The 115343-nt window shown below is 67.2% G+C and carries 95 protein-coding genes, 2 tRNA genes and 2 rRNA genes (2 of these 99 running past the window's edge); 56 read left to right on the top strand and 43 right to left on the bottom strand.

Features of this window, described 5'->3' with window-relative positions:
• A protein-coding gene (locus Q333_RS0103310; protein ID WP_051651088.1) for a hypothetical protein crosses the window boundary here: on the top strand, positions 1-241 show its end. It extends 287 nt beyond the left edge of the window; only the last 241 of its 528 coding nucleotides appear in the window; the start codon falls outside the window, past its left edge; the stop codon is at positions 239-241.
• Positions 242-251: 10 nt separating this feature from the next.
• Complete coding sequence (locus tag Q333_RS0103305; RefSeq protein ID WP_157072354.1) at positions 252-1736, top strand: putative 2OG-Fe(II) oxygenase; 1485 nt, start codon at positions 252-254, stop codon at positions 1734-1736.
• A 112-nt stretch (positions 1737-1848) separates the two neighbouring features.
• On the opposite strand, the gene fliE is transcribed toward Q333_RS0103305, so the two are convergent.
• The 3 genes from fliE to Q333_RS0103290 are packed head-to-tail and all read right to left on the bottom strand — an operon-like array spanning position 1849 to position 3028.
• Complete coding sequence (fliE, locus tag Q333_RS0103300; RefSeq protein ID WP_029415322.1) at positions 1849-2154, bottom strand: flagellar hook-basal body complex protein FliE; 306 nt, start codon at positions 2152-2154, stop codon at positions 1849-1851.
• Between the two features lie 10 nt (positions 2155-2164).
• Positions 2165-2599, bottom strand: coding sequence for a flagellar basal body rod protein FlgC (gene flgC, locus Q333_RS0103295; RefSeq protein WP_029415321.1), 435 nt, complete (start codon positions 2597-2599; stop codon positions 2165-2167).
• Between the two features lie 12 nt (positions 2600-2611).
• Entirely contained in the window at positions 2612-3028 is a 417-nt protein-coding gene (locus Q333_RS0103290; RefSeq protein ID WP_029415320.1) for a flagellar basal body rod protein FlgB, read from the bottom strand.
• Positions 3029-3151: 123 nt separating this feature from the next.
• On the opposite strand from Q333_RS0103290, the gene Q333_RS0103285 reads away from it, so the two are divergent.
• The 3 genes from Q333_RS0103285 (at position 3152) to Q333_RS0103275 (ending at position 4639) form a co-directional block, all read left to right on the top strand.
• Positions 3152-3421, top strand: a complete 270-nt coding sequence (locus Q333_RS0103285) for a FliO/MopB family protein (protein ID WP_029415319.1) — start codon at positions 3152-3154, stop codon at positions 3419-3421.
• Positions 3418-4242, top strand: a complete 825-nt coding sequence (fliP, locus tag Q333_RS0103280) for a flagellar type III secretion system pore protein FliP (protein ID WP_035293667.1) — start codon at positions 3418-3420, stop codon at positions 4240-4242. Before Q333_RS0103285 ends, fliP begins: the two co-directional genes overlap by 4 nt.
• 118 nt (positions 4243-4360) lie before the next feature.
• Entirely contained in the window at positions 4361-4639 is a 279-nt protein-coding gene (locus tag Q333_RS0103275; RefSeq protein WP_029415317.1) for an HU family DNA-binding protein, read from the top strand.
• A 5-nt stretch (positions 4640-4644) separates the two neighbouring features.
• On the opposite strand, the gene Q333_RS0103270 is transcribed toward Q333_RS0103275, so the two are convergent.
• Positions 4645-7530, bottom strand: coding sequence for a tetratricopeptide repeat protein (locus Q333_RS0103270; protein ID WP_245591467.1), 2886 nt, complete (start codon positions 7528-7530; stop codon positions 4645-4647).
• A gap of 167 nt (positions 7531-7697) precedes the next feature.
• Here Q333_RS0103270 and Q333_RS0103265 point away from each other — a divergent pair, with 167 nt between their 5' ends.
• Positions 7698-8099 (top strand): DUF983 domain-containing protein, encoded by a 402-nt coding sequence (locus Q333_RS0103265; RefSeq protein WP_029415315.1) that lies wholly within the window; start codon positions 7698-7700, stop codon positions 8097-8099.
• A gap of 681 nt (positions 8100-8780) precedes the next feature.
• Positions 8781-9893, top strand: a complete 1113-nt coding sequence (gene tgt, locus Q333_RS0103260; RefSeq protein ID WP_029415314.1) for a tRNA guanosine(34) transglycosylase Tgt — start codon at positions 8781-8783, stop codon at positions 9891-9893.
• On the opposite strand, the gene Q333_RS0103255 is transcribed toward tgt, so the two are convergent.
• The 3 genes from Q333_RS0103255 to Q333_RS0103245 form a co-directional block, all read right to left on the bottom strand.
• Positions 9890-10420: a hypothetical protein gene (locus tag Q333_RS0103255; RefSeq protein WP_029415313.1), complete on the bottom strand. Its 531-nt coding sequence runs from the start codon at positions 10418-10420 to the stop codon at positions 9890-9892. The genes tgt and Q333_RS0103255 overlap by 4 nt on opposite strands.
• Before the next feature lie 6 nt (positions 10421-10426).
• Complete coding sequence (locus Q333_RS0103250; protein WP_029415312.1) at positions 10427-11083, bottom strand: hypothetical protein; 657 nt, start codon at positions 11081-11083, stop codon at positions 10427-10429.
• Between the two features lie 147 nt (positions 11084-11230).
• A tRNA-Lys gene (locus Q333_RS0103245) sits at positions 11231-11307 on the bottom strand.
• 97 nt (positions 11308-11404) lie between these two features.
• Between Q333_RS0103245 and Q333_RS0103240 the strand changes: the two genes are divergently transcribed.
• Positions 11405-12475 (top strand): CaiB/BaiF CoA transferase family protein, encoded by a 1071-nt coding sequence (locus Q333_RS0103240; RefSeq protein WP_029415311.1) that lies wholly within the window; start codon positions 11405-11407, stop codon positions 12473-12475.
• Here the strand turns inward: Q333_RS0103240 and Q333_RS16305 are convergent.
• A complete protein-coding gene (locus Q333_RS16305) occupies positions 12472-14190 on the bottom strand; it encodes an ATP-binding protein (RefSeq protein ID WP_051651086.1) in 1719 nt (572 codons plus the stop codon). The two genes, Q333_RS0103240 and Q333_RS16305, sit on opposite strands and share 4 nt — an antisense overlap.
• Positions 14191-14361: 171 nt before the next feature.
• On the opposite strand from Q333_RS16305, the gene Q333_RS0103230 reads away from it, so the two are divergent.
• The 3 genes from Q333_RS0103230 (at position 14362) to Q333_RS0103220 (ending at position 20749) form a co-directional block, all read left to right on the top strand.
• Positions 14362-14622 (top strand): hypothetical protein, encoded by a 261-nt coding sequence (locus Q333_RS0103230; RefSeq protein WP_029415309.1) that lies wholly within the window; start codon positions 14362-14364, stop codon positions 14620-14622.
• A gap of 89 nt (positions 14623-14711) precedes the next feature.
• Positions 14712-16511 (top strand): autotransporter assembly complex protein TamA, encoded by a 1800-nt coding sequence (locus Q333_RS0103225; RefSeq protein ID WP_342667370.1) that lies wholly within the window; start codon positions 14712-14714, stop codon positions 16509-16511.
• Complete coding sequence (locus Q333_RS0103220) at positions 16508-20749, top strand: translocation/assembly module TamB domain-containing protein (RefSeq protein ID WP_029415307.1); 4242 nt, start codon at positions 16508-16510, stop codon at positions 20747-20749. The genes Q333_RS0103225 and Q333_RS0103220 overlap by 4 nt, the downstream gene beginning before the upstream one ends.
• Here the strand turns inward: Q333_RS0103220 and Q333_RS0103215 are convergent.
• A complete protein-coding gene (locus Q333_RS0103215; protein ID WP_029415306.1) occupies positions 20746-21264 on the bottom strand; it encodes a hypothetical protein in 519 nt (172 codons plus the stop codon). The genes Q333_RS0103220 and Q333_RS0103215 overlap by 4 nt on opposite strands.
• A gap of 115 nt (positions 21265-21379) precedes the next feature.
• Here Q333_RS0103215 and Q333_RS0103210 point away from each other — a divergent pair, with 115 nt between their 5' ends.
• The 8 genes from Q333_RS0103210 to Q333_RS0103175 all read left to right on the top strand — a co-directional run bounded on the left by Q333_RS0103210 (position 21380) and on the right by Q333_RS0103175 (position 29074).
• Positions 21380-22630, top strand: a complete 1251-nt coding sequence (locus Q333_RS0103210) for a hydrolase (protein ID WP_029415305.1) — start codon at positions 21380-21382, stop codon at positions 22628-22630.
• On the top strand, positions 22630-23637 hold the full coding sequence (locus Q333_RS0103205) for an arginine N-succinyltransferase (RefSeq protein WP_029415304.1): 1008 nt from the start codon (positions 22630-22632) through the stop codon (positions 23635-23637). Before Q333_RS0103210 ends, Q333_RS0103205 begins: the two co-directional genes overlap by 1 nt.
• A gap of 7 nt (positions 23638-23644) precedes the next feature.
• On the top strand, positions 23645-25108 hold the full coding sequence (astD, locus tag Q333_RS0103200) for a succinylglutamate-semialdehyde dehydrogenase (RefSeq protein WP_029415303.1): 1464 nt from the start codon (positions 23645-23647) through the stop codon (positions 25106-25108).
• A gap of 89 nt (positions 25109-25197) precedes the next feature.
• Entirely contained in the window at positions 25198-25488 is a 291-nt protein-coding gene (locus Q333_RS0103195; RefSeq protein WP_029415302.1) for a hypothetical protein, read from the top strand.
• Entirely contained in the window at positions 25485-26819 is a 1335-nt protein-coding gene (gene astB, locus Q333_RS0103190) for an N-succinylarginine dihydrolase (protein WP_029415301.1), read from the top strand. Before Q333_RS0103195 ends, astB begins: the two co-directional genes overlap by 4 nt.
• A 12-nt stretch (positions 26820-26831) precedes the next feature.
• A complete protein-coding gene (locus Q333_RS0103185) occupies positions 26832-27254 on the top strand; it encodes a hypothetical protein (RefSeq protein ID WP_029415300.1) in 423 nt (140 codons plus the stop codon).
• Positions 27242-27778 (top strand): GNAT family N-acetyltransferase, encoded by a 537-nt coding sequence (locus Q333_RS0103180; RefSeq protein ID WP_029415299.1) that lies wholly within the window; start codon positions 27242-27244, stop codon positions 27776-27778. Before Q333_RS0103185 ends, Q333_RS0103180 begins: the two co-directional genes overlap by 13 nt.
• 12 nt (positions 27779-27790) lie before the next feature.
• A complete protein-coding gene (locus Q333_RS0103175) occupies positions 27791-29074 on the top strand; it encodes an MFS transporter (RefSeq protein WP_029415298.1) in 1284 nt (427 codons plus the stop codon).
• Positions 29075-29161: 87 nt separating this feature from the next.
• Here Q333_RS0103175 and ftsZ read toward each other — a convergent pair whose 3' ends face one another.
• The 8 genes from ftsZ to murC form a co-directional block, all read right to left on the bottom strand.
• On the bottom strand, positions 29162-30697 hold the full coding sequence (ftsZ, locus tag Q333_RS0103170; RefSeq protein ID WP_029415297.1) for a cell division protein FtsZ: 1536 nt from the start codon (positions 30695-30697) through the stop codon (positions 29162-29164).
• Between the two features lie 251 nt (positions 30698-30948).
• On the bottom strand, positions 30949-34188 hold the full coding sequence (locus tag Q333_RS0103165; protein WP_029415296.1) for a TonB-dependent receptor domain-containing protein: 3240 nt from the start codon (positions 34186-34188) through the stop codon (positions 30949-30951).
• A gap of 168 nt (positions 34189-34356) precedes the next feature.
• On the bottom strand, positions 34357-35697 hold the full coding sequence (gene ftsA, locus Q333_RS0103160) for a cell division protein FtsA (protein ID WP_281173701.1): 1341 nt from the start codon (positions 35695-35697) through the stop codon (positions 34357-34359).
• A gap of 28 nt (positions 35698-35725) precedes the next feature.
• On the bottom strand, positions 35726-36610 hold the full coding sequence (locus Q333_RS0103155; protein WP_029415294.1) for a cell division protein FtsQ/DivIB: 885 nt from the start codon (positions 36608-36610) through the stop codon (positions 35726-35728).
• Positions 36598-37536 (bottom strand): D-alanine--D-alanine ligase, encoded by a 939-nt coding sequence (locus tag Q333_RS0103150; RefSeq protein ID WP_029415293.1) that lies wholly within the window; start codon positions 37534-37536, stop codon positions 36598-36600. Before Q333_RS0103150 ends, Q333_RS0103155 begins: the two co-directional genes overlap by 13 nt.
• A gap of 73 nt (positions 37537-37609) precedes the next feature.
• Complete coding sequence (locus tag Q333_RS0103145; protein ID WP_029415292.1) at positions 37610-38110, bottom strand: DUF5946 family protein; 501 nt, start codon at positions 38108-38110, stop codon at positions 37610-37612.
• Complete coding sequence (gene murB / locus Q333_RS0103140; protein WP_029415291.1) at positions 38100-39011, bottom strand: UDP-N-acetylmuramate dehydrogenase; 912 nt, start codon at positions 39009-39011, stop codon at positions 38100-38102. Before murB ends, Q333_RS0103145 begins: the two co-directional genes overlap by 11 nt.
• Positions 39008-40438: a UDP-N-acetylmuramate--L-alanine ligase gene (murC, locus tag Q333_RS0103135; protein WP_029415290.1), complete on the bottom strand. Its 1431-nt coding sequence runs from the start codon at positions 40436-40438 to the stop codon at positions 39008-39010. The genes murB and murC overlap by 4 nt, the downstream gene beginning before the upstream one ends.
• A gap of 130 nt (positions 40439-40568) precedes the next feature.
• Between murC and Q333_RS0103130 the strand changes: the two genes are divergently transcribed.
• Both Q333_RS0103130 and Q333_RS0103125 read left to right on the top strand, forming a co-directional pair.
• On the top strand, positions 40569-41648 hold the full coding sequence (locus tag Q333_RS0103130) for a site-specific DNA-methyltransferase (protein ID WP_029415289.1): 1080 nt from the start codon (positions 40569-40571) through the stop codon (positions 41646-41648).
• Positions 41649-41782: 134 nt separating this feature from the next.
• The gene (locus Q333_RS0103125) at positions 41783-42889 is read left to right on the top strand and encodes a glycosyltransferase family 4 protein (protein ID WP_029415288.1); all 1107 of its coding nucleotides are present in this window, start codon (positions 41783-41785) and stop codon (positions 42887-42889) included.
• Positions 42890-42910: 21 nt separating this feature from the next.
• On the opposite strand, the gene Q333_RS0103120 is transcribed toward Q333_RS0103125, so the two are convergent.
• Positions 42911-43336 (bottom strand): GNAT family N-acetyltransferase, encoded by a 426-nt coding sequence (locus Q333_RS0103120; protein WP_029415287.1) that lies wholly within the window; start codon positions 43334-43336, stop codon positions 42911-42913.
• Positions 43337-43437: 101 nt separating this feature from the next.
• Between Q333_RS0103120 and Q333_RS0103115 the strand changes: the two genes are divergently transcribed.
• Positions 43438-45585, top strand: a complete 2148-nt coding sequence (locus tag Q333_RS0103115; protein ID WP_029415286.1) for an amylo-alpha-1,6-glucosidase — start codon at positions 43438-43440, stop codon at positions 45583-45585.
• Positions 45586-45735: 150 nt separating this feature from the next.
• Here the strand turns inward: Q333_RS0103115 and mutY are convergent, their stop codons facing one another.
• On the bottom strand, positions 45736-46815 hold the full coding sequence (mutY, locus tag Q333_RS0103110; RefSeq protein ID WP_029415285.1) for an A/G-specific adenine glycosylase: 1080 nt from the start codon (positions 46813-46815) through the stop codon (positions 45736-45738).
• 21 nt (positions 46816-46836) lie between these two features.
• On the opposite strand from mutY, the gene Q333_RS0103105 reads away from it, so the two are divergent.
• A complete protein-coding gene (locus Q333_RS0103105) occupies positions 46837-47394 on the top strand; it encodes a DUF721 domain-containing protein (protein WP_029415284.1) in 558 nt (185 codons plus the stop codon).
• A gap of 29 nt (positions 47395-47423) precedes the next feature.
• Here the strand turns inward: Q333_RS0103105 and Q333_RS0103100 are convergent, their stop codons facing one another.
• Positions 47424-47819, bottom strand: a complete 396-nt coding sequence (locus Q333_RS0103100) for a hypothetical protein (RefSeq protein WP_157072351.1) — start codon at positions 47817-47819, stop codon at positions 47424-47426.
• Positions 47820-47936: 117 nt separating this feature from the next.
• Entirely contained in the window at positions 47937-48365 is a 429-nt protein-coding gene (locus Q333_RS0103095; RefSeq protein ID WP_029415282.1) for a hypothetical protein, read from the bottom strand.
• A 244-nt stretch (positions 48366-48609) separates the two neighbouring features.
• On the opposite strand from Q333_RS0103095, the gene Q333_RS0103090 reads away from it, so the two are divergent.
• Genes Q333_RS0103090 through Q333_RS0103080 form a run of 3 tightly spaced genes read left to right on the top strand, consistent with a single transcriptional unit; the run spans position 48610 to position 53313 of the window.
• Positions 48610-49254 (top strand): thioredoxin domain-containing protein, encoded by a 645-nt coding sequence (locus tag Q333_RS0103090; protein ID WP_029415281.1) that lies wholly within the window; start codon positions 48610-48612, stop codon positions 49252-49254.
• Positions 49255-49259: 5 nt separating this feature from the next.
• Positions 49260-49868 carry a thioredoxin domain-containing protein gene (locus Q333_RS0103085; RefSeq protein WP_051651085.1) on the top strand — a complete coding sequence of 203 codons (609 nt, stop codon included), beginning with the start codon at positions 49260-49262 and terminating at the stop codon, positions 49866-49868.
• A 7-nt stretch (positions 49869-49875) separates the two neighbouring features.
• The gene (locus Q333_RS0103080; RefSeq protein ID WP_029415279.1) at positions 49876-53313 is read left to right on the top strand and encodes an AAA family ATPase; all 3438 of its coding nucleotides are present in this window, start codon (positions 49876-49878) and stop codon (positions 53311-53313) included.
• On the opposite strand, the gene Q333_RS0103075 is transcribed toward Q333_RS0103080, so the two are convergent.
• Positions 53273-54412, bottom strand: coding sequence for a mechanosensitive ion channel family protein (locus tag Q333_RS0103075; RefSeq protein WP_029415278.1), 1140 nt, complete (start codon positions 54410-54412; stop codon positions 53273-53275). The two genes, Q333_RS0103080 and Q333_RS0103075, sit on opposite strands and share 41 nt — an antisense overlap.
• A 66-nt stretch (positions 54413-54478) precedes the next feature.
• Positions 54479-55561, bottom strand: coding sequence for an undecaprenyldiphospho-muramoylpentapeptide beta-N-acetylglucosaminyltransferase (gene murG, locus Q333_RS0103070; protein ID WP_029415277.1), 1083 nt, complete (start codon positions 55559-55561; stop codon positions 54479-54481).
• Between the two features lie 364 nt (positions 55562-55925).
• On the opposite strand from murG, the gene Q333_RS0103065 reads away from it, so the two are divergent.
• Complete coding sequence (locus Q333_RS0103065; protein WP_051651084.1) at positions 55926-56759, top strand: universal stress protein; 834 nt, start codon at positions 55926-55928, stop codon at positions 56757-56759.
• Between the two features lie 16 nt (positions 56760-56775).
• A complete protein-coding gene (locus Q333_RS0103060; protein ID WP_029415275.1) occupies positions 56776-57138 on the top strand; it encodes a c-type cytochrome in 363 nt (120 codons plus the stop codon).
• A gap of 180 nt (positions 57139-57318) precedes the next feature.
• Here Q333_RS0103060 and Q333_RS0103050 read toward each other — a convergent pair whose 3' ends face one another.
• Positions 57319-57780 carry a hypothetical protein gene (locus Q333_RS0103050; RefSeq protein WP_029415274.1) on the bottom strand — a complete coding sequence of 154 codons (462 nt, stop codon included), beginning with the start codon at positions 57778-57780 and terminating at the stop codon, positions 57319-57321.
• A gap of 57 nt (positions 57781-57837) precedes the next feature.
• On the opposite strand from Q333_RS0103050, the gene Q333_RS0103045 reads away from it, so the two are divergent.
• Positions 57838-58575, top strand: coding sequence for a Crp/Fnr family transcriptional regulator (locus Q333_RS0103045; protein WP_029415273.1), 738 nt, complete (start codon positions 57838-57840; stop codon positions 58573-58575).
• Here the strand turns inward: Q333_RS0103045 and Q333_RS0103040 are convergent.
• Together Q333_RS0103040 and cydD are read right to left on the bottom strand one after the other, a co-directional pair.
• Complete coding sequence (locus tag Q333_RS0103040; protein WP_029415272.1) at positions 58572-60161, bottom strand: amino acid ABC transporter ATP-binding/permease protein; 1590 nt, start codon at positions 60159-60161, stop codon at positions 58572-58574. The genes Q333_RS0103045 and Q333_RS0103040 overlap by 4 nt on opposite strands.
• Before the next feature lie 8 nt (positions 60162-60169).
• Positions 60170-61789, bottom strand: a complete 1620-nt coding sequence (gene cydD, locus Q333_RS0103035; RefSeq protein ID WP_029415271.1) for a thiol reductant ABC exporter subunit CydD — start codon at positions 61787-61789, stop codon at positions 60170-60172.
• A gap of 122 nt (positions 61790-61911) precedes the next feature.
• Here cydD and Q333_RS0103030 point away from each other — a divergent pair, with 122 nt between their 5' ends.
• Genes Q333_RS0103030 through hemN form a run of 4 tightly spaced genes read left to right on the top strand, consistent with a single transcriptional unit; the run spans position 61912 to position 66203 of the window.
• The gene (locus tag Q333_RS0103030; RefSeq protein WP_035293731.1) at positions 61912-63501 is read left to right on the top strand and encodes a cytochrome ubiquinol oxidase subunit I; all 1590 of its coding nucleotides are present in this window, start codon (positions 61912-61914) and stop codon (positions 63499-63501) included.
• A gap of 22 nt (positions 63502-63523) precedes the next feature.
• Complete coding sequence (gene cydB / locus Q333_RS0103025) at positions 63524-64672, top strand: cytochrome d ubiquinol oxidase subunit II (protein ID WP_029415269.1); 1149 nt, start codon at positions 63524-63526, stop codon at positions 64670-64672.
• A 21-nt stretch (positions 64673-64693) separates the two neighbouring features.
• On the top strand, positions 64694-64840 hold the full coding sequence (gene cydX / locus Q333_RS16835) for a cytochrome bd-I oxidase subunit CydX (RefSeq protein ID WP_051651083.1): 147 nt from the start codon (positions 64694-64696) through the stop codon (positions 64838-64840).
• Positions 64824-66203, top strand: a complete 1380-nt coding sequence (gene hemN / locus Q333_RS0103015) for an oxygen-independent coproporphyrinogen III oxidase (RefSeq protein ID WP_029415268.1) — start codon at positions 64824-64826, stop codon at positions 66201-66203. The genes cydX and hemN overlap by 17 nt, the downstream gene beginning before the upstream one ends.
• A gap of 479 nt (positions 66204-66682) precedes the next feature.
• Here hemN and Q333_RS0103010 read toward each other — a convergent pair whose 3' ends face one another.
• The 5 genes from Q333_RS0103010 to Q333_RS0102990 all read right to left on the bottom strand — a co-directional run bounded on the left by Q333_RS0103010 (position 66683) and on the right by Q333_RS0102990 (position 71637).
• Positions 66683-67162, bottom strand: a complete 480-nt coding sequence (locus Q333_RS0103010) for a tellurite resistance TerB family protein (protein WP_051651082.1) — start codon at positions 67160-67162, stop codon at positions 66683-66685.
• 402 nt (positions 67163-67564) lie between these two features.
• A complete protein-coding gene (locus Q333_RS0103005; protein ID WP_035293663.1) occupies positions 67565-67996 on the bottom strand; it encodes a response regulator in 432 nt (143 codons plus the stop codon).
• Positions 67993-69927, bottom strand: a complete 1935-nt coding sequence (locus Q333_RS0103000) for a sensor histidine kinase (protein ID WP_029415265.1) — start codon at positions 69925-69927, stop codon at positions 67993-67995. Before Q333_RS0103000 ends, Q333_RS0103005 begins: the two co-directional genes overlap by 4 nt.
• Positions 69924-70544 (bottom strand): response regulator, encoded by a 621-nt coding sequence (locus Q333_RS0102995; RefSeq protein ID WP_029415264.1) that lies wholly within the window; start codon positions 70542-70544, stop codon positions 69924-69926. Before Q333_RS0102995 ends, Q333_RS0103000 begins: the two co-directional genes overlap by 4 nt.
• 1 nt (position 70545) lies before the next feature.
• A complete protein-coding gene (locus Q333_RS0102990) occupies positions 70546-71637 on the bottom strand; it encodes a sensor histidine kinase (RefSeq protein ID WP_029415263.1) in 1092 nt (363 codons plus the stop codon).
• A gap of 169 nt (positions 71638-71806) precedes the next feature.
• Here Q333_RS0102990 and Q333_RS0102985 point away from each other — a divergent pair, with 169 nt between their 5' ends.
• The 3 genes from Q333_RS0102985 (at position 71807) to Q333_RS0102975 (ending at position 73922) form a co-directional block, all read left to right on the top strand.
• Complete coding sequence (locus Q333_RS0102985) at positions 71807-72427, top strand: phosphoribosyl-AMP cyclohydrolase (protein ID WP_035293659.1); 621 nt, start codon at positions 71807-71809, stop codon at positions 72425-72427.
• A gap of 68 nt (positions 72428-72495) precedes the next feature.
• Positions 72496-73173 carry an OmpW/AlkL family protein gene (locus Q333_RS0102980; protein WP_029415261.1) on the top strand — a complete coding sequence of 226 codons (678 nt, stop codon included), beginning with the start codon at positions 72496-72498 and terminating at the stop codon, positions 73171-73173.
• Positions 73174-73268: 95 nt separating this feature from the next.
• Positions 73269-73922, top strand: coding sequence for a DUF2490 domain-containing protein (locus Q333_RS0102975; protein WP_029415260.1), 654 nt, complete (start codon positions 73269-73271; stop codon positions 73920-73922).
• A 46-nt stretch (positions 73923-73968) separates the two neighbouring features.
• Here Q333_RS0102975 and Q333_RS0102970 read toward each other — a convergent pair whose 3' ends face one another.
• The 3 genes from Q333_RS0102970 to Q333_RS17555 form a co-directional block, all read right to left on the bottom strand.
• Entirely contained in the window at positions 73969-74448 is a 480-nt protein-coding gene (locus Q333_RS0102970) for a hypothetical protein (RefSeq protein WP_029415259.1), read from the bottom strand.
• 39 nt (positions 74449-74487) lie between these two features.
• The gene (locus tag Q333_RS17560) at positions 74488-74922 is read right to left on the bottom strand and encodes a type IIL restriction-modification enzyme MmeI (RefSeq protein ID WP_157072350.1); all 435 of its coding nucleotides are present in this window, start codon (positions 74920-74922) and stop codon (positions 74488-74490) included.
• 145 nt (positions 74923-75067) lie between these two features.
• Positions 75068-75217: a type IIL restriction-modification enzyme MmeI gene (locus tag Q333_RS17555; protein ID WP_157072349.1), complete on the bottom strand. Its 150-nt coding sequence runs from the start codon at positions 75215-75217 to the stop codon at positions 75068-75070.
• 193 nt (positions 75218-75410) lie between these two features.
• Here Q333_RS17555 and Q333_RS0102950 point away from each other — a divergent pair, with 193 nt between their 5' ends.
• The 9 genes from Q333_RS0102950 (at position 75411) to brxL (ending at position 90811) form a co-directional block, all read left to right on the top strand.
• A complete protein-coding gene (locus Q333_RS0102950) occupies positions 75411-75980 on the top strand; it encodes a hypothetical protein (RefSeq protein WP_029415256.1) in 570 nt (189 codons plus the stop codon).
• Positions 75981-76163: 183 nt separating this feature from the next.
• Complete coding sequence (locus Q333_RS18030; RefSeq protein WP_407059710.1) at positions 76164-76532, top strand: WGR domain-containing protein; 369 nt, start codon at positions 76164-76166, stop codon at positions 76530-76532.
• Between the two features lie 299 nt (positions 76533-76831).
• Positions 76832-77383 carry a BrxE family protein gene (locus Q333_RS0102940; RefSeq protein ID WP_029415254.1) on the top strand — a complete coding sequence of 184 codons (552 nt, stop codon included), beginning with the start codon at positions 76832-76834 and terminating at the stop codon, positions 77381-77383.
• Positions 77380-78150, top strand: a complete 771-nt coding sequence (locus Q333_RS0102935) for a hypothetical protein (protein WP_157072347.1) — start codon at positions 77380-77382, stop codon at positions 78148-78150. Before Q333_RS0102940 ends, Q333_RS0102935 begins: the two co-directional genes overlap by 4 nt.
• Complete coding sequence (locus tag Q333_RS0102930) at positions 78147-78722, top strand: BREX protein BrxB domain-containing protein (protein ID WP_029415252.1); 576 nt, start codon at positions 78147-78149, stop codon at positions 78720-78722. Before Q333_RS0102935 ends, Q333_RS0102930 begins: the two co-directional genes overlap by 4 nt.
• Positions 78723-78730: 8 nt before the next feature.
• A complete protein-coding gene (brxC, locus tag Q333_RS0102925; protein ID WP_029415251.1) occupies positions 78731-82261 on the top strand; it encodes a BREX system P-loop protein BrxC in 3531 nt (1176 codons plus the stop codon).
• A 10-nt stretch (positions 82262-82271) separates the two neighbouring features.
• Positions 82272-86195 carry a BREX-1 system adenine-specific DNA-methyltransferase PglX gene (gene pglX, locus Q333_RS0102920; RefSeq protein WP_029415250.1) on the top strand — a complete coding sequence of 1308 codons (3924 nt, stop codon included), beginning with the start codon at positions 82272-82274 and terminating at the stop codon, positions 86193-86195.
• 3 nt (positions 86196-86198) lie between these two features.
• The gene (locus Q333_RS0102915) at positions 86199-88772 is read left to right on the top strand and encodes a PglZ domain-containing protein (protein WP_029415249.1); all 2574 of its coding nucleotides are present in this window, start codon (positions 86199-86201) and stop codon (positions 88770-88772) included.
• Between the two features lie 2 nt (positions 88773-88774).
• A complete protein-coding gene (gene brxL / locus Q333_RS0102910) occupies positions 88775-90811 on the top strand; it encodes a protease Lon-related BREX system protein BrxL (protein WP_029415248.1) in 2037 nt (678 codons plus the stop codon).
• A gap of 58 nt (positions 90812-90869) precedes the next feature.
• On the opposite strand, the gene Q333_RS0102905 is transcribed toward brxL, so the two are convergent.
• The 4 genes from Q333_RS0102905 to Q333_RS0102890 form a co-directional block, all read right to left on the bottom strand.
• Positions 90870-94001 (bottom strand): DEAD/DEAH box helicase, encoded by a 3132-nt coding sequence (locus tag Q333_RS0102905; protein WP_029415247.1) that lies wholly within the window; start codon positions 93999-94001, stop codon positions 90870-90872.
• Complete coding sequence (locus Q333_RS0102900; protein WP_029415246.1) at positions 93991-95850, bottom strand: phospholipase D family protein; 1860 nt, start codon at positions 95848-95850, stop codon at positions 93991-93993. The genes Q333_RS0102905 and Q333_RS0102900 overlap by 11 nt, the downstream gene beginning before the upstream one ends.
• Positions 95840-97018 carry a DUF6361 family protein gene (locus tag Q333_RS0102895; RefSeq protein ID WP_051651120.1) on the bottom strand — a complete coding sequence of 393 codons (1179 nt, stop codon included), beginning with the start codon at positions 97016-97018 and terminating at the stop codon, positions 95840-95842. Before Q333_RS0102895 ends, Q333_RS0102900 begins: the two co-directional genes overlap by 11 nt.
• A gap of 126 nt (positions 97019-97144) precedes the next feature.
• Positions 97145-97447: a hypothetical protein gene (locus Q333_RS0102890; RefSeq protein ID WP_029415244.1), complete on the bottom strand. Its 303-nt coding sequence runs from the start codon at positions 97445-97447 to the stop codon at positions 97145-97147.
• 122 nt (positions 97448-97569) lie between these two features.
• On the opposite strand from Q333_RS0102890, the gene Q333_RS0102885 reads away from it, so the two are divergent.
• The 7 genes from Q333_RS0102885 to Q333_RS0102855 all read left to right on the top strand — a co-directional run bounded on the left by Q333_RS0102885 (position 97570) and on the right by Q333_RS0102855 (position 107785).
• Positions 97570-98583 (top strand): helix-turn-helix transcriptional regulator, encoded by a 1014-nt coding sequence (locus tag Q333_RS0102885; protein WP_029415243.1) that lies wholly within the window; start codon positions 97570-97572, stop codon positions 98581-98583.
• Between the two features lie 42 nt (positions 98584-98625).
• Positions 98626-101322, top strand: a complete 2697-nt coding sequence (locus Q333_RS0102880) for a PD-(D/E)XK nuclease family protein (RefSeq protein ID WP_029415242.1) — start codon at positions 98626-98628, stop codon at positions 101320-101322.
• 2 nt (positions 101323-101324) lie between these two features.
• Positions 101325-104492, top strand: a complete 3168-nt coding sequence (locus Q333_RS0102875) for a UvrD-helicase domain-containing protein (protein ID WP_029415241.1) — start codon at positions 101325-101327, stop codon at positions 104490-104492.
• The gene (locus tag Q333_RS0102870) at positions 104489-105271 is read left to right on the top strand and encodes a PGN_0703 family putative restriction endonuclease (protein WP_029415240.1); all 783 of its coding nucleotides are present in this window, start codon (positions 104489-104491) and stop codon (positions 105269-105271) included. Before Q333_RS0102875 ends, Q333_RS0102870 begins: the two co-directional genes overlap by 4 nt.
• Complete coding sequence (locus Q333_RS0102865; protein WP_051651081.1) at positions 105268-105969, top strand: exonuclease domain-containing protein; 702 nt, start codon at positions 105268-105270, stop codon at positions 105967-105969. The genes Q333_RS0102870 and Q333_RS0102865 overlap by 4 nt, the downstream gene beginning before the upstream one ends.
• Before the next feature lie 71 nt (positions 105970-106040).
• Positions 106041-106286: a hypothetical protein gene (locus Q333_RS0102860; RefSeq protein ID WP_029415238.1), complete on the top strand. Its 246-nt coding sequence runs from the start codon at positions 106041-106043 to the stop codon at positions 106284-106286.
• The gene (locus Q333_RS0102855; RefSeq protein WP_029415237.1) at positions 106283-107785 is read left to right on the top strand and encodes a hypothetical protein; all 1503 of its coding nucleotides are present in this window, start codon (positions 106283-106285) and stop codon (positions 107783-107785) included. The genes Q333_RS0102860 and Q333_RS0102855 overlap by 4 nt, the downstream gene beginning before the upstream one ends.
• On the opposite strand, the gene Q333_RS0102850 is transcribed toward Q333_RS0102855, so the two are convergent.
• A complete protein-coding gene (locus Q333_RS0102850; RefSeq protein WP_211249685.1) occupies positions 107782-108555 on the bottom strand; it encodes a hypothetical protein in 774 nt (257 codons plus the stop codon). The two genes, Q333_RS0102855 and Q333_RS0102850, sit on opposite strands and share 4 nt — an antisense overlap.
• Before the next feature lie 619 nt (positions 108556-109174).
• Here Q333_RS0102850 and Q333_RS0102840 point away from each other — a divergent pair.
• Complete coding sequence (locus Q333_RS0102840; protein WP_029415234.1) at positions 109175-110428, top strand: type II toxin-antitoxin system HipA family toxin; 1254 nt, start codon at positions 109175-109177, stop codon at positions 110426-110428.
• Between the two features lie 432 nt (positions 110429-110860).
• On the opposite strand, the gene Q333_RS0102835 is transcribed toward Q333_RS0102840, so the two are convergent.
• On the bottom strand, positions 110861-111415 hold the full coding sequence (locus Q333_RS0102835; protein ID WP_029415233.1) for a hypothetical protein: 555 nt from the start codon (positions 111413-111415) through the stop codon (positions 110861-110863).
• A gap of 84 nt (positions 111416-111499) precedes the next feature.
• Here Q333_RS0102835 and Q333_RS17240 point away from each other — a divergent pair, with 84 nt between their 5' ends.
• The 3 genes from Q333_RS17240 to Q333_RS18025 all read left to right on the top strand — a co-directional run bounded on the left by Q333_RS17240 (position 111500) and on the right by Q333_RS18025 (position 114319).
• Positions 111500-111766 carry a helix-turn-helix domain-containing protein gene (locus Q333_RS17240; protein ID WP_084175702.1) on the top strand — a complete coding sequence of 89 codons (267 nt, stop codon included), beginning with the start codon at positions 111500-111502 and terminating at the stop codon, positions 111764-111766.
• A gap of 80 nt (positions 111767-111846) precedes the next feature.
• Positions 111847-112455 carry a helix-turn-helix domain-containing protein gene (locus Q333_RS17550; RefSeq protein ID WP_157072346.1) on the top strand — a complete coding sequence of 203 codons (609 nt, stop codon included), beginning with the start codon at positions 111847-111849 and terminating at the stop codon, positions 112453-112455.
• 223 nt (positions 112456-112678) lie between these two features.
• Entirely contained in the window at positions 112679-114319 is a 1641-nt protein-coding gene (locus Q333_RS18025) for a recombinase family protein (RefSeq protein ID WP_407059711.1), read from the top strand.
• On the opposite strand, the gene Q333_RS0102820 is transcribed toward Q333_RS18025, so the two are convergent.
• From Q333_RS0102820 to Q333_RS0102810, 3 genes are all read right to left on the bottom strand, one after another.
• Positions 114276-114352: transfer RNA gene (locus Q333_RS0102820), tRNA-Met, on the bottom strand. The genes Q333_RS18025 and Q333_RS0102820 overlap by 44 nt on opposite strands.
• Positions 114353-114418: 66 nt before the next feature.
• A 5S ribosomal RNA gene (gene rrf / locus Q333_RS0102815) occupies positions 114419-114533 on the bottom strand.
• Positions 114534-114601: 68 nt separating this feature from the next.
• A 23S ribosomal RNA gene (locus Q333_RS0102810) occupies positions 114602-115343 on the bottom strand (it continues 2039 nt past the right edge of the window).

Below are 115343 nucleotides of genomic sequence, written 5' to 3'. Positions count from 1 at the left end.
TCTGCGGGACGACACCCCCGTCGAGGCCATCGAGACGACCCTCGTCGGCGCGCGCCAGAACCACAGGGACCAATGGACCTTCGAGCTTGCTGACGGATCGACCTGGCTCCAGATCGACACCAACCGTCTGATGACCCGCGCAGAACCGGGCGCGCCGGTCCGGATCCGTCAGGCGGCGTTGGGAAGCTACATGCTCAGCATCAGCGGCGCCCGTTCATTGCGCGTGCGTCGCGAGCGCTGAAGCGTCCGGCGTGAGCGCCTCCGCGCCCGACTGGCTCGCGCTTCACGCCAGGGCGCAATCCGACCTGGCCCGCGGCGATGTACCCGCTGCGGTGGCGGGGCTTGCCCCGGCGCGTGACGATCTGGCGGCGCCCGTGCCGGTGCTGCGGCTCTTGGCGTCATCTCTTCGAAGTCTCAGGCGAGACCGCGAAGCCAGGCCGTTGCTGGAACGCTTGGTGCGCCTGCAGCCGGAGAGCGCCGTCGCCGCGCACAATCTCGCCGCGGCTCTCGGCGACATGGGCGACGCCGCGGCCGCTGCGGAATACGCGCGATCGTCTCTGACCAAGGGCGGAGACGCGCCGGAGACCTGGCTTGTCCTGGCCCGCGCCCTGACAGCCCTGTCGAGCCTGGACGAAGCGCAGGCCGCCCTGGATCAGGCGCTCGCCCGACGCCCCGCCTATGTTGACGCCTTGCGCGACCTGTCCCAGTTGATCTGGATGCGAACGGGCGACGCTGTCAGGGCGTGCGCGCCGCTGGAGCAGGCGATCGCCGCCGCCCCGTCCAATGCCGCTCTTCACGCTCTGCGATCCGCTGTTCTGCTGGACATCGCGGGTCCGCAGGCCGCCTACCACGCACTGGAGCCGGGCTTCATCGCGGGCCTGTCAGGCATCGCTTCGGCGGCCGCGGCCGCTGCGGCCGAGATTGATCCTGCTCTCGCGCTGCGCCACGCCGAAGAGGCTGCGCGCCAAGCGCCGACGGACGTCCGGGCTGCCAACACCCTGTGCGCCGCCCAGATCGCAGCGGGCCGCGCGGCAGAGGCCTTGCCCCGGTTGGACTCGATCATAGCGGCCCGCCCGCTGGATCAATACGCTCTGGCCTTGCGAACCGTGGCTTGGCGGTTGCTGGGCGACCCCCGCGCCCTGTCCGCGACAGATTACAAGCGTCTATGTCGACCGTTCCAGATCGGCCTGGAAGCGGGGACGCTGGAATGCGTGGCTGCTGGCCTCGACCTCCTGCACCCGTTCGCCGCGCAACCGCTCGGCCAGTCCATCCGCTCAGGCGTTCAGGCGGCGCTCGACCCTCGCCATGCGGGGAATCCCGACATCGACGCCGTCTTCGACGCCCTGGAGACTCCCATCAGCCGCTACATCGCCGACATGGCGGGCCACGACGACCCGATGAGCCAACGCGCCGGATTGGGTCACGAGATCATCGGAGCCTGGTCGGTCCGACTGACCGCGGGCGGCCGCCATAGCGACCACATCCATCCCGAAGGCTGGGTCTCCTCGGCGCTTTACATCACGACGCCCCAGGTCGACGCGAGCGACCCCCGGGCCGGCTGGCTCCGCTTCGGCGCGGTTCGGCTCGGTGTCGGCTTCGAGCTTCCCGCCGAGCACTGGATCGAGCCCCGCCCCGGCGTCGTCGCCCTCTTCCCCTCCTGGATGTGGCACGGCACCGAGCCGTTCCGCTCTGCCGGCACGCGGATGACGATCGCGTTCGACGTCCAGCCGAGGTGAGGGATTAGGGATTAGGGATTAGGGAAATGGCCACGCTGGCGACAACGCCGATCCTGGCTCGATCAGCAACCACCCAACTCCACCCTAATCCCTACTCCCCAATCCCTACTCCCTAGATCGGCATCCGCATAATTTCCTGGTACGCTTGGATCACCTGATCCCGCACCGCGATCACCGTCTCCAGCGACGCTTCGGCAGACGCCACCGCCGTCACCACGTCGATCATCGAGCTTTGGCCCTGAACGGTCTGGATCATCTGGGTCTCGGCCGCCCGCGTGGCCTGGGTCATGTCGGTCATGGCGTTCTGGACCAGCTGGGAGAACTCTCCCCCGCCGGCCTCCGCCACTGCCGCGCCGGCGCTCGCCCCGCCTGCCCCTTGCGCCGCCGCATAGGCGCGCGCCGCCATCAACGGATTCATCGGCTAGGTCCTATCGCTTGAGAATGTCGAGGGTGCGGCTGGCCATCGTCCGCGCCGTCTCGATGACGTTCAGATTGGCCTCGTAGGCGCGCTGCGCCTCGCGCATGTCCATCGCCTCGATCAGGGTGTCGACGTTGGGCCGCAGCACATAGCCTTCCGCGTCCGCCGCGGGATGGGACGGGTCGTACTCGCGCCGGAACTCCCGCTGATCCGGCCTGACCTCGGCCAGGGACACGCCCATGGCCCCGTCGATCCGCCGCGCCTCGAACACCGGCACCTGACGGCGATACGGCTCTCCGCCGGCCGTTCGCGCGGTCGATTCCGCATTGGCGATGTTCTCGGCGATGATGCGCATGCGCGACTGCTGGGCGGTAAGGGCCGAGGCAGCCACCTGCATGGCGCTGTTGCGCTGGTTTCCGCCCCGGCCGTTGATCGGATCAGGCATGTGTCATCTCCCTCAGCGGCCCGGCGGTTTCGCCGCCAGCCGCAGCATGGCCAGCGACTTCTGATACAGGCCGATGGCGGCATCGTAAGCCATGCGGCTCTCGGCCATTTTCAGCATCTGCTCCTCGACCACCACCGCATTGCCGTCGAGCGTGGTCTCCGAATCGGGCGCGGCCTGAGAGGTGAAGCGCGCCACCGGCGCTCCGTTCGGCCCGCCCACCGGCATATGGCCCGGCCGCGTTTGCGCCATCGTCAGCGGCCCGCCCTCGCGCAGGGCGGCGGCGAAATCGGTCGGCTGTCTCAGGTCGCGTCCGACGTAGCCCGGCGTATCGGAGTTGGCGACGTTTTGAGCGATCAGCCGCTGACGCTCGTCGAGCCACGTCAGGCGGCCCCGGATCTGGCCCAGCAGCGGCAGGTCGGCGACGCCCATCGGTCGTCTCCACGTTCAAGATGGGCAGAAAATGCCGCCTGTGTGGTTAACGAGGCCTTATCTAAACGCGGCGTTAACCGAGTTCCTTAAGGCTTGGGTCAGTCTTTGGGGCCGGCCTCTCGCATGAACTTCCTCGACCTGTTGCGCGCCCTGTTCGGCCTGGCCTTCACGCTGGGCCTGATCGGCCTGGCCGCCTGGGCCGCCCGCCGCTACGCCCCCCAGCTCCTGGCGCGCCTGAACGCCGAGCGCGGCGAGCGGCGCATGACGGTGGTCGAGACACTGGTGCTGGATCCCGCCCGCCGTCTGGTTCTCGTGAAGATCGACGACGAGGAGCGCATTCTCCTGCTCGGCGAAGGCAAGGAGCTGATCGAACCGAAGGGGAAAGGGAAGTGAAGGCGAAGGACATTTTCGTCATCCCCACCCGCGCCGAGCTCTTCCGCGCGCTGAAGCTCTCCGCGCTCGCCACCCTGATCTGCCTCGTCTGGCCGATCGCCGCCTTTGCCCAGGACGCGGCGGCCGCCGCCGCTTCCGGCTCGGCCATCAACATCGACCTCGGCACCGGCGCGGGCCTGACCGAGCGGGTGGTCCAGCTCGTCGGCCTGATGACCGTCCTGTCGCTGGCGCCGTCCATCGTCATCATGACGACCAGCTTCGTGCGGATCGTCGTCGTGCTCAGCCTGCTGCGCACCGCGCTGGGCATGCAGCAGTCGCCGCCGAACGCCGTTCTGGTGTCGCTGGCCCTGTTCCTCAGCGCCATCGTCATGGCCCCGACCTGGCAGGACGCCTATGATTCGGGCATCCGCCCCCTGATGGATCAGGAGATGGAATTGCCCCAGGCCTTCGATCTGGCGTCGGAACCTGTGAAAGATTTCATGCTGGCCCAGGTGGAGCCCGAGGACCTCGCCCTCTTCACCCGCCTGAGCAATCTGGAGACCGCCACGACCCCCGACGAACTGCCGCTGCGCGTCATCATCCCCAGCTTCATGATCAGCGAGCTGAAGCGCGCCTTTGTGATCGGATTTCTCCTTTTCGTTCCGTTCCTTGTGATCGATCTGGTGGTCGCCAGCGTGCTCATGTCGATGGGCATGATGATGCTCCCGCCGGTGGTCATATCGCTCCCGTTCAAGCTCATCTTCTTCGTCCTCGTGGACGGCTGGAGACTGGTCGCGGGCAGCCTGATCGAGAGCTTCCGACAGGCCTCGGGCACCGGCTAGAGCCCGCCCTCAAAGGGTTTCAGCGCCATTCCCGCTTGCATTGTCCGGGGAAAGGCGCGTTGATCCCCCCGTCATCGCTTCCGGGAATCGGTAGCGAGCTTTTCGGGAAACGACCCTTATGACCACTCAAGCTGAACTCATCGCCGCCGTCGCCAAGGATGCCGGTGTCTCGCAGGCCGACGCCGGCCGCGTTCTGGACGCCATCGTCAAGAACATCCACAAGTCGCTGACGGCTGGCGGCGACGTCCGCATCTCCAACCTGGGCGTGTTCGACACCGCGGCCCGCGCCGCCCGCGAAGGCCGCAACCCGGCCACCGGCGCGACCATCAAGATCGCCGCGTCGAAGGCCGTGCGCTTCCGCGTGTCCAAGCCGCTCAAGGACGCGGTCAACAAGTAAGCCGCTTAGCCGGCCGCGGGTCTCGCGGCCGCTGGGGCTTGAGCCTGAGCACGGGCGGGGGTCGCAGGGCGGCTCCCGCCCGTCGCTTGTCCGGCCCCGGCCTGAGCCGCGCCCGTCCGCTCCCGCATCTGCTGCTTCATCTGGGTGATCCAGCCCGTGAAGGTATCCGCCGAGGCCGTCAGCCCGGCGAAGTCCTGGGCCCGCGCCACGCCGTCCATGCCGTCCAGCCCATCGAGCGCGATCCGCATGGCCGCCTGTGACCGCGCATTGGCCACGAACGGCGCATAGTTCCGCGACAGCCGCGCCAGCGCCCCGCCGTCGCGCGCCAGCGAATAGCCCACGCCCGCCCGGATCACCCGGCTCTCCTCGTCCGGCGTCAGGGGCCGCGCCGTGTCCGCGTGCCGATCCCCCAGCCGGGCCTCGTACAGCGCCGCCGCGCCGGACCAGTTCTCCTGCTTCCAGAAGGTGTCGGCGCGCACGCCATTGGCCTCCGCCGAGCGGTCGTCGCCCAGCACCTCCAGCGCATGGTCGTAGCGACCCAGCTCCATCAGGGCCCGCGCCTCCAGCGCGCGGCGCTCGGCGTTCAGGGCGCTCGGCAGCAGCGTGGTGCGCGAGTTCCAGATCGCCTGTAACGCCGGCTCGGGCTGTCGATCCATCAAGAGCACCGTCGCCAGCGTCGTCGCCACCTGGGCCTTGGCTACACCCTCCAGCCGGTTCTCGACCTGATAGCGCAGCAGCTCCGCCGCCTGATCCAGCAGGTCCACGTCCACCAGCCGCCGCGCCAGGCGCCGCACCATCTCGTCCCCGTCCGCCCCCACCGGCGTCAGGTCGCGGAAGTCATAGAACAGGGCCAGCGCCTGCACGGGCTGCAGCCCGTCGGCCGCCCCGTCGAGGAACAGCGCCTTGAACGCCTCGCTCAGGTCCGCCTGGATCTCCGCCGCTCCGGGCAGATTGGCCAACCGGTTCCCCGCCCGCTTCAGCGTATCCATCGCCTCGCGATAGCGGCCTTGCGACAGATAGAGCTCGCCCAGCGTCCGGATCACCGCCAGCTCGGTCGCATCGCCCCGCCAGCGCCACTTCAGCTGCTCCAGCTGACCGGCCGCGGCGTCCGCCGTCATCGTCCCCTTGGCCATCTCGATCTTGATGACGCCCAGTTTCGCCGGCGTGGCGATCGCGTCCAGCGGCGCCCGCGCGATGGCCTTGTAGACCGCCAGCGCCCGATCGGTCTGTCCGTCGATCTCGAACAGCCGCGCCTGCACCAGCCGCGCCGTCAGCTGGTCCGCCGCCGGCGCGTCCTGCGAGAAGCTGTAGGCCAGCAAGGCCCGCGCCGCGTTCAGGTCGCCGGTCGCCAGCGCCGCCATGGCATGCGCCGCCCCGAACCGCGCCCGCCACTCCGCCGGGAACTGGTCGATCGCCGCCGCGCCCGCCGCGAAGGCCTGGCGCGCGCCGGCCCAGTCACCCTGCTCGGCCGCGATCCAGCCCTGCCACACCTTCGCCGACGGATCCCCCGCCAGCGCGCCCGCGCCGAAGTCCAGCGCCGCCTCCTCCACCCGACCGATGGAGGCCCGCGCGGCCCCGCGCAGCCCCCTCAGCTCCGGCTCGCCCTGTAAGGAGGGGGTTTGCGCGAACATGGCGTTGACCACGCCGATGGCCTCATAGCCCAGCCCTGATCCGACGAGGAACCGGACATAGGCCAGCCGCGCCGCGATGGGCGCGCGCGGATTGTCAGACGCCGCGATCGATTCTTCCGCCGCCGCGTCCTGTAACCGCCGGTGCCGCGCCGAAAAGCCTTCCTCGCCGACCCCGGCCCAGTCCGCCAGAACCAGAGCCGGAAAATCCGCCCTCCGGGGCGTCTCTGCCTCGGCGGGCGCGGCCGCCTCCAGCCCCATCGACGGCGGCGACAGCATCAGCCCCCCGGGCCGCCCCAGCGTCACCAGATCGCCCTCGGCGCGGATCATCAGGTCGTCCGTCGGCGTCTCGACTGCCAGACCATGCGCGGTGGGCAGCAGCGTCAGATCCACGGTCTGGCGCCGGTCGCCGAACCCCTTGCCCGGGGCCAGCGCCGTCACCGCCGCAAACCGGTCGCCGACCATCGGATCGGTAAGCCAGACCGTCTTGGTCGCGCCAGCCATGGTCGCCACCAGCGAGGTCGTGCCCGCATCGTTGCGATCAACCGTAACGCCCGAGCCGCCGCCGCCCGGCCCACCGATGGTGACGGTCCATTGCGCGCCCTGCCCACTGGCCGTGACCGCCAGCCCTTCAGGCGCGGCGATGCGGATGGCGGTATAGTCCGGCCCGACCGCCCAGCGCGCGTCTGACGCCACGCCCAGCTCGCGGGCCCGGCTCATGTCCATGCGGGCGGCGGTGTCGAACACGACCCAGACCGCCTCCCCGCGTCGGAACACGGCCGCCCCCACCGGCGCAGCCCAGCCGAAGGTCAGGGTGACGCGATCCTCAGCCGTCGTCGCCGCAACCGGAACCGCCCCGCCGGCCGGAACGGCGCTGGCGGCCTCGACCGGGGCTGCGGCACCGGCCGGATACAGGTTCAGGAACACCGCCCCGTCGGCGACGCCCGAGCGCGCATCCGCGCCCTCGGCCAGGTTGACGACGATCTCGGTCGCATCCATGACCGCGCGGGTCTGGACCTCGGCCACCCCTGGCGGCGGATCGACCTTCAGCCGGCTAACATCCGGTGCCGCCGTCGTGCCGACGCGAACGATGACGGTCTGCCCTTCCCGACGCACCCGCGCCCGGCTGCCGACGACTCCTGCGAACTCGACCCGCGTGAAGCCCTCATTGGCCCCGACCCGGATCGTCACCGGGTCCAGCGCCGCCTGCCCCGCCTCCTGGGCCAGCACCGGCGCAACGCCCGTCAGCACGGGCGCGAGCACGATCGTCCCCGCGACGCCGAGCGCCGTCGAAGTGCGTCCTATCGCGGTCCTGGATCGCGCGCGGGCCATGTCGGCCCTGAATCGCCCGATCGCCCTTTCGACCCGGTTAACGGGGTGTGACCGAACACCCCTTGATGCCTTGGCCCCAAAGGCCGACAGGAGCCCCCATGACCGACCCCACCCCCGCCGAATGGCCCCGCCTGTCGACCCTGTCGACGGGTCTCCGCTGCCGCTGTCCCCGCTGCGGCAAGGGGCCTCTGCTGAAGGGCCTGCTGACGATCCGAGACGCCTGCCCCGTCTGCGGCCTGGACTACGGCTTCGCCGAGCCCGCCGACGGCCCCGCCTTCTTCGCCATGAGCGCCATCGGCGTGGTCGGCATGATCGCCTTCATGGCCTTCGAGTTCACGGTCCAGCCCCCGATCTGGGTCCACTTCGCCGTGACCTTCCCCCTGATCGCGCTCGCCTGCGTGCTGGTCTTGCGCCCGTTCAAGGGCTGGCTCGTCTCCGAGCAGTACATCCACAAGGCCGCCCCGCCCGAGTGGGAAAGCATCGGCAAGCACGGGGATTAGATTTCCCTCTTCCAGAGGGAGAGGGAGGCACTCGCGCTGTTTTTCTCAATCATCCAACGACGCCCGGAATCAGCGAGTAAAATCAACGCCCGTCGCGTTCGAGACGTCGCGAACGCGCCCTCATTGAAACCTGCCTTACAATCACCTCCGGTTCCGTCGCGTGGGAAGGGCGCAAGGCCTTGCGAGCTTGTCGCGGCGGGAGCGGTTGGAGCGGGGGCTCCCGAGGTCCAACGACCGGAGGCCGTGAAGAGCGGTCGTCCGGCGTCCGGATCAAGGGGGTGGCGTGGGCTCCCTGTCAGGAGCGAGGGTCCCGGGCTCAAGTAGCCTGGAACCGCGTTCCAGGCGGTAGCCCACCAAAAAGGCGGCAGGCAGAAGACCTGCCGCGTTCAGGGGATCGGCTTTCGCAAGCACGCCGACCTTCCCGCCGGAGGCGTCAGTAGCGGCAAGGCTCTAACAGGGCCGTTGGTCCCCGGTCAGTCGGCTTCGAGCGACGCGGGGCCGTCCGCTTCCGATCAGACCAGCCGCGCGGAGCAGTCAGCGTTCGCCGAAACACAAACCCTCACGGTCTCCGGGCGAAGGCCCGGCTGCTCCGCCCGCCCTTCCCACCCGTTCACAGCGGAAGAGCGATGGCGCATGGCCGCTCTCGACCCCGCATCGCCAAGCCTCTAGAACCCGCCGCCCATGCCGTTCGCCTTCGACATCGCCGCCACCGACGGCCGCGCCCGAACCGGGGTGCTGCAGACCGCGCGCGGCGACATCCGCACCCCGGCCTTCATGCCGGTCGGCACCGCCGCCACGGTCAAGGCGATGACGGTCGATCAGGTCGCCGCGACCGGGGCCGACATCATCCTGGGCAACACCTATCACCTGATGCTGCGCCCCGGGCCCGAGCGGATGGAGCGGCTGGGCGGGCTGCACCGCTTCATGGGCTGGACCAAACCCATCCTGACCGATTCCGGCGGCTTCCAGGTCATGTCCCTGGCGGGCATCTCCAAGGTGAAGGAGGACGCCGTCACCTTCTCCAGCCACATCGACGGCTCCAAGCACGTCCTGTCGCCGGAACGCTCCATCGAGATCCAGGCCGACCGCCTGGGCTCCGACATCGTCATGCAGCTGGACGAATGCGTCTCCTGGCCGGCGGAGGAGCCCCGCGCCAAGGCCGCCATGGAACTCTCCGCCCGCTGGGCCGCCCGCTCCAAGGCCGCCTTCGGCACGCGCGAGACGCAAGCCCTGTTCGGCATCCAGCAGGGCTCGACCTTCGAAGGGCTGCGCAAGGAATCCGCCGACCGCCTGATCGAGATCGGCTTCGACGGCTACGCCATCGGCGGCCTCGCCGTCGGCGAGGGCCATCAGGCCATGTGCGAGACGCTGGACTTTGCGCCTGCCATGCTGCCCGCCGATCGGCCCCGCTATCTGATGGGCGTGGGCAAGCCCATCGATCTGGTCGAGGCCGTCTGGCGCGGGGTGGACATGTTCGACTGCGTTCTCCCGACCCGCGCCGGTCGCCACGGCCAGGCCTGGACCTGGGGCGGCCCCGTCAATCTGAAGAACGCCCGCTTCGCCGAGGACCAGGACCCGCTGGACCCGACCATCCCCTGCCCGGCGTCCTCAGCCTACTCGAAGGCCTATCTCCACCACCTGATCCGCGCCGACGAGATCCTCGGCAAGACCCTGCTCAGCTGGCACAACATCGCCTTCTTCCAGGCCCTGACGGCGGCCATGCGCGACGCCATCACGGCGGGCCGGTTCGAACAGTTCCGCCGCGACTTCCATGCGCGGCACGTCTCGAACTAGCGCCGCGACGCCCCCGTCGGCCGGAACCACGCGGGCGAGGCCGGCGGCGCGCAGTTGGCCCGCATGCCCAGCCCCTTGAGATAGGCGCGCCTCAGCCGCCCGGCCTCGACCGCGTCCTGCACCGCCCGCGACCGCGCCTGCGCCCCCGACAGCCGCCGCACCCAGCTGCGATAGGGAATGAAGTCCGTCGTCGCGTCCCGAATGGCGTCCAGCGCCGCCTCCGCCAACGCATCCTGCGCCTGCTCGTTCAGCGTCGGCGCATCCGGCCGCGGCGGCTCATCCCGATCCGGCCCCAGCGCCTCGTCCAGCCGCAGCACCTCGGCCCGGATCGTCGTGCACTGGTTCAGATTGCGCCGGTCATACGGATTGGCCTGGGCCTGCAGCAGGACGGTCGGGATCTGCTCGCGCCGCACGTTCAGATCGACCAGCGGCTGTGTCGCCGCATCGCCGAAGCCCTCGCCGATCTGCCGCGCCGCCGAACAGCCGCAGACCAGAAGCACGCAGGCGAGGACGCCGACGACCCTCACGCCCAATCAGCCCCCGGCGCGCAGCGTCGCCGGATCGAAGATCTGGATCTCCGAGCCGAACTCGATGAAGGCCACCTTGGTCGGATCGCCTGGCACGACGACGAAGGCCCGATCGCCCACGATCTGCGGCCCCAGCGGCCCGCACGGCCCCTGCTCGGGCGCATCGCCCAGCTCATCGCCGCCGACCGCCGCCTCCCAGCGCGCCTTGGCCTCGCCCGTCGGCACGAAGGTCCAGGCGTTGGGCAGCATGCTCTCGCCCTCGATCTGTTCCAGCGCGCAGGTCGCCGTATCCGGCCCCGGCGACTTGGCCCGGACCTGCTCGATGATGGCCGACACGTCGTCACCCGTCGCCTTCTCGAACACGACGATCGCGGGGCTGCGCGACGTCACCCCGTCCTGGGTCCCCTCCAGCGAGAACCCAGGCAGCGCCGGATCGGCCACCAGCCGCACGTTCCCGAACTCCGCGGGACAGGCGAAGCTCCACACCGCCAGGCCCGATCCCTCCACCTTGCCCCATTCGCAGGACGAGAAGGTCTGCTGCATCATCTCGGACGGCTGCGGATCGGCCGCGCCGGTCGCGGCCGGCGCGTCGGCGGGCTCTGCGGGCTGCTGGCATGCGGCCAGCGCGAACGCGGAAACAGCGGCGACGACGACGAACTTCATGGCGATCCCCCTCGGCTTTCAGCCGTCACCATAGGATGCAAACGATCGCGCGCTCAAGCAACGAGGCCCCCCGAGCCGAGCGGTAGCGCCACAAACATGCGCTCAAGCAGCGAGCGACCGCGTCGCGAGCGGTAGCGCCAGAAAGAATGGTACGTCCTCTCGGGCTCGAACCGAGGACCCTCTGATTAAAAGTCAGATGCTCTAACCAACTGAGCTAAGGACGCACATCGCGGCGCGGAAACGGGCTGGCCGTTTCGCGGTTGCGCCTTCTGGTTCATGACAGGCGCCGGGTCAAGACCGGCAGGGAAAAAGGACAGGCGCATGCAGCCTCTGGCGGGGGTCCGCATCATCGAGTTCGACGGGCTGGGGCCAGTCACCCTGGCCGGGATGATGCTGGCCGACCTCGGCGCGGAGGTGCTGCGCCTGACCCGCGCCGACGGCGCCTCGGCTTTCGCTGACGTCGGCGGGGCGGTGCTCCATCGCGGCCGCGCTGCCGTGCCCGTGGACCTGAAATCAAACGAAGACCGCGCCGCCGTCCTCGATCTGATCGCCCATGCCGACGCCGTCATCGAGGGCTTCCGCCCCGGCGTGCTGGAGCGTCTGGGTCTCGGTCCGGATGCCTGTCAGGCCCGCAACCCCCGCCTCGTCTATGGCCGCATCACCGGCTGGGGCCAGACGGGGCTGCTGGCGAACAGCGTCGGCCACGACATCAACTACATCGCCCTGACCGGCGCGCTACACGCCATGGGCGAGCCCGATCGCCCGCCCCGCCCGCCGCTGAACCTCGTCGGCGATTACGGCGGCGGGGCCATGCTGCTGGTCACGGGCGTGCTCGCGGGCATCATCGAGGCGCGCCAAACCGGACAGGGCCGCGTCGTCGACGCCGCAATGACGGACGGGACGTCGCTGCTATCCAGCCTGTTCCACGCCCTGTCGGCCAGCGGCCTCTGGTCGACCGGGCGCGGCACCAACCTGCTGGACGGCGGAGCGCCCTTCTATCGCTGCTACGCCTGCGCCGACGGCAAGTTCGTCGCCGTGGGCGCGCTGGAGCCCCGTTTCTACGCCGCCCTGCTCGTCGGCCTGGGCCTCGATCCAGCCCGAGCGCCCCAGTTTCCGCCCAGCGGCTGGCCCACGCTCCACGCCCGCTTCGCCGAAATCTTCGCGACCCGCACCCGCGACGATTGGGCGGCGCACTTCGAGGGGAGCGAGGCCTGCGTCACGCCAGTGCTGACGTTCGCCGAGGCCGCGCAGCATCCGCACAACGTCGCGCGCGCCACCCTGTCTGGCGACCCGGTTCAGCCTTCGCCCGCGCCGCGTTTCGACGGAGCGGTCCACACGCCGGAGCGCGCCTCGACGGAAGCCCTGGCCTCGGTCCTGGCGCGCTGGACCTAGGCGACCGCCGCCTCACGCACCTCGACCGCCTCGGCGCAAGCCTCGGCCAGGGTCGCAGCCAGCAGCACCGGATCGATCGGCTTGGTCAGAAAGGCGTGGACCCCCTCCGCGTCCCAGGCGGCGCGGTGCACATCCATCGCATTGGCGGTCAGGGCGATCAGCGGCGTCTTGCGGTTCATGCCTTCGGCCCGGATGCGCGCCGTAGCGGTCAGCCCGTCCATCACCGGCATCTGCATGTCCATCAGAATGGCGTCGAAGGGTTGGCTCATCGCCGCCTCGACCGCCTCGGCGCCGTTCTCGACCAGCACCAGCTGGCACCCGTGAGGCTCCAGCAGAAGCGACAGGATGTGCCGGTTCACCGCGTGATCATCCGCCGCGAGAATGACCCGGCCGGCCAGCATGTTCTCGTCAGCCGCCGCGCGCTTCGGCGCGTTTTCGGTCCTCTGGACCGGCTCGACCGGCAGATCCAGGGTGAAGGTCGAGCCCTCGCCAACAACGCTTTCGGCCGTCAGCCTGCCGCCCATGATCTCGGCCAGACGGCGGCTGATCGCCAGACCCAGCCCCGTCCCGCCATACTTGCGCGTCGTCCCCGCGTCGGCCTGTTCGAAGCTGTCAAAGATGTTGCCCAGCCGGTCCGGGGCGATGCCACAGCCGGTGTCGGCGACCGCCACGATAAGCCGCCGATCGGCCTCGCGCCAATCCACGGACACAGTGATCGACCCGTCCTCGGTGAACTTCACGGCGTTGGAAAGCAGATTGAACAGCATCTGCTGGAAGCGCAGCGGATCGGTCCGCACGCAGTCAGGCACGTTCGGCGCGATCTGGATGGCCAGTCGGACCCCGTTGGCCTCGGCCTTCGGCTGCCACAGGCGCCCAAGCGAGGCGAGCTTGTCGCGCAGGTCCATCTCCGACGATTCCAGCTGCATCTTGCCGGCTTCGATCTTGGAGAAGTCGAGCACGTCGTTGAGCAAGCCCACCAGCATGTCGCCGGCGTCCAGCAGCATTGACACATGCTCGCGCTGCTCCCGATCCAGCCGGGTGCGACGCAGCAGGTTTGCCGCCGAGATGACCGCATTCATTGGCGTGCGGATCTCATGGCTGACGACAGCCAGGAAGTCCGACTTGGCGGCGCTGGCCACTTCGGCTTTCCTGCGCTGGGCTTGGGCTTCGGCGTTGGCCTCCTGCAGCGCCTTCGTCGTCATGGAACTCTGACGCACGGCCACGACCAGGTGAGTCATGAACAGCACGCCACCGATAGCGATCAGGAAGTCCTCCCACCTCCCGGCGACGATGCCATCCGCAATGGGTATGCCCAGAAAGTAGAGGCTGTGTGGGATGACGGCCGAAAAAAGCAGCGGCCGGACATGGTGCATGTGCAGGCTGACGTGCAGCAGACCCCCGGCCACCTGAATCAAGGCGAACAGCCGTCCGGCGTCTCCGCCATTGATCCAGAGTATCACCGCGATGCCGGAATAGATGACGACGTTAATCGACGCGACCGCGCACAGCACGGTCTTGTAAAGACGCGACGGTTCGACCGAAGGGTTAAGTCTCAGTCGTCGGAAGGCCAGCCAGTCCACGAACTGGGTCGTGGCCACAAGGCCAAGCCAGATCGCCGGCCACATGCCGCGCGTCAGAAACCAGGCCGTGACGGCGATGAAGACGGCGAGGCCCATCCGCGTCTTCAGCTCGCGGAACCGGACATGGGCGATCATGGCCCAGCCGTTCGCAGAAATGCTTGCGCTCTCTCCCATGTGGCCGAGGATGGCACCGAGAAGCAAAGGAACAGTTGAAGTCGCAGACCCGTGACGACACGACCCTGCCAAGCTATGGAACGGGCATTCATGCCGCGCGTTGGTGCGCACGACATCGGGGGGAGAAGTTCCATGAAGCGTCTGATTTTGTTTACAGGTTCGGCGTTGGCTCTCGGTTTGTCCGGCTGCGAGGCACCGGCCCCGCGCCAGGCGGAACTGCCCCCGCCCATCGAGGCCCCGGTTGCGCCCGCGGCCGAGGATGCGGCGGCCCCTGCCGCCGATACGACGGCGCCGACGGATCAGCCGCCGCCGCTGGACAACGGTCAGCTGCCGCCCGCCAATCCGAACTCGGCCGAATCGGTCCAGCCCGAAAGCGAGACGCTGTTCTACTAGGCCCTGCCACAAGGCTGTCGTGTTTGGCTGGTTGCGGAAACGTCGTCTCGGCCGCCCGCCGAAACCTATCCTGACCCGAGGCCCCGCGTTTGCCCCCAGCCAGTCACCAGTTCAGCATCCTTGCCGGAGCGGTTCTGGCGGCCGGGCTGTGTGTCAGCGTCGCCCGGGCCGATCCCCGCGCCGAGATCCGAGGCGACCTGCCTGACGATCTCCGCGCACAGCTGCGTCAGGCGATCGGTGAGGTCGACGGCCCGCCTTCGAACCGCTTCGAGGCGCGTCGCCGCGCCCGAACCGCACTGGAGTCCGCCGAGGCGCTGTTGCGGTCGGAGGGCTACTATCAGCCGGTGCTGGATGACATCGTCGAGGGCGAGGAGACGCCGGTCGCCATCGTCTCCGTCCAGCCCGGCGAACGATTCAGGCTCGCCGAGCCGGCCATCCAGTGGGTTTCTCCAGAGCCGACGCCAGAGGTCATCCAGACCGCCCGGGCCGAACTGGATCTGGAGCCCGGCGAGCCCGGCCGCGCCGCCGACGTCATCGCCGCTGAAGGCCGGATCATCGCCAGCCTGACCGAGCAGGGCTATCCCGACGCCGCCGTCCAGCCCCGCCGCGTCGTCGTCGACCACGCCGCCCTCACCGTAGCTCCGACCTATCGAATCGCCTCGGGCCCGCTGGTGCGCCTGGACGACGTTCGGGTCGAGACCGCGGGACGCACCAATCCGGCCTGGGTCGCCGCCCTGGCTCCCTGGCGCGAAGGTGATCGATACGATCCCGAACAGGTCGCCGAGTTGGAGCGCCGCCTTCTGGAAACCGGCGTCTATGACGGCGTCAACGTCGCCCTGACCCCGGCGGATCAGGCGCTGCCGGACGGAACCCGGCCGGTCATGGTCACCCTGACCGACCGTCCCCGGCGGATCGTCGAGGCCGGCGCCACCTTCTCGACCGCCGACGGCTCGGGCATCGAAGGTCTGTGGACCTATCATAACCGCTTCGGTCGCGCCGACACCCTGCGGTTCCAGCTGCGCCTGGCTGATATCGACAGCCGTCTGGGCGTGGATTTGTCCCTGCCCCACTGGCGCCAGCCCGGCCAGACTCTGGCGCTTTCCGCCGCCGTGGTGAATGAGGACACCGACGCCTACGAACGCACGGCCGCCGTTCTCGCCGCCGACATCCGCCAGAGGCTCGGAAAGACTTCCTGGTTCAGCTACGGCCTGGGCCTGGACGCCGGCAAGTACGATGAGAGCCGCTTCGATCCCGTCACCCAGGCGCCCCTGGCCATCAGCCGCGACCTAGCCCTCCTGACGGCTCGCGGTTCGGCCTATCTGGACCAGTCCAACGATCCGCTGAACCCGACGACAGGTTGGCGCGCCACGCTGAACGTCCAGCCCACGGCTGTGACCGGTGAGGACTCGCTGTTGTTCCTCCGCGCCGAGGCCCAGCTGACCGGCTACATCCCGGTGCAGGATGGGGCGAAGACGGTTGCCGCCGGGCGCATCCGGCTCGGTTCCATCCTCGGCGGCGACGGACTGACCATTCCGGCCGACCGGCTGTTCTACTCGGGCGGCGGCGGCTCGGTCCGGGGCTATGAGTATCAGGGCGTCGCCCCTCGCCTGCCCGACAACACCCCGCGCGGCGGCCTCAGCCTGTTCGAGGTGTCGGCCGAGATCCGCCGTGACCTGGGCCGCAACTTCGGCGCCGTCGCCTTCGTCGACGCCGGGGCCGTCGGGTTCGACGAGGCGCCGGACTTCTCCAACCTGCGCTACGCCGTGGGCGTCGGCGCGCGCTACAACCTGTCCTTCGGACCGATCCGCGCCGACATCGCCTTCCCGCTCGACAAGCGCGAGGGCGACGCCGACTTCCAAATCTACGTCAGCATCGGTCAGGCGTTTTGACCGACACGCCAGAGACGCCCGAACCCGAGACCCCGGCGAAAGCCGAAAAGCGTCGCCGCACGCGGTTGCAGGCCCTGGCCTTCTTCGGCGGCATGGCGCTCGCGGGCCTTCTGGCGCTCGCCCTGATCCTGGCCATCGGCGGGCGGATGTATCTGGTCTCCGGCCCGGGCCGCGAACTGGTCACCAGCTTCGTCGCGGGCAAGAAGATCGGCCGCTATGGCCGCATCAACGTCGAGGGCCTGTCGGGCGATCTGTTCGACGACTTCACCCTCCGGCGCGTCACCGTCACCGACGCCCAGGGCGTCTGGCTGGACGCCCGCAATGTGCGCGTCGACTGGACCTACTGGCCGCTCCTGACCCGCCGTTTCCACGCCACCGAGATCACGGCGGATCGGATTCAGCTGCTGCGCCGCCCCCAGGTCGAGCCGCCCGACGGCCGCCCGCCCCGCCCCCTCCCGCTCGACATCGACATCGACCGTTTCCAGGCGAACGTCGAACTGCTGGAAGGCTTCTCCAAGGAGTACGGTCGCTGGCGCCTGAACGGCGAGGCGAACGCGCCGCGTCGCGGAAACAAATCCGCCACCATCAACGCCGTCAGTCTGAACCGGCCGGGCGACTATCTGCGCCTCGTCGGCACGATCGGCGACGGCCCCGAGGACCTGCGGCTGAACCTGCGCGCCAACGAGGCCAACGGCGGCCCGCTGGCCGGGTCGCTCGGCTATTCGCCCGACCAGCCCTTCTACGCCTCGGCCGTGGTCAACGGAGAGGCGGTAAGCGCCACGGTGCGCACCGGCGACTTCACGCCCCTGACCATCCGGGGCCGTTACGGCGCGTCCGGGTCGCGCATCTCGGGCTATTTCGACTTCAGCGGCTCGGACCTGCTCGATCCCTTCGTCCGCCGCATCGGCCGCACGGCCCGCTTCGGCTTCGCCTCCGTGCCGGAAGGCGACGACGCTACGGTCCACGGCGTCGCCTGGCGGCTGATATCCGAGAACCTGCAGTCCAGCGCCCGGGGCCGGGTGAACCTGACCGACCGCAGCGTGCTGGACGAGGGCGTGTCGCTCGCCGTCTCCACCCCGTCACTGACCCGCCTGACGGGCGCCCCGACCGGCGGCCCGGCCCGCTACGAGGGTGTCTTCACCGGGGACGCGGACCTCTGGGCGCTCGACGGCGCCGTGCGGCTGGAACAGGCCACGCTCGCCAGCTACGCCGCCGCCGTCGTCTCCGGCCCCCTCTCGGTCTCCGCCGACGCCCGCCGCTACGAGATCGCGGGCGACCTGACCGCGGCGGGAGGACGCAGCGCCGGCATCGTCGGCGCCCTGCTCGGGGCCTCGCCGCGCGTGCAATTCGAAGCCGCCCGCCTCGCCGACGGCGCCCTCCTGCTCCAGCGCATCGACGCGCGTGGCCAGGCTCTGACCCTGACGGGCGCCGGCCAACGGAACCTGCTCGGCGGCCTAAGCTTCCGGGGCGACGCCCGCATCACCGACGTCGGCCGCATCCGCCGGGGCGCGCGCGGCGCCTTCGGCGGCCCGATCACCGCGGCGTCCACCCGCTCCGGCGCGCCCTGGACCCTCAACTTCGACGGACGAGGAACCCGCCTCGCCACCGGGCTGGAGGAACTCGACCGCCTGCTCGGCGCCGCGCCCCGGCTTCAGTTCGTCGGCGGCCTCGACGACGGTCGCATCGCCGTCGAGCGCGCCAATCTGACCGGGGCGGCCGGCACAGCCTCGGCGCGCGGCGTGATCGAGCCCCAGGGTCGCCTCCGCCTCGCCCTGAACTGGATCGCCCGCGGCCCCTTCGGCGTCGGCCCGGTCGCCATCGACGGCGCCATGACCGGACAGGGCGCCCTGACCGGCACCCTCGCCCAGCCCCGCGCCGACCTGACAGCCCGATTCGCCAGCCTCGCGGCGGGCGCGCTCCGCCTGACCGATGCCGACCTGATCCTCAGCTTCCGTCGGGGCGCCGACGCCTCCGATGGCCGCGTCATGCTGACGGCCGGATCGAACTACGGCCCCGCCCGGGCGTCGGGAAACTTCTTCCTCGGCGGCCACCGCATCCGTCTCTCCGATGTCGACCTGAACGCCGGCGGCGTCACGGCCCAGGGCTCCATCGCCCTCGCGAACAACACGCCCTCCAGCGCCGATCTGACGTTCACGGCGCGCCCCGGCGCCTTCCTCGCCGCCGGGACCGCCGACGGCCGAGTGCGCCTGACCGAGGGCGCGGGATCGGAGACCGCCATTCTCGACGTGACCGGCCGCGACGTCCGCTTCGCCGGGTCGGGCTACACCATCCGCACGCTCGAGCTGAACGGTCGCGGCACGCTGGAGCGGCTGCCCTTCACCCTCGTCGCCGACGTGGGGGGCGCCACGCCCGTCGCCTTCGACGGCTCCGGCGTCTTCTCGCGCCAGGGCGAGGCCACCAGCGTCACCCTGTCGGGCGACGGCCGGGTGCGCGAGATCGCCTTCTCGACCCGCAACCCCGCCGTCATCGCGCTCGCCGGCGACGGCCGCGTCGCCCGCGTCGACCTCGCCATCGGCGGCGGCGTGCTGCTGGGCGAGCTGCGTCAGGACGCCGACGCGGCCGTCATCCAGGCCGACCTGACCAGCGTCGAACTGGGCTCCATCGCGCCCGACCTGCGCGGCAGCGTCACCGGCCGCGTCTCGCTTCGAGGAACCGACGACGACCTCTCCGGCTCGGCCAACGTACGCCTCGTCGGCCTGCGCAGCATCGACGCCCCGCGCGGGCTCAGCGTCGACGGCGCCGTGGTCGCCACGCTCGTGAACGACACCCTGCGGCTCCAGGCCGATGCGTCCGGAACGAACGCCGTCACCGCCACCGCCGACGTCACCCTGCCGGTCGAGGCCTCCGCCGCGCCCCTGCGCCTCGCCATCGCCCGCACCCGGCCCATGTCGGGCGAGGTCGACATCGACGGCCAGATCCAGCCGATCTGGGACGTCTTCTTCGGCGGCGAACGCTCCCTGGCCGGCCAGGTCGACGCCTCCGCTACGCTGGGGGGCACCCTGGCCGCGCCGCTCATCAACGGCAACCTGACGCTGGCCCAGGGCCGCTTCCGCGACAACGGCTCGGGCCTGACGCTGAACGACGTGACGCTGGCCGCCCGCTTCGACGACGCCACCGCCCTGATCCAGACCTTCACCGCCACCGATGGTTCCGGCGGCACGGTCTCCGGCGACGGCCGCATTGGCCTGCGCGAGGGCTCCGGCTCCAACTTCGAGCTGGCCCTCACCCGCTTCCGCATCATCGACAACGACATCGCCGAGGCCCGCGCCTCCGGTCCCCTGACCGTGGTCCGCGCCGCCGACGGCAACATCACCCTGTCGGGCGAAATCAACGTTGACGAAGCCCGGATCGAGGCCAATCCGCCGGGCTCCAGCGGCATCGTCCGCATGGACGTGGTCGAGATCAACCGCCCCGGCGGCGACCCCGTCCAGGACGACGAGGCGGCCACCGCTTCACGCGGTCCTCAGATCGGCCTGGACATCCGCCTGCGCTCGCGGGGCGGCGAGGTGCGCGTCGCGGGTCGAGGCCTGAACGTGCTCCTGAACGTCAACGCCCGCGTCCAGGGCACGGTCAGCCAGCCCCAGCTGACCGGCACGGCCCGCATCGTCCGTGGCGACTACGACTTCGCCGGCAAGCGCTTCGTCTTCGACGAACGGGGCTCGGTGTCGCTGTCGACAAATCCTTCCCTGATCCGGCTCGACCTTACCGCCACGCGCGATGACCCGGCCCTGACCGCCACCATCCGCGTCACGGGCACGGCGGCCCGGCCCGAGATCACCCTGACCTCCACGCCCCAGCTGCCGCAGGACGAGATCCTGTCCCAGGTTCTGTTCGGCCGCTCGGCGTCTCAGCTGTCAGCCTTCGAGGCGGCTCAGCTGGCGGCGGGCGTAGCCTCGCTGGCGGGCGGCGGCGGCTTCGACGTGATCGGAAACTTGCGCGAACTGGCCGGCCTGGACCGCCTGTCCTTCGGCGGCGAGGCTTCGGCCCTGACGGTGGCGGGCGGCCGCTACATCACCGACGACGTCTATCTGGAGATCATCGGTGGCGGCGAAGGCGGAGCCGCCGTCAACGTCGAATGGCAGGTGCGCCGCAACCTCGCGGTCAGCTCACGCTTCGGCGGCCAGGGCGACGCCAGCCTGTCGATCCGCTGGCGGCGCCAATCCCGCGTGCCTGGTACGGGCCGCGAAGACCGACGCCCCAACCGCGACGCGGATTAGCGCGCCGCTTCCATCTGGAACTGATCCAGCTTGTTGATGCCGCGCAGGCCCGCGATGTGCAGCACCACCTGGATCACCATGATTACCAGCGACAAAGCGATCTGCCAGGTCGGGATCACCGGCGCGTTCGGGACCATGCCCGCCAGCAGCGGCGTCGCCGCCGTCGACAGGATGCCGTAGGCCAAGAGCACCAGAAACAGAATGGCGATCCACTTGCCCGGATTGCGCCACTGCACGATGCCGAAGATCAGCTGAACCAGGGCGAGCCCACCGGTCAGATACAGGGCGAACTGCGCGCCCATCGCAGCGGCCTCAGCGTTCACCTCGCCCCCGCCGGCGGCCGAGGCGACCGCGTCCTGCATGGCCTGGGGATTGGCGAAGGACCAGCCCACGCTGACCAGGGCGACGATCACCCCGATGAAGATCGAGATCGCGCTGGCCTTCGCCGCGGCTTCGGCGTCCGCTTCGGTCCGGAGCGGGGCGGTGGGGTTCATTCCTGTGATCACGCTGGCCATGGGGCCCTCCCTGCAAATGACAATGATCCTTTACATGACAAGGAACCCTTACACAAGCGGAGCTGTGACGATCGCCGGGGTTCACCTTTGCCGCGCGCCCGGCTAGAAGCGGTCCATGCGGATTCTACAGCAGGATCATGCCGCCCTCGACCTGGTCGGGCGGGGGGGCGCGGTCCTTGTCGACCGCGCGATCCAATGGGCCAACGTCAACTCCGGCAGCGATCATGCCGAGGGGCTTGAGGCGACCCTGGCATTGCTGGAGGCCGAAGCCGCCCGCCTGCCCGCCGACGTGACGCGTGTTGCGACCCAAGGCTTTTCCACGGTCGCCGATGACGGCTCGCTCAGGCCCCAGGCCCGCGCGGACGCCCTGAAGATCACGGCCCGGCCCGAGGCGCCGATCCAGGTCGTCCTGACCGGCCACTACGACACCGTCTATCCGGCCGACAGCGCCTTCCAGACCGTGACCCCGCGCCCCGACGGCGCGCTGAACGGCCCCGGCATCGCCGACATGAAGGGCGGCATTTCCGTCATGCTCGGCGCGCTGGAGGCGTTCGAGACCCATCCGGACAAGGACCGCGTCGGCTGGACCGTCCTGCTGTCGCCGGACGAGGAGATCGGCTCGCCAGCTTCGGCACCATTGTTGGCCGAGCTCGGCGCGCGGGGCCATGTGGGCATGACCTATGAGCCGGCGCTGGCCGACGGAACCCTGGCCGGGGCCCGCAAGGGCAGCGGCAACTTCCATCTGATCGTCACCGGCAAGGCTGCCCACGCCGGCCGCGCCTTCGACGAGGGCCGGAACGCCGTCGCCGGCGCCGCCGTGGTCGCGGCGGCGCTGCACGTGCTCAACGGCCAGCGCGACGGCGTCACCGTCAACGTCGCGCGCATCTCGGGCGGCGGGGCGCTCAACGTCGTGGCCGACAACGCCGTGGTTCGCTTCAACGTCCGAGTCCCGGACCAGGCCGCCGCCGACTGGATCAAGGCCGCCATCAATGATATCGCCGCCTCCCCGCCCTTCGAAGGCCTGACGCTGGCGCTGCACGGCGGCTTCACCCGCCCGCCGAAGCCGATGGACGCCGCCCAAACCGCCCTGTTCGAGGCCGTTCGCCAGACCGGCGCACTGCTGGGCCAGACCATCGCCTGGTCCCCCTCCGGCGGCGTCTGCGAGGGCAACAACCTGCACGCCGCGGGCCTGCCCAACATCGACACCCTGGGCGTCCGGGGCGGGCTGATCCACTCAACCGACGAGTTCGCCTGGCCCGACAGCTTCGTTGAGCGGGCGCAGCTGTCGCTCCTAATGCTCTGCAAGATCGCATCCGGCGAGATCGACGCGCTGGCCCTGAAGCGCCTGCGGATGGAGAGCACCTGATGCTCGTCGTCCGTCCTGCCGGTCCCGCTGACCTGGATCACCTGCTGGAGCTGGCCATCCTGTCCGGTCCCGGCTTCACCAGTCTGCCCGAAGACCCGGATCAGCTGGTCGAGCGGCTCGACGTCAGCCGCGACAGTTTCTCGGGCGTCCTGCCGCCCCAGGACCGCTGGTACACCCTGATGATGGAGGAGACCGACACAGGCGACGTGGACGGCATCGCCTCGGTCAAAGCGGCGGTCGGCCTGAAGCGGCCGTTCTTCTCGTTCCGCCTGGCCAATCAGGCGGCGTCTTCGCCCTCCTTAAACATCCGCCTGGATCACCAGACGCTTCAACTGGTCAATGAATGCACCGGCTGGACCGAGGTCGGGTCCCTGTTCCTGAAGGCTGACCGGCGAAAGGGCGGCGCGGGCCGACTGCTCAGCCAGTCCCGCTACATGCTGATCGGGGCCGAGCCCGAGCTGTTCGCCGACATGGTGCTGGCCGAGCTGCGCGGCGTCTTCACCCCCGACGGCGCCTGCCCCTTCTGGGATCATGTCGCCCACAAGTTCTTCCCGATGGAGTTCGATCAGGCCGATCTCATGACCGGCGCGACGGACAAGCAGTTCATCCTGGATCTGGCCCCTCGCCACCCGATCTACGTCGACCTCCTGCCCGAACCCGCCCGCGCCGTGATCGGCAAGGTGCATCCTCAAGGGGTGGCGGCGATGGCCTTGCTGGAATCCGAAGGATTCCGGCCCAACGGACTGGTCGACATCTTCGACGCTGGCCCGACTGTGTCGTGCCAACGCGACCACATCCGCACCGTGCGCGACGCGCGCCGCCTGACCGTCCGCATCACTGAGGATGTTGACGCCGAACTGCCTGCCCTGATTTCGACCGACAGCGTCTCCGCCTTCCGCGCGGTCCGGGCCAAGGCCCAGATCGAAGGCGAAACCGTGCGCCTGACCCCCGAGGTCGCGGACGCGCTCAAGCTCGGCGACGGCGAGGTCGCGCGGGTCAAGACGTGAGAACCCCATGACGGACGGCAGGCTCTACATCGACGGCCGGTGGACCGAAGGCGGCGGCGACGGCTTCGCCTCCTTCGACCCGGCCACTGAGGCCCGCGTCTGGCGCGGCAATGAGGCCTCTACCGATCAAGTCGGACAGGCCGTCGCCGCCGCCCGCGCCGCCTTTCCCGACTGGGCCGACCGCCCGCGCGAAGAGCGCATCGCGGCGATGAAGCGCTACCAGGCCGCGCTCAAGGCCCGCGCCCCTGCTTTCGCCGAGGCCATCTCCAGAGAGACCGGCAAGGCCCTGTGGGAGACCACCGCCGAACTGGGCTCAATGGCGGGCAAGGTCGACATCTCCATCCGCGCCTATGACGAGCGAACCGGAGAGCGCACGTCCGAGACCACCTTCGGCCACGCCACCCTGCGCCATCGTCCGCACGGCGTGGCGGCTGTGCTGGGGCCGTTCAACTTCCCCGGCCATCTACCCAACGGCCACATCGTCCCGGCGCTGCTCGCCGGCGACACGGTCGTATTCAAGCCGTCCGAAGAGACGCCGCATGCGGGCCAGCTGATCGCCGAATGCCTGGAGGAGGCCGACCTGCCGGCGGGCGTCTTCAACCTCGTCCAGGGCGGGCGTGACGTCGGGGCCGCGTTGCTGGACCAGCCCATCGACGCCCTGATGTTCACCGGCTCGGGCGCGGCGGGAGCCCACTTCCGGCGCAAGTTCGCGGACGATCCGCACGTGATCCTGGCGCTGGAGCTGGGCGGCAACAATCCGCTGGTCGTCTGGGACGCCGCGGATGCCGAGGCCGTCGCCGGGCTCGTCGTCCAGTCCGCCTTCGTCACCACGGGCCAGCGGTGCAGCTGCGCGCGCCGCCTGATCGTGCCCGAGGGCGCGGCCGGGGACGCCGTGATCGAGGCCGTCAACAGCCTGGTTGATCGGTTGATTTTCGCCCCCTGGGACGCGACGCCGGAGCCCTACGGCGGCCCCCTGATCTCCAAGCGCGCGGCCGAGCAGGCGCTGTCCGCGCTCCAGCAACGTATCGCTCTTGGCGCGAAGGTCATCCGCGCCTCCGGCCCCGTCGACAACCTGCCCGCCGCCTTCGTCCGCCCCGCCATCCTCGACGTCACCGGCGTCGATGTCCCCGACGAGGAGATGTTCGCCCCCTTCCTGTCGGTCACCCGCGTCGCCTCCTTCGATGAGGCGATCGCGCAGGCCAACGCCACCCGTTACGGCCTGTCCACCGGCCTGATCTCCGACGACCCGGCGAACTGGGACCGCTTCATCCGCCGCATCCGCGCGGGCGTCGTCAACCTCAACCGCCCGACCACCGGGGCCGCCGGAGACATGCCCTTCGGAGGCCTCGGCGCCAGCGGCAACCATCGGCCCAGCGCCTACTACGCCGCCGACTACTGCGCCTATCCGGTCGCCAGTTTCGAGGCCGGGGCGGTGCGGAACATCGAGGGCGAGATGAAGGGGCTGAGGTGATGATTGAGTGGCAAGGTCCTCCATCACCTGGAGAGTCCCTGAGGCCGTCAGCTGACATTGCAGTCCGGGCTATAGCGACCGCTGCGTTCATGTTTGCTGCTGGCTATCTTTGCAATGTCATGAGCTTGGCACTCTGGTGGCTGGATGACGCGCCGATCATCGTCTTTCCACTGGTCGGATTTTGGGGGGTGGTAGCGCTTGCTGCCTTTTTCCAGATTCTGCAGGCCCCGCGTGAAATGCGCCTGACGCTCAGTGTTCATGGTCTCATCGCCATGATCGCAATGCTTCCGCTCGCCTGGTTAACTGTTGTGCATTGGCAAAGATCGGTCGTGATCAGTCAGTTCCTGATCGCACAGTTTCTGCGGGACACATTCCGATGATCCCCGCCGTCGAAGCCAACGCCGACGGCCTGATCGGGCCGACGCATTCCTATGCGGGCCTGAGCCCCGGCAACCTCGCCTCCAGCCTGAACAAGGGCGAGGCGTCCAACCCGCGCGCGGCGATCCTGCAGGGCCTCGACAAGATGAAGCGGCTGGCGGACCTGGGCCTGCCGCAGTTCGTCTTGCCGCCGCACGAGCGACCCAACATCCCCTTCCTGCGCAGCCTGGGCTTCACCGGCTCCGACGCCGCGGTGCTGGAACGCGCCTGGAAGGACGCCCCCAGCTTCGCCGCCGCCGCCTGCTCGGCCAGCCCGATGTGGGCCGCCAACGCCGCGACGGTGACTCCCTCCGCCGACGCCGCCGACGGCCGCGTCCATTTCACCCCCGCCAATCTGGTCACCAACCTGCACCGCAGCCTGGAGCACGCCCAGACGAAGCGGTCGCTGAACGCCCTGTTCCCGGATTCCACCCGGTTCGCCGTCCACGACGCCCTGTCGCCCGTCGCCCATCTCGCCGACGAGGGCGCGGCCAACCACGTCCGCCTCTGCGCCGAGCACGGATCGCCCGGCGTCAACCTGCTGGTCTGGGGCCGCGACGCCTTCGAAACCTGGGACGGCCCCTATCCCGCCCGCCAGACCCGGCAGGCGTCGGAGGCCATCGCCCGTCGCCACGGCGCGTCCGGCGCGGTGCTGGCCCAGCAGTCCCGCGCCGCCATCGCCGGCGGGACCTTCCACAACGACGTCGTCTGCGTCGGCGCCCTGGGCACCTTGTTCCACCACGACCTGGCCTTCGAGGACACCGCCGGAACCCACGCCGCCATACAAGCGGCCGCGAAAGGCTTCGACCCGATCTTCGTCGAAGTCTCCTCAGCCGACCTGCCGCTGGCCGACGCCATCTCGAGCTATCTGTTCAACTCCATGCTGGTCAGCCTGCCGGGCGAGGACCGCCTGACCCTGATCTGCCCGACCGAGACGCGCGACAATCCGCGCAGCCACGCGGTCGCCCAATCCCTGACCGCCTCCAACGGACCCATCGGGCGAGTCGAATACGTCGACGTGCGTCAGTCGATGAGGAACGGCGGCGGCCCCGCCTGCCTGCGCCTGCGCGTCGTCCTGACCGAGGCGGAGCTCGCCGCGACCAACCCGGCGATGCGGCTGACCGACGACCTGCACGCCCGTCTGTCCGCCTGGGCCGATCGCCACTACCGCGAGCGCCTGACCCCGGCCGACCTCGCCGATCCGGCCCTGATCGAAGAGAGCCGGACCGCGCTGGATCAACTCGCACCATTGCTGGGTCTCGGGTCGGGGTTCTATCCATTCCAGAGAAACTGACAGGACGTCGCCATGACGAAGAACCCGTGGCTGGTCACAGGCGGCTTGCTCAGCGGGCTCGCGGCGGTGCTGCACCTGGCGGTGATCCTCGGCGGTCCCGCCTGGTATCGCTTCTTCGGCGCCGGAGAACGGATGGCGCGCATGGCCGAGCGCGGCGCGATCGGGCCGACGCTGATCACGATCGGCATCGCCACAGTCCTGTCGGTATGGGCGGCCTACGCCTTCTCCGGGGCCGGTCTGATCCCGCGCCTGCCGCTCCTAAAGACCGCGCTCGTGCTGATCACCGCCGTCTATCTTCTGCGCGGCCTTGTGCTGGTCCCGGCGCTCGCCCTGAACTGGGGCGGCGTGACGCCTTTCGTTCTGTGGAGCTCGCTGATCGTGCTCGTCTACGGCGTCGTCCACCTGATCGGGCTGATCGTGCTATGGCGGACCTGACCCACCGCGTCGCCACCGAGGCCGACATTCCAGCCATCGTCGTCCTGATGGACCGGGCCATCGCGGGGCCCCTCGCCACCTTCCTGACGGCCGACCAGATCGCAGCCAGCCGCATCTTGATGGGTCTCGACAGCCAGATCATCGCCGACCACACCTATTTCGTCGTCGAGGCCGATGGCGTCCTCGTTGGCTGCGGCGGCTGGAGCCGGAGGATCACGACCTATGGCGGCGACCACACCCCCGGCCGCGAACCTGCGCCCCTGACACCCGGCGTCGACGCCGCCCGCGTCCGCGCCATGTACACCCACCCCGGCCACGTCCGGCGCGGCATCGGGCGGATGATCCTCGACCTGTGCGAGGCGGGCGCGCGCGACGCCGGATACGACCGGGTCGAACTGGTCGCCACGATGGGCGGCGAGCCCCTGTACCTCTCCGCGGGCTATGTCGCGATCGAACGGTTCGAGGACGACCGGGGCGGCGTGCCGGTGCCGCTGGTGCGGATGGGCAAGTCGCTGATCGCCTGATAGCCAAGGGGCATGACAGACGCCGTCGCCATGCGCCCCGCACGCCGCCTCAAGAACATCGTCGGCGGCTCGGCCGGCAATCTGGTCGAGTGGTTCGACTGGTTCGCCTATGCGGCCTTCACCGTCTACTTCGCGCCGGTCTTCTTTCCCGAGGGCTCATCGACGGCCCAGCTGCTGGCGACCGCTGCCATCTTCGCCGTCGGCTTCCTGATGCGCCCGATCGGGGCCTGGCTTATGGGCGTCTACTCCGACCGCAAGGGCAGGAAGGCCGGCCTGACCCTTTCGGTCAGCCTGATGTGCGCCGGCTCCCTGATCATCGCGTTGACGCCCGGCTACGCCACGATCGGCGTGCTGGCCCCGGCCCTGCTTTTGCTCGCGCGCATGATGCAGGGGCTCAGTGTTGGCGGGGAATACGGCTCCAGCGCCACCTATCTGTCCGAAATGGCAACGGCCAAGCATCGCGGCTTTTGGTCCAGCTTTCAGTACGTCACCCTGATTTCAGGCCAGCTCTTGGCGCTCGCCCTTCTTATACTGCTCCAGCGCACGCTCGGAGAGGCGGCGCTGGAAGCCTGGGCCTGGCGTATCCCCTTTTTCGTCGGTGCGGCCCTCGCCGTAGTGGTCTTCTGGCTACGGCGCGGCCTGGACGAAACCCGCGCCTTCGAGACCCGCTCAGGCCCGAAATCCAGCGCGCTCGAACTGATCCTGCGTCATCCCAAGGAGGCGCTGATCGTCATCGGCCTGACCGCCGGGGGCACGCTCGCCTTCTACACCTATACGACTTACCTGCAGAAGTTCCTGGTGAACACCTCGGGCTTCACCAAGGCCCAGGCAACGGAGATCAGCGCCGCCGCCCTGCTCATCTTCATGCTCCTCCAGCCGGCTGTCGGAGCGCTGTCGGACCGCGTCGGACGCAAGCCTGTGATGATGTGCTTCGGGATCCTGGGCGTGTTCTGCACCGTGCCGATCATGACCAGCCTGGCGGCGACTGACAGCCCGTTCACCGCCTTCCTGCTGGCCCTTTCGGCTCTGGTGATCGTGTCGGGCTACACCGCCATCAACGCCGTGGTGAAGGCCGAGCTGTTCCCCGCCCACATTCGGGCGCTGGGCGTCGCCCTGCCCTACGCCATCGCCAACGCGGCCTTCGGCGGCACGGCCGAATATGTGGCCCTGTGGTTCAAGCTGGACGGGCGCGAGAGCCTATATTTCTGGTACGTCACCGCGATGATCGGCCTGTCCCTGATCACCTACGTCACGATGCGCGACACCCGGGACAAGAGCCTGATCGAGACGAGCTGACGGCTCTCACCGACCAGCGGAGCTGGCCGGTGTTACGTCAATCCTGCAGTGGACAGGCAATCGCTTGCCGTCCGAACCGGCCGTGGATCAGTTGGCCAGTCGACGCAGGAACGACGGGATTTCCAGATCGTCCTCGGCCGGAGCGGGCTCAGGCGCGGCCTGGGCCGTCTGGCGCAGTTCGGGTTGCGGCTGGGGCTGGCGCGACGGCTGAACCGGGGCGTAGGCCGTCTGTGCGCGCGGCTTCTTGCCGAACAGGCTCCAGCCCGAACGGCGATGATCCGGCTCCTGATAGACCGGCTCCTCGGCGCGCGCTGGAGCGGGGGCGTTGAAGTAGAGGTCACCCTGATCCGATGCAGTCGCGCCCACGCGGCCGTGGTCCAGTTCAAACGCCTCGACCCAGGGATCGACGATGGGCTCCAGCTTGCGCTCGTCCTCGGCGACGTGGATGACCGGCTCGGGCGCGCGCGCCAGGGCGGGCTCGGGGGCTTGGAAGGTCGGGACGATCGGCGCGGGCTCGGACGCGCGATAGGCGGCGGCGACCGTGGCCTCACGGCGGGCCGGCTCGCTCCGCAGCGGAGCCTGGGCGACCGACTCGGCGCGGCGCGACTCGTGGAATGCGGGCTGGCGGGTGGCGACCGGTTCGATCTTGGCGGTGGCGACCTCGTCCATGCCGGTGGCGACCACCGAGACGCGGATCTTGCCGTCCAGCGCCGGATCGAAGGCCGCGCCGAAGATGATGTTGGCGTCGCCGTCCACCTCGGCCGAGATGGCGTTGGCGGCCTCGTCGACTTCCAGCAGGGTCATGTCCAGGCCGCCGGTGATGTTGACCAGCACGGCTTTGGCGCCCTTCAAGCTGGTCTCGTCCAGCAGGGGGTTGGCAATGGCGTTCTGGGCGGCCAGCAGGGCGCGGTCGTCGCCGGTCGCTTCGCCGGTGCCCATCATCGCCTTGCCCATCTCGGACATGACGGCGCGGACGTCGGCGAAGTCCAGGTTGATCAGGCCCGGCAGGATCATCAGGTCCGTGATCGAGCGCACGCCCGAGTGCAGCACCTGATCGGCCATGCCGAAGGCATCAGCGAAGGTCGTGCGCTCGTTGGCGACGCGGAACAGGTTCTGGTTCGGAATGACGATCAGGGTGTCGACATATCGCTGCAGCTCGGCGATCCCGGCGTCGGCCAGACGCATGCGGTGGCGGCCCTCGAAGGTGAAGGGCTTGGTCACGACGCCGACAGTCAGGATGCCGCGATCACGCGCGCACTTGGCGATGATCGGGGCCGCCCCCGTGCCGGTGCCGCCGCCCATGCCGGCGGTGATGAAGACCATGTGCGCGCCTTCCAGGTGCGCGTGGATCTCGTCGGCGCTCTCCTCAGCGGCGTTCATGCCGACTTCGGGGTGGGCGCCCGCGCCCAAGCCTTGCGTGATCGTCTCGCCCAGCTGGATGCGGCGGTCGGTCTTGGCGAATGACAGGTGCTGGGCGTCGGTGTTGGCGACCACGAACTCGACGCCTTCCAGGCCGGCGTCGATCATGTTGTTGACCGCGTTGCCGCCCGCGCCGCCGACGCCGAACACGACGATCCGGGGCTTCAGTTCCGTGGCCTGCGGCCGCACCAGTGAGAGAGACATCCGTTAACCGACCTTCTGTTCCGACCCTGCCCTGAACGGCCCCGATGCGACGTCCCCGCCGGTTCGCATTGGTTATAAGCGCGTTAAGGATCACCCAGCGCCGTTAAGAGAAGGTTACCGGATAGCGTGAGTCGGACTGGCTTGAAGGCCTGAAAGCCAGCGTGGCCGGAGTTTTTCCGCACGGCCGGCTCAAACGAAAAGGGAGGGGCCCTTTCGGACCCCTCCCCTTCAGACCTCGATCGCGAATGCGATCAATAGCGGTAGTTGATGCCGAAGAAGAACCGGCGACCGAACAGGTCGTACTGGTCCTGCAGGCCCGCCTGAATGGAGGGCTCGGCGTCGAACAGGTTGGTCACGCCGCCACGGAGCGTGATCTCGTCGTTGAAGTTGTAGCGGAAGCTGACGTCGTGCTGCCAGAAGTTCGGCGCCCGCAGGTATTCGAAGTCGCGGGAGTCCAGGTTGGTCACGATGTTGCGACGATAGACGATGTCGTAGGCGCGCTGGAAGTCGACCCGCCACGAGACCTGCAGCGGACCTTGCGTCCAGGTCGTGTTGGTCCGGAAACGAACCCGCGGGTTGTTCGCCGTGCCGTCGATCTGGGTCGGGAAGTTCGGGTCCGTCGGGCTGGTGAAGTCCTGACGGCGGATCAGATAGTTGCCCGCCAACGAGAAGTTCAGCGTACCCCAGTCACGGCCGATCAGGTCCAGCAGGTCGGTGCGGTAGCTGGCCTGGAAGTCCATGCCGCGGGCGCGCAGACCCGCGAAGTTGAACGGCCCCTGGATGAAGTTCGTGATCTCGAAGGTCGTCGGATCGCGGGTGAACTGTCCGCAGGCGTTGGTGTTCGACACGTCCTCGTCATAGCAGAGATTGACGAGCGTCTGGATGCCGAGAGTTGCGATCGCGTCGTCGATGTCGATCGAATAGTAGTCCAGCACGACCTCGAAGTTGGGGAAGAACGTCGGGGTCAGGATGGTCGACAGGGTATAGGACGTCGAGGTCTCGGTGAGGAGGTTCGGATTTGAGCCCGAGAAGCCCGAGTTGGACGTATTTGGGTTCGGGTCGACATAAGTCGCCGGCACGCCCCGCGCCGCGCAGTTGGCAATGCGGTTGTTGCGGATGCGCGTGTCGCTGGTCGCATTGATCACCGGTAGTGAGCAACCGTCCGTGATGTTCGGGAAGGTCGCAGCGAGCGGATTGAACAACTCGCTCAGGGTCGGCGCACGCGACGCTTCGCCGTACGTTCCGCGGAAGGCGATGTCGTCGATCGGCTGCCAGAACAGGGCGGTGCTGTAGGTTTCCGTCTGGTCACCCGTCGAGTAGTCCGAGTAACGGAAGGCACCGCTGAGTTCCAGCGTCTGAGCGAACGGCACGTCTGTCAGCAACGGCACACGGAGTTCGACGAACCCTTCGGTCACATCATAGCTGACCTCATCGAGGTTTGAGCCGCTGTTGCCGAACAGCACCCGCGGACCAAAGTCAGCGACTGTCGATTCCCAGCTTTCCTTGCGGTACTCGCCGCCCAGCGCGATGCCGATGGGACCCGCGCCCCAGAAATCCCAAAGGTTGCCGGACACAAACCCGCGCCAGTCTTCCTGGGTATTGGTGTCGGTCCGGAGGAAGTCCGTCAGGATGTAGTTGCGGGCGACCGCCTGCCCCCCAAGGCCGAAGATGTTCTGCGGCACGCAGCCCGTGATGGTCGGATCGTTGGCGGCATAGGCCGTGCCGGTCGCCTGGTTGATGATCGGCACGCCCTGACGCGACAAGATTTGGACCCGGCAGACGATGGCGTTGGCACCTTGACCCACGACGTTGGCGGTGTCGCGCACGGCGTCGGCCGAGAAGAACCAGCGCTGGAGATCGATCGTCTCAGGCTCGTTGTTGACGATGTCGGTCTGGCCAAAAGTGTAGCCCAGTTCCCACTGGCCGTCCCTGAGGAAAAGCAACTGGTCGAAATCGCCACGGAAGCCGCCCACGAAGCGGGTCAATTCGCGCTCATTCGTCTGCGGACGGAAGCCAAGGTCGTAGCTAAACAGGCGGAAAGCGGCGCGCGGATCGGCCTGGGTACCCAACACGGTCCCGTTGGCGGCGTATACAGTACGGACGTTGTTTTGGATCGCTGTCCGCAGCGCCGGATCAAGATAAGCATTGTCCAAACCGATGCGACCCGATGTCAGGGTCGCCGCGTCGACAATGCCGTACTCGTTGCCCACGAACGGCCGAATACCGACGTCTGAGAAGTGTGGCTGGAAGACGTCGAGATTATAGTCGTCGACGTACTTAAACTCGGCGAAGGCATCAATGTTGTCTGTGACTTCGAAATTCAGACCGACCTGGAAGCGCTTATTCTCCTGCTCGGGAAGGCGGTTGATATCCTGAACGACCAGGCCGTCGCCGTTGCCGCCGACGGTGAGCGTGCGACCGGCGGTACCGTTGGGGATGAAGCCCGTACCGATATCGATCGCGTAAGGGGTGCCGCCTTCACGGAAGCGGAAGCTGGAACCTACGTTGATCGGGAAACAACCCGTGTTGCCGAAGGTGTTGTTCTGAGCGGCGGTCAGCGGGACCAAGGCGGTGCCGTTGCTACCGCAACCCGAGTAGCCAATATCCGGATCTGACGTCGGCGAGGGCTGCTGGCCGTTGGCGATGGTCAGGATCCCGCCGAACGGACGGCTGAGGGTCCGCAGACCGGCGATCCGCTCAATGTCGCGGTTGCCATCGTTCGGCGCGCTGGCAGGATCGAAATCCACGTTCTGTAGACGCTCTTCGTTCTGAATCCAGTCGATCTGAAGTTCGCGGTCGTTGACGATGTCGGAGGTCTGATACTCGGCGAAGCCGTAGATATTCAGGCGGTCGTCCAGGAAGTTGCGACCGACCAGCACGGAGTAGCGCTGGTTCAGCGAGCCCTCGTCCTGCGTCAGCTGGCTGACGCCCGCGTCCAACTCGATCCCTTCGAAGTCCGTGCGCATGATGAAGTTGACCACGCCAGAGACGGCGTCGGCGCCGTACAGCGACGAGGCGCCGCCGGTGATGATCTCCACGCTCTGGATCAGCGGGGTCGGAATGGTGTCGACGTCGACGCTCACGCCGCCGCGGTTGCCACCGACGTGACGACGGCCATCCACCAGCACCAGGGTGCGGGCGCCGCCGAGGTTGCGCAGGTTCAGGGTGGACAGACCGCCGATGCCGACGAAGCCGCCGGTGGTGTCTTCCGGCACCTGGCTGTTCTGCAGGGCCGGGATGTCGGCCAGGAAGTCGACGACGTTCTGTTCACCCTGCTGAATGATTTCCTCACGGGTCGTCTGGATCAGCGGAGTCGGGGCCGTTGTCGGGTCGCGACGGATCAGCGAGCCGGTGACGACGATCTCTTCGACCTCGGTCGCCTCTTCGTCCTGCTGAGGAGCGGCGTCCTGGGCGAAGGCCGGGGCGGCGACGGCCAGCATGCCTGCCAAGACCGTGGTTCCGAAGAGATAGTTGCGCTTTGACGTATTCATGCGTGCCCCTTGAGCCCTGAAACTATGGCCACTCTTGTCGGATGGTGACCGTCGGTCGGAGACGCTAGCGATAAATTACGTGACTGCAACGATTACGGCGGCGAAAAGCCCTTCAAGCGGCGTTTTTGTTACAGCGAGGACACAGTCCGGACACAGGTCCAGCAACGGTCAAAGGTTGTCGCGTAACCAACCCGCTGCGCGCGCGACCAGATTTCCTCGATGAACGCGAGGCGCGTCCGCTGCGGTGATCTGTCGCGACATGAGTTTGCGGGCCGAGACCGCCTCTCGGGGGCCGTAGGCTGCCCTTAGCAACACCCCCGCTGCCGAACAGAAGGCTGGACCCGCCGCCGAGTCGGCCAAGTGCGGGGCGCGCTGCGGTCGCCCCAGTCGCACAGGGCGATCGAACACGCGGACTGCTAGCTCCCGCACGCCGTTCAGCTGGCTGGCACCGCCTGTCAGAACCAGACCCGCGCCAGGATCGAGGCCCGCGCCAGCCGCCTTGAGTCGGTCACGCAACAGCTCCAACGTCTCCTCGACGCGCGGCGCGATGACGGTCTTCAGCATGGCGCGGGGCACGATCACGGGCCCCGCTCCGGGCTCCTCGCCGCGCGGCGGGGCCTCCAGCATCTCGCGGTCCTCATGGGCGGCTGCCATGGCCGAGCCGTGCAAGGTTTTCAGCCGTTCCGCGCCGGCCTTGGACGTTGACAGACCTCGCGCGATGTCGGCCGTCACGTGATCGCCGCCGACATTCAGCGACTCGACATGCAGCAAGGAGCGTCCGCCCCAGACCGCGGCCGAGGTCGAGCCCCCGCCCATGTCGATGCAGACACAGCCCAGATCCATCTCGTCCTCTTCCAGCGCGGCGAGCGACGACACGACGGGCGCGGCGGCTACGCCCTGAAGATCGAGATGGGCCAGCTCCAGACAGTGGCTGAGCGCGTTGAAAGCGCTCTCGGCCATGGACACGACCAGCAGGTCGAGCCCCAGAGAGCCGCCGCGCATGGAGCGCGGATCGTGCACGCCGCGCGCTCCGTCCACCGACCAAGCGATGGGCAGAACATGGATTGGCCGCCGGTTGGGCAGGCGAATCTGGGCCAGAGCCATGCCGATGGCGCGGGCCAGATCGGCGTCGCCGATCGGATTGGCCCCCAGTGACACCCGGGCCTGCACCCGGTGGCTGGCCATCTGGCCGATGGCGGTCGTGACGATAACGCCGGACACGGGGGCCCCTGCCGTGCGCTCGGCCCGCTCGACGGCGTGGCCGATGGCCTGGGCGGCCTCGTCCATATTGACGATGGAGCCACCTTTCACGCCCTTGGACTGGACGTGACTGGCCCCCGCCACGCGAATGGTGCGGTCGGCGTGGCGAACGCCGTCGGGCTTCATGATGAAGCAGGCGACCTTGGACTGGCCCAGATCCAGCGCGGCGACGACTGGCGCGCGATTGTTCAGGCCGCCCTTGTCGAACTTCGCGCCGTCAGCCGCCGGATCGCCCTTCTTGCCCGCCATCCCGTGAAATCCCCTACTCTACTGTCGCTCAGGCCGAGGCGCCGGGCCGCACGGCCACCTGGCCCTCGGTGCGAAGGTCGATGCGGGCGAAGCCCAGCTCCAGCAGCCGCTCGCGTTGATCCAGCGCGTCCAGCTGGATCAGGGCCGCCTCCTGATTGAGCGCCGGCAGCTGGATGATGCCGCCGTCCCTAAGCCGCAGGTCCCAGCGCCGCTCGTCCACCCGCACGATGGCGTCCACCCGGCCCATCAGGCGGGGACGCTGGGCGAGCAGCGGCAGCAGGGCTCCGGCCGCCGCATCGGCGCCCTTGCCGACCACCAGCGGTAGGTTGGGATAGCGCCCGGCGTCGGCGCCCGGAATGGCGCGCCCCTCGCTGTCGATGACGTAGGTTCGCCCGCCGGTCTGCCAGACGGCGAGGCGGTCGTGCTCCTTGACCTCGACGATCAGGGTGTCGGGCAGCAGGCGGACCACCCGCGCCTCCCTGACCCAGCCCACCTCTTCCACGCTGGCCTTCAGCGCGTCGAGGTCCAGCGTCGTGATCGGCTGACCCGCCTCGACGTCCAGCGCCCGCTGGATCGCCGGCGTCGCCTCATCGGAGGCGCCGGTGATGTGCACGCGGTTCAGCTTCAGCCCGAGGCCCGCGGTGACACCGTCGAGGCCGCTCGACAACGACTGCCCGATCCGCTCGGCGCGCGATCCCGTCGCCATGACCAAGGCCAGCACAGCCACGCCCGCGCAGATGGAAATGACGACGGCGCGCGGGCTGAGGTCCAGCCGACCCAAGGCCGCCATCTTGCCGGGCACCCCGCCGACGTTCCGGGGCGCGCGACCGCGTCCCTGTCCTCGCGGACCCGCGCTGCGTTTCGGAGCCGGCGCGGACTGCGCGCGTCGACCGCCGCGAACTACCGCGGGCATGAGGCGTCCTCCACCATCCACCGGACCAGGTCTTGATAACTCATGCCCAGATGCGCGGCCTGCTCTGGAACGAGCGAGGTCGGCGTCATGCCGGGCTGGGTGTTGACCTCCAGAAGGACGAGCACATCCTTAACATCGTCATAACGAAAATCGGTCCGGCTGACCCCCCGACACCCCAGCGCCGCATGCGCCAGCTCGGATTCCCTCAGCGCCGCCTCGAAAACGTGGGCCGGGATGTCGGCCGGAAGCTTGTGGACCGATCCCCCCGGCGCGTACTTGGCCTCATAGTCGTAGAAGCCCTTGACGGGGGTGATGTCGGTCACCGTCAGGGCCCGCGGCCCGGTCACCTCGCCGATGACGGCGACGGCCAGTTCCTTGCCGGGGATATAGGGCTCGACCATCACCAGGTCGCCATAGGTCCAGTCGTCGGACCCAACTTCGGTCTGGGGGCCGTTGGCACCTTCTCGCACCAGATAAACCCCGACCGAGGAGCCCTCGGCGTTGGGCTTGATGACGTAGGGCGGGTCGATGACGTGGCGGCGGGCCACCTCATGCCGGTCGAACAGGCCGCCGCCGGGCACGGCCACGCCCGCCGCCTTCAGGATCGACTTGGTCTTGTCCTTGTCCATCGTCAGCGCCGAGGCCAGGACGCCGGAGTGGGTGTAGGGGATCCGCAGCGTCTCGAGGATGCCCTGAACGCACCCGTCCTCGCCCCACTCGCCGTGCAGCGCGTTCAGGACGACGTCAGGCTTGAGCTCGGTCAGCACCTGCGCCAGGTCGCGACCCGCGTCGACCCGGCTGACCCGCGCGACCTGGCCTTCCAGGGCGTCGGCGCAGCCCTTGCCCGACGACAGCGACACCTCCCGCTCCGAGGAGAGCCCCCCCATCAGGACGGCGACGTGCAGCTCTGACAGGGGTGGGGACATGAGGGCTGTTCTAGCTTGGGCTTATGACGGGCGGCCGATCCTCTTGATCTCCCATTCAAGGTTTACGTCGAGTTTACTTTGATCCCCCGATCGCCCACTGCCGGATGAATTCGTGCTGATCGGCCCAATCGGTCCAGACCGCCCGCGCCCAGGTCATGACGGCCGAGCGATGCGCATCGGGCTCGGACGCATCCACCACGTACGCGACCGTGACAGTATAGACTTGGCGTGGCGGCAACTCCGGAAGATCGGCCTTCCGCTCGGCGAACCCGAGCATGGCCGCGTTCGCCGTCGGCCCGGAAATCCCCTGATCCAGCTGGACCCACAGCCGCGCCAGATGCAAGCCGACTGACTGGATGGCCCGGCGCGAACCGTCGCCGGGATGCTGTACGGCCCAGGCGTCAACCGTCAGGCGGTGAATGTCCATCAGGCCGGGATCGGCGAACTCCCGTGCGATCACGGCGTTGAACGCGGCCCAGCAGGCCGGTGATGACGTCATATAGGCGTGGGTCGGTCCGTCGACGGCCGCCAGTTGCGAGCCGCAGCCGGGACACAGCTGGAGATCAGCCGACACGGCCGAGGCGCTTGATCTCCCAGTCCAACTGGATGCCGGTCTTGGCCAGGACGTCGGCGCGGACAGTTTCGCCCAGACCCTCGATGTCGGCGGCGGTCGCCTCGCCGGGGTTGATCATGAAGTTGGAATGGAGCTCGCTGAACTTGGCCCCGCCGCCGGTGACCCTGTGCAGCCGCCCGCGCCAGCCCGCCTCGTCGACCAACTTCCAGGACGAATGGCCCCGCGGATTCTTGAAGGTCGAGCCGCCGGTCTTCTCGCGGATCGGCTGGGTCTGCTCGCGCCGCGCGGTGATCTCGGCGATGCGGGCGGCGACAGCCTCAGGATCGTCGGGCGTTCCGCGAAAGGTCGCCTCGGTCCAGAGGATGTCTTCGTCGTAGCTGTTGTGGCGATATGAGTAGCCGAAGTTCTCCAGCGAGTACTCCCTCAATTCCCCGCTTCGCATGACGCCCCTCGCGGACACCAGGACGTCCTTGGTCTCGGACCCATAGCACCCCGCGTTCATGGTCAGGGCGCCGCCGATCGTGCCCGGAATGCCGGCGTAGAACTCCAGTCCCGCGATCCCGGCTTTGGCCGAGGCCTTGGCCACCATGGCGTCCAGCGCGCCCGCGCCGGCCGTGATCGTGTCGCCCTCGGTCGTGATCCCGGCGAAGAGCCGCCCCGCCAGCCGGATCACCACGCCCTCGACGCCTCCGTCCCGCACGATGACGTTGGAGCCCACGCCCAGGACCGTCACCGGCACGACCGGATCGAGCGCCCTCAGGAAGCTCGCCAGATCCTCCGCATCCGCGGGAATGAACAGCACGTCCGCCGCCCCGCCGACCCGAAACCAGGTGTAGGGGGCCAACGGCTCATCGCGCACCAGCTTTCCACGCACGGCGGGCAGAGCATCGCGCCAGCTCACGCGAGCGCCTCCAGTTGCGCCGGCAGGGCATAGGCCCAGGCGGTGATATCGCCGGCGCCCAACAGCACCACCACGTCACCCGCCTTGGCCTCCTCGGCGATGACGCGCGGCAGGACGGCCGCGTTCTCCAGCGCCGAGACCCTCAGGTGGCCATAGCGACGGATGCCGTCGACCAGGGCCTGTTTATCTACGCCCTTGATGGGCTGTTCGCCCGCCGCATAGACATCGGCGACGATGACGCTGTCGGCGTCCGAGAAGCTGGTCGAGAACTCGTCCATCAGGTCGCGCAGGCGGGTGAAGCGGTGGGGCTGCACCACGGCGATCACTCGGCCCTCGGCCACCTGGCGCGCGGCCTTCAGCACGGCCGCGATCTCGACCGGATGGTGCCCATAGTCGTCGACGATGCGAACGCCGTTGACGACACCGGTTGTGGTGAAGCGCCGCTTGACCCCCGCGAAGGCAGCCAGGCCCGCCCGGATCGCCTCGTCCGAGACGTCCAGCTCGCGCGCCACGGCGATGGCGGCGAGAGCGTTGGCGACATTGTGCCAGCCGGCCATGGGGAGGTGGACATTCTCGATCCGCACCGGCTCGTCCAGCGCCGCCAGACCCCGCCCCTGGATCAGCACGTCGAAGCGCGCCCCGTCGGGGGCCATCTCGACCTTGTCTGCCCGGACCATCGCCTGGGGGTTCATGCCATAGGTGACGATGCGCCGGTTATCGATCGAGGCCACCAGCCGCTGGACCTCCGGGTGGTCCAGGCACACGGCCGCGAACCCGTAGAAGGGAATGTTCTCGACGAAGTCGCAGAACGCCTTCCGCACCGCGTCGAAGTCGCCGTAGTGATCCAGGTGCTCCGGGTCGATGTTGGTGACGATGGCCACCGTCGACTTCAGGCGCAGAAAGCTGCCGTCGCTCTCGTCCGCCTCGACCACGATCCAGTCACCGTCGCCGACCTTGGCGTTGGTGCCATAGGCGTTGATGATCCCGCCGTTGACCACCGTGGGATCCAGCCCCGCCGCGTCCAGCAGGGCCGCCACCATGGACGTCGTCGTGGTCTTGCCGTGGGTGCCCCCGACCGCGATCGAGAACTGCAGCCGCATCAGTTCGGCCAGCATCTCGGCCCGCCGCACCAGCGGGATCCGCCGCTCGCGCGCCACCATCATCTCGGGGTTCGTCGGCTTGACGGCCGTGGAGTAGACGACGGCCGAGACCCCCTCGCCGACATGAGCAGCGTCATGGCCGATGAAGATCTTCGCGCCCAGCTTCTCCAGCCGCTCGGTGTTGGCGCTCGACTTGGCATCGGAGCCCTGCACCGAATAGCCGATCTTGAGCATGATCTCGGCGATGCCGCTCATGCCGATGCCGCCGATGCCGACGAAGTGGACGGGGCCGAGGTCGAAGGGGACGGGTCGAAGGCGCGCGATCATCCGAGCCGCTTAGCAAGGGCCGTGCAGGAATGCACGAGGGGGGCGCTCGCCGCCGTGTTTGGGCGGAATCAACCCGGCCTTAACCACGAGGATTCACCGTGCGGCCTTCAGCGTAGCCGGGGCCGCCTTCGTGACCGATCTCAAGACCGACATCCTGCACATCGGCGACTGCATCGAGGTGCTGCGCTCCCTGCCCGACAAGTCCGTCGACATGGCCTTCGCCGACCCCCCCTATAACCTCCAGCTGGGCGGCGACCTGCTGCGTCCGGACAATTCCCGCGTCGACGCGGTGGACGACGACTGGGACAAGTTCTCCAGCTTCGCCGCCTATGACGCCTTCTGCCGCGAGTGGCTGGCCGAGTGCCGCCGGGTGCTGAAGGACGAGGGCTCGATCTGGGTGATCGGCAGCTATCACAACGTCTTCCGCCTGGGCACCGCGATCCAGGACCTGGGCTATTGGGTGCTGAACGACATCATCTGGCGCAAATCGAACCCCATGCCGAACTTCAAGGGGACGCGCTTCACCAACGCCCACGAGACCCTGATCTGGGCCGCCAAGAGCCGCGAGCAAAAACGCTACACCTTCAACTACGACGCCCTGAAGGCTTTCAACGAAGACACCCAGATGCGCTCGGACTGGACGCTGGCGCTGTGCACCGGCGAGGAGCGGATCAAGGGCGAGGACGGCAAGAAGGCCCACCCGACCCAGAAACCCGAGGCCCTGCTGCACCGTGTGCTGCTGGCCGCGACCCGCCCCGGCGACGTGGTGCTGGACCCCTTCTTCGGCACCGGCACGACCGGCGCGGCCGCCAAGCGCCTGGGCCGCCACTGGATCGGCATCGAGCGCGATCCCGAGTACGCCAAGGTCGCCGAGAAGCGCATCAAGGCGGTGCGCCCGGCCGCGCCCGAGGATCTGATGGTCATGGGCTCCAAGAAGTCCGAGCCCAAGGTGCCGTTCGGTGCGCTCGTCGAGGCCGGGCTGCTGGCCCCGGGCGACGTGCTGTATTGCCCCAAGGGCGAGCGCGAGGCGCGCGTGCGGGCGGACGGATCGCTGGTGTCCGGCTCGCTCAGCGGGTCGATCCACAAGCTCGGTGCCCTGCTGGAGAACGCCCCGGCGTGCAACGGCTGGACCTACTGGCGTTTCCGCTCGGACGCGGGCCTGCGTCCCATCGATGCGCTCCGGGCCGAGGTACGCGCCGGGATGCAATGACGGCCAACGTACATAGCGCTCCTGTAACCTACCGAAAACATTGGTGGAAATCGATCGTGGGAACGGAACCTTTCCAGAGGTGACCGGTTTCAACTCTCGCGCCCGCTGCTGCCCGGGGCGTGGGAACGCTCGCCATGAAAATCGCCCAGGTCACGCCGCTGTACGAAGCCGTGCCGCCCAAGCTCTATGGCGGCACTGAGCGCGTCGTTGCCCACCTCACCGACGCCCTGGTCGAGCTGGGTCATGACGTGACCCTGTTCGCGTCGGCGGAGGCCCGGACCAAGGCCCGGCTGATCCCTGTACGCGATCAGGCCATCCGATTGGACCCGGCACCGCTGAAGTCGGATCTAGCCGCGCATATGACGATGCTCTCCGAGGTCTTGGCCCGCGCCGACGACTTCGACGTGATCCATTTCCACACCGACATGATCCATTTCCCGTTCTTCGAGCGGTTCGCGGACAAGACGGTGACGACACTGCACGGCCGCCTCGACATGAAGGACCTGCCCGAGGTCTATGAGCGGTGGCCCGACTTCGGCCTGATCTCCATCTCGGACCATCAGCGTCGCCCGCTGGCCTTCGCCAACTGGAAGGCGACGGTTCACCACGGCATGCCGGCCGAGCAGTACCGCTTCTCGCCGAAGTCCGACGGGTACCTCGCCTTCCTCGGCCGCATCTCGCCGGAGAAGCGGCCGGACCGCGCCATCGAGATCGCCACCAAGCTGGGCAAGACGCTCAAGATGGCGGCCAAGGTCGACGCGGCGGACAAGATCTACTTCGAGACCAAGATCAAGCCGCTGATCGACGGCAACCCCCTGATCGAGTTCATCGGCGAGATCGGCGACCACCAGAAGTCGGATTTCCTGGGCGGCGCGGACGCCCTGTTGTTCCCCATCGACTGGCCCGAGCCCTTCGGCCTGGTGATGATCGAGGCGATGGCGTGCGGCACGCCCGTGGTCGCCTTCCGCTGCGGCTCGACGCCGGAGATCATCGAGGACGGCGCGACCGGCTTCCTGGTCGACACCATCGAACAGGCCATCGCGGCCGCCGACCGCGCGCCCCTGCTGGATCGCGAGGCCATCCGAGCGCGGTTCGAACTGCGCTTCTCGGCCACGGCGATGGCCCGGCGGTATCTGGACGTCTACGGCGATCTGCTGGCCAAGCGCCCCTTCGCCGAGCCGGCGCTCAGCGACGTGGTCGTCCCGCTGCACGAGGACCGCAGCTTCGCCGCGATAGCCTGACCGCGCCCAGGCCGATCGCCCTCAGAGCATTCGCTTCACCATGGACGGCGACGTGTGAGGCACGAAACCCTCTCGCTCGTAGAAGCCGATCGATTCCGGACGGGCATCGAGGAAGATGGACTTGGCACCCGCCAGCCGCGCCTCGCCCTCGACATGGGCCAACAGGGCACGGCCGATCCCCGAAGCCCGGACGCCAGGATCCACGACCAGATCATCGACATGAAGGTGCAGCCCGCGCGCGAGCGTCCGTACCGGTCGATATCCGACCACTCCGACCCAGCGATCCACCGACCATGCCCCGACCATCTGGTACCCGTGCTGGGTCTGGCGCGTCATCGCCTCAAGGAACTCCGCCTCGGACAGAGAGCGCAACTCGGCGATAAGCGGATGGACGACGGGCCAGTCGTCGGTGCGCAGGGCTCGGATTTGGATAGGCCTGTCTATCATACGGCCATCGAAAGCCGACTGAACCGATTGGCGTCAAGGCCATTTTCCCCTCGCATTCGACAGCTAGACCGCGCGGCTGACGGTCACGACGGCGAGGTTTCATGGACGACGGCTATTCGGTTCAGACCACGGCGGCGGAGGCCGGCGAAACCGGCGGCCTGGACACCCTCCAGGCGCTCAAGGACGCCGACACCTTCTTGGTGGCCGATAACTGGGGCGATCTGAAGGGCGGGGCTGATGGCCTGTTCCATCAGGACACCCGCATCCTGTCGCGCTTCGTCATGACCGTGGGGCTGGCGCGGCCCTCGCGGCTGAGCTCCGGTGTGTCGCGAGACAACGTCTTCTTCACCGCCCACGTCACCAACCGCCCCCTGCCTCCGATGGGCGGGCGGTCCGCACCTGCGGGCGTGCTGCACATCGAACGACGCCGCTTCATCTGGGACCGGCGGATGTTCGAGCGGGTGCGCATGGTCAACCACGGCATCGAGGACGTGCTGCTGCCGCTCGCCTTCGACTTCGCCGCCGACTTCGCCGACATTTTCCAGGTGCGCGGCACGCTGCGGGACAAGCGGGGCGCGGCCCGGCCCCCGACGCACGACGGGCGCACGGTGACCTTCGCCTACGCCGGGCTCGACGATGTCACGCGCACCAGCTGCCTGTCCTTCTCGGAGCCGCCCGCCCGCCTGACCGGATCACGAGCCGAGTTCATGTTCAGCCTGCCGATGGGCAAGGAACTGGACCTCTACATCGAGTGCGGACCCGACCTGTGCGCGACCCCGGAGGCCCGGCGCTGGCGCGAGAACGCCGTCGCCGCGCGGTTGGCCATGCGGCGCAGGCGGCGGCGGGGCGCCTCGGTGCGAGGCCCGCGCAGCCCCCGCTTTAACGCCTGGCTGGATCAGTCCCGCGCCGACATCGCGCTCCTGACCACCGACCTGCCGACCGGGCCGTATCCCTATGCCGGCACGCCCTGGTTCTCGACGCCGTTCGGGCGCGATGGGATCATCACGGCGTGGCAGATGCTTTGGCTGGACCCCTCGCTGGCCAAAGGCGTCCTGACCTATCTGGCCGCGCGCCAGGCGACCGAGGTCGACGCCTTCAAGGACAGCCAGCCCGGGAAGATCATGCACGAGACCCGGGGCGGCGAGATGAGCGCGCTCGGCGAAGTGCCGTTCGGCCTTTACTACGGCGGCGTCGACACCACCTGCCTGTTCGTGGCCCTGGCCGGAGCCTATGCGCGGCGGACCGGCGACCTGGACCTGATCCGCCGGCTCTGGCCCAACCTGATCGCCGCGACCGAGTGGATGCGGGACTGGGGCGATAGCAACGGCGACGGCCTGATCGACTATCAGCGCGCGGCCGAGACGGGGCTGTCCAACCAGGGCTGGAAGGATAGCGAGGACTCCATCTTCCACGCCGACGGCCGCTTCCCCAAAGGCCCCGTCGCCCTGCTGGAGGTCCAGGGCTACGCCTATGCCGCCTGGCAGGCGATGGCCGAGCTGGGCGAGCGGCTGACCGACGGCCGCGCCCGCGCCTGGGGCATCCGCGCCGAGGAGGTTCGGCAGCTGGTCGAGGAACGGTTCTGGATGGAGGACCAGTCCTTCTACGCCATCGCGCTGGACGGCGACGGGAACCCTTGCGAGGCCATCGGCTCCAACGCCGGGCATCTGCTGTTCACCGGCCTGCCGACGCCCGCCCGCGCCGAGGCGGTGACGCGGCGATTGCTGGGGGCGGAGTTCCGCTCCGGCTGGGGCATCCGGACGCTCGCCAGGGGGCAAGCCCGGTTCAATCCCATGAGCTATCACAACGGCTCGGTCTGGCCGCACGACACCTCGCTCGGCGTCGCTGGCATGGCGCGATACGGGGAGAGGGACGCCGTGGCCCTGATCCTGGGCGAGATCTACGGCGCGGCCAGCCGGTTCCAGATGCGTCTGCCCGAGCTGTTCTGCGGCTTCGAGCGCGAGCCGGGCGAAGGCCCCATCGCCTACCCGGTCGCCTGCCTGCCCCAGGCCTGGGCGGCGGGGTCGGTGTTCCTGATGCTGCAGGCCGCGCTGGGGATCGAGATCGACGCCCTGTCGCGCACCGTGACCCTGACCGCGCCGACCCTGCCCACAGGGACCGAACGTCTGACCGTCAGCCGGCTTCAGGTGGGCGACGCCACGGTCGACCTGGCCTTCGAGCGGGTCGGCGACCAGGTTGTGGTCATGCCCAGGAACCGGATGGGCGACCTCAGGATCGTCACAACGCGCTAGATGCCAAACGCCGCATTGGACTCTCGGTTCACCGAGTACAACGAGTCCAAACCCTGCGGGCTGAACGCAGAGACTTGCCCTAAACCTTTGTAATTCATAATGGAACTGTGCGCCACGCGAGTGCGCGCCCAGCGCTGTCCGGGACAACGATCAGGGCTCGGAGCCCGGTTCCAACGGGTCCTCCGCGCCCAGGCCCCGTTCGAGCGCCTTGCGGAAGACGGTGGGGAGGGCGTCGAGGGCCTCGGCTTCCGGCGTCCAGTCGAAGTCACCCTCGCCGCGGGCGACCCGCACCGCCAGCGTCAGGGAAAAGTGGGTGAAGACGTGCTCCACGGCACCCGCGTCGCGCCAGTCCGCGACCGAAGGCGGCGCTTCATCCGGCGGGCCGTCGGACCAAGTTCCGGTCGGCAGACCGAGCATTCCGCCGAGCAAGCCCTTGTCAGGACGGCGGACGAGGGCGACGCGGCCCTGTCCATCGCGGAGCACCCACGCGACACCCTGGCGATGAGGCTTGGCGGCCTTCTTCGTCTTGACCGGGTAGCGTTCGGGATCGCCGGTGGCGCGGCCGGCGCAGTGGGCGCGGATCGGGCACATCAGGCAAAGCGGTGACTTGGGCCGACAGATTGTCGAGCCTAGGTCCATCAAGGCCTGGGCCCAGTCCCCTGGGCGGTCGTCGGCGATCAGCATAGCCGCCAGCCGCTTCAGCTCCGGCTTGGCGGCGGGCATCGGCGTCTCGACGGCGAACAGGCGGGCGACGACCCGCTCGACATTGCCGTCGACCACATTGGCGGGGCGATCGAAGGCGATGGCGGCGACGGCGGCGGCGGTGTAGGCGCCCACTCCCGGTAGGGCCAGGAGCCCGGCCTCGGTGTCCGGGAAGACGCCCGCGTGATCCCTGGCCACCGCCCGGGCGCAGGCCAGCAGGTTCCGGGCGCGGGCGTAGTAGCCCAACCCCGCCCAAGCGGCCATCAGAGCTCCGTCTTCGGCCGCCGCGAGATCCGAGACCGTCGGCCAGCGGGCGGTGAACCGCTCGAAATAGGGCTTGGCGTGCGGCACCGTCGTCTGCTGCAGCATCACCTCCGACAGCCAGACCCTGTAGGGATCGACCGCCGCGTCCGATCCCGGTGGCCGGCGCCACGGCAGGACGCGGGCGTTGGCGTCGTACCAGTCGAGCACGGCGGCGCGCACGGCGGAGACGTCGAGGTCGGCGGGGCTTGGGGCGACGGCTGGCATGGGCCGCGCTATATAGAGGCCATGGCGCGCGATCTGCCCACCGAAAGCGAGGCCCGCGAGATCCTGTCGCGGCGACGGACCCGGCCCGTGCCGCGCCCCGCGCCGCCGGCCGGCCGTTCGCTGGCCCCCTTCATCAAGGAGCTGGACGCCAAGTTCGGACGCGGCGCGGGTGCGCTGGAGCCTCGCTGGCGCGAGATCGTCGGCGATCAGCTGGCCCGCGTCACCCGCCCGCAGAAGCTGACCAAGGGGCGGGCGGGCGCGGGCGGCACGCTGGAGCTGCGCGTCGCGGGCCCGGCGGCCCTGCTGGTCCAGCACCAGTCGGCCGACATCCTGAAGCGCGTGAACCTGTTCCTCGGCGAGGGCGCGGTCGAACGCTTGCGGATCGCGCAAGGCCCGGTGAAGCCCCTGCCCGCCCCCGCCGCCTCGACCAAGGGCGCGCGCCGGCGGATCGAGCCCCTCGACGCCTCAGCGGAAGTCGAGCTGAAGCAGTCCGTCGCGGCGGCCCCTGACGCGCTGAGGACGGCCCTGGCGAACCTCGGCCGGGCGGTGCTGTCGGATCAGGCGAGGCGGGGTCGGTAGAGACGGCGCGCAGGTCGCTCTGACGGGGTCTATGGGTCGGGCTGCGGGTCCGACCACTCCAGAAAATGGACCTGTCTGCCTGTGTTTTGGAGATCCTGCAGCGTGAACCTTCGACCGCCGTTCGCCCGGTCCTCATCTCCGAAAAAGAGCCGACACTCTGGACTTGCGAAATCCTTTTGCACGGCGCTCTCGGCGAAGCGTTCGAACCGCTCGGCGACCTGTTGCGCGTCGGCAGAACCGGGCACGCTGAAGACCGAACTGACGGCGAAGTAGGCGCGCGTGTTCGGCTCGGAAGCCTGACAGAAGCCATAGACGCGCTCGAGCGGTGGCCGCAGATAGCCGGGACCCGATTGCATAGCGGCCTGCGTCGCGGAGCCCACAGCCGACAGGATCAGGACCGCTCCTACGCAAACCTTCATAGACACTTGGGTCCTCCTGCTCGCAGTCCGTCAGATTGCCGGAGGCGCCATCCAGGTCAAGCTGATGGTTCGAGACGATGGGCGCCTTCGCACTGACCGTGCCCGGCCTGCGCAGCCATCGGATCAGGCAACGGCGTTGGCCATCCGTCGGGAGCGGAGCCTGCGGAAAAGCAGTCTCGCCCCGGCGACGCCGAACCCGGCGAGCGCGCCGATGAGCGTGAGGTTCACCACCCCTTCGCTGACGGACGGCGCGGCGGCGTCGAGAAAGGCCACGCCACCGGCCGTGAGCCCGCCGACGAGGCCCGAGCCGCCGACATAGAGCCCGGGCCGGTCGGGCCCGACCACCAGGCCGATGACGAAGCCCGTGATAACCGCGGGGATGCCCGCCAGAATGTAGCCGAACGGAAGCAGCCAGAGGATGCCCAGCAATGACGCCGGGCCGTCATCCTGCGACAACGCCCATCCCCAGAGCCCGTAGATGACGACGCCGATCGCCGGCCCCACCGCCCCGAAGGCGACGGCGTTCTTCAAACCCGACGTCAGCCGCTTCACGATCGCCGCTCCCCTTTGCAGATCTGTGCCGGACGATGACGAATGACTGGCGGTCGATCAACCGACGGCTTCTGACGGACCCGGCGGGTCGATCGACGCAAGATCGCACGGTCCGTGGCAGCAGGATTCGGCTCACGCCCCCTTGACCTTTTTCCGCCGCACCTGTTCTCGACAAACAGGGAATTCGCGCGAACCCCGGGGAATCGCGCGATCATCCGCATTCGCTCGCTTCAAGGGACACGCCATGCGCGCCGACGGTCGTTTCAAGTTCGCTTCCATGAGCCGCCGCGCGGCCGTCACAGCCGCGGCGCTGGCCGCCATGGCGGCGCTGGCGGGGTGCACGGGTTCCAACGCTGGAGCTCCGGCCGAAGGCGACATGGCCAAGGGCGCGGCCGAGGGCGCCAAGGTCACGGTGGTGGAATACGCCTCGGTCACCTGCGGCGTCTGCGCCGCCTGGCAACGCGACGTATGGCCCGAGTTCAAGGCCAAGTATGTCGATACCAACCAGGTGCGCTTCGTGTTCCGCGAGTTCCCGACAGCGCCGGAGCCCGTCGCCGTCGCCGGCTTCCTGATGGCGCGCTGCGCAGGCGAGGAGAACTACTTCCCCGTGATCGAGGAGATCATGGCCAGCCAGCAGGAGATGTTCGGCCCGGCCGGTCCGCGTCCGGTGCTGCTGCGCATCGCCAATGGCGTGGGTCTGAGCGAGGAACAGTTCCAGCAGTGCGTGACCAACGAAGAGTCGATCGCGGCGATGGACGCGCGCATCAAGGCCGCGCTGGACGCCGGCGTCGGCGGCACCCCGACCTTCATGGTGAACGGTCAGCAGGTGCAGGACCCCTCGCTGGCCGGACTGTCGGCCGCGGTCGACGCCGCCTTGGCGGAGGGTTGATCGGAGTGACAGGCCTCCGCGCCCTGCTCCTGGCCGTCGCGCTTGTCGCGGCGCCTGCGGTCGCCTCGGCGCAGGCTGCGCTACCGCCGCTGACGGCGGCGGACCGGGTGCTCGGCCGAGCCGATGCGCCGGTGACGGTGATCGAGTACGCCTCGTTTACATGTTCTCACTGTGGCGATTGGCACCGCAGCGTCTATCCGGCGTTCAAGGCCCGGTTCGTGGATACAGGGCAGGTGCGGCTCGTCCTGCGCGACCTGCCCACACCACCGGCGCAACTCGCCGCACAGGCCGCGGGCATCGCCCGATGCGCCGCGCCCGAACGCTTCTATGACGTGGCCTCGGCGCTGATGAACGGACAACAGGCCCTGTTCGACGGCGGGCCGGTCGAGGCGTGGTTCGACGCCGGGATCGCCGCGAGCGGCAGGACGTCGGCCCAGATTGAGGCCTGTCTGGCCGATCCCGCGACGCTGAATGGCATCCGTTCGAGCATCGCTGGAGCGAACGCCGCGGGCGTTCAAGGCACGCCCACCTTCTTTGTCAACGGGCGGATGGTGGACGACAGCTCGCTCGCGGGCCTGACCGCCGCGATTCAGCCTTTGGTGGCGGGGCGCTGACGAACGGATGCAGTTCCAGCGGCTGCGGCTCGTCGGGTTCAAGTCCTTCGTCGATCCGGCCGAGGTCTTCATCGAGCCCGGCCTGACAGGGATCGTCGGACCCAACGGCTGCGGCAAGTCCAATGTGCTGGAGGGAATGCGCTGGGTCATGGGGGCCAACTCGGCCAAGGCCATGCGCGGCCAGGGAATGGACGACGTCATCTTCGCCGGCGCTTCGGACCGGCCGCCCCGCAACCACGCCGAAGTCCAGCTGACGATCGACAACTCGGCCCGCCGCGCGCCCCAGCCCTTCACCGACGCGGCCGTGATCGAGGTCAGCCGCCGGATCGACCGGGGTCAGGGCTCGACCTATCGCATCAACGGCAAAGAGGTGCGGGCGCGCGATGTTCAGCTGCTCTTCGCCGACGCCTCGACCGGGGCGAACTCTCCAGCGCTGGTGCGGCAGGGGCAGATCAGCGAGCTGATCGCCGCCAAGCCCCAGAACCGCCGACGGATCCTGGAAGAGGCGGGCGGCGTGGCCGGGCTGCACACGCGTCGGCACGAGGCCGAGCTGAGACTGAAGGCCGCCGAGGCCAATCTGGAGCGGCTGGACGACATCGGGCGCGAGCTGGAGACCTCGCTGGCGCGACTGAAGCGCGAGGCGCGGCAGGCGGAGAAGTACAAGAAGATCTCGGCCGAGATCCGGGCTCTGCAGGCGGCCCTGCTCTACGTCCGCTGGAACGACGCGCGGCTGGCGGCGGAGGCGGCGGCCGAGGAGCTGGCCGAGGCAGAGCGGGCCGTAGGCGAGGCGACGGCGGCGGCGGCGCGAGCGCAGACGGAGGCGCTGAGGGCCCAGGAGGCGCTGAAGCCGGCGCGAGAAGAGGACGCGGTCGCGGCGGCCCTGTTGCATCGGGCGACCCTGGAGCGCGACCGGCTGGACATGGCCGAGCAGGCGGCGCGGGCCGAGGTCGAGCGGCTGAAGGCCGAACAGGCCCGCATCGCCGCCGACGCCGAGCGCGAGGCGGCGATGGCCGAGGACGCGGGGGTTCAGCTGGAGCGACTGAAGGCGGAGATCGACGCCCTGTCGGCCGAGATCGCGGCGGCCCCAACGCGGGGCCCCGAACTGGAGGCAGCGCTGGCCTCGGCCGAGGAGGCGCGGCGGGCGGCGGACGCGGAGGTCGAGCGGGTCGCGGGCACGCTGGCCGCCGTCGAGGCGAGGGCCAATGCGGAGACGGCGCGCAGGCGCGACGCCGAGGCGCGGCTGGCGCGGGCCGAGAGCGCGCTGGAGGCCGCGCGGCGCGAGCGCGAGGCGCTGGGCGCGGTGGAGACGCCGGAACTGGCCGGCGCCAGGGCCGCGCTGGAGACGGCGACGGTGACCCTCGCCGAGGCACGCGCCGAGGTCGAGGCGGCGGAGACGCGGCGGGGCGATCTGGCGCGGGCCGAGCAGGAGGCGCGCACGGCGGCTCGGGCGGCCGAGGACCGGCTTGGGCGGTTGCAGACCGAGGCGCGGGGACTGGCGTCGCTGCTGGTCACGACGCGGCGGGATCATCCGCCGGCGCTGGAGAAGGTCACGGCGGCCAAGGGATACGAGGCCGCGCTGGCGGCGGCGCTGGGCGACGATCTGGACGCGGCGCTGGATGCGAAGGCGGCGGCCTATTGGGGCGGGGCGGCGGTGCCCTCCCCTGTATGGCCGGAGGGCGTGGAGCCGCTGGCGAAAGTCGTCGATGCGCCCGAGGCCCTGGCGGCGCGGCTGGCGCTGTGCGGGGTGGCGGATCGGGCGGCGGCGGCGGGTCTGGCCAGGACCTTGCCGCCCGGCGCGCGATTGGTGACGAAGGAGGGCGACCTCTATCGCTGGGACGGCTTCGTCAGCCGGGCGGAGGCGCCGCGCCCGGCCGCCGTGCGGCTGGCCCAGCGGACGCGACTGTCGGAGCTGGAAGTCGAGATCGATACGGGCAAGCCCGCGCTGGAGGCCGCGCAGGGCGCGCTGAAGGCGGCGACCGAAGCGTTCCGGGCGGCGGAGGAAGCGGTCAAGGCGGCGCGGCTGAAGCCCTTCGCCGCCGACAAGGCGGTGACAACCGCGCGCGAGCGGGTCGAGGCGCTCGACCGCGAACAGGCCCGACGCGAGGCCCGGGCCCAGGCGCTGGACGAGAGCCTGACGCGGCTGTCCGACGAGCGCGAGGCGGCCGAAGCGGCGCTGGCGGAGGCGGCGGCGGACGGCGCCTCGGGCGAGACGCTGGACGCGCTGAAGGCCGAGCTGGCTGAGGCGCGGGCGGCGGCGGAGACGGCGCGGGCGGCCTCGGCGGCGGCGCGGGCGGATCGGGACGCGGAAGCCCGCGAACGCAGTGGGCGCGAGCAACGACTGGCCTCGATCACCCGCGAACGGGACGGTTGGGCCGGGCGCGCGAAGGACAGCGCGGCTCGGATCACTGCGCTGGAGAAGGACGCGGGCCGGACGACCGCCCTGCTGTCGGAGGCCGAGCGTGCCCCGGAAGCCCTGGCGGCGCAGCGGTCCAGGCTGATGGACGGGCTGACGGCGGCGGAGACGCGGCGCAAGGCGGCGGCGGATGCTCTGGCGGTCGCCGAGGGCGAAGCAGGCGATGCCGATCGCGCCAGCCGGGCGGCCGACGCGGCGGCGGGGCAAGCCCGTGAAGCCCGCGCGGGCTTGGCGGCGCGGGCCGAGAGCGCGGCCGATCGGCTCGCCGAAATGGACGCCCAGGTGCGCGAGACGGCGCAGATGTCGCCGGAACAGCTCGGCCAGAAGCTGATAGACGACGCCATCGCCCGCCCACCCGACACCGCCGGGGCCGAGAGCCTGCTCTACGGCCTGGAGCGCGAGCGCGAGCAGCTGGGCCCGGTCAACCTGCGCGCCGAGGACGAGGCCGAGGAATACGGCGAACGGCTGCAGACCATGCGGCTGGAGCGGTCGGACCTGACCGGCGCCATCGCCCGCCTGAGGGACGGCATCGACGAGCTGAACGCCGAGGGCCGCGAACGGCTGACCGCCGCCTTCGACGTCATCAACGACAACTTCAAGAGCCTGTTCGAGGCCCTGTTCGGCGGCGGCCAGGCGGAGCTGAAGCTGGTCGAGTCCGACGACCCGCTGGAGGCGGGGCTGGAGATCTACGCCTGCCCGCCGGGCAAGCGGCTGTCGGTCATGAGCCTGATGTCGGGCGGCGAGCAGGCCCTGACGGCGGCGGCGTTGATCTTCGCGGTCTTCCTGGCCAATCCGGCGCCCGTCTGCGTGCTGGACGAGGTCGACGCCCCGCTGGACGACGCCAACGTGGACCGGTTCTGCCGCATGCTGAACGAGATGCGGAACCGGACGGACACCCGCTTCATCGTAATCACCCACAACCCGGTGACCATGAGCCGGATGGACCGGCTGTATGGGGTGACCATGCCCGAGCGGGGCGTGAGCCAGCTGGTCAGCGTGGACCTGAAGCAGGCGGAGAAGCTGGTGGCGTGATCGCCTCGGCGTTGGGGTCGAGCGCCAGCCGATCCCTCGGCAACGCCTCAGGGCATTCATCGCGCATGAAGGCCAGCATCTTCTCGCGGATCTCACAGCGGAGGTCGAAGGCGGTGGGGGCGTTCCTGGCGCTGGCCAGGCAACGGACCTGGGCGACGCGGTCGGTGATCTCGGTGACCTGAAGGCTGACCACGTCTCCGTCCCACAGCGGGCTCTCGCGGCAGATGCGCTCCAGCTCGGCGCGGAGCCGGTCCATCGGCGCCTCGTAGTCGACATACAGGAACGCCGTCCCGATCAGGCGAGCGGTCTCGCGGGTCCAGTTCTGGAAGGGCTGCTCGATGAAGTAGCTGAGCGGCAGGATCATGCGCCGCCAGTCCCACAGACGGACGACGACATAGGTGGAGGTGATCTCCTCGACCTGACCCCACTCCCCTTCCACGATCACGGCGTCGTCGATGCGGATGGGCTGGGCCGTGGCGATCTGGATGCCGGCGACCAGGTTCTTGAGGAAGGGCTGGAGCGCGAGGCCCGCGACGATGCCGACCACACCGGCCGAAGCCAGCAGCGAGATCCCCCACTGACGCACCGCCCCGATCGTCATCAGAGCCAGGGCGACCGTGACCATGCCGATGATGATGACGGCCGCTCGCTGCAGGATGCGGGTCTGGGTGACATGCTTGCGCGCCGCGAGGTTGTCTTCGCTCTGCAGATTGAACTTTCGGAGATAGACGACCGCCCACATCTCGATCGCGCCCATGACGATCCAGCCGAGCACGAGGATGGTCAGGAACAGGATGACCGCGCGCACCGTCTGGGACGGCTCCGGGTCGAGCGGCGAGACGGTCACCGAGAAGCCCACCGCGATCAGGATGATGAGGATGCGCAGCTTGGCGCGCGCCCGCTCGACCACGCCGCGCCAGAACAGGTCGCGGTTTTTTACGAGGCGGCGCAGGAGGGCGAAGATGACGAGATGGGCCAACCAGCCGGCGCCGACGAAGACGGCCATGACGAGGCCGACGACCGCCAATTCCGGCAGCCAGTCGAAGCGGCGCCAGAGCGCGATGATCTGGCGCGTCAGTTCGGTGATTGCAGGGGGCATGACCGGCTCAAACGCGCCAGAAAGGCAAAGGTTCGTCTCCTTCCCCTGCCTGGGACGGAGAACAGCCTAGGCCGCAGCCGCCTCCGCCAGATCGGCCAGACGGCGCGCCGCGTCGGGAATGGCGACGGACCGGGCGGCGGCGCTCATGGCGGCGAGACGGTCGGGGCGGGACAGCACGCCGGCGATGGCGTCCGTCAGCACGTCGACGGTGAGGTCGTCCTCCAGGATCACCTCGGCGGCGGACACGTCAGTCAGGAGCTTGGCGTTCAGGCGCTGGTGGTCGTCGGTGGCGATCTTGAGCGGGATCAACACGGACGGCATGGCGGCAACCGCGAGCTCGGCGCAGGTCGAAGCCCCAGCGCGACCGATGACCAGATGCGCCTCCGACAGCCGACTGGCCATATCGCGGAAAAAGGGGGCAACCTCGGCGTCGATGCCGGCGTCGAGATAGATCTGGCGGGCGATCTCCAGCGTCTCCGGCCGGGACTGCTGCTGGACCTTCAGGCGGACGCGGATAGCTTCGGGGAGCTGGGCCAGCGCCCGGGGCGTGGTCTCGGACAGAATGCGGGCGCCCTGGCTGCCGCCGGTGACGAGGACGTGGATAGGGCCGTCGTGAGGGGCTGCGTATGCCCGCTCATAGAGGGCGCGGATGTCCGCGCGGACCGGGGCGCCGACGACCGGGGCACGGGATTTCACCGAAGGGCTGGCCTGCTCCAGGGTCGGGAAGGAGGAAGCGACCGCGCCGATGTAGGGCGCAAGGATCCGGTTGGTCCGACCCAGCACGGCGTTCTGCTCATGGATGACCGTCGGTCGGCGCTGCAGGATGGCGGCGATCAGCGCCGGGGCCGACGGATAGCCGCCGAAGCCGACCACGACCTTGGCGTCCAGCCGCCGGAACGCGGCCCGGGCCTGGGCGACGCCGCGCAAAATAGCCACTCCTGCCTTCGCCAGGCCAATTGGGCCGGCGCCAGTGGCAGCGTCAAGCGCCAGCCGTTCCTCGGCGGGGAAGGCATGGGCGTACTGCTCACCGCGCCGGTCGGTGGCCAGCACCACGCCCCAGCCGCGCTCGGCCATCTCACGGGCCAGCGCCTCGGCCGGGAACATGTGGCCCCCGGTGCCTCCGGCGGCGACGACGCAGAGTTTGTTCATGGGAGGGAGATAGCCGACGCCGCGTGACGAAGGAACCTATTGGTAGTTGGCGCGCTCGGCGCCAACGCGAGCGCTTTTGCCGCTACTGACCTTGGCTGCCCTCATATCGCTTGCGACCTTTGTGATCGCTCTGGAGATTGTTCTTCCGAAGGTGGGCTCCTTTCCTCGTTGGTCTAGGTGCCTGGGCACCTGGCAGCGCGGCTGTTCGCGGGTAGCGCCGTGACCACATTCCGGTTCACCCATGACGCGGCCATCCACTGACGTCGCCTGGCGCTGTTGGACCCAAGTCGAAGTCTTGCATCGTTGATCCTGATCAATGCGGGGTCCGACGGGGCAGCGTCCTCTGAGCCAAACGGAGGATGCGATGACCTACGCCCAGATTGCGATCGCAGTGGACGCGGACGACGCGGTCCAGACGCGCCTGGAAATCTGCAGGGATATCGCCCTTGCCACCCGGGCCGCGGTCATCGGCATCGCGGCCGCCAGTCCCCCACCGCCGGCCTTCGGGGTGGAGTTCAGCGGCGGGTCTTCAGCGGATCTGCTGGTCGCCTACAGGGAGGCTACCGAGGTGGACCTCATGCAGGCCCATAGCGCTTTTGCCCTTCACCTGACGGGACCGGATATCATCTCCCGCTGGATTTCTGCCCACGGCGACCCGACAGCCTTTTGTATCCGTCAGGCCCGGTTCGCCGATCTGGTCGTTCTAGGTTGCCGGAACAGCCGGGCACCCTACCAGGCCCCGGACCCCGCCGAGGTACTGATCGCCTCGGGGCGTCCGGTTCTGATGGTGCCGCCGACCGTGCCGCGTAGCCCCGTGGGGGAACATGCGCTCATTGCCTGGCGGGATGGCAAAGAAGCGCGCCGCGCGGTGAGCGCCGCCCTTCCGCTGCTGCGGTTGTCGCGAGGGGTGACCATCGCCGCCATTTGCTCAGGCGATGAGGACCGGCAGTCGTTGGACGAAGAATTGGCCGAACTGCCTGAATACCTGGCGCGCCATGGTGTGGCCGCTGGCGTGGTCCAGGACCGGCTCATGCATGACACGGTCGGTCTGCATCTCCTCCAGGAGGCCGCGTCGCGCGGCTGCGGGCTCATTGTGGCAGGTGGCTACGGGCACCCCCGACTTCAGGAATGGATGCTGGGGGGCGTCACCCGAGACCTGATGCGGGAAAGCTCCGTCTGCTTGTTGCTGTCGCACTGAGATCAAAGGAGACCCCATGTCGTTTCGTATTCACGCCGCCGTCGCCGCCGGGATCGCCGGCATGATCAGCCTCGCCGCCATCGCGCCGCAGGAGAGCGAGAGAGCGCCCTCGATCCGTCGCGGCGAGCGCCTGGTGACCAGCCACTGCGCCAGCTGCCACGCCGTCGGGCCGCTGGAGGAAAGTCCCCGCCGGGGAGCCCCGCCGTTTCGCACCCTGGGGGAGCGCTATCCCGTCCGGGATCTGCAAGAGGCGCTGGCCGAGGGCATCGTGACTGCCCATCCCGCCATGCCCGAGTTTGCATTCTCGGCCGAGGAGACGGCCGACATCGTGGCTTATCTGGAAAGCCTGCCATCGGGCGACGGCGGGCGTCAGCCCTGATCGCGTCCGTCGCCGAGATTGGTCCAGATCGATACGCCTCCGACCACCACCATGAAGGTGGCGAAGACAGCGACGACGACGGCGATGACGGGGACGGCTTCGGCGGGCATGTGAGAGCTCCTATTGTGCGGGGCCACACAACCGCGCCGCACCAGCCGGCGCATTGATGGAGATCAAAGCTCAGAACAGGCTGTGCAGACGGCAGACGCCGGCCGCCAATGCCAGCGCCATGGGCTCGGCTCCCTGAGGCAGAGCGGTCTCCACGCGAAAGCTCGTGCAGCGGTGCTCGCGCGCGCGCCAAAGCATCTCGTTCATGAGGGCGGTGGCGACGGAGGCCGGCCGCAGCATGTCGACGGCGATCAACTGAACCAGGTGAAACACCGTTCTCGCGGCGCTCGTCTTCTCGAGGCGATACCGGGCCAGACCGATGAGCGGACCGCTGCCGCGCCGCGCCACCATGATCGTTTCATCGGCTCGGGAGAGGATATCCCGCCGCCAGGCCTCAGCGGCGATCGAAGGGTCGTCCAGGCGCGCGAGGACCAGCGCCGCGTCGGCGTCGGCATCGGCGAGGGGGGTGATCCGAAGGTCCGCCATGGGCCCCAGATGCACCGCCCGGTTCAAGGCCGCCTTGATCTCGATCAAACACTTGGCGATGCCGCCGGTGCGAGCCTATCCTGTCCCCGGAGGTCGCCCCCACGAATGCTGGAACTGAAGTCCCTGCCCGACGGGTGCGCCGCGAGACGGCGGACCGAGGCCTGCGACCGCTGCGGGGCGCGGGCCTACAGCGTCTGCGCCAGTCTGGACGAGCGCGAACTGGCCCGGCTCGACGCCTTGGCCGAACGCCTGCCCCTCAGCTCGGGAGACGTTCTGCTCCGCGAAGGTGATTTGGCGCGACACGTCTTCAACGTCACGAGCGGCTCAGTGCGGGTCTATAAGCTGCTGCCCGATGGACGGCGCCAGATCACGGGGTTCCTTTACGCTGGCGATTTCCTGGGTCTGGCCACCGGCGAGCGCTATGCTTTCTCTGCCGAGGCCATGGAGCCCGGCTCGGCCTGCCGCTTTCGCAAGTCCGAGTATCGGGCCCTGATCCAGGACACCCCGGCGCTGGAAGCCATGTTGCTGGAGCGCGCCAATCATGAGCTGGCGGCCGCCCAGGCCCAGATGCTGCTGCTCGGGCGCAAGACGGCGCTGGAGCGCGTCGCCTCCTTCCTGCGGGACCTAACGACCGCGGATCGCATGCGGCCGTCACAAGAAGGGATTGTTCGCCTGCCAATGACTCGCGGAGAGATCGCCGACTATCTCGGGCTGACCATCGAGACGGTCAGCCGTGTCATGACCCGGCTCAAGACGGAAAATATCATCCGCCTGCTGTCACCGAATGAACTGACCATCGAACGACCCGGTCGCCTGTCGGCTCTCGCGGATGGCGAGGCCTAGGCGCGCAGCAATCGCCGCTCCCGGGTCGGGATGATCGTGGCAGCGACCGCGCCGATGGTCCACCAGCGCTCGCAGATCGATAAGGGCTCGGGCCGATGGCTGACCAGGATCAATCCCTGACCGGTCCGGTCCAGCCGAGCGGCCAGACGCTCGACCACGCGCCGTTCGGTCCCGGCGTCCAGCCCTTCCGTCGGCTCGTCGAGCACCAGCCAGGGCGCATCGCGCAGATACGCCCGAGCCAGAGTCAGCCGCCGCCGCTCGCCGCCGCTTAACCGCATGCCGTCTTGGCCGACCGACGTGTCCAGTTCCTGTGGCGCGGCTCGGATACGGTCCGATAGGTCAGCGTCCTCAAGGGCGCGCCACAGCGTCTCATCGTCCGCGTCCGGGGCTGCGAGCCTCAGGTTTTCCCGCACCGTGCCGTCCAGAAGCATCACATGCTGGGCCGCATAGGCAAAGCGGCTCCGAAGGCCGGCGTTGGCTTGGGCCGCACCGCGCAGACCCATCAGACGTTCGATCGCTGTTGTCTTGCCGCCGCCGGAGGGACCGGTGATCCCGAGCCGGGCTTCCCGGCTGAGGTCGGGGCCGTCCCAGGCGGGCAGGGGACGATCGGACCCGAGGCTCGCGCCAAGCTGCGTCTCTTCGACAATCCACGGTGAGAGCCGGACGCGCGCGGCTTCCGCTGCGCCCCGGTCACGCGCCGCTAGCGTCAGGCTGCCCACCGCCTCGAGGCCCATCACCGCCGCAAGGACGGCGAGCGCGGCAAGCGGAAGTTCGACGCCTTGGACCGAGAACGCCACCCCGATGACGACCGCGCCGGTGACGGTCATCTGCACCAATCCCTGTCGAGCCGGCGCGATGTCTACCGTCGCTTTGAGGGCGTCGTGGCGTTCGGCTCGGCGCATCACATCAGCCACCGCCCAGGCTTCGAGGCCATAGGCGCGGAACTCGGCGGCCGAGGCCTGATGAGCGGCAAGCCGATTCTGAAACCCGCTCATGGCCGCAAGACGCTGACGACCCGCCGGACCGAGCGTGCCGGACAGCCGGTGGGACGCCGCCAAGCTCGCAGCCACGCCCATCAGGATGACGCCGGCGGCCCAGGGGCTCGCCAGGGCGCCAAGAGCAACGCCGGCCACGGCGCCGGCCCCGGCCATCCACGGCGCCGAACGGCGGATGAACAGGGTCTGGAGCGCATCGACGTCCTGGATGAACCGCGAGGCCGCTTCGCCGCCGCCCAGACCCAGGACGCGCGCCGGCGGCCCGGACGCAAGACCTCTGAACAGTTGGGGTCTGAGGCCCGCCAAGGCATGAAGCGCGGCATCGTGACTGGACACTCGCTCTCCATAGCGAGCCGCTGTGCGCACAATCGCCAGAAGTCGAATCACGGCGCTAGGCAAGAGAACGTTGAAGGCATGGGCCGCCGCCAGTCCCGCTGCGCCCGCCAGCGCGGCGCCCGTGATGAACCAGCCTGACAGCGCCAGAAGGATGACCGCCGCCGCACCGACGCCGACGCCAGCGACGGCAGCCAATGCCAGACGTGGTCGCTGTGCGCCCATCTGGTCCGAAAGAAGATGTTCGAAGGGCGTCATGGTCTGGCTCACAGGCGTACGATCCGATCGGCCAGGGCCGCCACGCGATCGGAGTGGGTGGCGATCAGGGCAGTGCGGCCGCGCATCAAGTTCCGGAGCATGGGCAACAGAGCCGCTTCGGACGCGGCATCGAGATTGGCCGTGGGTTCGTCGAGCAGAACAAGGGGCGCGTTGGACAACAGGGCACGGGCGAGTCCGAGCCGGCGACGTTCTCCGCCAGACAGACCACCGCCACGCTCGTCAATGGGCCGCTCGATATCACCAAACAGCCCAGCCTGGGCTGCTGCGGCCATGACCTCGCGCTGCGTCGATCCCGGTCGGACCAGAGCGATATTGTGTCCAAGCGAGCCAGGCGAAACAAAGGGATGCTGGCCCGCCCATGCCACGGTGCCGCCCATGCCGCCATCGTCTGCGACGGGGCGACCATCGACCCGCACCTGACCTGCCGTCAGCGGCGCAAGGCCGAGCAGAAGATGCAACACACTGGTTTTCCCCGCGCCGCTGGCGCCCAGAAGCGCCACGGTCTCTCCCGGCGCGACGGTCAAGCTGAAATCACGGACCGCGATCTCTCCGTTCGGATATCGCACTTCGACGGCGTCGAACCGAAGGGTGGGAGCGGCTACGAGCTGGCTGCGCGCGGGAGGCGGGACGCCGTTCGCGAGGGCGGCCAGGGCTGGGGCGGCGGCTTCGGCGGCCTGGCGCTCATGGTAGGCGGCCGCCAAACGACGGATGGGCGCATAGACCTCCGGCGCCATCGCCAGCACGAAGAGAGCGCGCGGCAGATCCAGCGTTTCCGGCACGGAGAACGGCAGCAGGCCGAGCAGCGCGAAACCGCAGTAAACGGCGACGAGGGCGACTGACAGGGCCACGAAAAACTCCATGATAGCCGATGACAGAAAGGCCACGCGCAGGACGCCGGACGTCTTCTGCGCCAGTCGCTCGCTATCCTGCGCAAGGGCCGTCTCGGTCGACGTCTCGGCCTGAAAAGCGAGGATGACCGGCAGTGCGCGCACGCGATCGAGGTACCGGGAGGCCAGCCGATCCAAAGCGGAGAACTGACGCCGACTCTCCTCACCGGCCGCCATTCCCGCCAAGGCCATGCCCACGCTGAACGGAACCAGGGTCGCCAGCAGGATCGCCGCGGAGATCGGGCTCGCCAGGGCGCAGGCGGCGATGGCGATCAGGGGCGCGACGCTCGCAGCCGCCTTCGCCGTGACGAAGCGGGAGACGTAGCCGTCCAGCGTCTCCACCCCCTCGACGCACGGCGTGAGCCCGCTCGCCGAGCCCGGGGCGGCGGTGAACAAGCCTGAGACGATCATGCGTCGGACCGACGACTTCATCCGCTGGCCGGCCCGGGCCCCGGCCTTGGCTGCCATCAGAGCGAGACCGCCGCGCGCAACGAGGCTGACGAACGCCAGAGCCAGTCCTGGCGCTGCGCCGACCAGACCTTGCGCCAGAACCGGGATGGCCAACGCCAGCCCCCCAGCGAAACCAATCGCCAGAACGACGTCCAGCACCGTCAATGCAATCGCATTTCGCGTGTCATGGGCGAACGGCCTCGCTTGCGCCTTCAGCCATATGGCTGCGGAAAAGGTCGATCGCGGGTCGTCGAGGGCGGCGAGGGTCATGCGCCGACGGAGCACGCGGGAACCCTCTCACGCTTTGATCGAGATCAAGGCGGCAGGCCCGGCGCCGGGCCTAGGGCGAGACGTCGGTCACAGGGGCCGACACAGCGGAGTCCCTCGCCATGATCGACCTGGCGGTCGTCGACCTATCCCGGCTGCAGTTCGCACTGACAGCCCTCTACCACTTTCTGTTCGTGCCCCTGACGCTGGGGCTGTCGTTCCTGCTGGTCATCATGGAGTCGATCTATGTGATGACCCGTCGACCGATCTGGCGAACGATCACCCGGTTCTGGGCCACGCTGTTCGGCATCAACTTCGTGCTCGGCGTGGCGACCGGCATCACCATGGAGTTCCAGTTCGGGATGAACTGGGCTTACTACAGCCAGTACGTCGGCGACATCTTCGGGGCTCCGCTGGCCATCGAAGGCCTGATGGCCTTCTTCCTCGAGGCGACCTTCGTCGGCCTGATGTTCTTCGGATGGGACAAGCTCAGCCGCGTCGGTCACCTGTTCGTGACCTTCATGGTGGCGCTGGGCACCAATCTGTCGGCGCTCTGGATCCTGATCGCCAATGGCTGGATGCAGAATCCGGTCGGCGCCGCCTTCAATCCGGACACCATGCGCATGGAGGTGACGGACTTCATGGCCGTGATCTTCAACCCGGTCGCCCAGGCCAAGTTCGTCCATACCGTCAGCGCCGGCTACGTCATCGCCTCCGCCTTCGTGCTGGGCGTGTCGGCCTTTTATCTGCTGAGGGGTCGTCATCGGGCCTTCGCCAAGCGGTCCATGACGGTCGCGGCCGCCTTCGGCCTGGCCAGCGCCCTGTCGGTCGTCGTGCTGGGCGACGAGAGCGGCTATGCCCTGACGGACAACCAGAAAATGAAGCTCGCCGCCATCGAGGCCATGTGGCGGACGGAAGAAACCCCCGCCGCCCTGACGGCGATCGGCTTCCCAAATCTTGAGGCGCGCCGGACCGACTATGCGGTCCAGATTCCGTGGGTGCTGGGCCTGATCTCGACCCGCAGCCTGGACGGTCAGGTCGAGGGAATCCTGGAGCTGGTCGCCGTCGCGGAGGACCGCATCGAGTCCGGCGTCATCGCCTATGACGCCCTGGAGAAGGTCAAGGCCGATCCGGTCGATGCCGTGAACCGCGGAACGTTCGAGGCCCACCGCCGCGACCTCGGCTATGGCCTGCTGCTGAAACAGTACGTCGCCGATCCGCGCCTGGCCACGCCCGAGCAGATCCGTCTGGCGGCCTGGAGCACGGTGCCCAACGTCCCGGTCATGTTCTGGACGTTCCGGATCATGGCGGGCGTCGGCTTCCTGATGATCGCCTTGTTCGCGACCGCCTTCATCCTGTCGACGCTGCGCAAGCATGAGACCCGCTGGTTCCTGTGGGTCGCGCTATTGGTCATGCCCCTCCCGTGGATCGCCGCGGAGCTTGGATGGATCGTGGCGGAGGTTGGTCGCCAGCCGTGGTCGGTGGAGGGCGTGCTTCCAACCTTCCTCGGGGCCTCCAGCCTGACCGCGCCCCAGCTTTGGGCGACGATCATCGGCTTCACCGCCCTGTACGGCGCCCTGGCCGTCATCGAGGTCGGCCTGATCCTGAAGACGATCAAGCGCGGCCCCTTCGCCGAACAGCAAGAGTTCGCCGACCGCCCTGCTCCCGGCGCGCCCAAACCCCGCCCGACGGGCGTCCAGCCCGCCGTCGCCTGAGCCATCCGAAGGAAATCCGGACATGGACCTGCCTCTCGACTATCCAACGCTTCGCCTGATCTGGTGGGGCCTTCTGGGCGTGCTGCTGATCGGCTTTGCCCTGACCGACGGCTTCGATCTCGGCGTGGGAGCACTGCTCCCCTTCGTGGCCCGAACCGACGTCGAACGCCGCCTGGCCATCAATACCGTCGGCCCGACCTGGGAAGGCAACCAGGTGTGGTTCGTCCTGGGCGGCGGGGCCATCTTCGCCGCCTGGCCCCTGGTCTACGCCGTCAGCTTCTCCGGCTTCTATCTGGCGATGTTCCTGGTTCTGTCGGCGCTGATCCTGCGGCCCGTGGCCTTCAAGTACCGTTCGAAGCGACCCGATCCACGCTGGCGTTCGGCCTGGGACTGGGCGCTGTTCGTGGGCGGTTTCGTTCCCGCCCTCGTATTCGGCGTTGCGGTCGGCAACGTGCTTCTGGGCGCGCCCTTCCGCTTCGACACCGACTTGCGGACCACCTACGAAGGCACGTTGCTGGGCCTGTTCACGCCGTTCAGCCTGATCTGCGGCCTGCTTTCGGTGGCTATGCTGGTCCTGCACGGGGCCGCCTGGCTCGGGGTCAAGGTCGAGCGGGGCCCGGTTCATGATCGCGCCCGCCGTTTCGGAACGATCGCCGCACTCCTCAGCCTTGTGCTGTTCGCCGCGGGCGGGGCCTACGTCGCCTGGGGCGAGTTGGGCTATCAGCTTACCGGCGTGGCCGACATGGCCGGTTCTTCCAATCCCTTGCGAATGACCGCCGAGGCGTCCTCCGGAGCCTGGTTGAACAACTACGCCACCTATCCCTGGCTGCTGATCGCGCCGGTCCTCGGCTTCGCCGGAGCGCTGCTCGCTCTAGTCGGGCTGATGGGCAGGGGGCATCCTGTGGCCTTGGCCGGTTCCTCCCTTTCGGCGGTCGGGATCATCTCGACGGTCGGGGTGTCGATGTTCCCCTTCATCCTGCCCAGCTCGATCGATCCGGCCTCCAGCCTGACGGTGTGGAACGCCTCCTCCAGCCACACGACCCTGTTCATCATGCTGGTCTGCACCATCGTCTTCCTGCCGATCGTGCTGGCCTACACCGCCTGGGTCTACCGGGTGCTGTGGGGCCGCACCTCGACGGCGGCGCTGACCACCAATCCCGACCTGTACTGAGCCCCGAACCGGAGACGCATCATGTGGTATTTCGCCTGGATCCTGGGGCTGGGCCTCGCCGTCGCCTTCGGCGTGCTGAACGGCATGTGGCACGAGTTCCACCTGTCCGACGAAGGCGACGCCGGACTGTCCCTGCCCGAGGAAGACGCCGATGTCCGCCTGCGCTGAGACGCTGATGGCGGTCCGTCGCCAGAGGCTCCTTCGCCGCTACGACGTCAGCGCGCCGCGCTACACCAGCTATCCGACGGCAGCCCAGTTCTCCCCTGCCGTCGGCCCCGACACCTGGACGGACTGGCTGCGGGCTTTGCCCCAGGACGAGCCGGTCGGACTGTATGCCCATATCCCCTTCTGCAAGCGGCTGTGCTGGTACTGCGGGTGCAATACCCGCGCGGTGAACCGTCTCGATGTGATGGCGAGCTACGTCGACCTGCTGCTCAAGGAAGCGGAGATGGTGGCCGAGGCCCTGGGTCGGCCGCTTCGACCCATCAGCCTCCACCTCGGGGGCGGCACACCCAACAGCCTGTCGCCGGATCTGCTGTCGCGCCTTGTGTCAGGGTTGAAGCAGCTGTTCCAACCGGATGAAGGCCTGGCCTTCGCCGCTGAACTGGACCCGGCAGTTCTGACGTCAGACTGGGTCGATCGTGCCGCGGAGCTGGGGCTGACCCGCGCCAGTCTTGGCGTCCAGGACCTCTCGCCGGAGGTCCAGCAGGCGGTCAACCGAATAGAACCCTTCGAGGTCGTCGAGCGGGCGGTGGGCTGGCTCAGGCGGGCCGGCGTCCCCTCCGTCAATCTGGACCTGATGTATGGCCTGCCTCGTCAGGGCCGCGCGCAGGTCCTGTCGACGCTGGAGCAGATCCTGACACTCCGCCCGGATCGCATCGCCCTGTTCGGCTATGCGCACGTCCCCTGGATGAAGCCGCACCAGCGTCTGATCGACACCGCCGAACTGCCCGGCGCGTCCGAACGTTTCGATCAGAGCCAGGCGGCGGCGGAACTGCTGGTTCAGGCTGGATACCAGGCTATCGGACTGGATCACTTCGCCCTGCCGGACGACAGCCTCGCGGTCGCGGCCCGCAACGGTCGAGTCCGTCGCTCCTTCCAGGGATACACGACCGACCCGGCGACTCTGATCGGGCTCGGCGCCTCGTCCATCTCACGCGCGCCTCAGGGCTATGCGCAGAACCATACGGTCGAGCGCGAGTGGCGTGCGGCAGTCGCGGCAGCTCGACTGCCCATCGCGCGCGGGATCGCCATGTCGGCGAATGACCGGCGGCGAGCCGAAATCATCGAACGGCTGATGTGCGACTTCGCCGTCTATCTCCCTGCCGTCGAGCGTCGGCACGGCCTGGACCCTGATCGGTTCGCGACGTCCATGTCTGCTCTCAGGCCGCTTATCGAGGACCGGCTTGTCATCGTGGACGGCGGCGCGGTCGCCGTTACCGATCTCGGTCGCCCATTCGTGCGTCTCGTCTGCGCGGCTTTTGATCAGGCGCCGATGTCGGCCGAACCGCGGCATGCGCGCGCGATCTGAAGGCTGCGAGCAATGTACGTCACCGTAAGGACGGCTTGTCAGCGAGCGCAATCCAGACGTTCCGGATCACCGCTTTGCGCCAGGGGCGGTCATCCCGATGTCGCCGGGGAGCCGACCTTGGTTGAGGGCGGCCCTCGGAGTCTCTGGGACCCTGCGGTCTGACGGTCGGCCCATCTACTTTGCCGGTTCTCCCGACTTTAGGTTGTCGAAGATTGGTCGCCCGTCACGTCCCGGGTACAGCCTCTCCTGCCCCCGTCCCTACGCCCCGAGCCGCTTTGCACGGTACGAAGCGCGTCAGACCCGGATATCGAGTGTGTGCCGGCTCAATCGCCGAGCGGCGAGCTCGGGCAAGATCGGGTCTGCGGCTGGAACAGGGTTCGTCGTCGGACTGCTGCTGTGCGCCGCCACTCGGGCCGTCTCCTGGGTCAACTGAGCGGCCCACAGAGACAGCCCCGGGTTCACCGTCATGGCTCCGATCCTCATGGTCCGGTCGGGCGTCCCGGCTGCGCCGCTTCCAGATCAAAACCGGCCGGATTGAGGTCGAGCAACTGACAGAGTCTGAGGATGACCGCCCGCTCTTCCGCGTCAAAGCCGCCATCCGCCTCCGCCACGGCGCACGCGGTTTCGACCAGCGCCTGGGCAGCCCGCACGTTCCCGCGCAGACGGCAGACGGCCGCTTCCGCCGTCGCTTCCCCGTCGTCGGGGTCGCGATCGAACCTGAAGTTCAGGGCCTCGAACAGGACGGCGATCTCGTCGGCGCCGAAAAAGGCGATTACCGGCGAGGCACGCATGCGGTCGATCATCCGTCGCCGCTCATCCGGCGTGACCCAGCCATCGGCTTGGGCCACCAGGGCGCAGGCAGCCACGATCGCGTCCATCTGCTCGACATCGCCGGCGCTGAAGACCTTATGGGGATCGATGCCGAGGGCTGTCCGGCGCGAAAGGGTTAGGGTCGTCATGATACTCTCCTCCTGGCATCGCCCGGGCGACGCCTGGGCGCCAGGATCAGCCGGATGAGCGATTCATAGGCGCGCAATCGACGCGGGATTGTGGTGGTCATGGTCTGCCTCTCCTTTCAGGTCGGAGAGCGCCTGTAGACGGGATCGTCGGCTGTTCGACACAGCGCCGGACCCCTCATCGAGCGCACCCGATGCGGTCCGACATCACGATCACCATGATCGTCAGAGGGGCCCGGTCCGCGAAGTCAGATCAGCACAGACCAGTACATACTCAAAATCAGAAGTTGGGATGAAGGCCATCACATATGCTTATGGAAAACGCGCCCATGTCACGTCTGAGCTGCCATCCGACAACCTCAGTCATGTCGGCGATGCGCGCCACAAGGTGGCGTCTCGCGCAGATCACCCTCGAACCGTGAGAAATCGCCGACGGGTGTCGAGCAGGACCCAGCTACGCATGAGCAATTCGCCCACGTCATAGGGCTTCAGCAGCAGGTCATTGGCCCCGAGAGACAATGCCCGAAGCCTGGCGTTCATGGTCGAATCCGCCGTCAGCACCAGGATGGGCAGGTATTCGGTTGCGGGGGTCAGACGCCGAAAACTCTCCAGCAGCTCATAGCCGTCGACCCCTGGCATCATCAGGTCGAGGAGGACCAGATCCGGCGTCGACGCGGCGAAGTCCACCAAGGCATCATGGCCGTTCAAAAAGGTCACGACAGTGCCGAAGCCTTCGCGCCGAAACGCACGCTCGACCAGGCTGAGATTGGCAGCTTCGTCATCGACGGCCAGGATTCGGGCGGTCTTGAGAGCCGTATCCTCCGGGACGATCTTCATGGACTTACACCTTGTCTCGAAGGCTGCGGGGCGCTGAGGCTCAGCACGAAGATCGCGCCCGGTCGATCAGAGCGCGCCCGATAGATCAGATCACCGCCCTGCGCCTGAGCCAGGCCGCGCGACAGCGCCAGGCCCAGGCCGGATCCTTCGACCCCGCTCCAACGCTCCGCGTCGAGGCGATCGAACGGCGTGAACAGACGATCGACCATGGCGGGCGGCACGCCAGACCCTTCGTCGATCACTTCGATGCGCACACCGTCCCGATCATCGACTACGTTGAGGGTGATCACACCGCCCGCCGAACCGTACTTCAAGCCGTTCGAGACCAGGTTCAAGAGGATCTGAATGGTCGCCCGTCGGTCAGCGGTCGCCCGCACCGCGGCGTCTCCTGATCGACGAACCTCGACCCCGGCCGCCTGGACCTGCGGCGCAATCAGGTCGTGTACATCCTCAATCAGGGGATCGATCTCGATCAAGTCGAGGGTCAGCGCATGACCGCCCGCCTCGATCCGGGCGATGTCCAGCACTTCCTCGATCATGGCCAGCAGGTGCCCGCCGGCCTTGGCGATCTGATCCACCGCATGACGCTGGTCCTCGCTCAGCATCTCCCGGTCCATGCCGAGCAGCTGGTTGAAACCCAGAATGGCCGTCAGTGGCGTGCGCAGCTCATGGCTCATGCGCGACAGGAACTCGCTCTTGGCGCGGCTGGCGCGCTCGGCCTCGGCGCGGGCATGGCCGAGCGCCTCTTCCGCCAGGCGGCGCTCGGTGACATCGCGGGTGACCTTGGAGAACCCCGTCAGGGTTCCCGCTTCGTCATGCAAGGCGGTGATGACGACATTGGCCCAGAAGCGGCCGCCGTCGCGGCGGACCCGCCAGCCCTCGTCCTCAACCCGGCCCTCGCGACGAGCGGTGTCGAGCAGGCGGGCCGGCGTCTCCTCGCGTGCCTCGGGCGGATAGAAGGTCGAGAAGTGGCGACCCAGGATTTCGTCGGCGCTCCAGCCCTTGATCCGTTCGGCCCCGGTGTTCCAGCTGACGACGTTGCCATCGATGTCGAGGGCGAAGATGCCATAGTCGCGCACGCCCTCGATGACGCGGCGATAGCGTTCCTCGCCTTCGCGCAGGGCGGCCTCGCGTGAGCGCAGCAGATCACTGGCCTGGCCCAGGCGCCGGGCCAGGCGGCCAATCTCATCCTGGGCCTCGTCGGCGAGCGTCAGGGGTTCGCCCCGCTCCAGACGTTCGGCGTCGCGCTCCAGCCCGCGGACACGGCGCACGATGCCGGTGAACAACAACTGCGCCGCCGCCAGGCCCCCGAGCAGGCCAATCCCCGCCATGACCGCGGTCAGGGTCCAGGTGCGGCGACGCTCGGAGTCCGCCTGGTCCTGGCGCTGTTCAAGCAGCTCGCGCTCGCGGCGCTGCATGGCGTCGATCTCGGCCCGCAGCGCGTCCAGCACCGCCTTGTTAGCCACCAGGGCATTGGCGACCTCGGCAGCCTCGATCCCGGCAGCCGTGCCCGCGCCCGGCATGGCGGCGAGCTGGGCCAGGCCATCGCGCTTCTGAATCACCAGGGCGTCTACCCGCCTCAGGCGTTGACGGATCTCGGGGTCCTGGGCGGTCCGTCGCAGCCGGTCCAGCGTCTGGGGCAGCAAGGCCTCGGCCTTTACATAAGGCTCCAGGAAGGCCCGCCGCCCGGTCAGACGATAACCGCGAACGCCGCTCGCCGCCTCGGCCAGCAGGGCGTGAACCTCGTGGATGTCCCTCTGGATCGCGAAGGTCAGGCGCACTCGCGCCTCCGCCTCCGCTTCGGCCCGGCCAGACAGATGCAAGGCCCCGATCCCCGACAGCAGGATGGCCAGCGGCAGGGCGACGACGATCAGTCCCTTGGCGCCCAGGCCGAGATCGGCCCAGGCCCGACCCGCGCCGGACCCGATCACGGCAAGGCTCGCGCAGCGAAGACCGCAGCCTGGGTTCGATCGCTGACGCCAAGCTTGGCGATGACCTTCTCAACATGAACCTTGACAGTCCCCGGTCCGATGCCGAGTTCGCGCGCGATCGCCTTATTGGTCAGCCCGCTGCGGATAAGAGTCAGCACCTGGATCTCGCGGGGAGTCAGGCGCGCCAGATCGCTGTCGCTGGGCCCCGTCGCGCGTGCGAGTGCCAGACGCAGCAGATCGCCAGGCAAAGCCGTACGCCCGCCCCCCACAGCCCGGATGGCGTGCAGAAGTTCCTCACGTCCCGCGTCCTTCAACACGTAGCCGGTCACTCCGGCCGAAACAGCGCTGCGAACATATTCGGCAGTGTCGTGCAGCGTCAGCAAAAGCACCCGCGCCGAGCCAGCCTCAAGCACGTGCCGCGCGGCTTCAATTCCGGTCATGCCGGCGCCGAAGCGAATGTCGAGGATCGCCAGGTCGATGTCGCCCGCGGCGCATCGATCGACAGCCACCTCCGCAGCGGCGGCTTCGGCCACCACTTGCAGGTCGGCCTCCCGGTCAATGACTGCCCGCAGGCCCGCGCGCGTCAGTTCATGATCGTCCGCGATCAGAATGCGCATCTCAATTCCCTGCCATCGGCACGACGGCCCGGATCCTGTAACCCTGCGGCGTCGGGCCGGCCTCCAGCACGCCCGCCACCGCCAGAAGGCGTTCGCGCATCATGTCCAGACCGAACCGCGGCGTCTGGTCGGGGGTAGACGCTGAGCGCCGCTCACGCCCGGCGTCCTCGATGGTCAGCACGACATCACCTCGATCGGGTATGATCGCGAGGTCTAGATCGACCGTCGCGCCCGGAGCGTGCTTGCCGACGTTGTTGAACGCCTCCTGAGCGACCCGGAACAGCAGGGTCTCAAGCCATTCTGGCAGACGCCGTCCGATGCGATCGGTGATGTGGACGATATGGCCGACGGCCTCCAGCCGACGGGCTTCCTCGCGCAGGGCGGCGGCCACGCCAAGGTCGTCCAGACTAAGCGGTCGCAGACCGGCGATCACGCCTCGCAGATCGGAAACCGCCTTTCGCGCCACGCCGATAAGGGCCTCGATCTCTGAGGCCATGCGCGGATCATGCGGCGTCAGATCGAGGTGGACCAACTCCAGACGCCGGTGCAACGCGGCGACCTGTTGGGCCACGCCGTCGTGCAAATCCGCCGAGATCGCCGCCCGTTCGCCTTCCTGGGCCGTGACCACCCGCGACAGAACCTGCTCCAACGCCTTCTCGCGACGTTCCAGTCGCTCGAGGAGCTCGGCTTCCTTACGCCTCTGCAGATCCACGATCAGTCGCGCCTCGATCATTTCGACCATGAGGCGGAGAGCGTCAGCGTCCTCCTGACTGGAAATGGCCGCCGGATTCAAGGGCGTCGAGAAGGTGAGGCTGACGCCCTCGCGTCCGCGTTCGGAAAGGGCCGACAAGGGAATGACCAAGGCCCCGTCGGGCGCAGGTGCCGGGGCGACTCCCAGTCCACCGGCTGCATATCCCGCGAACAGGGCCGCCCTCTGGGCCGCGCGCTCGACGGCTGCGGCGAGACCCTCGCCGTCCGCGGCGGCGAGGTCGCGGCTGACCTCGATGAGCAGCTTCAGACGCGCGGCGCGCGCCTCCGAGTCTCGGAAGAGCGAACGTAGGTCGAGAGCGGGGGGAGCGATGTCGTCGGGCATGCGGTTCGGCTCTGGCAACACCGACATCTTCTATTCCACAATATCGGCCGCGTCGTATGCCGAACGGCATAGGTCCTCCGGCATGCCGTCAGGCTGATGTGCGCAAGCGGAGCCGTGGGCATTTTCAGTCCGTCGCCGCCTTCTGCGGCCCTCAGACAAGGACGATCCGATGCGCAAGATCTTCACCCTCACCGCCGTGGCCGCCCTGCTGGCCGCTGGCGCCGTCGTGGCTCAGCCGGGGGCCTCCCAAGCGCCGGCCTCGCGCGATGCCTATGCCGTGGCCAACGTGACGGCGTCCACCGCTGCCGCGACCGCCCCGATCACCGTCGCCGAAGTCGAGGCCGCCCAACGCGCTTGGGGCGAGGCCCTGGTCGCCATTGCCACCGAGTACGAGCGTAACGGCCAGGCCGCCGCCACCCGTCTGGCCGGTCAGGTGCTGGACAGCGCCTACGGCTACAACCTCGGCCCGGTCGCCTTCAAGCCGACCCTGGCTCACGGTGAGCAGACCTTCCGCACGACCCGCGAAGGGGCCCTCGCGTACTTCGTCGGCGGCAACAGCCGTTTCGCCGGCGACACCGGCTTCGCGCTGAAAGGCTGGCGTTCGTATGAGATCGACAACGCCGCCATCGTCATCAACGGCACGACCGCTATTTCGACCGGCAACGTCATGCTGACAAACAGCGACGGCGAAGTGACCACGGTCGACAAGACGTGGGGCTGGGTGCGCGACAGCAACGGCGCTCTGCGCATCGTGCTGCACCACTCCTCCCTGCCCTACGCGCCGAACTGACGGCGCGTCCGACCGGCCGCGCAGCCCCTGGCGCGGCCGGTCGCCCTTCCTTCCACCTTGGAGACCCCATGAAGTCGATCACCCTCGGCGCGTCCCTTGCCGCGCTCACCGCCCTTTCCGCCTTGCCCGCCGCCGCTCAGGATCGCAACGGCCGCTTCCAGGTGAAGGGGTTCGTGACCGCGGTCCTGCCGGACGGCGAAATCACCGATGTCCGCACCGACGCGATCGGCCTGCCGGCCGGCTCACAGGTCAGCGCCTCGGACTCCTACGTTCCGACCGTAGCCATCGAATACTTCTTCACACCGTCGTTCTCGGTCGAGACCATCTGCTGCGTCACGCCTCATGACGTCGAAGGCGAAGGGCTCCTGGCGGGTGCCGCCCTCATCGACGACGCGATCATCCTGCCCGCCACCGTGACGGCCAAGTACCACTGGGCGATGGACGGCGGGTTCAAGCCCTACGTCGGGGCCGGGGTGACTCACTTCTTCATCTTCAGCGAAGACGTCGGCTCGGACGCCGCCGCCTTGGGCGCGACGGATGTCGATCTGTCCGACGAGTTCGGCTTTGTGCTCCAGGCCGGGTTCGACATGCCGCTGAACGACCGCGGCCTCGGTTTCAGCGTCGACGCCAAGCGCTACTTCGTCGATACGACCGCCACGTTCCGGGCCGGCTCGACCACTGCGCTGCTCACAGAGCACGCTCTTGATCCCTGGGTGATCAGCGCTGGCGTCAGCTATCGCTTCTGACCCTTGACCCGCAGGGCTTTCGCCTTGCGGCCATCGTCTTTCACAGGCGGCGATCTTCCGGATCGCCGCCGTTTTCTCTCGCTCAGGACGACCTTATGTCTGCGTTCAAAGTCATCCCGCTTGCGTTCGCCATCGCCTCGGCCTCGGCTGCTCCCGCCCTCGCCCAAGACGAGGATGGCGAGATCTGGTTCAACCCGGCTTTCGTCAAATCGGTCGATGAGCGGACCTCCGTCGAACTGGAGACGGCCCAGCGGCTGCGACAGGACCCTCGCGATGACACCTACTTCGCCCGCTTATGGCTCAACCGCGAGGATACCGCGGGCCGGGAGTGGAGCGTTGGCGTGGAGCACCGCTGGAACGGGCCGGACGAACGCGAGGTGCGCCTGCTGCAGCAGGTCGGGTACGACTGGGGCCCCCTGGAGTTCCGCACGCGGCTGGAGCAGCGCTTCGTCGACGTCGACCCCCATACGGGCGTGCGGTTGCGCCAGAGGATCGGGACGACCGTGCCCCTGACCGAAAGCGAGGACGGCTGGGCCCTGACGGGCGACGCAGAGGTCTTCGTCACCCTGCGCAGCACCGAGCCCGATGGCCAGACCGGCCTCACGGGCCTTCGAACCTTCATCGGGTTCGAGCGCAGCTATGGTCGCTACGATGTCAGCCTCGGCTATCTGCGACAGCAGGATATTCGTGACAACGCCGAAGACCGCGTGGGCCATGCGCCTTTCGTCGGTCTGACGGTGAACTTCTAGCATCCGTCATCGCCTGTCGAAATGCGGGAACGCGTCCCCTCCCCGCTCACGCCGCCCGCTTCGCCGCGAAGCGGCCGTCGGGCAGGGAGGTGATCTCGGCGTAGCGGACCAGGGCGTTGAGGGCCTGGACGACGCGCTGCTCGATCTTCTTCCCGCCGCCCTTGAAGGCGCGCGACACGGCGGCGGCGTCCATCGGCGCGGACGCGCTCTGGAGGACGGCGCGGATGGCCATAACCTGATCGCCCTTGTCCTTGGGAAAGGCGGGCAATCCCTTGTCGATGGCGACGACCTGGGCCCCGAGGTCCAGCTCGCCCGTCTTGGGCGCGCCGGCGCCATCGGCGAAGCGGGGGATCTGATAGTCGGGGCGCAGCCAGCGGACGTGGCCCGCGGCCTCTTCCGCCGCGCGCTCGGCGTTCAGGGCGACCAGCTTTTCCAGGATCTGCTCGTCGGTCAGGTCGTGGGGCCAGCCATAGGCGTCGGCGGTCGCCCGGCTGATCTGGTCGTGCAGGTCCTTGAGGATCAGCACTCGGCCCCCGCCCGGACTTTTTCCAGCACATTGTATGCTTCAGACAGACGCAGAAGACGGAATAAAAGCGATCGTCGTGGTGGGCGCATTCATATTGCCCCACAGCTCGGCCAGCATGGGCGCAAAGCCGTCGGGCCCATCCAGCCGTTCCTTCAGCAGATCGGTGAACCTGCCATTCGGCAGGAGGTCCACGTCCTCTGCGAACATGATGAAGATGCAGCGCATCAGGAACAGGGCGCCCTCTTCGGGCGGATGCTTGCTCTCCAGTCGCTTGGAGACCTCGGCCAGGCGTTTGGCGATGTCGCGGGTGATGCGGGCGGCCTCGCGGGTCGGGTCCAGCGACTGGGGGGGCGGTCCAGATGGCGCGGAGCCGGGCCTGGACCTCGGGGTCGCGCAGGTCCTCCAGCCGGATGCGGAAGCCCTTGCGGTCAGGGAAGTGGGAGTAGGCCCGGCAGCTGCCCGAGAAGTCGGCATAGACCTCGAACACACAGCCGACGTCGCGCTGGCTGGCCCGGGACTGCTTGGCCTCGAGGATGAAGCAGCCGCGCTTGTAGAGGTCGATCCGCAGGGTGGAGGCCGTACCCTCGGACTCGCGTCCTTTCACGCCGCGCTCGAAGACCTAGTCGTTTGAGGCCGTGTCGGCGCTGGCCGGATCGGGACGCGGCAGGTCCAGCGCCTCGCAAAACTCCGACAGGAACATCTGATAGTTGGCGCGCTCGACGCCGCCGCGAGCGTCTTTCCAGCGATCGATGAAAGCGCCGATATCCAACCGCAGTCTCCCCGCGCCACTTGGCCCGGAATGGTCGGCTTGCGCAACCGAAGGATGCCGCGTGCACCGTGTGGATGGGGGCGTCCCGTAGCGGAGGCAAGGCTGCGTAGGATTGCGAAGTCGGTCGGGAGGTCGAGAGCGCAGCACGTGTACCAAGAGGAAGCTGATTGCCGCAGAGACCATTGAGGCCCGGGTGCTGGAGGGCATTGTCGCCAAACTGCTTGCACCGCAGGCTATCGCCGCAGCCGTGAGCTCTGACCAGCGTGAAGCGGCCGATCGCCAGCGTCAGACCCTCAATGCACGGGCCGCGACGGAGCGGGAACGAGCGGAGATCGCCTGCAAGCTGGACCGGGCCCAGACCCTGTGCATCGACGGTGGCATGGAGATCGAGGAGCTCAAGCGGCGCAGCCTTCCTCTAAAGGCCTGTCGGGCAGAGCTCGAAACCGTGCTGTCCGAGCGTGACGAGCCGGCGGTGCTGTCGCTGCATCATGGCGTCGCCGAAGCCTATCGCCGCATGGCGGAGCAGCTCCGTGAGGCTCTTGATGACGTCGATGGCGAGAACGCCCGTGACGGCGTGCGCGCGCTGATAGAGCGGATGGAGTTCATCCCCCGGGGGGGCTGGGCCAGTTCGATCTGGAGATCCACGGCAACCTTGCGCGGTGGCTTCGGATCTCCGGCGGGTCCGACGCCGGGTCCCGGACGCACAAAAGCCCCGTGGCCAGTGGCAGCGGGGCTTTTGAAAGGCCTCACCGGTGTGAGGTAATGGTGGGTGCGGGAGCCCGCATCCATCCGCACCTCATACCGATGTGCAATTTCAGAGCCTAAGACGCTCATCGCCAGGCCTCCGCAGCCAGCGCTAGGGTCAAGGACATTCCACGCTGTGACCTACCCTCGAAACCACTCAGGCGTGGATCGATCCAACAAAATCGAGCCCTTCCGATAAGATATGTTAGACGCAATCAATCTTAACCCCACCCGACCGATTTTGTCGGGCGCAGCGGTCATGGTCGACTCAAGCTGCAATGGGGTTCCTATGCTCGTCCTGCATCGTGTCGATCCAAGCGTGAACATGCGGAGGTTCTACACCCTCTCGCTTGAGAATTCCCTCTTCGGCGACATCCTGCTAGTCCGAAGGTGGGGTCGCATTGGCACGCATGGCCGGGTGCGATTCGACTGGTTCGATAGCCCGGCCGACGCCGCCAATGAACTCACGCGCATCGCCTCGGCGAAGGCACGCCGAGGGTACCAGGAATTTGGCCCGAAGGCCCAGCCGGCGGGGCGCCGCAGCGCCCATTCGGCGAGTCGCGACCACTAGGTGGCGCACCATCGGGACTGGCGGCCAGCCAAAGCAAAACTTGTGATAGAAAACCGCCATAGGTTGAGGGGCGAATTGAGACTCGAACGGGACCAAGAGGGGCAAACCCGTTTCAGCCAAGTGGGGAACTTCCCGGGCATGCATCGTTACGCCTCCCTAGTTGCCGAGGCCGGGTTGAATCCAGCGATTCGGCGCACTTCTTCGTCCACTGAGGCCCTCCCCTTTCACCTGCGCATGCTGTTTAAGTTGGGACCGAGTCTGGCGCTTTCCTGGTCAGAATCAGTATCAGGGGGCGCTGCGTGAGCAACACGACAATAGACCTCGAGGGGCTGCTGAAACTGCGTCTTGCGATAGCACGATGCGGGGAAATGGACGGTGCGCGCTGGTGGAACACTCAGGGCCAACTGGGACGACGCGGCGCCGCGGTTCTAAGGAGGGGGTTCCCGCGCACGCACTTGTTCGCACAAGCCAGATCCGTATTTGCGGCGGCGGCAGCCAGGTGCGTGGAGGTACATTCCCTCCCAGGGGCCATGACGCTTTGGTGGCTGGGGGAGGACATCGAAGAGGCGTTTGATATCCGGTGGGAGGACTGGCTGGACCAGGTCGACAGATGGACGCCTTTCTTCGATCAAATCGCCGAGCTTGGACGCCCTGAGCCGGCCGCCGTCCTGGTCGATCTTGGCCTCGTTGAGCCCTCAGACGTCGAGATTGCGGAGAAGCTTCAAGTGGATGCTAGCGGCGTTTCAGTAAAGGTTCCCACCAGCGCCCGCGTCGCGGCGTTGCTGGCCTTGGGCTTTGCCAAGGGCGGCGACGGACGGCTCGTCGTGCCATACGCTTTGAGTGGGTCATGAGAGTTTCGCCGAAATGGTCTCAACGCCTGCTTCGCAAGGGCGTGCTGGTAGACGAAACCTACCGGCTCTTTTCCGGCTGGGCCTTTGACCTCAACGCTGACCAAAATCTCGCTAATGGGCTCGCCGGACGCCAGTCCACCCAAGGGTGGGAAGATGAAATTCTGGCGACGATAAGACGGCGCATCAGGGATTTCGAGCTCGTCGAGTCTTTAATCGTTCTGGCGCAGCACGGGATGCCAATCAGCGATTGGCGTCACTGCCTACGCCTTTGGGTCGGCGCCACCGAGGAGCCATTCCACACGTTTGCACTCGGCTGGCTCTTCGAGGAACGGGCGCGCGGCCGCTTGGCTATTCGCTCTGAGGACCTCCTCGGGGTGGTCGATGACGCCGCTGGCCGTCGAGGCGGCAAGGCGGCGCCGATTTCGGACTACAGCCGCGTTCGCGCCGCTCGGGACCTACTCAAGACCGCCGGCGACCTTGGGATGGTGGAGGGGTCCGGCCCCGTTCGCACATTCGCCAACATCTCGATGAGCGACGACGTCCTGGTCTATTATGTGCAGCTCATCGCCGATCTTGAGGGCGACGCGAGCAAGGTGCCCAACAGCCGGCTTTGGCGGCTGGCCTATATGAGCCCTGACGACGTTCACCACAGCCTGCTTCACTTGCACCAGTTCCGCCGCCTGAACTACCAGGTCGCGGGCAGCTTGGTGCAGCTTGCGCCGCCCGCTGGCTCGGCCCTCGAATTCGCAAGGCAGGTTGCCCGATGAGCGATTTCAAGACCCGCCTTCGCGATAACCTAGAGCCGATCCTGGTCAGCCATGATCCTCGGGACAGGATCAGCGCCTATCACGATATGCCCTATGCGCTGTTCCACTATGACCCCGCCGACGAGTTTGAGCTGCGTCGCGAGATCGGCCTGCTTCAGACGCGGCTGGAACAGAAGTCCAAGCGGGTGATCAGAATCTCGCTGGCGGAGTGCCTGTTCGCTGCGTTGGAGGCGCAGAGCGACCTGCCGGGGTGGATCGAAGCCGAGCGCTCTTCTGGCGTGGAAGACACCATCCAAACGATCACCAACGTCCTGGAGTCCTATAGTCCCTTGGTGGATCTCGTGGCGGATAGGATGCCTTCGGATCCAGAGCCCAAGACCGACATCGTGCTGATCAATCGCGCCGGGGCGTTGTTTCCGGTCTACCGAACCTTCTCGCTGCTGGAGCAGCTCAAGGGACGGGTGATCGCACCTACCGTCTTGTTCTATCCGGGGCACTTGGACGGCGCCTCCGGGCTGAAGTTCATGGGCGTACTCGACGCTGAACATAACTATCGACCGAAGATCTTTTAGGCGGGCGCATGAGCAAAATCGGCAGCCTCTTCGCTAACGACGTCACGCGTCAGATCGAAGAAGTCATCAAGGTCGATCAGGACGATGAAGCCGTCATCGTTGGAGAAATCGACGAATACGTCGTCACCGACTCCATCAAGCGCCATTTCCTGGAGGTGCTCGAGCGCTATCAGGAAACGCCGCAGAAGCCCCACGAAGGCGCGGCCGTCTGGGTCTCAGGCTTTTTCGGGTCGGGTAAGTCGAGCTTCGCCAAGCTGCTGGGCCTATCCCTCGAAAACCGCATGCTGCAGGGCGCGCCGGCGGGCAAGCGGTTTGCCGATCAGGTGGGCGACTCCAAGCTCACCGTGGTTCTCAACGCCATCGGCGAGAAGATCCCCACTCACGCGGTGATCTTTGATGTCTCAACTGATCGCGGCATCCGGTCCGGCAATCAGATGCTGACCGAGATCATGTACAGCCTGTTTCTCAAAAGCCTGGACTACGCCAAAGACATCGATCTCGCTGAGCTTGAGATCGGTCTGGAATCGGAAGGCAAGCTTCCGGAATTCGAGGCAGCCTACAAAGAAGAGTACGGCAAAGACTGGAACCAGGAGCGTGGACTACTAGCCTTCGCTACCAACAAAGCCAGCCTTATCATGCACAAGCTGGATCCCAAGACCTTTCCCTTGGGCGACTCCTGGGCCAAGGGGCGCTCCAAGCCTGTGGTCAATGTCGCGCTCCTGGGCCAACGCGTTGTCGAGCTTATGGCTAGGCGTAAGCCAGGCCATTCCTTGGTGTTCGTGGTCGACGAAGTCGGCCAGTTCGTCGCGCGCGACATTCAAAAGATGCTCGATCTGCAGTCGATCGTGCAGCAGCTTGGCATGCGTGGAAAGGGCCGGTTCTGGACGATCGTAACCTCGCAAGAGCGCTTGAGCGAACTCGTAAGCGGGCTGGACGACAAGAAGATCGAACTCGGCCGGTTAATGGACCGCTTTCCCATGCAGGTTCACCTAGAGCCTTCCGACATCGCCGAGGTCACCAGCCGCCGCGTACTCAACAAGAACGCCGATGCGCAGAGCACGCTCGGGAGGCTGTTTGAGGACAATCGGGCGCGGCTGGATGTCAATTCGCGGGTCACGGCGGACGTGCGTTTGCCTGAACTGTCACGCGAACGGTTCGTCGATCTTTACCCGTTGCTACCCTACCAGATCGACCTGATCATCGACGTCGTCTCCGGGCTCAGAACCCAGGGCGGGGCAAGCAAGCATGTCGGCGGCGCCAACCGCACGATCATCAAGCTGGCCCAGCAACTTCTGATCAATCCGCAGACCAAGATGGCCGATCAGAACGTCGGCGAGCTGGTCACCCTGGATCAGGTTTACGACTTGACCTCCGGCAACATCAGCTCGGACATCCGCGGCAAGATCGACTCCATCCCCGCCAGAACCGACCACCCCCTAGCGCAAGCTGTGGCTAAGGTGGTCTGCCTGCTGCAGTTCGTGAAATCGGTGCATCGCACGCCCGAGAATATCGCCGCGGCGCTGCTCAACCGGGTCGACTCGGATTCGCGGCTGAGCGAAGTTCACCAAGCCCTGGCCGACCTCGAAAAGCGGCAGTTCGTTCGGCTAGGCGATGACGGCTACCGCATTCCGACACCAGCGGAAGACGACTGGGACAAGACTCGTGAGGGGCTCGAACCGCGCCGCGCTGATGAGCGCCAACTGTTGGCGACGACGATCACCGACTTCTGGTCTCCGCAGCCCGATTTTACGCTCGGTGAAACCAAGGTCTTCAAGGCCGGCTTGATGATCGACGGCTCCGAGAAGGTCTCCGGCGACATCGGCTTTCATCTGCAACTGGCCGACGACGCCGGGGCGGTTGACGTCGAAGCCGAGCGGTTTCGCACCCGCAGTCAGACCGAGAAGAACAGCGTCTTCTGGATCGTCGGCCTAGATGAAGACATCCGGCGCGAGGCCCGCGAGGCCTTTCGCTCGGATGAGATGATCAAGCGTAAGGGCCGCGGCGCTGCGACCACCGATGAGACCAAACTCATCGCCGAAGAACGCGCACGCCTGCGCCGTCATCAGCAGGAACTGTTTCGCCGCCTGAAGGCCGCCTGCCTATCCGGCCGCATCTACTTCCAAGGCCATGACCGCAGCCCCGACGGCGGCGCTGCGGATATCCGCAAGGTCGCCGTCGGCGTGCTCTCCAAGGCTCTGCCGGCGGTCTACGAGCGGTTCGGAGAAGCGAGCGCCAAGCGCGCCGATATTCAAAGGGGCATCGACGCCTTGATGGTCGATGAGAACCTCAACGGCCTGCCGAAAGTCTTCGCCGAACTCGGCCTGCTCAAGGATGATGGCGGCAAGCGCGCCTTCAACGTCTTGGGCGTGCCGCTGGCCGAAGTCGTGCGCACCATCGACGAACGCGCCCGCTACGGGGAGCAGGCAACCGGCAAGTACCTGGCCGAAGCCTTCGCCGGCGCCCCATTCGGTTGGGATTTCGACGCCGTTCGATTGCTCGTGCTTTCTCTGCTGCGCGCCGGGGCCATCGACGCCGCCCACAAGGGTCAGACGATCGACAACGCACTGAGCGTCGCAGCCAAGGACTGCTTCAACAACAACCAGGCGTTCAGGGTGGCCAGCTTCCGGCCGCGCAAAGGCATCGATTTCGGCGTCCTCGCCGAAGCGGCTGATCATTTCAAGGCGACCTTCGGCAACGAAGCGAAAGAAATTTCGGAGTCGTCTCTATCGGCTGAGATCAGAGATCAGGTCGATCGCAATGTGGATGCCGTCCAAACGGCCTTGGGCTTGCTGCAGAGTCACACCCTGCCCGGCGCAGACATTCTCGCCACCGCACTGAACGAGATGCGCAGCATCGGCCGTGGCGGTGACGAGAATGCCATCCTCTCTTTCAATGCAACGCATCGATCGATCAAAGACGCGATCAAGCGCAGCGCAGACCTGGCCAGGAGCCTCGATCAGACCGGCCTTGAGCATCTCACATTGGGCCGTGCGGCGTTGCGCGAGCTGCCGTCCTTGCTACGGGAGTCTGGCGTCGATCCCGGAATCGCCGAGAAGGGCGAGACGCTGAACGATTTCATCAGTCGCGAAACCTTCTTCCGCGATCTGCCTGCTATCGCCGCCGCGGCCGCGAGCATCCACAAAGAGCGTCGGCGCCTGGTTGCAGCTCTAATGGCTGAGAGAGCTGAGGTTTACGGCTCGGCCCTCGACACGCTGGCTGCCACATCGGGTTGGGACGGCCTCGACCCTGCGGTCCAGGACGAGATCGCCGCCCCCCTGCGCGCATGCGCCTCAAAGACCTGGACGAACGAGAGCTTCTCCCAACTGCGGAGTGAGACAGAAGCCTGCGAAAGCCGCCTTAGCGCGGCGATCCAGAAGGTGCTGCAGGCGATTGACGGGGACCGGATCGTCTCAATTTCGGTGGGCCAGTATTTTGCCGGCGGCATTGAGAACGAGGAACAGCTCGAACAGGCCCTCAGCGGCCTGCGCGACGAGTTGGGCCGCCTGATCGGCGAAGGCAAGAAGGTCATCATCCGATGAGCCGCGCCTGATGGAAAAGGAAACCCGCAGCGCGATCGAGGCGGCGACCCAGAAGGCCCGTCGGCTGCTCACTGAGGACTTCCGCGAGCAGCTCGATAGCGCCTTCGACGTCCGCCAGGATGGCCGCATCTCCGAGGTCCCGGGCCCCCACCTCGACCCCAACCAGCGCCGCGCCTGGCGCAAGATCACGGCGGCCATCGCTCATAAGCGTGCCGCGGGGATGAAGCCGGACGAAGCGGTCACCGACTTTTTGCGCGACGCTGCTTTCACCATGCTCAATCGCTTTGTCGCCCTGAAGATGCTGGAGGCGCGCGAACTGGTGCAGCCCTGCATCAGCCAGGGCGAGGCCTCGTCGGGCTTCGCGGAGTTCTGCGGCTTGGCTCCAGGGGTGCGGACCCCTGATGGCTCAGGTTACCGGCTCTACTTGGAATGTGTATTCGACGAGCTCTCCTCCGACGTGAAGGTGCTGTTCGACCGGCGCGATGCGGCTTCGGCTATGTGGCCGCGGCGCGCGACATTCGAGGCTCTGTTGGAAATCCTCAACGCTCCGCCGCTTGCGAGCGTATGGGGAGAGGACGAGACCATCGGCTGGGTCTATCAGTACTTCAACGGCCAGGACGAACGGCGCGCAATGCGCTTGGAGGGGACTCCACGCAACAGCCGCGAGCTAGCGGTCCGAAACCAATTCTTCACCCCGCGCTACGTGGTCGAATTCCTAACCGACAACACAGTGGGGCGCATCTGGTATGAGATGCGAGACGGGCAGACCGCGCTAATTGACCAGTGCGAGCATCTGCTCCGCCAGACGGGAGAAATGTGCGCGCCGCGGCCGAAGAAGGATCCGCGCGACATTCGTATCCTGGACCCCGCCTGCGGTTCGGGCCATTTCCTGCTCTACGCCTTCGACCTCATGCTCACCATTTATCAGGAAGCCTGGGCCGATCCGGAGACGCCAAGGAGCGAGGCCACAGGCAAGCCCCTGGCTGAAGACTATCCTAACATTGCTGCCCTCAATCAGGCCCTCCCTGGCTTGATCATGGCCTACAACCTCCACGGCATCGACATAGACCCCCGATGCGCTCAGATCTGCCAACTAGCACTATGGATGAAAGCTCAGCGGGCATTTGACGACCTCTCGATCGGCCGCACTGCCCGTCCACCGATCCGCCGATCCAATATTGTAATCGCCGAGCCAATGCCCGGCGAACAGGACCTGCGCGATGAGTTCCTCCACGAGCTCAAGGAGGAACGGCTTGAAAGCCTGATGCGCCGCGCCCTTGGTATCCCAACAGATCAGAGGGTGCGCACCACCAAGGCTATGGCCGACAGCCTCAAGGCTCTGGTGGAGAACGTTTGGGACGCGATGAGCTTGGCGGGCGAGATGGGCGCCCTTGTAAAGGTTGAGCGGACGTTAGAGCTCGCTGTCCAGCGTGGACGTGCCGAATGGGAAGAGCAGCTGCCACTGTTCCGCATTGCGGAGTACGACATGGCAGGTGACGGCCAAGCTGCGCTCAATGATGAAGGGCCTCAGATCGCCCCAAGCGAAGGCCTCGATTTTTGGAACAAAGCCGAACGGTTAGTGCTGAAGGCTTTGGAGGAGTACGGAACCGATGCCCGTGGGGCCGGCGTTGCGCGCCGGCGACTATTTGCGGACGACGCAGCGCACGGCTTTGCCCTCGTCGATCTCTTGTCAAAGAAATTTGACGTCGCACTCATGAATCCACCCTTTGGCCCGGCGACCGGAAATACTTCGGACAAGCTAGAAGCTGACGATGCCGGCAATCTCTATTCTGCATTTGTGCGTCGAACCAAGGAGCTCGGGGCCTCATTTATCGGTTGCATTTCGGACAGGACCTTCATGGTCCAATCCACTTTCGCTGATTTTAGAGAACACTTGCTATGTGATAAGCAGTCCGTCGCGCTCCTGGCAGATCTCGGATGGGGCGTACTGGACGCTAACGTCCAAACGGCCGCCTACGTCCTTCGAGAGAAAGGCGCTGATCAATCGATTGGATTTACCGATCTTAGAGATTCTGAAATCAAAGAATCGGAGATCTCTGGTGCAAAATCTTCGTGGAAGTGGATTAGCTCACAAGTATTCGAGAAGCTTCCAGATTTCATCTTTGCCTACGCGCTACCTGTAAGCGTGCTGAATGGAACCCGAGATTGGTTCTCGTTATCTGATCTTGCTAAGCTTCCTCGTGGATTAGGATCAAACAAAGCTGCGCGGACATATCTAAGCTGGTATGAAGTCAAAATCGACTCTCTGACCCCAGGCAAACGCTGGGAGTCACTTTCCAACGGTGGCGAATTCTCTCCATTTTGGCGGCAAGATCTCGGCGTCGCGGACTGGCGAGGCCCGAACGGACGTGCATGGGTGGAAATGAATTCGGCCGATGCTTGGCGACCTTACGACCAATCTGGCACAGACGCTTACTTCAGACGTGGCTTGAGCTTCCCGAAGCAATCCTCGTCATTTCATGTATCGATATTGCCCCAAGGGTTCCTCCCCACCCGTGAGGGGAAGGCTATATTATTCGACGATGAAACAAACACGCTGCCAATTCTCGGTTTGCTGAATAGCGGCCCCGTTCGATCGTTCGTGCGCGACACTTGCGGCCTTCACAAGCAGAGCGGCGCAATTGGTCGAATACCGATTCCCCCGCTCAAGGCGGCTGACGGACAACGGCTGGCCGAACTCTCAACCGTGATCGCGAACGCAGTAGCTGAAAGCTTTCACGGCGACGAAACGTCACGAACTTATGTTTCACCCTCAGTATTCATTGGTGCTTCCAGTGAATCATCGAGTGACATCGGTCAAAAAGTTCGCGAGATAGAAGAGATATCAAGACGGCTCTATGGCGTCACCGCTGGCGCGGACGATTGGCTTGAAGAGGCGGCCTCACCTGCTTTTTATCAACCTTCGGAGCAAGACGTCCTCTCTTGGTCTGTCGGCGTAGCCTTCGGCCGCTTTGACGTGCGCGTGGTTACTGGCGAGCGTCGCATTTCCGTGAAACCGAACCTATTCGATCCGCTACCCGCTGTGAGTCCCGGGATGCTGCCCCACGGCGCGCCCCCTTTCATGCCAACTTCGGGCATCTTCGTGGACGATCCTGGTCATGTGGACGACCTCGTCGCGCGCGTGACGGCAGTCTATGAGCACGTTGGCGAGCCTGCACCCGCGCCGGGGGATCTTCGGCGAACTTTGGCGCGCGACTTTTTCCCCGCGCACATCCGCATGTATTCTAAGAGCCGCCGCAAAGCGCCGATCTATTGGCAGCTAGCGACACCTTCCGCGAGCTACTCGGTGTGGCTCTACATTCATGCCTTCAGCAAAGACACCCTGTTTCGGGTGCAGAATGACTACTTGGCGCCCAAACTGCGCGACGAGAGTCACCAGCTCGACCGCCTCCGGGTGGAGGCAGGGGGGGCGCCCTCCACGGCTCAGAGCCGCGCTATTGAGGCGCAGGGAGTCTTCGTCGAGGAGTTGTCGGCCACTCTCCACGAGATTCGCCGCGTGGCGCCGTTGTGGGATCCTGAGCTCGACGATGGCGTCATCCTCAACTTTGCGCCCCTATGGCGGCTGCTTCCACAGAACCGCGCCTGGCAAAAGGAATGCCGGGCGGCATGGGACGGCTTGGTGAAGGGGGAATACGACTGGGCGCGCATCGCCATGCGGCTTTGGCCCGAACGGGTGGTCCCAAAGTGCGCCAAGGACCGGAGCCTCGCTGTCGCCCATAATTTGGAAGACGTTTTCTGGATCGAGGGTGCTGACGGCAAATGGGCTGCGCGTGCAGCGCCGACCTGCCCGATCGACGACCTGATCGCTGAACGCACCTCCCCCGCAGTGAAGGCCGCGCTCACCAGCCTGCTGGAAGCTCCAGAGCCTGTAGCGTGCTCAGGCCGCGGACGCCGGCGACAGACTGCGGCATAAAACATGACTGTTCACCCGCTCCACGACTACATCGCCAGCCGCATCGCCGAGAAGGTGCGCGAGCACCATGTGGTGATCGTTTACGATCAGCCCGAGGAACTACGTGGCTTCTTTGCCGAGGCCGCCCATGGGGTGGATACAAGAAGTCGCCTAGTGCCCCTCGCCCTCGGCGACGCGTCGGCTCAGCTATTCGAGGTCGATGGATCTTTTCTCGCCGCGCGTGCCGCGGTCGAGCCCTTGACGGATGACGACAAGCCTGCGGACCTCGTCATCTACGTCCCGGGCCTGCCTGAGGGCGACAAGAAAAATTCCCTGCTGATGGAGCTTGAGAAGGCCGGCACGGTCTATCGCGCGCCGAGGCTCAACCAGTTTGCTAGGTTGGTTTTGCGGAAACGCCTCGACGATGTCGCCATAGACGGGATGCTCAAGTCCGAGAGCCTGTCCTATGCCGACCTTACGGTCATTTGCCAGGGCGAGGATGGCGCCAGCGCATCCCTCCTGCGCGGAGTTTTCGACACGTCCGACCCACTCCGCATCCTGTCCGCCTGGCTGCTCGAAGACGCCCGCGACAGCGAGTTGGAACGCAAGGGTGCCTTTGGCGAGCTGCGCGGCCTGGTACAAGCCAAGCTTGGTCTGGTCCCCGCCGACGACCTCGACGGCGCCCGACTGCGCGCAACGACAGCACGCTATGTGCTGGCCAACGAGTTTCGCAGCGACCTCTTGCCCGGCGTTGCGATAGCGCCCGAAGCGGCTCGATTGCTCGAACAGGTGAGTGAGCCCGTCGGCAAGGAAGCGCTGAAGTCGGTCCGCGACCTCTCCGCCCTGCTACGCGAAGACGACGCCCTCGCCTATGTAGCCTTGGCCGACGCCGTCGAGCGGGAGCTCCGGCTGGGCGTGGAGACCGTGCCTGGCCATGCACTCGGCACAATCGATACCTTCCGTTTCGAAGAAGTCGCCGCCGCACGCGCCGCCATCCAGATGGTCGCCGACGGCCGCATTGAAGATGCGCAACGGCTCATAGACGGGCGGGGCGAAAGCTTCTGGGTTACCCTTGATCCAGAGCGCGAAGCGATCTGGCAGGTTTGCCGCCTGATGCTTGAGGTATGCGCCCAGGCTGAGCGAGCCCGGCGCGAGGTCGATCGCGCGCCAGCGGGCGGCACTCAGGGCTGGATCGAACGCTACACAGCCGAGGACGGCTGGCGCCAACTGGACTTGGCGCAGCGGCGGTTTGAGACCCTGCTGTCTTCCGTCGAGGGCGATATCGACCCACTCGCCGTGGCGGCCGTCCGAGCGCGCTATGAGGAAACTGTGCGGCGGATGACCGAAGGCTTCGTCAAGGCCTTGGAAAAGGCGGATTGGCAGGTCGACGGGATACTGCACCAGACTCGCATTTGGCCCGAGGTTGTGTCGAGCCGCTCGCGTCCTGTCGCCTACATTTTTGTCGATGCAATGCGCTATGAAATGGGTGTTGAGCTGGCCGAACGCCTAGCCGCCGGGTTCGAAGTCCAGCTGCGGCCGGCTGTCGGTGCGCTGCCTTCGATCACCCCAATAGGCATGGCCGCGCTATTGCCCGGCGCCTCCTCGAGCTTCTCCGTCGTGCAGCAAGGCGCGCGCTCTGGTTCGATGATCGAAAGCGCCTTCCTGCCGGATCGGGCGTCACGCCAGAAGTTGCTCAATAGCAAGGTTCCGGACGCCACCAGCATGGACCTCGACGAGGTGCTGTCGCTCGGGGCTAAAGCTCTGAAGGCTCGGATCGGGGCTGCTTCCGTCATCTCCATCCATTCGACGGACATCGACGGCGCCGGTGAGAACGCCATCACAACCGCTTCAGCACGGCGAATCATGGACACCGTCATCGGCGATCTGGCGCGCTGCCTGAAGAACTTGGCGGCGGCGGGTATCGAAGACGCGGTCATCACCTCTGACCACGGTCACCTGTTCTTTGCTGGCGATCGGCCCGCCTCCATGCGCATGGACGCCCCTGGCGGCGAGACTGTGGACCTGCACCGGCGCTGTTGGTTCGGCCGCGGTGGGACAACGCCCGCCGGCGCACTGCGCGTCAGCGGCGCTAGGCTTGGCTACGCGACAGATCTCGACTTCGTCTTCCCGATCAGCACGGCCGTGTTCAAGGCCGGCGGCGACCTCGCCTTCCACCACGGCGGGCCTTCGCTGCAGGAAATGATCGTACCTGTGCTTACGGTAAAAGCTAAGCGCCGCAAGGCAGAAGCGGTGAAATCCAGCCCGGTGACGGTCGTCTATGATTTCGACGCCATCACCAATCGCATCTTCACCATCAAGGTCGAGCTGACAGGCCGGGCCAAGGGCTTGTTCGACGACGGGCTTCTGGTGCGCCCCGTTGTGCTTTCCAAGGGGCGTGAGGTGGCGCTGGCGGCACTCGCTGTGGGCGGCGAGTTGTCCAGCGGGCGATTGATGCTGCAACCTCAGACGCCGGTCACCGTCGGCTTTCAGCTGACGAACGACGAAGTCACCGCCATCGAAATCCAAATCGTGGACGCGACTACGGATGCCATCCTCTATGCGTCCGAAGGCTCCATCCCTGTGAAGCTCGGAGTCTGACCATGGCGACCACACCCCCTCGCGATGCGCTCGACGACAAGGCCAACGGAGCCTTCGCCGGCAAGGTTGTGCGCAAAGACTTGGTCCGTCGAGTGAAGGTCGGCGCAAATGTGCCGGTGTTTGTCCTGGAGTTCCTGCTCGGGAAGTACTGCGCCTCGTCGGATGAAGTGGCGATCCAGATGGGTCTCCAGGTCGTCAACGACACTCTAGCCAACAACTACATTCGCCCCGATGAGTCGATGCGCGCCCAGAGCAAGGTCAAGGAAAAAGGCCGCTGGACCTTCATCGACAAGGTGCGTGTACGCCTAGTGGACTCCGACTATTGGGCCGAGGTCATCAATTTCGGCAGCAAGAACGTTCATATCCCAACCGACTATGTGCGGGACTATGACCGGCTGCTGACGGGCGGAATCTGGGCACAGATCGACATGCGCTTCGAATACGACGAAGAGGCGCGCGGCAAGAACCCATTTTGGATCGAGAAGCTAACACCGATCCAGATCGCTGCCTTCGACCTCGCGGAATACCAGGCGCAGCGTCGCCAGTTCACCACCGATGAGTGGATAGACCTGATGCTGCGCAGCATGGGTTACGAGCCGGCCGAGATGACGCGTCGGCTGAAGATGCTGTTCCTTACGCGGCTGATTCCCTTATGCGAGCGTAACTACAATCTCGTCGAGCTAGGCCCTCGCGGCACCGGTAAGAGCTACGTAATTCAGGAAGTCTCGCCCTACGCAGCCCTGATGACGGGCGGCACCACGGTTGCCAACCTATTCGGTCACATGGGCGGGCGATCCAAGGGTCTGGTGCAGATCTGGGACGTTGTGGGCTTCGACGAAGTCGCTGACCTCGAGAAGATGCCCAAAGAAGTCATCACCACCATGAAAACCTACTGCGAGTCGGGCTCCTTCCAGCGAGGCCAGGAAGCGGCCTCGGGAGAAGCGAGTATCGCCTTGTTCGGCAACACTCAGCAGCCTGTAGATGTCATGGTTCAGACCGGCCACCTCTTCGAGCCGATGCCGACCGTGATTCGGGACGACATGGCGTTCATCGACCGCCTGCACTTCTACCTGCCCGGCTGGGAAGTGCCGAAGATGCGCAACGACATGTTCACCGACCACTACGGCTTCGTGGTCGACTACATGGCCGAGGCACTGCGGGAGCTGCGCCGGCACAACTTCACCGAGATCACCGACCGTCACTTTACGATGGGCTCACATCTGGTGGCGCGCGACCGGAAGGCCGTGAAGCGCACGGTTTCGGGCCTCATGAAGATCATCTACCCGCATGGCGAGGCGACCAAAGAAGAGCTGGCCGAGCTGCTCGAGTTCGCCATGGAAGGCCGCCGCCGGGTAAAGGAGCAGCTCAAGAAGATGGGCTCCTTCGAGTACTACCACACGTCCTTCAGCTACACGGATATCGAGACGGGGGAAGAGCGGTTCGTCGGGGTGCCAGAGCAGGGTGGCCGCAACCTCATCTCGTCTGACCCCCTGCCTCCGGGCAGCATCTACACGGCGACTGTGGGTCCTGACGGAACGGTCGGCATGTACCGCATTGAGGTGTCTGTGGCTGTCGGAAGCGGCAAGCTGAAGATGGCCGGCGGAGTCGCTGGCGCTACCAAGGAATCCGTCAATCGCGCCCTCAGCTACATGCTGGCCAAGAAGGGCGACCTGTCGATCGCCAAGGAATTGGACTCATCCGACCTTCACGTCGAAGTCATCGATCTGCTCAACAATCGTGTGGAGGGCGAGATCGGCCTCGGCTTCTTCATCGCCGCGTTCTCAGCCCTGAAGAAGGCACCGCCGAGTGCGGCGATGTTGGTGCTCGGGGACATGAGTGTCCAAGGCAACATCAAGCCGGTTCGCTCGCTGGTCGAGCCACTACAGGTAGCGATGGATAACGGCGCCAAGCGGGCCCTCATTCCACTGGAGAACAAGCGCAGCTTTCTGGAAGTCACCGGCGATGTGGTCGAACACGTCGATCCCATTTTCTTTGGTGACGCAAAGACGGCGGCCTTCAAGGCGCTGGGCATGAACTAAAGCAAGGGCGTCGGCCCGAGGATGGCGAACCACGAGGTCTCCGGTCTACGCAACAGTGTTAAGGCTGCAGTCTGATCTGCAGCCCCTCTAGCTCAGCCATCGTCATGTCGTTCTCCAGGAGCTCGCCGAGATAACCCAGAAGGTCATCCTGGCGCGGCTGACCGAAGGCCAGACGGTAGACGGTGAGGCTGCGCTTCAGCCACTCCAGCCGTTGGGTCTCCCGACTGAACGGCAGGATCGGCACGCGCCGCTCCACCTTCACCGGCCCCTCGCAAAGCCAATAAGGAGCTAGGTCCGTATCGGCCTGGGTGGCCGCTCGCGCGGAGGCGAACATCTGCGCCCAAGGATCCGCCGCATCGCCCCCCTGCCCCCACAGCTCCTCGCCGTGGTTGTGGGCGACGTTAAGGCGGACCGCGTGACCCTTGAACCGGTGAACGCGCCCTTCCCTCTGCTCCAGATCGACAGGGTTGCCGGGCAGGTTCCAGTGGTAGACCCGGTAGCAATAGGGATGGAAATCGAGCCCTTCCTGGCCAACGGACGTCGTGGCCAGCACGAAGGGCCGGAACGGCGAGTTAAAGGCGTCGCGCACGCCGCCAAGTCTCGCGACCGAACCCTCTTCGTCACGATAGTCCGCCAAGCGCATGGCAAAGCGCCCACGCATCTGGAACTTGTCGACCTTCAGCCGGCCCTCGACGACTGCGGGGTTGTCGACATCGATCTGAGAAGGTCGGATCGAAAGGGCGTCGGCCATGGCCTTACCCAGTCCAGCGACACGCTCGCTGGGGGCGGCGGCGCTTAGACCCTGCGCGTCCACGAGGTAGTGCGCATACTCATCGAGGACCGCTTGCAGGTTTTGCTCGGCGGAGAAGCTCAACACGCGGTGCCAGTAGCGCTCCTCTTCCCCTCGCCGCAGCAGGGCTACGGCTTCATGCTGGTTGAAGAGGGTGCGGAAGCCCCAGGCGACATGAGCCGCAGCGCTCATCAGGCTTGGATCGTCCCATCCGAGTTCCGGGGCCACGCGCCGCAGCGCGCGCAGCGCGCAGACGGCCGGGCTTCCAAGGGCGACATCGGCCAGAAGGTCGAGCGCCTCGTCACCGATCGGCCCCAAATCACTGACGGCCGCCGTCTTCAATGCCGCCACATGGTCTTTGAAGGCGTCCTCGCTGGCCAGCCCGCCCATGCCGTTCCACGCACCGATCCAGCTGAGCGCGCCGTTGCCCGCCACCGCATCGATCGCCGCCGGCAACGCCCATTCCTGCAAACCGCCCTCGACGTCAGCGGACCCCCGCGCTGCTAACGCGTCCAGGCTCGCCGTCAGCCGTTCCGCGATCCGCGCGCGCATCTGGGCATAGCTGAGCCTCCCGGACGCACCGGTGATGATCGCAAGCGGATCCCCAAGTTCGGCCAGGACCGGCGAGGGATAGATCAGCAGCAGGGCACGCAGCCCGGCCAGGCGCCCGTCAGCCAGTCTGAATTGCAGCGGCCTCGGCCGCTTCTGATCAAAATACCCCCGACCCGTCTCGCCGGCGCCCATGCGGCGCTCGGCCTCGTAGGACAGGGTTGCCGCGATCGCGTCCGGCACCATCGTCCAGGACGAGAAGATCAGCGCCTTGGTCGGCCGCGCCCCCGACTGCGCCTCGCCGTAGTAGGGCAGCGACGGCGGAATCCACAGGTTCTGCTCGAGGCCATCCTGAAAGACATCATCCATGACCGCGCGCATCCGCCCGTTTGCGGGCTCGATCGGTGCGTAGGCATTGAGCGCGTCATGGTCGAGACAGGCGCCTTTGGCGCTGGCCAGCGCCGCGACGAGGGCGGCCGACGGCTTGGTCCCCTCCTTGTCCTTCATCACCCGCTTCAGCGCGTAGTCGCGCATGAAGTTGAGGAGGTACGGCGCCGACTTCCAATATTCGATCACATCGGGCGCTTCGAGCGCGCGAGCGACGCCTGAAACCGCCATCGCCTGACGCAGATCATCCGACTGCACCGTCAGGGCCGACGGAGGTTCGCAGACCATGGAGTCCCGATCGACCGTACTAGAGACTCGCTCGGTGCGGCACATCACCTGTTTGAGCGCGGTCTCGACCTTCGCCTTCTGCTGCAAAGCCTCGGCCTGGGCCGCCGGCAGGCCATGGAGGGCTGTCCGAAACGCCCGCATCTCCTGGTCCAGGGCCCGCACCATCTCTCGCCCTCGAACCTGGCCGAACAGGAAAGTCAGGGTCTCCAGGAAGTCGTTGTAGTGATCGCCATCCTCCGCCTGGTCGCCCTGCAGCGTCAGCATTCGGTAGGGCGTCGCCGACAACAGGAGTGTTCGAGCCGGCGTGCTGCCGCCTTGCCCGTAATCGAACAGGTCCCTGGCGAGATGTGCGGCGTCGCTGTCGCCGTGCAGCAGATCAGGGAAGCGTTGAAACTCATCCATGATGATGAGGTCGGGTTGCAGCGCATCGACACAGGAATGACTGAGCTTGCCTCGCAGCTTGGAGATGAGCGCGTTCCGCGAGGATGTCATAGCCGTTGGATACCGGTCGCGCCGGCGACGGAATTGCTCGACACCGTCGGCTAGCGCGCTCAAGACCGCATCGTCGACGCCGATGCTCTCTCGAAAGCGATCGATAAGCGCCTTGTCGACACCGTTGAGGGAGACCTCGCTTTTGATCCAGTAGTCCCAGCGTTCAGGACCGACGTCCACCTGAAGGAGGTTCTGCAAGCCGCGCGGCGAAGCAACGAGGGTCTTGAGGAGATGATAGAGCAGCGCGCGCTCTTCAGCGACGCCCGTGGCAGACCTTAAATCGAAGGTCGTTCCCGGGGTCAGGCTGATCAAGTTGACCTTGTTGGCGCTTAACGAACGCTCGCCGTTCATCCGAAGCGGCACCAGAGTCATGCGCGTCGGGAGTGCGAGAGCCTCCTGGCCAAGGACATTCAGCTTCTTGAGGTTCTGCGCCGCGATGGCCTGGTTCGAGCAAATATAGAGGATGTCAATCCGGTCGGTCTTGTCCCACAGGTGCTCGATCGCCTTGGCGATCACGCCACGCGCCACCAGCGTCTTGCCCAGGCCGACCTCGTCAGCAACCAGGAACTGGAAGGCTGGATTTTCGGGGTCGTAGAAGCGATCGAAGACATAGTCGACCGTTCGGCGCTGGAAGGCTTTCAGTGGCCCCAGCGCGGCCGCCGCCTTGAACGGCTCAGTGGACATGGTCTGCCTCCGCCGGCATCGCGGCCCGGAAGGCCTCCCACAGCGCGCGAAACTCCGCCGGAACCGGATCGGTCGCGCTGTCCTCTGCGGCCAGGCGGGTAATTAGCCTCTCCACGGCCGTCAGGCGCCCGTCGCCCGAACAGAGGGCGCGCACCAAGTCTTCGAGCAGGGGCACATCGTCCCCTCCTCCTCGACCCCAGGTGCCTTCACCGCCGGCACCTTGCGCGGCCAGAGCCGCAGCGAAGGGATCGCCAAGCTCGGACAACAGCAGGCGCAGATAGCGGAAGAAGGCGTCGCGATTGGTGATGATCGACCGGAAAATCGCCGAATGGCGTTCGGCCGGCACACCTTCCATGGGCAGGCCCACGCTGAACAGAAGCCGCGTCTCGCCGCCCGCATCGGTGAGCTGGAAGGCGACGAACCGGGTGAGGTCCGCCAGTGGCATGACCCCAAGATCGACATCGTCGCCGGCGGCGAGCGCGGCCAGGACGTCACAGCGATGGCCCTCACCGCGGGTGATCGGCCAGACAAAGGCGCTGGCGACGCTGGTGAGAACCAGGGGCCGCGAGACGACAAGCCAGACCCGCCAGCCCGGCGCGTCTTCGCCCACAGCCGGGGCGCGCTCGCAGCGCAGGGCCAAACCTGCCTTGCAGAGAATGCGACGGTCCTCCTCGAGACGGCGCTCGGCCGCTTTGACAGCCGCCGCTTCGGCTGACACCTCTCCCGCCACGAACGGGCAGAGCAGGCGGCCGAAGCCTTGAGCGCCGAGGATGTTCTCGACGCTGCCGACCTTCGACGCCTTGCCGGTGAGGGTCGCGAAAACCTCGACATTGTTGACCACCTGGCGGTTGGCCAACGCCGCCTGGGTGGCGTTGCCCGAGCCGACGGTTAGCACGGTGTCCCAGCCCACCTCCTGGATGAAGGCCTTGGCGTGCAGCCCCTGTAGGCTCTCGGGCTCTGCCTCTTCGCCGTCCTCGCTGGCCGCCATCTCGTCCAGGACGCTGACGCGCTCAAACAAGGCCAGGGTGTCGGGCGAACAGGCCGCCAGCTCGTCGCTACGCCCCACCAGGACCGGCTTCTCCCGGCTAAGGCGCGCCAGGCGCGTGAGGGTCGCGTCATCGCAGAAGGGCGAGATCACCCCCATCCGGGCGCAAGCGGACGGCGCCCAGACCTCGGAGCCAATGCCATTCACCGCTAGGCTGAGGTCCTCGAACGGCTCAGGCAAGGTCCAGGCGACCCGATTGAGATCGGCCGCGACGTCGAGAGTGAGGGCGCGGGCTTCCTCGGCGACGGGTTGCACCGTCAGCCGCGGCACGCGTTTCAAGAGGTCGACGATCGGCTTGTTCAGCGGAACGACGCGGCGCGTGACGTCGCCGTCCAGGCAAAGCGAGATGTCCCACGAGCGGTCGCGCGTCAGATTTCGCGACAGCACCAGAAGCCGCATCTTTGCCGCCCCGGTGCCCGACTGCGGCTTGAAGCGCAGGACCCAGATTTTCGGATGGAACGCCCCGCCCTGCGGCGCGGCGACCTCGATGATCATCTTCTCCAGCAGACTGCAAAGCCGCGACTGTGGCTGGGTCTGAGCCTGGATGTGCCCAGCGTCGCAATAGACGGCGAGACGATCGGCGATGCGCTCAGCCCCCTCAAGCAGCGCCAAGGGCTGACCGAGGATCTCATCGCGGTTCTCCGCCGCGAACAGCGCCAGGCTCACCGGGGCCGCCAGCGCCGTCTCGAAATCCAGCGAGTAAGTGGTGGCGACCGCGGCGTCGAACACATAGCCCGAGGGTGCCGCGAGGCTTTCGCCGTAGAGGACCCGCGCTTCGGGGTCGAGGCTTGCTCTATTGACCACGGAGCAGATCCCCCAAGTGCGACTGAGCCTGACCCCACCGGAACGACAGTCGGTCTGCGCCGGAGGCGCCGCCCCATCGGTCTCGGACAGCGTGATTGGCGAAACGCGACTGCGATGTCTTGAGACGCCGCTCCCGGTCGCGCACCAGGGCGCGCGCCGCATCAGAGTCGGGCAACTCGGCGGCGCCGGTCCGCGCAAGGGCGACCCAGTCCTGAACGAAGCGGACCAAGGCTGGCCGGATGGTGTGGGTGGGGTGTTCGACCTCGCGCCAGAAGTCAGCCAACGACCAGGCAGCCAGACGTTGGGCGTCGAGGTCAGCGGCCCATTGGGCGAGCCGTCCGCGATAGAGATCGATCCAATCCTCGCGGGCCCTCAGTTCCGCAAGCTGCAGATTGTAGAGGAGCGAAGCGCCATGGATGACGCCCGAGAAGACTTCGGCGTGCTCCACCAGGCGTCGCGCCGCCGTTGGGAAGTCGCCCAACGAAGGGTGCTGCCAGATGTAGGCGCACTGGCCGTTGTCGGATTGCCGCGCTAGCCAGGTGAGCAGTGACGTTGGCGCTGAAGCCACCAAGCGATCCTTGATAAATTGAGCCTCATCGTCCGTCAGGGCGAAGGTGGCCGTCTCGAGGAAATCGGTCGGCGCCGCAGGCAGGCCGGGATGCCAGCTGCCGGTCTGTAGATCTTCGAAGCCTTCGGCCTCCACCTCCGACCGCTGACGCCGCCGGCGAGCAGTCGGCAAGGTCGCGTAATAGGTCTCACGCGAGCCGGGAAACTGGCGGATACCCCAGGCGCCCAGACCGGCCCAATAGACAGAGCTTGGAAGGCGCTGCAGCCGCGCCCCAGCGTCTCGGCCGATCACGCCGCTGGTTTCACCGCCGGCCTTCAAGGCGTCCGACAACCTAATCTCCATCGCCCGCCCCTCGGCGGACAGTTGGCTGGCCGTGCCGTCGCGCCCTTCGAGCCGCCGCAGGATCCAGGGGATGAACAGCATATAGCGAAGCCGAGTCTGGATAGTGCTGGTGCCCGGAAACAGGTGGTCGGCGATCGAGTCGCGAATGGCGCCCAGGCCCAGCTCGTCGCGGCTCTCCCGCTCCTGAAAGAGGGCCATGATGCGTTGCGCGCGCTGACGCTCCGCCTCGTCAAAATCAATCCACGCCAAAGACGACATCAGCACCCCTGCGGTCCGCGCGTGGATCGTCTCACCCGCAGCCAAATCACCCCGAAGACTTAGCACTAGCCCACCACGCGGAAGATTGGAGACCTCCCGTCCTGGTAGCGCCCCGAAAACTTGCGCCTAGTGGCCGCCGCGGCGGTAGCGCCGGCCGCTGGCGCCCCGGCGCGGACGCAGCACCGTCACGATTTCCCCAGTCCGATCGCTCCACACGATGCTGAGCCCGCGCAGCCGCTCACGCTCAGCGCCGAGGCGGTCGGCCAAATCCGGGTCGTCGAGCCGGTCACGGGTCATCCGCAGCACGGTGCAGCCGCCGCCGACCGGCGCCTCGAAATCGGCATAGCTCATCAAGGCGTCGATCAGATGGTGCGGCACGCCCCGCTGCTGGGTGCGAATAGCCGCATGTTGAGTGAGCGCATACGTCATAGCCAAATCTCCCTGTCTTCTGAGCCTCACCTTGCAGGGGGCGCCCGACAGAATCGGTCGAGTGGGACTCGACGGCACATCAACCGCAGGTAAGCTCAGCGCGTCCAAGTTGGGGGGACGCCATGCGCCACGAGAAAGCACAGTCACTTTTGCACCTGGCGCGCGTCCTCGCCGGGTCGGCCGAGGGGCTCACCCTCGATGAGATGGCCGAGGTGGCGGGCACTGGCCGGCGCACGGTCGAGCGCATGCGCGACGCCCTGGAGCAGCTCTTCCCGCAGCTCGAATGCATCGAAGAGCCGCCGTCCAAACGCTACCGGATGACAGCGGGCCTCGACGGGCTCTTCCAGGCGCCGACCGCCGAAGAGCTCGTCGCCCTAGGCACAACGGCAGAGGCCATGCGCTCGGCCGGCCACCACGACCGCGCCGCCGCCCTCGCGTCCATCGAGACCAAGGTTCGCGCCTCGATGCGGTCCTCGGCGCTTCGCAAGCTGGTGCCGGACATGGAAGCGCTACTGCACGCAGAGACCGTCGCCGTACAGGCGGGTCCGCGGCCCTTTGAGGACGAAACCGTGCTGGCCACCGTCCGCCACGCGGTCAAAGCCATGTGCGCGCTGAAGTTCTCTTACGACGGCGGCTCGACGCCGGGACGGATCCGGGAGGTGGCGCCCTACGGCCTGATGTTTGGCCGCACCAACTATCTCGTCGCCGCCGAACTGGGGACGACGGAACCCAAGTCGTGGCGGCTGGATCGCATCCACGACCTGACGCTGATGGACTGCCCGGCCCCGCCGCCGCAAGACTTTAGCCTGTCGGCCTTCGCCGGCCGCTCGTTCGGGGTCTTCCATGGGGACGCTGAAGACGTGGTTCTGCGCATCAAACCGCACGGCGCGGCGGACGCCTTGGGGTGGCGCTTCCATTCCAACCAACAGGTCGCCGAACAGGCCGATGGGTCAGTCCTGGTCAGCTTCACCGCCAGCGGCATGCTTGAGCTCGCTTGGCACCTGTTCACTTGGGCGGACAAGGTCGAGATCATCTCGCCGCCCAGGTTGCAGGACCTGATGGTTGCCGAACTGCAGAATGCCTTAGCGGCTCACCTTTCCCGTCACCCGACCGAATCTGTCGGGGACACACGGTAGCCTCCAAGAATGGCGGCGGATGATATTGGCGGGGAAACCGGTATGGATTTGATTTTGGGACTGGCCTGCGACGGGCGCGCCTATCCGGACTTCCCGGGCGAAGGGTCTGGCGCTCTGCACGCGGCGGTCGTCGGCCCGAGCGGCCTGATCGATGTCCTGGAAGTCCAGCTGGGACTGACGGGGCCGCGCGGCGCAGAGGCGGTTCGGATCGCCGCCTATGCCGCAAAATTGCGCGCGGCTTCGACAACAGGGAGCGCCCCGTTCTTCGCCGATTCCTTTTCGCGGGACCCCTGGGCCACCGCCAAGACGCTGCTGGGCTGGCGTGATCAACTGGTCGCCGCAGGCTGGCCCGGCCAGCCGATGGGCTCGGCTCGCCTCGACGACCTGGCCAAGGCCGAAGTCTCCGGGCCTTCGCTCCCGCCCGGGACGGCCGACCGTCTGTGCGCCGTACTGACCGCCCTCACGGACCAGCCGGCGATCACGCTCCACCGCTTGCGCCTGGTCGAGCCACGAGAACTGCTGCCGCCGCCCTGTCGCCGGCTCGTCGACCAGCTTGAGCGCTGCGACGTCACGATCGAGCAGGTCGCAAGGCCGGGCGCGGACGCTGATAGCGATCTGGACCGGGTGCGGGCCTTCCTCACCACGGGAACCTCGCCGCCGCTGAACGGCGATGCGAGTTTTGTGACGGTTGACGCCGATACGGCCCTGATGGCCGCTGAAGCGCTGGCCGAGTGGCTGGCCGCCGGGTCCGAAGAGGAACTGGCCGGGACGGTGATCGTCAGCTGCGACGGCGACACGGCGCTGCTGGATCGCGCCCTGCAGGCGCGGGGGCTGCCCGCCCTTGGGCAATCGGCCGCCTCGCCGTGGCGGGGCGCGCTGCAGGTCCTCCCCCTCGCCTTCGCCGCCAGCTGGGCGCCCTTCGACGCCAAGGCGTTGCTTGATCTCTTGTTGCTACCCCGGCCGCCTATCGGTCGGAGCGCCGCGCGCAAGCTGGCGCGCGCCCTGGCCCGCGAGCCAGGCACCGGCGCCGCCGCCTGGGATCGCGCCTGGGCGGATCTGGACGCAGACCTGACGGAACGGTTCGCCGATCATCCCCAAGCGGAGACCGAAATCAGCCGCCGCCGAGACCGCTGGCGCGAGTGGACGACCGGCGGGCTCTACAACCGGATCGACGGCATTCCGGCGGACGCCGCCCGGCGGATCGCCGGGCGCGTGGGCCAATGGGCCATCGAGACCGACGCGGGCGCCTCTGACCCCTTGCTGCTGACCGTGGCCGGCGCGGCCAGCGCCCTCACCCAAGCCATCGATGTCCTGGGTCAAGATCCCCTGCCGGCCCTCCTGGTCGAGCGGATGATCGAGCAGGTGCTGGCGGAAGGCGCCCAGAACCCTGAGCACGTCGCCACTGCTGGGGGTCTGCGTTGCGTGAAGAATCCGGCGTCCATCTGGGGGCCGGTCGAGCGTCTGATCTGGTGGGACTTCAAGGGTCCCGGCGACCGCGTGCCGACAAGCCCGTGGAGCCAGGCAGAGACGGCGGCCCTCACGAGTGCAGGGTGCGCGCTTGAGACGCCCTCGGCTGCGGCGGCGCGCATTGGATGGGGGTACGCCAACGCACTCCATCATGCGCAGACGCGCGCCCTGTTGATCCGCCCGGCCCTGTCCGGAGGCGAAGAGACCGTCAGTCACCCGCTGGCCCATCAGCTCAATCCCCTGATTCAACCCGCTGGGCGGAAGATCCGTTGGAGCGCGGAGCGACTGCTCGAAGACGCCGCCCACGATCTGGCGGGACGGCGTTTGCCTCGGGAGCTGGTCGCTATCGTCCAGCCGCCGCAGGCGCGCGCCCGCTGGACCTTGCCGGCTTCGGCGGTCGCCAAACTGGCCGACCGCAAGGAGAGCGCGACCAGCTTCGAGCGTCTCGCTGATTGTCAGATGCGCTGGATGCTCCTCGACGTCCTGCGACTCTCGCGCGGCCGGTTCTCGGAAATCCCCGGGCCGGATCAGCTGCTTGGCAATCTGGCCCACGAGATCGCAAACCACGTTCTCCAGCCTGGACCCGTGGCGGACGCCGAGGCGGTTCTGCAACAGGTCGACGCGGTGTTCGACGCTCTGCTGAGCGCCATCGCCTCGCCCCTTCAGCAGCCCGAATTCGCGGGTGAACTGGCCGCGGCCCGCGCCCGCGTCCCCGCCGCCCTCGCCGAACTTGCACGCCTGCTCCGGCAGAAAAACCTGGAGGTCGTAGGCACCGAACTCGATCGTGAGGCGGCGTTCGCCAACGGGCTGGCGGTGTTGGGCCGCCTCGACCTCGTGGTCCGCCACCCTGCCAAAGGGACGGGCGTGATTGACCTGAAATGGACGCGCAGCGCCAACCGTCGTCGCACTGAGCTCGCGGAAGGTCGGGCGCTGCAGCTGGCGACCTACGGCGCCATCGCCGACCCGGCGGCCGCAGCACCGGCCCCGGGCGCCTACTACCTTCTCAATCAGCGTCGGCTGATCGGGCCGACAGGGGCTTTCGTCGCCGACGAGGAGATCGAGGCCTCACGCTCGCTCACCGATACTTGGACCGACCTCGTCGAGACCTGGCGGGCTTGGCGCGATCTCGCCGCCAACGGCGTCGCCCTTGGCGCCGGCCTGCCGCGGGCCGCCGATCACTTCCCCGCCGATCTGCGCGTCAGTCCGAACGAGGAGCCTTGCCGCTACTGCGAACTCACCAGCCTTTGCCGCGTCACCCAGGAGGCGAACTGACCATGACCTCCGCCAAGATCAACACCGTCGTGGCCTCCGCCGGAGCCGGCAAGACAACGCGCATCGTCCGGGACATCGCCAGCGAGGTAGAAACCCGTGAACCGGAGGAAATCGTCGCCACCACCTTTACGGTGAAGGCGGCCGACGAACTCATCGAGCGGTCGCGCGCCCATCTTTTCAAGTCCGGGCGCGCTGAGAAGGCCGCACGTCTGCTTGGAGCCCGGTTCGGCACCGTCAATTCGATCTGCGGCCAGATTGTCGGCGAGCACGCGATCGATCTTGGTCGTTCGCCCCGCGCCGAGGTCATCCCGGAAGATGGCGTCTCGCGCCTGTTCGCCATCGCCGCCGACACCGCGATCGAGCGGCACGCGCCGGCGCTCAACGCCCTGGCCGACGCCATGGGCTTCTTCGAGCCCAAACGCGCCGCCGACGCCGAGCGCTCGGACTGGCGCTCGACCGTGCGACGGTTGATCGAATTGGCCCGCGCCAATGGTCTGGGCGCCGCAGGCCTCGCCCATTCCGCCGATCGGTCGGTCGAGACCTTCCTGGCTTTGCTGCCGGCTCCGTCTGTCAGCGCGGACGCGCTGGACAAGGCCCTGCAAGGCGCCGTGACCGCGGCCCTCGCTGTGTTTCCCGCCGAACTCGGCAATGACGGCAAGGCGGCGCTCAAGTTGCTGCGGCCGGTCCATACCGCCGCCCAACGCGGGGAGCGCCTGTCGTGGCCCGACTGGGCGCGGCTCTCGAAGGTCAAATGCGCCAAGAAGGACGGCCAGGCGCTGATCGACGCCCTGGACGCGGTGTCGCGCGCCGCCGCGCGCCACCCAGAGCATCCGCGGTTGCACGCGGACTGCGAAGCCTTCATCCGCACCCTCTTCACCTGCGCGGCCGAGGCGCTGGATGCCTACCAGGCCTACAAGGCCGCGCGCGGCTTGATGGACTTCATCGACCAGGAAGCCCTGGCGCTGGAGGTGCTCCAAGACCCGGCCATGGCCGGGCGCCTGGGGGAGCGGATCAGCCGCGTATTCGTCGACGAGTTTCAGGACTCCAGTCCACTGCAGATCGCCATCTTCACCGCGATGGCCGAGCTGGTCGACGCCAGCACCTGGGTCGGCGATCCGAAACAGGCGATCTACGGCTTCCGCAACGCAGACAGCGCCCTGACCCAGGCCGCGTTCGACGGCGTCGCCTCGACGACAACCGAGCCGCAGGAGGTGCTGGCCACATCCTACCGCAGCCGCGAGGGCATCGTATCCTTCGTCAACGCCGCCTTTGGTCCGGCCTTCACGGCCATGGGTCTGCCAGCCTCCGAACATGCCTTCGCGGGCACCGCGCGGAAGGAAGACGGCTTTGATCACGCGCCCTTCGCCGTCTGGTGGCTCGAGGGCAAGCTGGACCTGCAGTACGCCGCGCTCGCAGCGGGCATCCGCGACGCCATCGCCGACGGGTCAGATTGGGTCGTCGGCGACAAGGCCGAGGGCGGGGTGCGGCCGCTGAAGGCCGGCGACGTGGCCGTGCTCTGCCGCAGCCACGCTGACATCTTGCGTGTCGCCAGCTCACTCAGCCGTCTTGGGGTCAAGGTCGCCGTCGAACGTGACGGCTTGGCCAGGACGCCTCACGTCGAACTGGTGATGGCCGCCTTCCGTTGGGTCGCCGACCCGACGGATCGCCTCGCCTTGGCGGAACTTGCCCGCTTCTTCAGCGACGATCCGACCTCGGACCTCTGGCTGCAGGCGGTCAGCGCCGAGGATCAGGACGCGGCCCTGCAGGCCGCAGTCCCCATCTCGACCGCCCTGGCGAGCCTGCGTGAAACGGTCTTGACCCTCACCCCCGCCGATCTTGTCGACGCCTTGATCGTCCTGCCGGAGGTCATTCGGCGGATCGAGACCTGGGGCGACGTCGCGGCGCGGCTGGATGATCTTGAAGCCTTGCGCGGCTTCGCGCGGGCCTATGAAGCCAGCTGCGCCAGCTCCGGCGCGCCGGCGACCCCATCAGGCCTCGTGCTGGCCTTGGCGGCCGATGAACCCCGACGCCCCAAGAGCCTGCAGGCCGACGCTGTGAAGGTGATGACCTACCACGGCGCCAAGGGGCTCGAGTGGCCGCTGGTCGTCCTCACCGGGCTCAATCGTGAACCCAAGCCGCGCCTCTTCGAACCCGTGGCCGAGGCCGAAGGCGCCCTGGACTGGCGCGATCCGCTGGCTGGCCGCTGGATCCGCTACTGGCCATGGCCCTATGCAAGCCAGAGCAAGGACGTCGGCCTGGATGAAGCCGCGTTGACCTCGCCGCTGGGCCAGGCCGCCGAGCTTCGCGCCCGTCAGGAGGAAACCCGGCTGCTCTATGTCGGCGTGACCCGCGCCCGAGACTACGCGGTGTTCGCCCCGCCCGCGAAGGGCGAGCTCAAGTGGCTGCAGGTCCTCGACGGGACCGCGCCCGGCCATGTCGCCCTGCCCTCGGGCGCCAACAATGTCCTGACGGCCGGACGGGAGACCTTCGCCGCGCGCGTGAGCCCGCTTGTGGTCGATGACGCCCTCGTCCCACCGGTCGTGCGTCCGACCTATGTTCGCCTGACGCGTCAACGTCGCGATCGGGCCCCGTTGCATCGGCGGCCGAGCAGCGAGGCAAGCTCCAGCCCTTTCGTGGTCGTCGAGAAGATCCAACTCGGCCCGCGTCTGCCCTTTGTCGGTGCCCCCGACATGCTTGCGCTTGGCGAGGCGGTTCACGCCATTTTCGCCGCGGACGACGCTCATGCCTCCGGCGAAGCCCGGTTGGCGAAGGCCAATCGCATCCTGGAGCGCTGGAACGTGCATCAGGTTCAGGCTCAGGACGTGCTCGACGCCTGTGATCGCCTGCAGCGTCACTTGGGCGGCTTGTGGCCCAACGGACGGCTTCACCGCGAGACGCCGGTGTTCGCCCGGCTCGGCGATCAACTGGTGTCAGGCCGGATCGACCTTCTGGCGGAACACGACGCTGGCTTCGCGGTCATCGATCACAAGAGCTTTCCCGGCTCGCGCGACACTTGGGAGACCCGCGCCGTCAGCTATGGGCCTCAGCTCGGCCTCTATGCCGAGGCGATCGAAGCGGCCGTCGGCCAGGCCTGTGACGGCCTCTACATTCACATGCCGATCGTCGGCGCCCTGCTCAGGGTCGCGCGCCAAACCGAGGCTGCGGTTTGAATACGCTCGATCCCCTCGCCGGCGCGCAAGCCGCGCTGCTCGACCATCTGCCCAAGGCCGCCATCCTGGCGCGCTACCAGGTCGCCGGCGGCCAGGAATTGGTCAGCGGCAAGTTCGCCAACCCTGAGTCCTCGGCCGCCCTGGCCGCCAACGCCTTCGGCTTCTTCGCTGATCGGCCGGAGGCTTTGAGCCTGCCCGGCCTCGTTGCGGCCGGGGACGCCCGGTGCGTCGACCTCGAGGTTGAGATGCGCTTCCCCTGGAGCGGCGGCCACCACCCCTGGCTCGACGTTGGGGTAGAGACGGACGGCCAGCTGATCGGCATCGAATCCAAGCGCTATGAGCCCTTCAGGGACCGTAAGTCGGCCAACTTCTCCGCGGCCTATTCCCGGCCGGTATGGGGTGAGGCGATGGGCGCCTTTGAGGCGATGCGCGATAGCCTGGTGCAAGGCCGCGCCTTTGTGTTCCTCGACGCCGCCCAGTTGGTGAAGCACGCCTTTGGTCTGCGGACTCAGGCCCAAGCCACCGGCCGTCGGGCGGTGCTCTGTTATCTCTACGCTGAACCTCATGCCTACCCGGACGGGCCGCCGGTCTCCCGTGCGGCCATTGACGGCCACCGCGCGGAGCTGGCGACCTTCAGCGCCGAGGTGAGCGATGCGCTCGCCGAGGTCGCCTTCTGCAGCCTGTCCTACGCCGACCTCATGGAGCACTGGTCGAACTCGCCGGCCTTGGCCGACCATGCCGTCGCCATGGCGGCGCGCTTCGACATGGGTGGGCAATGACGAGGCTGCGCGTCATCGATCTGGAGACGACGGGTACGGAGCCGCCGGCGGAGATCATCGAATTCGGCCGCGTCGATGTGGTGATCAACGACCAAGGCGCATCCGTCGAGCCGCCCCAGTCCTGGCTCTATCGGCCCCTGCGCGGCATTCCCCCAGAGACGATGGCCGTCCACCACATCACTGAAGCGGACTTCGGGCCGAATACCCCGGTCTGCACGCCCGATCAGTTGCACGCGGCGGTGTGGACCGGCCCCGCCCCCGCGGCGCTGGTGGCGCACAGCTGCGCCTTCGAGCGCCAGTTCATCACCGAAGCCACGACGGGCGCGATCCCCTGGATCTGCACCTACAAGGTCGCGATGCACGTCTGGCCCGACGCGCCGCGCCACTCCAACCAGGTGCTGCGCTACTGGCGCGGCCTGACCCTCGACAACGCCCTGGCCATGCCGCCTCACCGTGCCGGGCCGGACGCCTGGGTCACAGCCCACCTCCTCGCCGAGCTGGCCCGGTTCGCAAGCTTCGATCAGATGGTTGCTTGGACCCGCGAACCGCGGCCCATGCCGGTGCTCACCTTTGGCAAGCATCGCGGCCAACCCTGGGCGCAGGTGCCGAGCGATTACCTGCAATGGATGGTCAGCCAGACCGATATGGACGCAGATACGGTTTGGCACGCTCGAAGGGCGCTGGCGCTGCGGATTTGACACCCGACCGATTCTGTCGAGCGCACAGGCCAATCTAACCTCGGGGCCCATGGGGTGGCCCGGAGGACTCCATGAGCCGAGCGGTCCGTAACGCCCTGATGATCGCCGGTCTCCTGGCGCTGGCCTGGCTCCTGCTTGTGCTGGCCTGGCGTGTCGCCAAGTGGCTTTTCATCGCCGCGGTCTGGGTGCCGGCCCTTACGGTCGTTGGCGTGATTTTGCTCACCCAGGTCGTGACGCAACGCGTTCCACCCTGGATCGCACGTCTTCGCCGCGACCAGGCGCATCGCCCGCCAAGGCCTCCGGAGCTGATTTCGTGACCCTTCCAGTTCGCCTGTCCCTCGACATCCCCGACCTCGCCACCGCGCCCGATGAGCTCATTCAAAGCCTGTTGCGCGCCCGAGACGGGCGATGGAGCCACCAGACCAAGGCCATGCTGTTGAAGGCCGGTACGGACCGGTTGACCCTGAACGATGCCTGGGCCTCCACGCCGATGAGCTGGGTCTGCCCGTGCTGCCAACGCGACAAGCCGAGCATCGCGCGCCTCACCCCCAGCGGCGTCCTGCTGTGTCAGCTGGACTATCACCATGACCATCTCAACGATCGCGCCAAGGCGATCTTCCGCGCCGACAATCCCTTTCCCGAGGCGCGGGAGTCTCGCGAGCAGCTGATCCGGGCCATCGACAGCTGCCGCCAGCTCATCGAGCGCTTCACCACCAGCCTGCTCTGCAACGACTGCAACACCGCCGAGGGCGCGGCCAAGTTGGCGCTGAGGGACGAGGTCGACCCGGACTTCTCCTTCTCGCCAAAGGAAATCGCGCTCTTCATCAAGCCTAGGCTCAATCAGCCGCACGACATCGATGTCGAACAGGCGCGCGAGATCTGGCGCACCTTGAAGCCGGTGTTCGAAGATCTGGTCGCCTTCGCCGCGACCCTGTCCAAGCGCGTGGCCGATGGCCGGCATCGCAAGGAGGGGCGGCCGGGCTCGCCCTACGGCCGGCCGCTGTCCGATCCCGAGATCGTCCATCAGCTCCTCGTGGCCCAGGCCGGCGATCACTATCGCCCCTACCAGCTGGCCGGCCACCTCGACGCTCGCTCCCGCTCAGCGGCCGGCGCCGGCAGTTCGATGCGGCCCAAGCGGCGGTCCGGCAGCGCCGCTCCGCCAGCCGAGACCTTCGCCGCCCTCGACGCACAACAGCAGACCTTCGCGCCTTGGCGAGCGGCGCCAGCCGATTGGCGCTGCGAGGTTTGCGACCGAAGCAAGATCGAGATCTGCCGTAAGTCGAACGCCGGCCGCTGGTCAGCCCAGATTCATGACGTCCCGGAGTTCGAGCTGGAGACCGACCCGGTCAACCTCGGTTACCGGCTGGAAGAACGGGGGCGTCCGATCATCGGCGGCCACCGCAGCGCCCTGATCTGCCACGACTGCCGCAACATTCTCGCTGAAGCGAAGCGGCGGTCACCGGGTCTGACCGACGCCAGCCTGACCTTTGAAGATCTCCGTGCGGTCATCCTGGCGGTCGAACCGAACGGCCGGCACGAGGTCGACTTCGCCGCTGTGCTGGAGCGAGGCCAGGCGAACACAGATCGAGTCACGGCGGTCAGCGACTATTGGCTCCACCGGAGCCTCGCCTCGGGGATCTTCCATCAGGCCACGCGTCTCCACAAACGCCTCGGCTGGTCGGTCGAGGACGTGGAATGGACGCTCGCCGCCGAGACCCTGCCCAGCGCGGAGGAAGATCCCGACCGGGCGCTGGCGCACATCCGTTGGCTGATTGACCAAGGCGCGGCCTTCGCCAAGCAGGATCGGCCCGACTAGCGCCCCGCCAGCCCAGCGACCTGCCGCTGCAGGCGCTCGCGGGCGGCATCGATACGGTCGGCATTCGTCTTGGCCGACAACGCCGCGCGTGGCTTGCGGCCGAGGAAGTAGGCGATCCGCTCGGCATTGGCCCCGCTAGGGTGCGGCAGGCCCGTCAGGATACGCGCGGGATCGAGCCGTCCGGCGTCGGCAAGGTGTTTCAGACCCGCCTCGGCATGTCCGCCAAGCGGCACCCAGATCGCCCGCGGCAGGGCGGCGGCCTCTTCAGCCAGATGCGTCTCCACCATCTTGCGCAGAACGGCATGGGACAGAGGCGCCGGCGCGCCCGAATAGTTGGCGCCTCCGGCCAGGTAGACCGGATAGCGCAGCATCGAGGTGAAATGGACGAGGGGACTGCCGGGCTCAAAGAACGCCGCAGCGCTGTCCCGGCCGAACTTTTGCGGCACGCCGACCAGGTCGAGCATCGCAATCAGCGACGAGCGCATCGATCCACTGAAGCTCGCCGTCGACTTCGCAGCGGCCAGGGCCCCCTCGAGGTCCCGCCCCGCCTTCAACTGCGCCTGCAGCGCCTCCAGCGCGTTGGCGGCTTGCGTGCGTCCTGGCGTCAGCCCGACGAGCACCAGCTCGGCCTGGCGGGCGATATGGTCAAATGGTGCGTAGGAGACGAAGAGGTCGCGCCCGTCCGACAAAGTCAGCTCTGACGGCGTGACGCCTCGGCGATATGCCGCCAAGTCCAGTCGGCGTGCGGCGTCGATATAGGTTTGCATCAAGAAGACTCAGGCGAACGCGAACAAGTCTTCGACCCTAGACCATCGCGGAGCGCGAGGAGCGATCCGCGCCCCAGAAAATGAAGGCTGCAAGGAGCCCGCGCATCGCGCGTGGCGGGACGCGCCGTCGAGCGGTGGGCGGCGCCCGAAAGGCGCCCGTAGGGGCGGACCCGTAGGAGCCGCGGCACGCGGCGGGACCGAGCACGCCCGCCCGCCGCTCTCCGCTTCCTCGACAACCGTCTTTGGACAATTATCTTGAAAAATCGCCCATAACTGGCCATATATGGACAGTGCTACAGACGCCTTCTGAAATTCTGCTAGACCTTGCCGGGCGCATTAAGGCGTGCCGGGTCGCCTTGGGCTGGCCGCAACTGGAAGCCGCTCAGCGGGCCGGGGTCGCCTACAGAACCTGGCGGCGTTTGGAGACCGAAGGTCATGCCTCATTGGAGGATATGGTCAAGGCCGCCGTCGCCCTGCGCTGCGAGGATACCCTGAAGACGCTGTTTCCCCTCCCGGCGGCCAGTAGCCTCGATGCGCTCTTAGCGCAGCAGGCCGCCGGCGTCTCGTCTCGGCCGGTGCGCGTGCGAGCCGCGAGGTCACGCGCGCCGAAGGTCACGCATCCATGAAGCTCGCGCCCGGGACCCCTCTGACCGCCAGCCTGACTTTCAATGAAGACCAAGGCCCCCTGCCCGTCGGGCGTCTGGCGATGGCCGGCGGCCTGGCGCAGCTGGAGTGGTCGCCCGAACTGATCGCTGCGCCGATGCCGGTCTCGGCCCTGCTCTATCCGCCGGAACCGGGGCTTCATCCCGCCCGTGGCCGTGACTTTGACGGCCTGCACGGCTTCCTCTCCGACAGCCTGCCTGAGGGCTGGGGCTACCTCGTCATGCGCCGCCGCCTCAGCAAGCTGGGCGTCGCCATCGAGACACTGAGCGCCCTGGATCGCCTGGCCCTGGTCGGGGACCACGGGCGCGGCGCCCTCACCTACCGGCCTCCGACGGCGCCGCCACCGGAGGTCGATAGCCTCGATCTTGACGCCCTGGCCGCCGAGTCGACGGCGATACTGGCCGGCGAGGAGGGCGACCTTGCCGACACCTTGGCCACCCTGGCGGGCGGCTCGGGCGGCGCCCGGCCCAAGGTTCACGTCGGATTCGACGCTGAGGGGCGGATCTCGGTCTCGGATGGCGAGACAGCCGCGGGGCACGAGGCCTGGATCGTCAAGTTCGCAGCGACCAACGATCCGCCGGACATCGGCCCTATCGAAGCGGCCTACGCGGCCATGGCCCTGGCCGCCGGCCTAACGATGGCCCCCTACCGCCTGCTGCCGTCCAAGACCGGCCCCGGCTATTTCGCCACCCGCCGGTTCGATCGCCCAGAACCCGTGCGGCGCCTGCACATGGTCTCGTTGAGCGGCGCGGTCGAGGTGCCGTGGCGCACGCCTGCAAGCTACGATCTCTTCCTGCGCGCGACCCTAGCCATCACCCGCCACGCTGACGACCTCCACGCCGCCTTCCGGCGCATGGTCTTCAATGTGCTGGCCAGCAATCGTGACGATCACACGCGCCAGCACAGCTACCTGATGGACGAGACCGGAGGATGGAGGCTCGCCCCAGCCTACGACCTGACCTATTCGGCTGGGCCGGGCGGCGAGCACTATCTCGACGTCGAGGGCGAGGGCAAAAACCCGACCCGCGAACAGGCGCGCAGCCTCGGACGTCGCCATGGCCTGCCCGATCGGCTGATCGACACCATCATCGACGAGGTCCGCGCCGCCCTGGGGGACTGGGCGCGCTTCGCCGAGGAGGCTGGCGTCACCAAGGCCTCGCGCGCCGAGATCGCCGCCGCGCTGAAGGATGTGGCCGCACGCTTCTCGCCGTAAACCCTAAGCGCACTGGACGCTCGGGAAGAAGTCCCAGGACGACTGCGAACTGTGCTGAATGTCATGTTTTAGAGGTGTGGCCAGAGGCAAGCTTTGGCAATAGCCAGCGATTTTCCGGTCGCTCGTAGCCCTCATACTGCCAGAAACCGTTCTGAGGTGAAGTTACGCCGGCCACACGCAAATCTGCGGCGACCCTGCATAGTTTTGCGTAGTAAAAAGCACGAGCCCCCAAGCTGGCCAGCCGAGCCAACTGCTGGATCTGCAGGCTAGCTCCCACTGCGATTTTTCTCACACAGGAAGTGGTCAGGCGAGGCGGGGGGAAAAGTGCGGCGCGCTGATGTTTGAGAGGTGGCTTGGGCAAGTGCGTAGGTCGCCTCCCTCCGCTGCCGCTCTAAGCATTGCCGGAGGCAACCTCAGGACGGCTGATATGGATCAGTCGCCTCCCTTTATGACCGGGCCCACACCACTTCGCGGGAGCCAAACCTTCTTCTTGTTGTCCCATCGGTGCGTCTTCCGACGCTCAGTCCGCCGCGCGAGGTCGGCGATACTGGCTTGCCGGCTAGCGACCGACCAGACGATGTGGTCGGTGATGTGTTCAAACTCGGGGAGTTGTTCGCCTAGCTCGTCGTCCGAATGCTGAACGTCGCCCGTTCTCAAGTCGATGTTGATCGAAACGCCCGTTCCGATCACGTGCCATCTGTCACAGTCGCGGTTCGTGACCTTGCAGCCGGACAGCTCCAGCTGGTGCTTCATGTCTGGCCATTGCGCTCGACGGACTTCTGCCCTCCTGGCACGTCGAGCGACGTCAGCCTCGACGGCGATCGCGATCATCGCCCCACTAGCCTTCTCCCACTGTCCCCGATCAACTCCAGCTTGGGCCACTTCGGCTGGCATGTTGCGAAGTGCCTGCACGATTTCGATCGCTGATGCTTCGGGTTCTTCGGCAGCATGGGCCAGCACGTCGATAATGGATTGGTAGGCGGACATTCGACCTCACTCTGCTCCGAAACTTCTCCCAATAGGGACTATAATCCCTAGAGAACATAGTCCCGATCGCAGTCCATCAAGGGGATGGATTGGCGCGTCATTCTTGGGGAAAAAGTCCGTCAACTGCGGCTCGAGCGCGGCATCACCCAGGAGCAACTGGCGTTCGAGGCGAAGGTCGACCTGACGTACGTCGGTGGAATTGAGCGTGGTCGCCGAAACCCGAGCTTGTTGGTCATAGCCCGAATCGCTGCCGCTCTAGGCGCCGAGCCAGCTGATCTGATAGCCCAAAAAGCAAGGGCTAAAGACTCAAAAGCTGGAATGCTCAACAAGTTGGTGTTGTGCGGGAGATAATGCGTCTCCGCACAACGCAACCCTGTCGCATTGCACCTTGAAATGCTGAATTTGGGTCTCCTCATCCATGAGGAGTCTCCATGAAAGCCCACCTCTATCGCTGGCTACGAGCCCAGCGCATCAATCCCAAAGACAAGTTTGTTCTCCAGAAGCTCTGCGACTATGCGAACGACAATACCCTGGAGGCCGGCGTCAGGGTCGCGGACCTGATGCAAGATACCTGCTGGTCCGAGCGCTCCGTCCAGAACAGCTTACGCAAGCTCGAGGCTGACGGGCTCATTAGCGACACCGGACGCAAGAAGCGCCTCGCCAATGGTGGTACGCCCCGCCTCTATCGTCTGGCGCCCAACGTCACTTTCGGGGGCGCAGCCACTGCACCCCGGGGGAGGGGTCATCTGCACCCCGAGGGGCGTAACTGTGTGCACCCCAATAAAGAAACTGGAATAAATCTCTCTAGAGAGATGGCGAAGCAAAGCAATGTTGCTTCTCCTGTCCCGGACCAGATCAGAAGGATGTTTCTGGATCAGCCCGGCAAAGGCTGGGTGATCTCCTATCTCGACAGATGCGAATGGGATGCGACGGACCGCACACTGACCCCGGCCAACGATTACGCCGGCGACCGGATCAAGTCTGACGCAGGTCGCCAGCTCAAATCCCTTCAGATCACCGTACTGAAGAGGAACGGCTGATGGCGGCTCCCATTAACGCAGGCGCGGCGCGATCAGTCCGCGGTGCGAACGATAACCCCGTCCCCGGCGAGGCCTGTGTCACTGACGCGGGCGCTCCCCTGCCCTGCCCCTTGATCACCAGGGAAGAGCTGCGGCTTCTCCAGCCGCTGATCGAGGCTATTGCGCGGATGGCGGCGAGGCGCGTATCCGCCACGACCCTTTCGTCCGGCCCGGAGGTGCGTCGATGCGCGTAGCCCTTTACGCCCGCTATTCGTCCGACCAGCAGAACGCCCGGTCGGCCGAGGATCAGCTCCAGGCGCTCCGGCTTCTGGTCCAGGCCCGGGGCTGGTCAGTGGTCGAGGAATTCTCTGACCTCGGCATCTCGGGCGCCAACCTGTCTAATCGGCCGGGTGTGCAGCAGCTCCTCCGGGGCGCCGAGCGCGGGGCCTTCGACGTCGTCTTCACCGAGGCGCTGGATCGTCTTTCGCGGGATCAAGAGGGCACCGCCCACCTCTACAAGCGGCTGACCTTCTACGGCGCGGCGCTGGAGACGATCTCGGAAGGCCGCATCACCGAGCTCCACGTCGGTCTGTCCGGAACGATGAACCAGATGTTCTTGGTCGAGCTCGGCAAGAAGACCCGTCGTGGCCTGTTGGCGCGGGTGAAGGCGGGCCGCTCGGGCGGTGGTCGCTGCTACGGCTATCGGGTGGCGCGTGGCGCAGACGATGAGCGCGGGCTTCTGGATATCGACCAGGAGCAGGCCGAAGTCATCCGCAGGATTTTCACCGACTACGCCGCCGGCAAGTCGCCCCGCCTGATCGCGCACGCTCTCAACCGCGAGGGCGTGCCGGGTCCGCGCGGCGGAGAGTGGACCCCCTCGGCCGTCTACGGCGACCGGCGGGCGAAGGATGGCATCCTGTGTCAGGAGCTCTATGTCGGCGTCCGGGTCTTCAACCGGCGCAAGTTCAGGAAGCACCCGGACACGGGCAGGCGCTCTTCCGTCCTCAATCCCGAGTCTGAATGGATCCGCGAACCCGCGCCCGAACTGCGCATCATCGACGATGCGTTGTGGGCTGCGGCCCAGGCCCGGCAGGAGGCCCTGACAGATCAGCCGGCCGAGCAGGCCAGACGGCCCAAACGCCTTCTGTCCGGACTGCTCAAGTGCGGCCTGTGCGGTTCGGGCATGACCCTGAACGGCAACAAGTACGCCTGCAGCGCGGCGCGTGAGCGCGGCACCTGCTCGAACAAGAAGATCATCGCTGCGCCAACGGTCGAGGCGCGCGTGCTGGACGGCATCCGCGACAAGCTGCTGTCGCCTCAGGCCATGGCCGCTGCCGTCGATCAGCTGCGCGAGGAGAGCCAGAACCGCCGGCGAGAGACCTTGGCGGCCCGGGCCCCGATGGAGCGGGAGCTGGCCGAGATCGCACGCAAGCTCGAACGCGCCCAGACCTTGTGCATCGATGGAGCTATGGAGATCGAGGAACTGAAGAGCCGTAGTGCTCCGCTGAAGGCCCGGCGCACCGAGCTTCATGCCCTTCTCGCCGAGGTCGATGAGCCGGAGACGGTGGCCCTGCATCCGGCCGCGGCACAGGCCTACGCGCAACTGGCCTCGCGTCTTTACGAGGCCCTTGAGGGCGATGAAGGCGAAGAGGTCCGCAACGAGCTTCGCAAGCTGATCGAGGGCGTCGACCTGCATCCGTTGGAGCAGAAGGGCAAGTTCGAGCTGGAGGTCCGCGGCACGCTCGCGGCCCTCCTGGGCGTGGGTAGAGCCCAGACAGCAAAAAGCCCCGCGGCCGGTAGCAGCGGGGCTTTTGGTCTCACTTCGGCAAGTGAGGTAACATTGGGTGCGGGAGCAGGATTTGAACCTGCGACCTTCAGGTTATGAGCCTGACGAGCTACCGGGCTGCTCCATCCCGCGGCAAACGGTAGGCGTGAGAGGAAGAACCGTTCGAGATCATCACACTATCGGCTGTCCGCTCGGTAGACCCGGCGGCGACCTACTCTCCCGCGCCTTGAGACGAAGTACCATTGGCTCTGGAGGGCTTAACGACCGAGTTCGGAATGGGATCGGGTGGGGAACCTCCGACATAGCCACCAGGTCAACCGAGCGGACAGCGGATAGTGCGAGAAGACATTGTTGACATAGTCGAATGAGTTTTGCTGAGAAACGATCAAGCCGATCGGATTATTAGTACCAGTAAGCTTCACGCGTCACCGCGCTTCCACACCTGGCCTATCAACGTGGTAGTCTTCCACGATCCTCAGCGAAGCCTTGTTTTGAGGTTAGTTTCCCGCTTAGATGCTTTCAGCGGTTATCTATTCCGTACTTAGCTACCCTGCTGCACGGCTGGCGCCATGACAGGTCCACCAGAGGTACGTCCATCCCGGTCCTCTCGTACTAGGGACAGATCCTCTCAAGCTTCGAACACCCACGGCAGATAGGGACCAAACTGTCTCACGACGTTCTGAACCCAGCTCACGTACCACTTTAATCGGCGAACAGCCGAACCCTTGGGACCTGCTCCAGCCCCAGGATGTGATGAGCCGACATCGAGGTGCCAAACTTTGCCGTCGATATGGACTCTTGGGCAAAATCAGCCTGTTATCCCTAGAGTACCTTTTATCCGTTGAGCGATGGCCCTTCCACGCGGGACCACCGGATCACTATGGCCGACTTTCGTCTCTGCTCGACTTGTCAGTCTCGCAGTCAGGCGAGCTTATGCCATTGCACTCGACGAGCGATTTCCGACCGCTCTGAGCTCACCATCGCGCGCCTCCGTTACACTTTGGGAGGCGACCGCCCCAGTCAAACTACCCACCACGCCATGTCCCGGGACCGGATAACGGCCCTCGGTTAGACGTCAACGACAGTAAGGGTGGTATTTCAAGGATGGCTCCACCAGAGCTGG

Source organism: Brevundimonas bacteroides DSM 4726 (assembly GCF_000701445.1).
Lineage (GTDB): Bacteria > Pseudomonadota > Alphaproteobacteria > Caulobacterales > Caulobacteraceae > Brevundimonas > Brevundimonas bacteroides.
The sequence above is the reverse complement of the archived record's forward strand: the minus strand, read 5'-3'. Positions and strand labels throughout refer to the sequence as shown.

Excerpts from the sequence above, each read along its gene's own strand:
- Q333_RS0102890 (WP_029415244.1), bottom strand. The coding sequence starts at position 97,447 with ATGACGTATGCGCTCACTCAACATGCGGCTATTCGCACCCAGCAGCGG.
- Q333_RS18030 (WP_407059710.1), top strand. The coding sequence starts at position 76,164 with ATGTTAGACGCAATCAATCTTAACCCCACCCGACCGATTTTGTCGGGC.
- Q333_RS0103230 (WP_029415309.1), top strand. The coding sequence starts at position 14,362 with ATGAAGCGTCTGATTTTGTTTACAGGTTCGGCGTTGGCTCTCGGTTTG.
- Q333_RS0102885 (WP_029415243.1), top strand. The coding sequence starts at position 97,570 with ATGCGCCACGAGAAAGCACAGTCACTTTTGCACCTGGCGCGCGTCCTC.
- Q333_RS0102880 (WP_029415242.1), top strand. The coding sequence starts at position 98,626 with ATGGATTTGATTTTGGGACTGGCCTGCGACGGGCGCGCCTATCCGGAC.
- Q333_RS0102985 (WP_035293659.1), top strand. The coding sequence starts at position 71,807 with ATGCGCAAGATCTTCACCCTCACCGCCGTGGCCGCCCTGCTGGCCGCT.
- Q333_RS0103275 (WP_029415317.1), top strand. The coding sequence starts at position 4,361 with ATGACCACTCAAGCTGAACTCATCGCCGCCGTCGCCAAGGATGCCGGT.
- murC (WP_029415290.1), bottom strand. The coding sequence starts at position 40,438 with ATGATCGCGCGCCTTCGACCCGTCCCCTTCGACCTCGGCCCCGTCCAC.
- Q333_RS0103120 (WP_029415287.1), bottom strand. The coding sequence starts at position 43,336 with ATGATAGACAGGCCTATCCAAATCCGAGCCCTGCGCACCGACGACTGG.
- cydD (WP_029415271.1), bottom strand. The coding sequence starts at position 61,789 with ATGACCCTCGCCGCCCTCGACGACCCGCGATCGACCTTTTCCGCAGCC.
- Q333_RS0103195 (WP_029415302.1), top strand. The coding sequence starts at position 25,198 with ATGTTTGCTGCTGGCTATCTTTGCAATGTCATGAGCTTGGCACTCTGG.
- Q333_RS17560 (WP_157072350.1), bottom strand. The coding sequence starts at position 74,922 with ATGCCGACTTCTCGGGCAGCTGCCGGGCCTACTCCCACTTCCCTGACC.
- Q333_RS0103115 (WP_029415286.1), top strand. The coding sequence starts at position 43,438 with ATGGACGACGGCTATTCGGTTCAGACCACGGCGGCGGAGGCCGGCGAA.
- ftsA (WP_281173701.1), bottom strand. The coding sequence starts at position 35,697 with ATGGCGGGCAAGAAGGGCGATCCGGCGGCTGACGGCGCGAAGTTCGAC.
- fliE (WP_029415322.1), bottom strand. The coding sequence starts at position 2,154 with ATGAATCCGTTGATGGCGGCGCGCGCCTATGCGGCGGCGCAAGGGGCA.
- Q333_RS0103205 (WP_029415304.1), top strand. The coding sequence starts at position 22,630 with ATGCTCGTCGTCCGTCCTGCCGGTCCCGCTGACCTGGATCACCTGCTG.
- pglX (WP_029415250.1), top strand. The coding sequence starts at position 82,272 with ATGGAAAAGGAAACCCGCAGCGCGATCGAGGCGGCGACCCAGAAGGCC.
- Q333_RS0102835 (WP_029415233.1), bottom strand. The coding sequence starts at position 111,415 with ATGTCCGCCTACCAATCCATTATCGACGTGCTGGCCCATGCTGCCGAA.
- Q333_RS0103285 (WP_029415319.1), top strand. The coding sequence starts at position 3,152 with ATGAACTTCCTCGACCTGTTGCGCGCCCTGTTCGGCCTGGCCTTCACG.
- Q333_RS0103165 (WP_029415296.1), bottom strand. The coding sequence starts at position 34,188 with ATGAATACGTCAAAGCGCAACTATCTCTTCGGAACCACGGTCTTGGCA.
- murG (WP_029415277.1), bottom strand. The coding sequence starts at position 55,561 with ATGAACAAACTCTGCGTCGTCGCCGCCGGAGGCACCGGGGGCCACATG.
- Q333_RS0102935 (WP_157072347.1), top strand. The coding sequence starts at position 77,380 with ATGAGAGTTTCGCCGAAATGGTCTCAACGCCTGCTTCGCAAGGGCGTG.
- Q333_RS0103105 (WP_029415284.1), top strand. The coding sequence starts at position 46,837 with ATGGCGCGCGATCTGCCCACCGAAAGCGAGGCCCGCGAGATCCTGTCG.
- Q333_RS0103090 (WP_029415281.1), top strand. The coding sequence starts at position 48,610 with ATGCGCGCCGACGGTCGTTTCAAGTTCGCTTCCATGAGCCGCCGCGCG.
- Q333_RS0103010 (WP_051651082.1), bottom strand. The coding sequence starts at position 67,162 with ATGACGACCCTAACCCTTTCGCGCCGGACAGCCCTCGGCATCGATCCC.
- Q333_RS0102980 (WP_029415261.1), top strand. The coding sequence starts at position 72,496 with ATGAAGTCGATCACCCTCGGCGCGTCCCTTGCCGCGCTCACCGCCCTT.
- Q333_RS0103005 (WP_035293663.1), bottom strand. The coding sequence starts at position 67,996 with ATGAAGATCGTCCCGGAGGATACGGCTCTCAAGACCGCCCGAATCCTG.
- Q333_RS0102995 (WP_029415264.1), bottom strand. The coding sequence starts at position 70,544 with ATGCGCATTCTGATCGCGGACGATCATGAACTGACGCGCGCGGGCCTG.
- Q333_RS16305 (WP_051651086.1), bottom strand. The coding sequence starts at position 14,190 with ATGATCGCCCATGTCCGGTTCCGCGAGCTGAAGACGCGGATGGGCCTC.
- Q333_RS0103250 (WP_029415312.1), bottom strand. The coding sequence starts at position 11,083 with ATGAAGTTCGTCGTCGTCGCCGCTGTTTCCGCGTTCGCGCTGGCCGCA.
- cydX (WP_051651083.1), top strand. The coding sequence starts at position 64,694 with ATGTGGTATTTCGCCTGGATCCTGGGGCTGGGCCTCGCCGTCGCCTTC.
- Q333_RS0103075 (WP_029415278.1), bottom strand. The coding sequence starts at position 54,412 with ATGCCCCCTGCAATCACCGAACTGACGCGCCAGATCATCGCGCTCTGG.
- astB (WP_029415301.1), top strand. The coding sequence starts at position 25,485 with ATGATCCCCGCCGTCGAAGCCAACGCCGACGGCCTGATCGGGCCGACG.
- Q333_RS0103080 (WP_029415279.1), top strand. The coding sequence starts at position 49,876 with ATGCAGTTCCAGCGGCTGCGGCTCGTCGGGTTCAAGTCCTTCGTCGAT.
- Q333_RS0103125 (WP_029415288.1), top strand. The coding sequence starts at position 41,783 with ATGAAAATCGCCCAGGTCACGCCGCTGTACGAAGCCGTGCCGCCCAAG.
- cydB (WP_029415269.1), top strand. The coding sequence starts at position 63,524 with ATGGACCTGCCTCTCGACTATCCAACGCTTCGCCTGATCTGGTGGGGC.
- Q333_RS0102895 (WP_051651120.1), bottom strand. The coding sequence starts at position 97,018 with ATGTCGTCTTTGGCGTGGATTGATTTTGACGAGGCGGAGCGTCAGCGC.
- astD (WP_029415303.1), top strand. The coding sequence starts at position 23,645 with ATGACGGACGGCAGGCTCTACATCGACGGCCGGTGGACCGAAGGCGGC.
- Q333_RS0102975 (WP_029415260.1), top strand. The coding sequence starts at position 73,269 with ATGTCTGCGTTCAAAGTCATCCCGCTTGCGTTCGCCATCGCCTCGGCC.
- Q333_RS0103240 (WP_029415311.1), top strand. The coding sequence starts at position 11,405 with ATGCAGCCTCTGGCGGGGGTCCGCATCATCGAGTTCGACGGGCTGGGG.
- Q333_RS0103290 (WP_029415320.1), bottom strand. The coding sequence starts at position 3,028 with ATGGGCGTCGCCGACCTGCCGCTGCTGGGCCAGATCCGGGGCCGCCTG.
- Q333_RS0103180 (WP_029415299.1), top strand. The coding sequence starts at position 27,242 with ATGGCGGACCTGACCCACCGCGTCGCCACCGAGGCCGACATTCCAGCC.
- Q333_RS17240 (WP_084175702.1), top strand. The coding sequence starts at position 111,500 with ATGGATTGGCGCGTCATTCTTGGGGAAAAAGTCCGTCAACTGCGGCTC.
- Q333_RS0103175 (WP_029415298.1), top strand. The coding sequence starts at position 27,791 with ATGACAGACGCCGTCGCCATGCGCCCCGCACGCCGCCTCAAGAACATC.
- Q333_RS0103215 (WP_029415306.1), bottom strand. The coding sequence starts at position 21,264 with ATGGCCAGCGTGATCACAGGAATGAACCCCACCGCCCCGCTCCGGACC.
- Q333_RS18025 (WP_407059711.1), top strand. The coding sequence starts at position 112,679 with ATGCGCGTAGCCCTTTACGCCCGCTATTCGTCCGACCAGCAGAACGCC.
- Q333_RS0103065 (WP_051651084.1), top strand. The coding sequence starts at position 55,926 with ATGACCTACGCCCAGATTGCGATCGCAGTGGACGCGGACGACGCGGTC.
- Q333_RS0103265 (WP_029415315.1), top strand. The coding sequence starts at position 7,698 with ATGACCGACCCCACCCCCGCCGAATGGCCCCGCCTGTCGACCCTGTCG.
- brxC (WP_029415251.1), top strand. The coding sequence starts at position 78,731 with ATGAGCAAAATCGGCAGCCTCTTCGCTAACGACGTCACGCGTCAGATC.
- Q333_RS0102905 (WP_029415247.1), bottom strand. The coding sequence starts at position 94,001 with ATGTCCACTGAGCCGTTCAAGGCGGCGGCCGCGCTGGGGCCACTGAAA.
- Q333_RS0103045 (WP_029415273.1), top strand. The coding sequence starts at position 57,838 with ATGCTGGAACTGAAGTCCCTGCCCGACGGGTGCGCCGCGAGACGGCGG.
- Q333_RS0102840 (WP_029415234.1), top strand. The coding sequence starts at position 109,175 with ATGAAGCTCGCGCCCGGGACCCCTCTGACCGCCAGCCTGACTTTCAAT.
- brxL (WP_029415248.1), top strand. The coding sequence starts at position 88,775 with ATGGCGACCACACCCCCTCGCGATGCGCTCGACGACAAGGCCAACGGA.
- Q333_RS0102915 (WP_029415249.1), top strand. The coding sequence starts at position 86,199 with ATGACTGTTCACCCGCTCCACGACTACATCGCCAGCCGCATCGCCGAG.
- Q333_RS0102930 (WP_029415252.1), top strand. The coding sequence starts at position 78,147 with ATGAGCGATTTCAAGACCCGCCTTCGCGATAACCTAGAGCCGATCCTG.
- tgt (WP_029415314.1), top strand. The coding sequence starts at position 8,781 with ATGCCGTTCGCCTTCGACATCGCCGCCACCGACGGCCGCGCCCGAACC.
- Q333_RS0102860 (WP_029415238.1), top strand. The coding sequence starts at position 106,041 with ATGAGCCGAGCGGTCCGTAACGCCCTGATGATCGCCGGTCTCCTGGCG.
- Q333_RS17550 (WP_157072346.1), top strand. The coding sequence starts at position 111,847 with ATGAAAGCCCACCTCTATCGCTGGCTACGAGCCCAGCGCATCAATCCC.
- Q333_RS0103210 (WP_029415305.1), top strand. The coding sequence starts at position 21,380 with ATGCGGATTCTACAGCAGGATCATGCCGCCCTCGACCTGGTCGGGCGG.
- Q333_RS0102865 (WP_051651081.1), top strand. The coding sequence starts at position 105,268 with ATGACGAGGCTGCGCGTCATCGATCTGGAGACGACGGGTACGGAGCCG.
- Q333_RS0103060 (WP_029415275.1), top strand. The coding sequence starts at position 56,776 with ATGTCGTTTCGTATTCACGCCGCCGTCGCCGCCGGGATCGCCGGCATG.
- Q333_RS0102990 (WP_029415263.1), bottom strand. The coding sequence starts at position 71,637 with ATGCCCGACGACATCGCTCCCCCCGCTCTCGACCTACGTTCGCTCTTC.
- ftsZ (WP_029415297.1), bottom strand. The coding sequence starts at position 30,697 with ATGTCTCTCTCACTGGTGCGGCCGCAGGCCACGGAACTGAAGCCCCGG.
- flgC (WP_029415321.1), bottom strand. The coding sequence starts at position 2,599 with ATGCCTGATCCGATCAACGGCCGGGGCGGAAACCAGCGCAACAGCGCC.
- Q333_RS0103185 (WP_029415300.1), top strand. The coding sequence starts at position 26,832 with ATGACGAAGAACCCGTGGCTGGTCACAGGCGGCTTGCTCAGCGGGCTC.
- Q333_RS0102875 (WP_029415241.1), top strand. The coding sequence starts at position 101,325 with ATGACCTCCGCCAAGATCAACACCGTCGTGGCCTCCGCCGGAGCCGGC.
- hemN (WP_029415268.1), top strand. The coding sequence starts at position 64,824 with ATGTCCGCCTGCGCTGAGACGCTGATGGCGGTCCGTCGCCAGAGGCTC.
- mutY (WP_029415285.1), bottom strand. The coding sequence starts at position 46,815 with ATGCCAGCCGTCGCCCCAAGCCCCGCCGACCTCGACGTCTCCGCCGTG.
- Q333_RS0103150 (WP_029415293.1), bottom strand. The coding sequence starts at position 37,536 with ATGTCCCCACCCCTGTCAGAGCTGCACGTCGCCGTCCTGATGGGGGGG.
- Q333_RS0103040 (WP_029415272.1), bottom strand. The coding sequence starts at position 60,161 with ATGACGCCCTTCGAACATCTTCTTTCGGACCAGATGGGCGCACAGCGA.
- Q333_RS0103155 (WP_029415294.1), bottom strand. The coding sequence starts at position 36,610 with ATGCCCGCGGTAGTTCGCGGCGGTCGACGCGCGCAGTCCGCGCCGGCT.